This window comes from Telmatospirillum siberiense, from assembly GCF_002845745.1.
In the GTDB taxonomy this organism is placed as follows: Bacteria; Pseudomonadota; Alphaproteobacteria; order Rhodospirillales; family Magnetospirillaceae; genus Telmatospirillum; species Telmatospirillum siberiense.
Genome location: NZ_PIUM01000009.1, coordinates 1 through 115,343, shown reverse-complemented (window position 1 = coordinate 115,343; position 115,343 = coordinate 1). Strand labels below are relative to the sequence as shown.

Genomic DNA, 115,343 nt, shown 5'->3' with positions numbered 1-115,343 from the left:
GCGCTCATGCCGAACCCCACCTGCAGCATCAAGGGCATCAGGAAAGGCGCCGAGCTGATCGTCATACGGAACAGGGAACCGCCCCAGGTGGTGGCGGCGAAGGTCGGAACCCGCATCGGCCACAGATCGATGACCGGTGTCGGATGCCGCCGCAAATGCCGGACCGACGCCATCCCCAGAACCACGCCCGCCATCAGGAGAAAGGTGGGCAGGGACCAGATGCTTCCGACGTTGCCGATGCGGTCCACCCCGTACATGACGCAGGCCAAAGCGCTGCCGGTCATGAGAAAGCCGAGGGGATCGAAGGGCCGCCGCTCTTCGGCGCGGATGTTCGGCATCAGCTTGAGGGCGGCCAGGATACCCGCCAGCCCCAAGGGGACGTTAAGCAGGAAAATCCAGCGCCAGGACCAATAAGTGCAGATCAGGCCGCCAAGCGGCGGGCCCAGGATCGGCGCGGCCAACGCCGGCCAGGTCAGCAGCGCGATGGCGCTGATCAGGTCCTTCTTCTCGGTCGTGCGCAAGACGACCATCCGTCCGACGGGAACCATCATCGCCCCGCCGATGCCCTGAAGAACCCGGGCGGCGACGAATTCCCCGACGCCCTCGCTGAGGCCGCAAAGCACCGAGGCCAGGGTGAAAACCGTCATCGCCGAAGTGAAGACGGACCGCGTGCCGAAACGGTCGGCGATCCAACTGCTGACGGGAATGAACACCACCAGGGTCAGCAGATAGGCCGTCAGGCCGATGCTCAGGGCGACGGGATTGGCATGAAATGTCCTGGCCATCATCGGCAACGCCGTGGCGATCACCGTGCTGTCGATATATTCCATGAAGAAGGCCCCGGCGACGATCAGGGCGACGACGGTGGACCGCTTGAAAAACCTCTCGCTCATTCTTTCAGGCTAGCATCCGTTCCCGTCGTTTTGCCCAGCGTTTGGCGAAAGCCTGCCATCCGGCGCCATGTTTCGATATTGGGCCGGAAGCCCCCCTATCCCAAATGGAATTTGAGGATATCCTCGGGCATTTCCGTTCCGGGCGGATTCCTCGGGTCGGGTTCCGGCGGCAAGACCTGGTAGCGAATGGGAATCACCCCCGCCCAAGAAGGAAAGGAGTAATCCTCTTCGTCGTCGAGGGGAGGCCCCACCCTCATCTTGCATGACGCCTCGGCAATGGACAGGGAAGCCATCGCCGTCACCTTGACCTCGCGTTGATGGATGGGCCGCAGCCGCTCCCATTCGCCGGGGATCAGACCATTGACGAAATTGCGCAGTTTCTCGGCCTTGAGCGCTTCGTCCCGGATGAGTTCGGCACGACCGAGCAACATGAGCGAACGAAAGTTACAGTTGAAGTTATAGGCGGAACGCGCCACCACGAGGCCGTCGAGAAGGGAAACGGTGAAGCAGATGTCCTGATGCTCCAACGCTTTGAACATGCGGCCGGCCACGGATCCATGCCAGTAGACCCGATCGCCCTCCCGCCAGAAAAAAGTCGGGGTGACGAAAGGAACGCCGTCCATCACGCACCCCACATGAGCCAGCGGCGTGGCGTCGAGGATGTCCTCGACGGTCTTGCGATCGTAGCGGGCCAGCCAATTGTAGCGCCTGACGCGGGTCCGTTCGCTGGGAGCCCGTTCCCGGCCTGTTTCTTCAGTCATCGCAATCATCCTTTGCAAACCTCGGTGCGAAGGAGTTCCGCAAATTCGATGCCATGTCCGAAAATTGGGCAACTCGGGCACGGCTGCGGCTGGATTCCGGAAGAAAATGTAAAAACTCTCAACTTTTTGACGGTTTCGGTAAATTTTTGCAGATGTTTCTCCCCCGCTTGCCGCGAAAAGCCGAGGGGCACCAGGATGAATCGGCAACCATTCGGAACCGATGTCGTCGCCGGTGGGCGCCGAACATGCCCGTTTGGTTGAAAGATAAAGGCACGGCGCCGTTTTGGCCCTAAACTTGCTAGTATCTTTCTTTGAAGCTTCGAATCCATGGATCAGGGCCTCGCGCGCAAGATGGGTATGGATCACATCTCCACTCTCGAATTCGATATCGGCGATTTCGTAAACGAGTTCAGTCACTGCTTCACCGGCGAGTGCCGCGTGAACATGTTGCCGATCCTTTACAGGATCAGCCAGACCATTACGGACAGCATCGACCTCGCCGCCTCCCTATCCATCATCCTCAGCGTCATGCAGGAACAGTTGAAAATGCAGAGCGGCATGGTGACGCTCTATGACCGCGAGTCGGAAACCATTTTCATCCACGACAGTTTTGGCCTGACGGACGAGGAAAAGGGCAGAGGCATCTATGTGCCCGGCGAAGGCATCACCGGCAAGGTCGTGGAAACGGGAAAAGCCATCGTCGCCCAACGCCTGAGCGACAATCCCGACTTTCTCGACCGCACGGGCTCACACGCAAGGAAAGGGCGCAGCAAGGCCGTGTTCTTCTGCGTTCCGATCATCCACACCCGCAAGGTGCTGGGAACCATCGGCGCCGAGCGGGTTTACATGAATCAGCGCCTGCTCAAGCAGGACCTCGAAATTCTGGCGATGGTCGCCGCGATGATCGCTCCGGCGGCGGAACTCTATCTGATGGAGAATGTCGACAAGGTGCGGCTGGAAAGCGAAAACCGCCGTCTGAAAAACACATTGAAGGAACGGCTCAAGCCCTCCAACATCATCGGAAACTCCAAGCCGATGCAGGATGTGTACGATCTGGTCTACAAAGTCGCGGTGGCGAAAACCACCGTCCTGATCCTGGGCGAAAGCGGCGTCGGCAAGGAATTGGTCGCCAACGCCATTCACTACAACAGCGCCACCGCCGAGGGGCCGTTCGTCAGTTTCAATTGCGCGGCCTTACCGGAAAACATCGCCGAAAGCGAATTGTTCGGCCATGAGAAGGGCGCGTTCACCGGAGCGGTGATGATGCGCAAGGGCCGCTTCGAAATGGCCGACGGCGGCACCATTTTTCTCGATGAGATCGGCGAGCTCAGTCCCTCGATGCAGGCCAAGCTGCTGCGCGTCCTGCAGGAAAGAGTATTCGAACGGGTGGGCGGCGGCAGGCCCATCAAGGTCGATGTCCGCATCATCGCCGCCACCAACCGCAACCTTGCCGAAATGGTGGACCGGGGCACGTTCCGGGAAGATCTCTATTATCGGCTGAACGTCTTTCCGATCGTCGTTCCGCCGTTGCGCGACCGAGGCAGCGACATCGTCATCCTGGCCGACCATTTCGTCACGACGTTCGCCAAGGAAAACGACAAGAGCATCAAACGAATTTCGACTCCGGCCATCAATATGCTGATGAGCTACCATTGGCCGGGCAATGTGCGCGAGTTGGAAAACGTCATCGAACGGTCCGTTCTCCTCTCCGACGACGACGTCATTCACAGCTACAACCTGCCCCCGTCCTTGCAGACGTCAGGGGAAAGCGGCACCGCTTTCGGCGTCAGCCTGGAATCGAAACTGCACGCCGTCGAATATGAGATGATCGTCGAAGCGCTCAAGAACAGTAATGGCCATATCGGCGATGCCGCCACGGAGCTTGGCCTGACCCGGCGCATGCTGGGGGCACGCATGGAGCGCTACGGCATTACCTATAAAACCTTCCGCACCGCCGACATGCACAAGTGGAAGCACGACGACCGGGCATAGGCCCGCCGGTCCGCGTCGCTGGCCCATTCGCCAAACGCGGCGAACGGATCATCCCAGGTCTTTGACAAGCCGCTCCCCTTCCGCATCTTGAGCCAGCTCTTGCCTGTCCGGCAAACGTTGCCCCCCTTGACGAGCCTGGCCCGGATTCATGCAAGAATTTACGCTTCGCGGATACCGGTTTTGAATAATTTACCAGAGAGGTAAATTATAGATCGAGACCAAAGAACGAGCGGGTGGAAGGACAATTTACGGTCAGGTAAATTTCTTGGAAAATATTCACTTGCGGTAAATTTCAGGCCACGCCCGCTCCGCCACGGATTCATAATAATCATTATATATCATATGGTTATGTAAAAACGTCAAACTCGTCGTTTTTCCCGGAATTCTGATCGCGATTTTCTGAATATTTGGCATGCGGGTTGCTTTTGATGAAAGCACGAAGCTGGCGCCCTTCCCGCCGCCTTCAAGCCATTCAAAGGAGTTTCGCATCATGACCCGCAAGGTTGCCATTTATGGAAAAGGCGGTATCGGCAAATCGACCACCACTCAGAACACCGCGGCCGCTCTGGCTCATTATCACAACAAGCATGTCTTCATTCATGGCTGCGATCCCAAGGCCGATTCCACGCGCCTGATCCTGGGCGGCAAGCCGCAGGAATCGGTGATGGATACCTTGCGCATCCATGGCGCCGAAAAGGTCACCCTGGATAAGGTCGTCAAGACGGGCTACCACGACATCCGCTGCGTCGAATCGGGCGGCCCCGAGCCGGGCGTCGGCTGTGCCGGCCGCGGCATCATCACCGCCATCAACCTGATGGAGGAAAACGGAGCCTATACCGAGGACCTGGACTTCATCTTCTTCGACGTTCTGGGTGACGTGGTCTGCGGCGGTTTCGCCATGCCCATCCGCGACGGCAAGGCCCAGGAGGTCTACATCGTCGCCTCCGGCGAGATGATGGCCATCTACGCCGCCAACAATATCTGCAAGGGTCTCGTCAAATATGCCAAGCAGAGCGGCGTGCGTCTGGGCGGCATCATCTGCAACAGCCGCAACGTCGACCGCGAAAAGGAATTCCTGGAAGAGTTCACCGCCGCCATCGGCACCCAGATGATCCATTTCGTGCCGCGCGACAACATCGTGCAGCGGGCCGAGTTCAACAAGAAATCCGTGACGGAATTCGACCCGGAAGCCAACCAGGCCCAGGAATACAAGGCTCTCGGCCTGAAGATCGTCGAGAACGAAAACTTCGTCATCCCCAAGCCACTCTCCATGGATGAACTGGAAAGCATGGTGGTGAAGTACGGCATGGCCAGCTAACCCGGACGCAACCGGCCGCCAGACGAGCGCGGCTCTCCCATTCGGCATTCACGGGCCCGGCGCCAAACGACGCCGGACGGAGGACGAATCATGCCTTATCATGAATTTGAATGCAGCAAAGTCATCCCTGAAAGAAAACAGCACGCCGTCATCAAAGGCGCCGGCGAAGACCTGACATCATGCCTTCCGAAGGGATATCTCAACACGATTCCCGGTACGATCTCCGAACGCGGCTGCGCCTATTGCGGCGCCAAGCATGTGATCGGCACGCCGATGAAGGATGTCATCCACATCAGCCACGGCCCCGTCGGCTGCACCTACGACACCTGGCAGACCAAGCGCTATATCAGCGACAACAACAACTTCCAGCTCAAATACACCTTCGCCACCGATGTGAAGGAAAAGCACATCGTCTTCGGCGCCGAGAAGGTGCTGAAGCAAAACATCATCGAGGCGTTCAAGGCGTTTCCCGAAATCAAGCGGATGACCATTTACCAGACCTGCGCCACGGCCCTGATCGGTGACGATATCGAGGCCGTCGCCCAGGAGGTGATGGACGAAATGCCCGAAGTCGACATCTTCGTCTGCAACTCGCCCGGCTTTGCCGGTCCCAGCCAGTCGGGCGGCCACCACAAGATCAACATCGCCTGGCTGAACCAGAAGGTCGGCACGCTGGAGCCCAAGATCACCAGCGACTACGTCATCAACTATGTCGGCGAATACAATATCCAGGGCGACCAGGAGGTCATGCTGGATTATTTCCACCGCATGGGCATCCAGGTGCTCTCCACCTTCACCGGCAACAGCTCCTACGACGATTTGCGCGGGATGCACCGCGCCCATCTCAACGTCCTCGAATGCGCCCGGTCGGCCGAATATATCTGCGACGAGCTGCGCGCCCGCTACGGAATCCCGCGCCTCGACATCGACGGTTTCGGCTTCGAGGCCCTGGGCAATTCGCTGAAGAAAGTCGGGCTGTTTTTCGGCATCGAGGATCGCGCCCAGGCGATCATCGACGAAGAGACCGCCAAATGGAAACCCCAGCTCGACTGGTACAAGGAACGCCTGCGGGACAAAAAGGTCTGCCTGTGGCCGGGCGGCTCCAAGCTGTGGCATTGGGCGCACGCCATCCAGGCGGAAATGGGCGTCAAGGTCGTCTCGGTCTACACCAAATTCGGCCATCAGGGCGACATGGAAAAGGGCATCTCCCGCTGCGGCGAGGGGGCACTGGCCATCGACGATCCCAACGAACTGGAAAACCAGGAAGCCATGCGGATGCTGAAACCCGATGTCATCTTCACCGGCAAGCGTCCGGGAGAGGTGGCCAAGAAAATGCGGGTGCCCTACCTGAATGCCCACGCCTATCACAACGGCCCCTACAAGGGCTTCGAAGGCTGGGTACGCTTCGCCCGCGACATCTACAACGCCATCTATTCACCGATTTACCAGCTCTCCGGCCTGGATATCAGCAAGGATGAGATCGCCGCCGACAAGGGCTTCGTCACCCGCCGGATGCTGTCCGACGCCGGTCTGTCCGATGAGATCAAATCCTCCCCGATCCTGACGGAATACACCGGAAAATACGACAGCGTCACGGATCTGCGCGCCAAGACCTATCCGGAGTTCGAACGCAAAACCGCCGCGAGCGCAGCCGAGTGAGGGAGCCCCAAGCCATGGATGACGCGACAAAGCTGGAACAGCTTATGGACTACATCATGAAGAACTGCCTGTGGCAGTTCAATTCCCGCGCCAAGGACCGCCGGAAACAGAACGTCGGCGTCCTTACCAAGACCACGCAGCTTCTCTGCGACGAGCCCGTCGACAATCCGACCCCCCTGGACAAGTGCTACTGGGTCGACGCCGTGTGCCTCGCCGAAGCCTACCGGGAACGCTACCCCTGGCTGGCCACGATGGACAAGACGGCCATCAAGACCCTCATGCAGAAGCTGCATGAGCGCCTGGATTGGCTGACCATCGACGGCTCGCTCAATGAAGAACTGACCGTCCAGCACTACTAAAAGGAATCGCATCATGACATGTGACGTCAAAGTCAAAGACCGTGTTGGCACGATCAATCCGATCTTCACCTGTCAGCCGGCGGGAGCCCAATTCGCCAGCATCGGCATCAAGGACTGCATCGGCATCGTCCATGGCGGCCAGGGTTGCGTGATGTTCGTCCGCCTGCTGATCTCCCAGCATCTGAAGGAGAGTTTCGAGATCGCCTCGTCGTCGGTTCATGAAGACGGCGCGGTGTTCGGGGCCTGCGGCCGCGTCGAGGAAGGAATCGACGTGCTCCTGGCCCGCTACCCGAACATCCGGGTGATCCCGATCATCACCACCTGCTCGACCGAGGTGATCGGCGACGACGTGGACGGTGTCGTCACCAAGCTGGAAGAAGGCCTGCTGAAGGAAAAATATGCGGACCGGGATATCCAGCTGTTGGCCATCCACACGCCCAGCTTCGTCGGCTCCATGGTCACCGGCTATGACGTGGCGGTGCGCGACTTCGTCAAGAAATTCGCGAAAAAGGGCGAACCGAACGACAAGATCAATTTGATCACCGGCTGGGTCAATCCCGGCGACGTCAAGGAGTTGAAGCATCTTCTGGCCGAGATGGATATCGACGCGACGGTGCTGTTCGAGATCGAAAGCTTCGATTCGCCGATGATGCCCGACGGCAGCGCCGTCTCTCACGGCAATACCACCATCGAGGATCTGGCCGACACCGCCAATGCCAAGGCGACCATCGCGCTCAATCGCTATGAAGGGGGCAAGGCCGCCCAATATTTGGAAAAGACCTTCGATATCCCCACCATCATCGGCCCGACGCCCATCGGCATCCGCAACACGGACAGCTTTCTGCACAATCTGAAGGCCCTCACCGGCAAGCCCATTCCCCCGTCGCTGGTGCGGGAACGGGGCGTCGCCCTCGACGCGCTGACCGATCTCACGCATATGTTCCTCGCCGACAAGAAGGTGGCGATCTACGGCAACCCGGATCTGGTGATCGGCTTGGCCGAGTTCTGCCTCGATCTCGAAATGAAGCCCGTCCTGCTGCTGCTGGGCGACGACAACGCCTCCTACGTCGACGATCCGCGCATCAAGGCGCTGCGGGACAATGTCGATTACGGCATGGAAATCATCACCAACGCGGATTTCTGGGACCTGGAAAACCGGATCAAGAACGAAGGATTGAAACTCGACCTCATCCTCGGCCATTCCAAAGGCCGCTTCATTTCCATCGACTACGACATCCCGATGGTCCGCGTCGGCTTTCCCACCTACGACCGGGCCGGCCTGTATCGCCATCCGGTAGTCGGGTACGGCGGCGCCATCTGGCTGGTCGAACAGATGGCCAACGCCTTGTTCACCGATATGGAGCACAAAAAGAACAAGGAGTGGCTCCTCAACGTCTGGTGACCTTTGGGGTTACCACCTTTGCAAGGTTGGACATTCCGCCTTGGCGGCCAATGTCCGGCTCCTCCCGCCCCGTTTATCTCCACGAGAGGTCGGCATGAAAATAGCAACCTACGTCGATGAGGAGGGAACGCTCTCCAGTCTTTACGAGCCGGGCCATGTCCGCGTTTACGACAATGCCGCCGGAGCATGGGAAGCGCGTAAGAAAATCCCTTTCGAGGTCGGACCGGACATGACGCTCTCCGAGGTGAAGTCGGCCCTCGGGGACGTCGTCGACCGACTGGAAGACTGCCGTGTCCTGGTGTCCGGCGAAGTGCGCGGGCTGGTTTATTCCCTTCTCCAGGAGGAGATGGGCTTTCATATCTGGAAGGCCCAAGGGCCGGACCGCGAACAGCTCGACATCGTCGCAGGACGGGAAGCCGATCTGATCGCCCGGCGGGAACAGGCCGCCGTCGAAGAGGCCTCCGCGGCGAACTGCGCGCAGGGATGCTGCGGCAAGAAAGGCGGAGGAGGCCGCTCCCCTTGCGGTCCCGCCGCCGCGCCCTCGCTGGAGCGCGTCGGCAACGGCCATTACCGCATCGACCTCGCGCAGGTTTTGGAAAGCGATCCGAACCTCAACTCCCGGCAGGTGCTGATCCCCGTCATGCAAGAGACCGAGTTCGAAACGCTGGAAATCCTCTGCGACCATGTTCCCCGCTGGTTTTCCCGGGCACTTGTCGAGATGAACATGCGGGCGGAGTTCGACGCCTCCGCCCAGGGACTCAAGGTCCTGGTTTCCCCGAACCATCAGACTTAAGGACGGATGACATGAGCACGACAAGACCCAAGTCCCCCATTTTATATTTCGCCTACGGCGCAAACATGAACGGCGGTCAGATCTCTTCACGTTGCCGGACCAAGCCCAGGGTCGTGGCCGTCGCAAAATTGCCCGGCTACGGAATCGCCTTCTTCGGACATTCGGAGCGATGGGACGGCGGGGAGGAGACCGCCCTCGCCCGAGCGGAGGAATCCCTCTGGGGGGTGGTCTACGAACTGTCGCATTCAGCCTTCGACCACCTCGACGCCTGGCAAGGGGCCAAACTGGATGGCAGCGGCCCCTATTTCCATTCTCCGGCCGAAGCCATCGGAGAGGACGGAACGACCTATGCGGTCCTCCTTTACCGAAAGGATATTTTGGGAGAGGCGCGAGCGCCCAGCACGGAATATCTCGAGCATATCGTCTCCGGCGCCGAGGAACATGGCCTGCCCGCCGCCTATGTACGAAAGCTGCGTTCCATCACGTCGGAGAAGGCCGGCTATCCCGTACCGAGGGCGGACGATGCCGACAGGATATTGGGCGCCGCCCTGTCCTGCGCCTGCTGATCATCCGGGCCCGGGATCGGTCCGCGAAGACCGCCCAGACAGGCCCGCCAGCAGTTTCGCCAACAAGCCGTCGAGATCCCGCTGTTCCACCTCGGACAGGCAGGACAGGACGGACCGCTCGTTTTCCACATGGTGGACGACAAGTTCGTCGATGAGGCGTCTGCCGTCGGCTGTCAGGGCGACCAGCGTCCCCCGGCGGTCGGTGGGATGGCGGCGACGCTCGATGAGCCCCGCCCTCTCCAGACGATCGATGCGGCTCGTCATGCCGCCCGAGGAAATCATCAGCACCCCGTAAAGCTCGGTCGGCGTCAGGGCGCAGGGCTCGCCGGAACGGCGCAAGGTGGCCAGGACATCGAACTCGCCCGGCTGCAGATGAAACCGGGCGAACAGCGGATTGAGCCGGTCGCGGCCGATCACCAGCGCCGCCTCCGCCAACCGGCCGAGCAATTCCATCGGGAAAGGGTCGATATCGGGACGTTCCTTGCGCCATTGGTCGGCGGCGACGGCGGCTCGATCCGTCATTGGCTTCTCCTTATATCTTGACATCAAGATACTTTATACAAAGATACATGGTACCGTAATATATGGATCGATCCTATCATGACGCGCAACCTCGATTTTCTCCTGACGGCAATCGCACCGGCCATCTGGGGCAGCACTTACATCGTCACCACCTTGTTCCTACCCCCCGGTCATCCTTTGACGATGGCGTTGCTGCGCGCCCTGCCGGCGGGACTGCTGCTGCTGCTCGTCGTCCGCCGCCTTCCCTTCGGCGTCTGGTGGAGCCGGACCTTCCTGCTGGGCGCCCTTAATTTCTCGATCTTCTGGGCCATGCTGTTCGTCGCGGCCTATCGGCTTCCCGGTGGCGTCGCCGCGACGGTCGGCGCCATCCAGCCGTTGATTGTCGTCTTCCTGGCCCGCGCCCTGCTCGGCCGGCCCATTCGGCGGCTGTCCCTTCTGGCGGCCGGCGCGGGGATCGCCGGGGTGGCGCTGCTCGTCCTGACGCCGGCCGCGGCGATCGATCCGCTGGGCGTGGCGGCGGGGCTTGCCGGCGCCGTCTCGATGGCGTTCGGCACCGTCCTCAGCCGCCGCTGGCAGCCGCCGGTCTCCTCCCTGACTTTCACCGCCTGGCAACTCACCGCCGGCGGGCTTCTGCTAATCCCCGCCGCCCTGACTCTGGAACCGCCCCTGTCCGCCCCGACCTTGGCCAATATCGCCGGCATCGCCTATCTCGGCCTGATCGGCGCGGCGCTGACCTATATTCTCTGGTTTCGCGGCATTTCGCGTCTTGAACCACAGGCCGTCGCGCCATTGGGTTTCTTGAGCCCGGTGACGGCCGTCCTTCTGGGTTGGGGAGTCCTCGGCCAGGGCCTGAGCGCTCCCCAACTGCTCGGCATGATCGTCGTGCTCGGCAGCGTCTGGTTCGGCCAACGCGGCGCGAAATGACGGGACGGCCGCACGTCAACCGACATAGCGCCTTGACGGATCCGGATTGCACGACAGGATACGGAGGGCGTCGGTTCGAATCGACGCCCGTTTCACTGGATGGTCTTTCATCATGAACGCTTCCGATCTCTGGCCGCTCGTCCTCAGCCTGCGCGAGCGGGCTCCGTTGGTTCAATGCATCACCAATTTCGTGGCGATGGATGTGACCGCCAACGTCCTGCTGGCCGCCGGCGCGTCCCCGGCCATGGTGCATGCCACCGAGGAGGTGGCGGACTTCGTTCAACTGGGTGGAACCTTGTCGATCAACATGGGGACGCCATCCCCGGATTGGGTCGAGGGCATGATGGCCGCCGTCAGCGCCGCCCAAACGCGCGGGACGTCGTGGGTTCTCGACCCCGTGGCGGTCGGCGCCACCCCTTACCGCAATGCCGTGGCCGCAGGCCTGCTCTCCTTCGATCCAACGGTCATTCGCGGCAATGCGGGGGAGATCATGACCCTGGCCGGCCGGACCTGCGTGACGACGAAGGGGGTCGACAGCACGCAGACGGCCGCCACCGCCCGCGACGCCGCCATCGCCCTGGCCGCCGAACGCCGTTGCGTGGTGGCGGCGACCGGCGAGGTCGATATCGTCACCGACGGCAGACGACTGATCGTCCTCGGCAACGGTCACCCGCTGATGACCAAGGTCACCGCCCTGGGCTGTTCCTTAAGCGCGTTGATCGCCGCCTTCCTGGCGGTATCCGACGATCCTTGGGCGGCGACGGCGGCCGCCACCGCCTATTTCGGCGTCTGCGGCGAATTGGCCGCCGAAGGAGCGGCCGGCCCGGCGTCGCTGCGCATCCGCCTGATCGATCTTCTGTACTCCCTCGACGCCGCCGCCTTCGACCAGCGGCTCAAGGTGATGGCATGACCATCACGCCCGAACGTCTGCGGCTTTACCTGGTCACCGACGACGGGCTGACGGTCGGCCGGCCGCTGGCCGATATCGTGCTGGCCGCCGTTGCGGGCGGCGTCACCATCGTGCAATTGCGGGAAAAGCGGGCGACGACGCGGCACTTCGTCGAACAGGCCCGCGCGCTGAAGGCGGCGCTCTCGGCCAGCGGCGTGCCGCTCATCATCAACGACCGCATCGATATCGCCCTGGCGGTGGGTGCCGACGGCGTCCATCTGGGCGACGACGACATGCCGGCATCCGAAGCGCGGCGCATTCTGGGGAAAAGGGCGATCATCGGCATCTCGCTGGGCGGTGTGCCGGAGAACGCCGCCGACGCCATCGCCCAGGCCGATTATGTGGCGGCAAGTCCGGTCTTCGCCACCGGCACCAAACCGGACGCCGGACCGGCCCTCGGCCTGGACGGTGTCCGCGCCCTGCGCCGGGCGGTTCCCCGGCCGCTGGTCGCCATCGGCGGCATCAACCAGGGCAATGCCCGGCAGATCGTCGAGGCGGGAGCCCACGGCATCGCCGTCGTCTCGGCCATCATGGCCGCCGCCGACCCGGAGGCCGCCGCGGCCCGGTTGAAAGACGCCGTCGAGGGCGCGCTGAGGCAGTAGGCTTAAGGCCCGGCGAAGCAAACTTCGGTGGCACCGGCGTCCCTGCCGGTGCCACCGATTTCCCGTCATGTCACGGCGTTGTCGACGACGACTTGTTCACCATTTCGCGATACCAGCGGGGGTGATGCTTCTTTGCCCAGGCATGGCTGACGATGCCCTCGACCATGGCGCGGATGGTTCCCTTCACCCAGATGGCCGCATAGACATGCACGATGATGCCGATGATCAGGGCGACGGCGCTGGCCGAATGGACGAGCAGGGCCAGGCGGATCAGCGGAATGGGGAAATGAATGGCGAAATAAGGCCGCCAGGCGACGAAGCCCGAACATAAAAGCAGGATCAGGCAGATGGTCATCAGCCAGAACATGCCCTTCTGGCCGGCGTTGTAGCGGCCGACGTCGGCGGTCTCGTTGCCTTTCAGCACCTCGCCGACATCCTTCATCCATTTCACGTCCTCGCGGTCGATGAGGTTGTGATGCCAATAGCGCAGGAACTGTCTGGCGAAGGCCAGAACCATCAGCACGCCGACAAACGGATGAATGATGCGGGCCAGTTGCGGCGTACCGAAAATATCGGTCAGCCAGAAAAAACCGGGAAAGAAGAAGCCCAGGCCCGAAATGGCCAGCAGCAGGAAACTGCCGGCGACGATCCAATGGTTGACCCGCTCCGCGGCGGTATAGCGCTGTATCATCTTCTGCTTCATTTCGCGGCCTCTTCCTGGCGGGCGCTCCGCCCCTTCTTCGGGGCATCGTCATGGTCGTCGTCGTCATCGGCCCGGCTCGGCCCGACGGTGACATAGTGGAAGAAGCCGGCCAGCACGGCGGCGGCCATGCCGATCCCGGCCAATGGTTTCAGGATTCCCTTCCACAGGCTGACGGCCACGCTGATGGCCGGATTGTTCGGCAGCTTCGCGTAAAGCTCGGGCTTGTCCGCATGGTGCAGCACATACATGACGTGGGTGCCGCCCACCCCTTCCGGATCGTAGAGACCGGCGTTCTCGAAGCCGCGGCTTTTCAGATCGACGATACGCTCGGCGGCGTATTCCTTCATCGCCTCCTTCGAACCGAACTGGATGGCCCCCGTCGGACAGGTCTTGACGCAGGCCGGCTCCTGCCCGACACCCACCCGGTCCGAGCACAGCGAGCATTTATAGGCCTTGTTGTCCTGGGTGCTGATGCGCGGAATGTTGAACGGGCAGCCGGAGATGCAGTAGCCGCAACCGATGCAGTTCTCCTGATGGAAATCGACGATGCCGTTCTTGTACTGGATGATCGCCCCCGGCGAGGGACAGGCTTTCAGGCAGCCGGGATCCGAGCAATGCATGCAGCCGTCCTTGCGGATCAGCCACTCCAGCTTGCCATGCTCCTCGACTTCCGTGAAGCGCATGACCGTCCAGGCCTGGGCCGAGAGGTCGATGGGGTTGTCGTAGATGCCGTGATTGGTGCCGACCTCCTCGCGCAGGTCGTTCCATTCCGAACAGGCCACCTGGCAGGCCTTGCAGCCGATGCAGGTGGTGACGTCGATCAGCTTGGCCACCTCTTCGGGGCCACGGACCTGGGGGGATGCCGTCGGGCTGGCGGACCGGCGAAGAATATCCAATGATTGCAATGGCATGATAGTCCTCCCTCCTCACGCTTTCTCGATATTGACGAGGAAGGCCTTATATTCCGGAGTCTGCGTATTGCAGTCGCCCACCGCCGGCGCCAGACTGTTGGCAAGATGGCCCTTCTGGGCCACCCCCACCCATCCCCAATGCAGGGGAATGCCTATCTGATGGACGGTCTGGTTGTTGACCGTCAATACCTTGACGCGCTTGGTCACCATGGCCTTGGCCTTGATGAAACCGCGCCGGGAGGAGACTTTCACCCATTCGCCGTTGACGATGCCCTTTTCGGCGGCCAACTGTTCCGAGATCTCGACGAACTGCTGCGGCTGGGCGATGGCCGACAGACGCACGCTCTTCGTCCAGAACTGGAAATGCTCGGTCAGCCGGTAGGTGGTGCCGACATAGGGAAATTTCTCGCGGGTCCCCAGGCGCTCCTTGTCGGCGGCGAAGATGCGAACCGCCGGCGAGGAAACCACCTTCGGATGCAGGGGATTGGTCCCCAGCGGGCTTTCCATCGGCTCGTAATGCTCGGGGAACGGCCCGTCCACCAGCTTGTCGGTACTGAACAGACGGCCAACCCCTTCCGGATTCATGATGAAGGGGTTCATGCCGGTCTGCGGCCCGGCGTCGACCTGGAAATCGGGAATATCGCCGCCCGCCCATTTCTCGCCGGTCCAGGCGATCAGCTTGCGATTGGGATCCCAGGGCTTGCCGGCCGGATCGCAGGACGCCCGGTTGTAGAGGATCCGGCGATTGGCCGGCCATGACCAGGCCCAGCCCGGGGTGGCGCCAAGACCGACATCCGTATTGTCGCGCCGGCCCATCTGATTGCCTGCCTGGGTCCAGCAACCCGAGAAGATCCAGGCGGCGCAGAGGGTGGAGCCGTCGTCGCGCAGCAGGGCGAAGCCGGGAAGCTGCTCGCCCTTGCGGGCCAGAACCTTGGTGGGGTCCTTGGGATCGACGACATCGGTCAAGGCCCGGCCGTTCATCTCCTTGGCCAGCTCCTCGGGCGTCGGCTCGCGCGGGTTGGCATAGGGCCAGGACAGATTGAGGATGGGTTCGGGCAGGGTGCCGCCCTCCTCCTGATAGAGTTTGCGCAAGGCGAAGAACAGTTCGCCCAGCACCGCCTGGTCGGATCTGGCCTCGCCCGGCGGTTCGCCCCCCTTCCAATGCCATTGCAGCCAGCGGGCGGAATTGACGATCGAGCCGTCCTCCTCGGCGAAGCAGGTGCAGGGCAGGCGGAACACCTCGGTCTGGATCGAGGCGCTATCCACGTCGTTGAATTCGCCGTGGTTCTGCCAGAAGGTCGAGGTTTCGGTGGCGATCGGGTCGATGATCACCAGATATTTGAGCTTGGCGTAAGCGGCGACATTCTTGTTGTAGTCGGGCAGCGAGGCCAGGGGGTTGAAGCCCTGGACGATGAAGCCGTTCAGCTTGCCCCGGTGCATCAGGTCCATGATGGCCAGCACGTCATACATGCGGTCCCACTTGGGCAGCCAGTCATAGCCCCAGTCGTTCTCGCGCGTGGCCTTGTCACCCCAGAACCATTTCAGCAGACTGACGAAAAACTTGGGCGTATTGCCCCAATAGTTCATCTGCCCCGGGCGTTGGGCCTTCGGCGTGTTCTTGGCGATATAGTCGGCGAAGGTGGGATGGGCGCTTTCGCTGGGCAGGGTCAGATAGCCAGGCAAGCTGGTGGACAACAGCCCCAGATCGGACAAACCCTGGATGTTGGAATGTCCGCGCAGCGCGTTCACTCCGCCCCCTGGCATGCCGATGTTGCCCAGCAGAAGCTGGATCATCGCCATGGTGCGGATGTTCTGCGAGCCCGTGGTATGCTGGGTCCAGCCCAAGGCATAGAGGATGGTCGCCACCTTGTCGGGAACCGCGGTGGCGCCCAGATGCTCGCAAACCTTGAGGAAACCGTCCTTCGGGCTGCCGGTCAGCGTCACCACCATCTCGGGCGTATAGCGGGAATAATGCTGCTTCAGCAGGTTCCACACGCAACGCGGATGTTCGAGCGTGGGGTCGACCTTCGCCTCGCCGGCCTCGTCCAGTTCATAGGACCAGGAACCGCGGTCGTATTGCCCCTTGGCCTCGTCATAGCCGGCGAACAGCCCCTCGTCGAAGGAGTAGCCTTCGCTGACGATGAAGGCTGCGTTGGTGTAGGCCTTGACATAATCCCACTGGATCTTGCCGTTGGAGATCAGCCAGTTGATGATCCCGCCCAGGAAAGCGATGTCGGAACCGGCGCGGATCGGCAGGAAGTCGTCGGCCACCGAGGCCGTGCGGTTGAAACGGGGATCGACGACGATCAGGCGCGCGCCCTTCTTCTTCGCCTCGATGGCCCATTTGAAGCCGACGGGATGGGCCTCGGCCGGATTGCCGCCCATGACCAGGATGAAATCGGCGTTCTTGATATCGACCCAGTTGTTGGTCATGGCGCCGCGGCCGAAGGTCGAAGCCAGGGCCGATACCGTGGGTCCGTGACAGACGCGGGCCTGGGCGTCGGTGGCGACGATACCCAGCGAACGGATGAATTTCTGACTGAGAATGCCGGTCTCGTTGGACGAGGCCGAGGCGGTCAGCATGGCGGTGGAAAGCCAGCGATTGACCGGGACGCCCTGGGCGTTCTTGGCCACCACATTGGCGTCGCGGTCGGTCTTCATATGCCGGGCGACGCGGGTGATGGCCTCCTCCCACGAAATCCGCTTCCATTCCTTGGAGCCCGCCTCGCGGACTTCCGGATATTTGAGGCGGCTTTCGCTGTGGACGAAGTCCAGAAGCCCGGCGCCCTTGGGACAGAGCGAGCCACGGCTGACCGGATGGTCCGGATCGCCTTCGATATGGATGATATTGGCCTTGGCGTTCTTGGCGCCGTCACCCAGGCTGTACATCAGCAGGCCGCAGCCCACCGAACAATAGGTACAGGTGTTGCGGGTCTCCTTCGCCCGTAACAGCTTGTACTGCCGCACCTCGGCCAGAGCCGGGGATGCCGAAAAACCCAGCGCCGCCATGCTGCTCGCCGACAAGCCGGCCGCTGAAATCTTGAAAAACTGTCGCCGTGAGACCTGCATCATCCGTCCCTTTTTAGGAATCGTAATTTTCTTAAAGGAATGCCTTCCTTAAAATCCGCAGCCGATTAAAACCCGGACTCATATGGCAGATGATATAATGGCATGGCATTCCGGCTTTTAAAGAGAGACTCAACATCTTTCGGAAAAAATTACGCGCTCTACTTATTTATACAACATTCAGCACCATTATGAACGTTCTAGTTTTAAAATTCCGATCAAACAACAGAGTAGCCGGCCAAGTCGTCTTGTAGTTTACGTATATAACGCTCATCTACCGATCATCCCCGACAGGAGCCTTCCGAGATCATGACCACCTCCGCCTCAGCGCCATTTCCCTGGACAAACCCCGCCATCACGCCGGGTCAATCGCCGGAACCGCTGCTGCCGCCCGACCCGGCACAGCTCTTCCGCCGCCGGGCGGATCGCCTGAGGCAACTTGCCGATGGAAACAGCCTGCGGGATTGGCTCCTCTTCGTCGCCGACGTGAGCGACGGACAGCGGGAGGTGGCGGCGCTTCCCGCCGACGCCCCGCCCGAAGGCCGGTGGCGCGCCGATCTCGAAGCCCTCTATCCGCGCCTGCGGCCCCATCTGCCGGCCGCCGCCATCGGCGCGGTGGAAGATGTTCTGGGGCAGGACCCCGGCACCCTGACCGCGCTGGCCAACCGCCTGCACAACGGCGCCCCGACGCCCGCCGACCTGCCGGCGGCGCCACTGGTCATGGCGGCCCTGCAACTGGCATGGACCCGGCACGCGGCCCACATCGCCCCGAGCATCGCCCGCCCCGAATCCACCATGACCACCTGTCCCGTTTGCGGTAGCGCCCCCGTCGCCGGCGTCATTCACATCGGCATGCAATCGGGGGGCTTGCGCTATCTGCATTGCGGTCTTTGCCACACCGCCTGGCACCATGTGCGGGCCACCTGCGTCGCTTGCGGCGATGGAAAGAAGGTCACCCAGCGTTTCATCGAAGGCGACAGCGGCGTCGCACGGGCGGAAACCTGCGATTCCTGCAAAAGCTATTTGAAGCTGCTGCACGCCGACAAGGCGCAAGGGTTGGATCCCGTGGCCGACGATCTCGCCTCGCTGGCGTTGGATCTTCTGGTCGGCGAGGAAGGATACCGCCGGATGGGAGCCAATCCTTTTCTGTTACAGGCAATCTAAGGCTTCTCCCGTTACCTTTGATTCCCTGATGGCTTGAAAGGCAACCCTGGATATTTTGAACCACCAAGACACCAAGGCACCAAGGCGGCGGAAAGTGCCACAGACATTCTCCCGTCCTGTCATCGGCTATCGTCCGGGTGATCCCAAAGGCGCCTTGGTGCCTTGGTGTCTTGGTGGTTTCTAAAAAAGCCGGATCGCCGGGTCTCAGCGGCCGGCGAGTTCGGCCTCCAGGGCCGCCACGAAAACGCGCAGTTTGGGCAGAACCAGCCGGGCGCTCGGATAGACCGCCCAGATCGACAAATCCTCGGGCACAGCCCCCTCAATCGACAAGGGGACCAGGGTTCCTTGCCGCAATTCGTCACGGACGTTCCATTCGGCGATCAGACCGATACCCCCGGCATTGAGACTGGCCTCGAGCAAGCCCTCGATGCTACTGGAGGAGAACCGGCCGCCGACCCGCACCTGGCGCTCCCGCCCGGCCGCCAGGAAAACCCAATGGGTTACCCCGCTCAGCGCCAGGCAGTCGTGCGAGGACAATTCCTCCAGGGTCGCGGGCGCCCCCCTCGCCTCCAGATAGGCGGGAGAGGCGCAAAGTACGCGGGGGCTGCCGGCCAGGCGATGGGCGATCAGGCTGCTGTCGCGCAACTTTGCTATGCGGATGGCAAGATCGACGCCCGACGAAACGATATCCACCACCTGATCGGTCATTTCGAGGTCGATGCGCAATTCGGGATTGGCGCGCAGCAACCGTGGCACCATGGGCGCGATGATCTTCCTGGCGAAGGCCACCGACGCGGTAACGCGCAACAGTCCCGACGCCCCCGACGCCGAGGATCGCAATATCGCCCGCCCAGCGGCTTCGCCTTCGACGAGAGCCTGGGCGTAAGGCAGATAGGCCTCCCCTTCCGGGGTCAGGGAAAGGGAACGCGTCGTCCTGTGCATCAGACGGACGCCAAGGTCCTGCTCCAACGCGGCCAAGCGCCGGGTGGCGACCATCGGCGTGACGCCGAGACGGCGCGCGGCGGCCGACAGACTGCCGGCCGAGGCGGCGGCGACGAGGACGGCAACGCTATCGATGTCCATTATATCGATATCCGATATTCTGCCTTAACAATTTCAGTCAATACCGCATTTTTTGATAAAATGATAGTAATGGCCTTACCGAATTTCCCTGGAAAGGCATCTCCGATGAGCCAGTCACCAACCAATCCCGCCGCCGCCCCGACGCAAGCCCTGGGCGGCGGTCTTACCTTCGCGATGGCGGCGGCCAGCGGCCTCGCCGTCGCCAACATCTATTACAATCAGCCGATGCTGGGAGCCATCGAGGGCGATTTCCCAGGCTCGTCCCTGACCGGACTGATCCCGACCGCGACGCAACTCGGCTATGCCGCCGGCCTGTTTCTGCTGGTGCCGCTGGGAGACATGGTGAATCGGCGGCGCCTGATCGTTACCCAATTCGCCGTGCTCGGCCTGGCGCTGGCCGCCGCGGCGGCCGCCCCGACAGCCGCGCTTCTTCTCCTTGCCTCGCTGCTGGTGGGAGCCGGCGCCACCGTCGCCCAGCAGATCATCCCCTTCGCGGCCAGCCTCGCCAGCCCGGAAAGACGGGGACGCACCATCGGCACGGTCATGGCGGGATTGCTCGGCGGCATCCTGTTCAGCCGGACCTTGGCAGGTTTCGTCGCCACCCACGGCGGATGGCGCGCGATGTTCTGGCTTGCCGTACCCCTGGCCCTGGCCGGCGCGGCCTCCATGGCCATCGCCCTGCCCCGGCGCCACCCCTCATCCTCGATCCGTTACGGACACGCCCTTGCCACTCTTTTCCATCTTTGGCGCGACGAGCCGGCCCTGCGTCGGGCGACGCTGGTCCAGGCGGGATTGTTCGCCTCTTTCACCGCCTTCTGGACCATTCTCGCCCTGCATCTGCAGACGTTCCATCTCGGCGCCGACGTGGCGGGTCTGTTCGGCGTCGTCGGCGCCGTCGGCGTGGCGGCGGCACCGCTGGCCGGACGGCTGGCCGACCGCAAGGGGCCGCAAGCCGTGATCGGGCTGGGCGCGGCCTTGACCGTGGCGGCCTGGGCGGCCTTCGGACTGTGGCATGGCATCGCGGGCCTCGTCGTCGGCGTGATCCTGCTCGATTTCGGGGTACAGAGCGCGCTGGTGTCCAACCAGCACATCATCTACGCGCTGCATCCCGAAGCCCGCAACCGCCTGAACACCATCTTCATGACCGGAATGTTCCTTGGCGGTTCGCTGGGTTCAATCGGCGCCAGTCTGGCCTGGAGCACGGCGGGATGGACGGCGGTCAGCGCGTTTGGCGCCATCCTCGCCCTGGTCGTCCCGCTTCTGCGGATGGGTGGAGGGCGCAAGATCGCCTCCTGCGCGCCGTGAGGAAAAGGCAGGCCCGGGGGCCGGCCGGGTTCCGCTCCCCGGCCGGCCGAACGGGTTACCGGTTGCAGGTCAGCTTGTAGGTAAAGGTTTTCGCCCGGTCCGCGATATCGGCCACCGCCTGGGTTTTCCCGACGCCCCCTTGCTCGAACCGCATACCGTTCGTCTGCAGGAAGGTCTCGACGACACTCGTCTTGATGGCGAAATTGACATTCTGGGGCAGGTCTCCGGTCACCGCCGCCACCCGCAAGGCATTCATCTTGCCCGAGACCACACCGACGACATTGCCGGAAGCGTCGAAAAGCGGCCCACCGCTGTTGCCGGCCTGCACCGGCGCCGAGATCTGCAGCATCCGGCTGTCGTCCTTCACCCCCACCAGGGCGCTGACGATTCCGGTGGCCAGATTTCCCTGCGTCGACAAAGCTCCCGCCAAGGGAAAGCCGTACACCACCACCGGATCGCCCTGCCGTGGAGGAGCCGAGGCGAATCGCGCGTAGGACGGCGTCGCTGACGATATCGTCAGCAAGGCCAGATCATTCTGCGTATCGGCGGCGACGATCTTGGCCTCGGCCTCGTCACCGCCACCCAAGGCCACCTGAATGGATTTGCAGCCGTTCACCACATGGGCGTTGGTCAGGGCATGTCCGGCCTGATCGATGAAAAAGGTGGTGCCGATGATGCTTCCGGTCGCCGGTGATGCGGGCAGCGGCTGATGGCTGACCGGCGCTCCCAGATCGGCGGCGGCGTTGAGCACACCGATATTGAGACTGTTCATCCAGACCGGCCGGGTGACGGTCGCCGCCGCCGGCGTGATGACATGGCTCCCCCCGGCGCGCGTGACCAGCGTCCATTGAATGGGCGAGGCGCCGAAGCGATCCAGCCAGATCTTGTAATCGGCATCGCCGCCGTCGGCATGCGCCGGGTCATCCGAACGCAGGATGCTCACCGAATCGAAGATATGCCCCTTCTCGATCGCCATGCCGTCGGTGAGGACATGGATGTCGTCGGCCCGGGCAATCGTCTCGGCCGCGTCGCCCTTCAACGGGGTCGCGTTCAGCAGCGTGGCCCGGATGCTGGCGATGGAGGGAAGAATGATGACGACGGATCCCCCCAGCCTCTGCGTCGTCGGAATGACCTGGGCAAGGAAACCATCGTCCTTGCGGCGAGCCTCGGCGAGGGCGGCCTCGGGACTGGCAAAGGTTCTGCCATCCATTCGGTAAGTGACGGGCCGGGCCTGATCGGGTCCGCACCCCGAAAGCAATCCCCCCATAACGATGGCGACCGCAGCCGCCCGCCCACCGAGTCTCATGATGCCCCCTTTTAGCAAGGAGCCTATCGCAAATTTCCGATTCGGCAAATGGCTCCGCCGATCAGAGCGGCGCGACCAGCACGCCTTGCGCCGGGCCAGGCCGATTCAGACCGGATTGCTCCTGCGCCACCTCGGCGGACGCAAACCGCTCCGGCCGCCGACAATAAAACAATTCAACCAAAATAAATTACACCCAATAAGTCAGATCAATTTAACGGCGCAACATGTGAACGGTTTTAATAATAACTAAAAAAAGATCGCTACCACTATAAAAATGCTAGACAAAGTGGGGGGCACCCCCGTTACTAAGAGAAATTCATTCAGTCTACTCTTTGGGGGTTTGCATGGGGCTTTCGAGGATTGGCCTTCTTTCCGGCGTATCCGTTCTGACGCTGGTCACCGTCGCATTCAGCTCCTCCGATGCGGCGGCGGCGGCGTGTGATGATTTTTCTTCCACAGCTGTCATAGGATCATCCTCCGGATGCGCCACGGTGAGCTCCGGGTTCTTGACCATCTTCCCAGGAGTCACGCTCTCGGATTCGAGCGGTATCGCCGTGGAGGTGACCGGGAACGCCACCACCATCACCAACTATGGCACCATCACCAACAGCGGCGACACCACCAGCACCACGGTCGCGGGCATCCAGGTCGATAGCGGCGTCCAGCTCTCCGCGATCATCAACACGGGCAGCATCAGCGCCCCCAACCCCATCGTCGTCAGAAGCACCGGCTCTCTCGGGACGCTCGACAACAGCGGGATAATCAACGCCACCGGCTATGCCGCGATCTGGACCGACGGCGGCACCATCGCCACGATCATCAACGAAACCACCGGCAGTTTGATCGGCCTTCACAACGGCATCGTCAACGGTGGCACCATCACGGCCCTGACCAACCACGGCGCCATCAGCGGCACCACCATGAACGGCATCCGCAACGAAAGCGGCGGGGTCATCGGCACCATTACCAACCAGGGCACCATCACCAGCGCGCTTTCCAGCAGCGGGACCGGCCAGCAGAACGGCATCTGGAACAAGGCCGGAGGAACGATCGGCGAGATCGACAACCAGTCGACCGGCACGACGATCGGCACGATCTCGGGCTACACGGCCGGCATCAAGAACTCCGCCACAATCGGCACGATCAGCAACGCCGGCGTCATCTCCGGTGTCAGCGACGGCATCCTGAATGCCGGCACCATCGACTCGATCGGGAACAGCGGGACCATTTCCAGTTCCGCCGGCATCGCCCTATCGAATTCGGGGAGCATCACGACCATCAATAACGCGGCCGGAGCAACCATCATCAGTTCCGCCGCTGCCGCGATCAGTTCTACCGGCACGATCGCCACCCTGACCAACAACGGAAGAATCGCCGGCGCCTACGGCGTCCAGAACAGCGCCCGCATCGACACCATCCAGAATACCGGTATCATCTCGGGCAGCACCTATGGCCTTTACAACACCGGCTCCGCGACGATCGGCTCGATCGACAACAGCGGGACCATCACGGGTTCCGTCGCCGCCATCAACAACCTCAGCGTCAATCTCGGCATCATCACCAACTCGGGCGTCATCGCCGGCGCCATCGTCAACAGTTCCACGGCCAATCTGACCATCAACGGCGGCGTCGGCACCACCTATGGCCTGCTGACGGGCTACAACGGGGGATCGGCCAATACCAGCACCATCGGCACGATCGGCACCATCACCAATAGCTCGTCCGATCTATGGCTGGCTTCCGGCAATATCTGGCTGAATGACAACATTCTGGCCAGCGGCCACACCGTGCACGTCACCAATGCGACAGTGAAGGTCAGCAACGCCATCACCATCACCGGCACCTATTCCCAAACCGGCGGCGGACTCGTGGTCGTCAACGGCGGCTCGATCAATATCTCGGGCAGCAGCGCGGCGACCGTCTCCAACACCGCCATCACCATTTCCGGAAGCAGTCTGAGCGCCGGCACCTATACGATCGTCAATGCCAACGCGGTCGGCACCTATAGCGGCGACACCGTCACCATTACCGGTTCCAGCGGATTGAGCGCGGCCCTTTCGACCGCGGACGGCGGCAACGATCTCGTCGTCACGCTGAGCGGCGCCGCCACCACCACGACCACAAAGGCCACCACCGATTACGCCCGCAAAGGCAATGCCGAGGGCGGCGCCGCCGCGGGGATGGGATCCGCCCTGGACGCCATAGCCGCATCGAGCGGCGGCGAGGCCACGGCTTTCCAAAGCTCCGTGCTTTCCGTCTTGTCCAGCCTTTCCACCAGTGCGCAGCAAACGGCCATAAAACAACTGGCACCGACGCAGATCACCCCTGCGGCGCAGGCGGCCACACAGGCCGCGGCCCCCACCACATCGGTGATCGAGCAGCATGAACTGGCGCTTGCCGGTAATGGCCCGGCGGGCGTCTCGGCGGGCTCCGACGCGCACGGCTACGGTCTATGGGGACAGGTGCTGGGCGGAAAATCCCTGCGCAGCGGCACCAGCGGCGCCGATGGCTACACCGCCAGCAATGTCGGCCTGGTGACGGGGCTCGACCATCAGATCGACGCCGACAGCATGGCCGGCGTCGCCGTCAGTTGGGTGCGGGGTTGGAGTTGGGGGACCGGCAATTCCTCGGGCAGCTACGCCTCGATCGACAGCTATCAGATCACCGGCTACGGCTTGCATCGTTTTGGCCCGGCCTTCATCGACGCCCAGGCGGGTGTCGGCTACAACACCTATAATCAGACCCGCAATATCGGCTTTCTTAATCAGAAAGCGAAAGCCGATTATGACGGCCAGCAATATCTGCTGAAGCTCGGCGCCGGCTATGACATTCCGCTTGCCGGCACGACCACCGTCACGCCTTTGGCGGGCTTGCGTTTCCTGCGCGCCGTCAGCGACCACTATGTGGAAAGCGGATCATCGGCCAACCTGACGGTGGACCGCCGGGGCGTGAACGCGCTCACCCATGACCTGGGCGCCAAACTGTCATGGGGATTGGAAAGCGGCTGGGGACATCTGACGCCGGAAATCCGTCTCGCCTGGACCCATGACTATGTCCAGGGCCCGATCGCCAGTTCGGGGATCCTGGGCGGCCAGGTCTTTACCAGCTCCGTGACCCGGACCAGCCCGGACGGAGGCAAGATGAATCTGGCCGTCACCCTCGACAGCAAGGACGACTTCAGCTTCCGCGCCGAATATGAAGGCGAGATGCGCCCCGACTACCAGAGCCATTCCGGCCTGCTCAAAGCCACCTGGCAGTTCTGATCCTACCATCCCGGTGATCGGCGACGATCACCGGGAACGACGCTCAAAGAGATACCCGCGCCAGCCGTCCGATCTCGGCCAGCATCGCCGCCCGCTTGCTTTCCGGGCCGGGACATTGGGTGATATAGGCGGCGGCGATGAGGGGCGGCCGGCCCTCCGGCCAGAAGACGGCGATGTCATTGCTCGTATGTTCGCCGTTCGCTCCGGTCTTGTCGGCGACCCGCCACCCTTGCGGAAGCCCCGCCCGCAAGCGGTCCAGTCCGGTCTGATTTTGCTCCATCCACGCCGTCAATTGATCGCGGGACGCCGGCGAGAGAACGCCCTTCAGCAGAACGGACTCCAGATTACCGGCCATCGCCATGGGCGAGGTGGTATCGCGCGGATCATCCGCCAGGGATTCGTTCAGCGCGGGTTCCTGTCGGTCCAGACGCGTCACCTTGTCGCCGATGGAACGCGCGAAACGGGTCACTCCCGACGGGCCGCCGATGCTTGCGAGCAGAAGATTGGCCGCCGTGTTGTCGCTTCTGGTCAAGGCGGCATGGCAGAGCGCGGCGACGGACATCGAACGACGGGCATGGGGCTCGGTCAGAGGGGAATTGAAAAGAAGCGGCTTGGGGGGAATGCCCACGGCACGCTCCAGGGCATCCCGATGCCGGTCGACGCGCCGCAAGACGGCGGCGACGAGCAGGAATTTGAAGGTGCTGCACATGGGAAAGCGCTCATCGGCCCGATAGCCCACGCGCGCACCGGTCCCGGTGTCGAGGATCGCCACGCCGAGGCGGCCGCCGTTGACCCGCTCAAGCTCGGCCAGGGATTCATCCAGGGAACCGGCGGCCTTGGCCGTTTGGGCATGAAGAAGACGGGGCAGGGCAATCGCGGTCATGGCGATGAAACTGCGGCGGCTGAGCATGACGGCGCCATATCCTAAAATCGGGGAACCGGCCCTCAACATAGCCGATGCGGGCGAGCCGAGGAAGGTCGGGAAGGGGCATCGATGCGTCGCGTCCAGGCGCAAGCCGGATAGCGGAGCCCTGCCCCTCTTTTCGCCCGCGTTGACGATGACGCCGCCGTCCGGCAGACTTTCCGCAGCGGTTCATTGTCCGTGCCTCCTGGGCGACACGGGCTGTCTTGGCCTATCCACGCCTCGCCCCCGAAAAAAGATCTGCGGCACGACAGCCACGCTCTCCCGTCGGTGCCGGCTTAGGTAAGACACACTGTGTGCATGAAACTATTGTTGATTGACGACTCCCCCACGGACCTGCGTCTTTTGGTCGATATGTTGAGGGGGCGTCATATGCGGGTCAGCGTGGCCCTTGACGGCGACAAGGGTTATCAACTGGCGGCATTGCACCGTCCCGAGCTGATTCTTCTGGATGTCCGCATGCCCGGAATGGACGGCTTCGCCACCTGCCGCCGCCTCAAGGCCAATCCCGCCACCCAACGAATTCCGGTCATTTTCCTGACGGCGGCCAACGACCTGGACGAGCGGCTGGAAGGGTTCTCCCTGGGCGCGGTCGACTATATCGGTAAACCCTTCAGCGAGGAGGAGGTGCTGGCGCGGGTCGGCGTGCATCTGAATTCCATTCCGATGGCCCTCCCTTCCGCCGCCGAAGAAGCATCGGCGACGTCACGCGATGAGGTGCTGGCCCGGGCGGCGCAAAAAATCCTCGGCGATCGAATCGCCGATCCCCCCTCCCTGCAGGAGTTGGCGGAGCTTCTCGGCACCAATCGCAGCCAGATCTCCAAGTCCTTTCTAGCCTCGTGTCATCAGCCGGTATTCGGCTGGCTGCGTGAGGAGCGTCTCCGTCAAGCCTATTCCCGGGTCTGCCGGGGTGATACGTCGATTCTCCTGATCGCCGAACATCTGGGTTATTCGTCCGCGGCGAATTTCACCAAGGCCTTCCGGGAACGCTTCGGCCTCTCGCCGCGCGATCTGCGGGAGGACATGAGAGCCCGGCGACATCTGTCCGGGACATCCCCGGAACCCCGGCAGGCTTGAAGGACATGATGCGGCGGGGATCCTGGAGCGGATCGTTTCTCCTCCTCTCGGTGATGGCGGGGCTTCTCGTCCTGGCGCCGGCGTCACTACGTGCCGCGGAACCCATCGTGGTGACGCCGGTGCCGTTCACCGATCTATCGGACAAGGCCGAGTGGTGCGAAAGCGGCACGGATCTTGATATAGCGGCCATCGTTTCCGGCGGGTGCCACTTCGCGCCGATACTTTCCGGCGCCACGACGCATGGGGCGTCAGCCAAGGCGTTTTGGCTTCGTCTGACCCTGGTCAATCCGGAAACCCGACCGATCGAACGGTGGCTGAAAATCGGTCACCCCCGTCTGAATAAAGTCGGGTTCTTCGTATCCATGGCGGACGGCGGCTGGCAAAGGACGGATTCAGGCACGGATATTCCCCCGGCGCGACGACCGATCTTTTCCTCCGACCCCATCCTGCCCGTAATCATCGCACCGGGAAAAAGCCGGACCATCCTGGTCCGCGTCGTCTCCCGGACCACCATCGACCTGACCCCCACCCTGTGGCGGAGCAATGCCTATCTGGAGGAACACAACCGAACGGAACTGCTTTATACGCTGAGCATCGGGGGACTCGCGGCGACGGCCCTGTTCACCCTGATGATCTATGTCCAGTGGAAAAACCAGGCCTATCTTTACTTCACCGCCGGTGAACTGGCGAAGATCGTCAACATCGCCAGTTACACCACCCTGTTGCCGACATATCTGTGGTCGGGGGCTTACGATGTCCGTGTCCAGACCGTGGCCGTGGGATGCATCGATATTTTTCTTGGTCTGTTCGTCCGGCATTTCATCGGGAACTTCGAGCGGTATCGTTTTTATCACAAAATGTTGATGGCCTTGGCCGCGAGTGCGGTGCTGGTGGTCGGATGGGCGTGTCTCGTCGATTATCGCGTCGGCATCCGCGCCCTCGTGTTCGTGACGCTGTTGGTCGAGCTTGGCGCCGTCATGTTTCTCTGGCGCGCCTGTCGCGACGGATTCCGCCCCGCCATTTTCCTGCTGGTTCCCTATACGATTTCCGTCATCGGCCATCTTTACGCGTTCCTCGTCTTTTTCGGCGGCGGCACTTACGGGGTGCGGACCATCTGGTATTTCTGGGGCTTCCTGATAAGCGCGCCGGCGGCGCTGTGCGGCATCATGGCCCATAAGAACGAAATGCAGCGCCACCTTCTGGCGGCGCGGGCGGAAAGCGCCGCCCGGCTGGAATTCCTTGCCCACATGAGCCACGAACTCAGAACCCCGCTCGACACCATCCTGGGGACCGCGCAATTGCTCACGCGGGTGACCACGCGGGCACGTTTGGCGGAAGGATTGGCCGACATCTCCGAAAGCGGCAGGCATTTACTGAAAATGATCGACGATATTCTCGATCATGCGCGCGGCCTGGCGCACAAACTGACGATGACCCGCGATCCGGTGGATTGGCCGGCGTTCCTGCGTTCGGTGGAACACAGCGGCCGGATACTGGCAGCCGGGAACGGCAACGACTTTTCCCTGCGAGCGAGCGAAACGCAGCCGGACGGCCTGTTGATCGATGAACACCGGCTGCGCCAGATCCTCGATAATCTGCTGGCCAACGCGGCCCGCCACACCAAGGACGGCTGGATCCGCGTGGACTGCGCAGCCCGTTGGGCCGGGGAAAGACTGCGCCTCGATTTCGCGGTGGCGGATTCCGGCGAAGGGATTCCGCTGGCCGAACAGAAACGCATTTTTCTGCCCTTCGAGCGCGGCAGCCGGGCGGCATCCCGCGACGGCGGCAAAGGCACGGGCATGGGCCTGGCGATCTCGCGGCAGTTCGTCGAAATGATGGGGGGGCGACTGACGGTGGAAAGCCGCCCCGGAAGCGGCGCCTGTTTTCGTTTCCACATCCTGGCGGAGCGCGCCGATGCCGCCGAAATAACGCCGATCCGCGCCGAACAGCCGACCCATTCCGGCTATCTTGGCCCTCGACGCACCATTCTTCTGGTCGACGATCAGGAAAAAAATCGCAGCATTCTCGCGCGCCTCCTTCGGGAAAACGGGTTTTCCGTCATCGAGGCGGACAGTGAACGGACGGCGATCGAACAGGATGCTGCGGCGGTGGATGCGGTTCTCACCGATCAGTTCATGGCCGGCGGCGGCGGTTGGATGGTCCTGCGCGAAATGACCGCCCGCCGGCCGAACCTACCGGTGGTGCTGATTTCGGCGGCGCCGCCCGAACGGCCCGACGGTATCCCGGACAGCGTGGCGTTCACCGCCCATCTGCTAAAGCCGCTTGATCACGCCCTGCTGGTGCGCCGCATCGGCGAGCTGCTCGGCCTGACCTGGATTCAAGCCGTTTCCCCGGCGCCGCAGTCCACCCCACCCGTCGCCCTCATCCATCCCGATCCAGCCGAAATGCGAACCCTGCGCGCGATGGTCGACAACGGGCAGGTGACCGAGATCATGGCCTGGGCGAACGACTTGAAAAAACGCGACCCGCGCTACGCCGCCTTCGCGGAAACGGTCCACGAGGCCGCCTGCCAGATCGATCTGCCGGCATTGACCAGCCTGACCGGGTGACCCTTCCGGTTCAGAAGCTCCAGGTGGCTTTCAGCAGACCGCTGTGGCTTTGGTAGGCGGGCCGTTCCTCGCCTTCATATTCGGCCTTCAGCGTCAGGCTGTCCGACTGGGCAAGCGTCGCCGACAGGGTGAGGCGCGCCCCATCGGCCGCCGTGCGGGCCACCGTGCTGGTGAAGGCCTCGCCGCCCATCAGGCCGGAGGTGGCGATCGGGCCTTGCGCATAGTCGTGCACCCAGGCCAGATGCGCCTCCGGCGTCAGGGCGCCGAAGAGCGTGGCCACGGCCCAGCCGACCTTGACCCCGAGGTCCTGGGTCAGGGACTGGCTGCCGCGACGGCGGATGGTCAGATCGTCGGCCGAGCCATTTTCCCGGTAGCCGTCGCTGACGGCGCGCAGGAAGCGCAAGCCCACCATCGGCGTCAGGGTGAGGCTGTTCACCGGGATGTCGTAGCCGCCGCTGATCTTCGCCAGATAATGCTGGCCGTCGTAATCGGCATGCGCCTGCTGGCCCAGGAAGCCGATGGAGCGCCGCTGGTTGAAGCTGTCATAGCCGACGCCGACCTGCCCGTCGAGGAAGGCCGGCCCGAAGCGATACAGGCCATAGGCGGTGAGTTGGTAGCTGTCGGCGGTGGTGAAACTGCCCGAGGATGCGCCCAGGCCGGCGCTCCAGCCGCGCAGCCAGCTGAGCGCCGCGCCGACGGTGGTGTCGGCGTCGGCGTGGAAATCCAGCCCGCTCATCAGGCCGAAATCGCTGGATTTCGCCCCGTCGGCTCCGGCGGTGGCGCCGCGCAAGGAGTATCCCCCCAGCATCTGCCCCCACAGGCCGTAAGGATGGACGGCCGATCCCGCCGCCATGCCGGTGGCGCCATTGCCGTCGTTCAGCGTCAGCTGATGGGTTTCGATGGCCTGGACCACCGGTTCGGTCTGCGCCGCCACCTGGGTGGCCGGCGTGATCTGGCTGGGCGCCAGCTGCTTGACCGCCGCCGCCTGTTCCGCACCGGCCAGGGTGTTCAGCGGCACCAGCACATTGTTTTGGAAGGCGAGCGCCGTGGCGCTGGTCGAGGCGGCGATGGCGTCCAGCGCCGCACCGACGCCGGACGCCGCGCCCCCCGCCGTCCGGCCCAGCGCCGCATAGGCGCCAGGCGAAGACGAGGAAGAGGAAGAGGAGGACGAACCGCTGACCAGCGTTACCTCCAGCGTATTGCCGATGGTGCTGGTGGACGCCTTCAAGCCGCTGGTGCCCGTCACCGTCACGCTGTCGTTGCTGTAGGTGCCGCTGGTCCCGGCCTTGACGATGGAGAAGATCTCGCCGGCGCTCAGGCTGACGCCTGAAATGGTGATGGACGCCCCGGTCACCGTGGCGCTGCCGGTCACGCGCAAATTGCCGTAACTGGCCGCCGAGGCCACCCCGATGACCAGCCCGCCGCCGGTCTGGTTGTAGCTGCCGGTGATGGTCCGGCTGTTGGTCAGCTTCAGCGTTGCCCCGCTGTTGATGACGCTATAGGCGCCGACGTTGATGTCGTCGTCCAGCCACAGATTGCCCGAGGCGAAGGTCAGGTTGGAGAGCGTGCTGGTGATGGTGCCCGCCGTGTCCGCGGCATAGCCGCTCAGGGTACCGAAGACGGATCCGCTGCCGCCGTCGATGGTCAGGGCGTTGGAGGTGTCGTTGATGATGTTGCCGGCGATCACCCCGCTGTTGGTGATCACACCGATGCTGCCGATGACGGTGGCGCTGTTGGCGGTGTAGGAGAAATTATTGATCGCGGCGATGCTGCCGCTGATGGTCCCGCTATTGATCAGCGTCCCGATGCTGCCGCTGTTCCAAATCCCGGTGTGCCCGCCGTGGACGAGACCGCTGTTGGTGACCGCATCGATGCTGCCGCCGTTGTTAAACCCGCGGCTCCCGCTGAGGATGCCGCTATTGGAAAGCGTTCCGATCCCGCCGCCGTTATAAACCCCGGTGCCGCCGCTGATGGTGCCGCTGTTGGTGATCGTCCCGATGCCGCCGCCGTTATTAACCCCGATGCCCGCACCGCTAATGGTGCCACTGTTGACCAGACCGCCCAACGATCCGGAGCTGGCCACATAAAGACCATAGGTGGTGCCGCTGATGGTGCCGCCGTTGGAGAGCGTCGCGATGCTGCCGCCGATGTAATCGTTGAGATAACCGACCACCAGATTGGTGCCGCTGATGGTATCGGCGCTGACGGCCAGACCAGTCAGGCCCGAGGTCACCGAGGCATCGCTATAGGACGAACCGGATGACGCGCTGATCAGGGTCTCGGTCTCGCCCACCAGATAGTTTCCACTGCTGGCCAGGCCGGCCACCACTGTGCCGCCGGTAATACTGGCGTAACCGCTGACGACCAGTTCGCCGGACCCGTCCAGCGCCAGGGTGCCGGCGGTCTGCGTGTAATTGCCGGATACGGTAACGATGGTGGACAGGGCGAGCGCAGCCCCGCTGTTGGTGACCGTGTGGCTGCCCACATTGATGTCGTCGTTCAGCAGAAGGTTGCCGGAAGCGAAGATCAGATCGGACGCGGTGTTGGTGATGACCCCCTTGCTGCCGGCGGCATAGCCGGTCAGGGTGCCGATGGCGCCGCCGCCGCCGCCATCGATGGTCAGTGGGTTGGCGTTGGTGTTGAGGATATTGCCGGCGATCACCCCGCTGTTGGTGATCGTACCGATGCTGCCGATATTATAAATCGCGTAGGTGCCGCCGGTGATGGTGCCGCTGTTGGAAAGCGTCCCGATGGTGCCCCACGAAGTAAACATGGCAGTCGAGATGATGGTGCTGGTAACGGTGATAGCGATCCCGACGTGACTGCCGCTGATGGTGCCGCTGTTGGTAAGCTGCCCGATGCTGCCGTCGATTTTAACCCCAGTGCCCTCGCCGCTGATGGTGCCGGTGCTGGTGATGGACAGATCGCCAGAATTCCAGGTGCAGCCTCCAGTGGATCCCGAGATAGGAGAGCCACTGCAATCGGCCCAGGCGACATCGATCGGCGCCATTCCGGCGAGCACCGCCAGCACCGAGGCACCGGCCAACAATCCATTCCGTTTCATCGCTTCTTTCGCCCCACATGATCACGATCGACGGCAAGCCAATACGCATCCGACGGGATTTCCCGGTCGGATGTCGCAGAGACAAATGCCATAAGAAGCGTAGGGCCTTCTGAAACAGCGTGCTGTTCCCAGCGTCCGGGAAAGTATTCCTGGCGTAAATTTTTTAAGTTTTTTGACGGTTTTTGGTTGTGGTCACCACTCATACCGGCGAACGCTTGATCTGACTCAGCCGGGCTTGCCAAACGGCAAGGATCATGAATCACTGAGGTTCCACCAAATACGGGGGGAACCATGTCGGGTCGGCTCAATATATCGGAAGCAATGACGGGGGCGGAGCTTCGGTCCTGGGCGCGCCATTGTGGCAATGGCCGAGCGGCGGCGCGGGCGTACGCCATAGCGAACGCGCTGGATGGCCTGAGCCGAGCTGAGGCTGCCCGGGCTCGCCGGGATGGAACGGCAGGCGTTGCGGGATGCGGTGACGCGCTACAACGCCGAGGGGATCGCAGGGTTGTTTGATCGCCCGAAGGGGCATCGCCCCGAGTGGCTGACGGAGGCCGAACAGGCAAGCCTGGCCACCGTCATCTTCAAAGGCCCAAAGCCTGAGGCGGACGGAGTCTGCACCTGGACGCGGGACAGCCTGGCGATCTGGATTTCGGCCAAGTTTGGCAAGACGCTGCATCCCGGAAGCCTGAGCCGGATTCTGCGACGGATGGATATGTCGCGCCAGAAAGCGCGTCCCGTCCATCCCAAGACCGACGCCAAAGCGCAGGAACGCTTTCAAAAAAGGGCTCCGCGACGCTGTAGCGGCGGCAGAGTCCGCCCACCCCGGCAAGCGAATCTCCTTGTACTTCCAGGACGAAGCCCGTGTCGGGCAGAAAGGGCGACGGTGCCACCGTTGGTGGCTCAGGGGACAGCGTCCGCCAGGGCTCTGCGACCATCGTTTCGATTGGACCTATATCTTCGGTGCCGTTCAGCCCGTCACCAGAGAGGGTTTCGCCCTCGTTCTTCCCGAAGTCTCCACCCGCACCATGACGCTATTCCTGGCAGAATTCGCCAAGACACTGCCTCCGAACGAACACGCCGTCATGGTCTTGGATGGTGCCGGTTGGCACGCCAGCAATTCCCTGGCTACTCCCGACAACATCACCCTTGTCCCCCTTCCGCCCTATTCCCCGGAAAGCAATCCGGTCGAGCGAATCTGGCTGTTCTTACGCGAGCGCTTCCTTTCATTCGGCCTCTGGGCCGATCGAGAGGACATCATTGACGCATGCTGTGACGCCTGGAACGCACTCATCGCCGACACAGACCGGATCAAAACCCTCTGCTATCAGCCGTGGCTGCAGAAGGTCATTTCATAGGTTCGCCGGTATCATACCAACTCTCGGTGATCGAAACCGATCACCGAGCCCTCAATCGCCGGGCGGGTTTCTCCGAAACCCTGGGCTTCGCGCCAACGCCCTGCGCGCTTCGCGCACATTCCCGATAATTGCCGGCAAGGCCGGCGGGGCGCGGGCCCTTTTGCGAAAATGTCACGCTAATGCGGCTTGACCCGGCGCCCGCGCGAAGGGATAGCTTTCCGCCGGCCCGCTTCCCAGGATAAGGATCTCCCGTTTGAGAGCGTTCTCCTCTTTCGATCTCGCCTCCCTGGGCGACAGCTTCGTCGTTCTGGCCGTGGCTTTCGTCCTCGGCACCGTGATCGGCCTTGAGCGCCAATACCGTCAGCGCACGGCGGGATTGCGCACGAATGTCCTGGTGGCGCTCGGCGCCGCCGCCTTCGCCGACATCGGCATGCATCTGATGGGAGGAGAGGGCGCCACCAGGATCATCTCCTACATCGTCTCGGGCATTGGCTTTCTCGGCGCCGGGGTGATCATGAAGGAGGGAACCCATGTACGCGGGTTGAACACGGCGGCGACGCTCTGGTGTTCGGCGGCGGTGGGGGCCTTCTGCGGCGCCGGATATGCCGCCGAAGCCATCCTGCTCACCGGCTTCGTCCTGGCGGGAAACACCCTGCTGCGCCCCTTGGTCAACCATATCAACCGCAAACCGATGGACGAGCGGGTGACCGAGGCCAGCTACCGCGTCCATGTCGTCTGCGACCCGTCGGCTGTGGCCGACGTCCGCGAACTTCTGTTCCGTGAATTGGAGGGCGCCAACTATCCGATCCGCGAAATCGAGATCCTGTCCGAAGGCGAGGACGAGGTCGAGCTGGCGGCGGTTCTGGTGCCGAACACCGCCGAACCGGACGAACTCGATGCCGTAGTCGCCGCCTTGGGACAACGCGAAGACGTCGCCAGCGCCGCCTGGACGGTCAGCACGACGAATTGACGCGGGCCGCGCGCGAGGCGTCGGCCGGCCGCTACACCGGTGAGCGCGCCGCCTCCTTGCCCTTGGCCGTCGCCCGCCCTCCCCGGCCGCCACGGCGATCAACGATGCCAAACCAGGTGAGATAGGCCGCCGGCAGGAACAGCAGCGTCAGCAGCGTCGCCACCACTAGGCCGCCCATGATGGCATAGGCCAAAGGCCGCCAGAACGATTCCGAGGCGATCGGAATCATCCCCAGGATGGCGGCCGAGGCCGTCAGCAGGATCGGCCGCATGCGATGGCAGGTGGCGTCGACCACCGCCTGGGCACGCTCCATCCCCCCGGTGATATTGTGTTCGATCTGGTCGATCAGGATCACCGAGTTGCGGATGATCATGCCGATCAGGGCGATGCATCCCAAAGTGGCGACGAACCCCATCGGAGTATGGGAGGGCAGCATCGCCGCCACCACTCCGATCAGTCCCAGCGGCGCCACGCTGACCACCAGCAGCAGCCGCTGGAAGCTTTGCAGTTGCACCATCAGCACGGTCAGCATCAACAGGACCATCACCGGCATCACCGCATTGACCGAAGCCTGACCCTTGGCGCTTTCCTCCACCGTTCCGCCGGTCTCGACGCGGTAGCCGGCGGGCAGGCCGGCGGCGAAGCGCTGGACGGCCGGGGCCAGACGTTCGACCAGCGTCGCCGGCTGGATGCCGCCCGCCACATCGCTGAGCACGGTCAGGGTGGGCAACCTTTGGCGCCGCCAAACGATCGGTTGCTCGATGCCATAGTCGAGCTTGGCCACTTCGCCCAAGGGAATGCTGCGGCCGCCGCCCAGCGACAACTGGAGCTGGCGCAGCGAGTCGAGATCGCCGCGTTCGCCGGAAGGGGCACGGAGCTGGACGTCGATCAGATAGGTGGCGTCGCGCAATTGCGAGATGGTCTTGCCGCTGAACAGGGTCTGCAACGCCTGCGCCAGATCCCGCGAGGTCACCCCCAGCAGCCTGGCCTTGTCCTGATCGACCTTGAGCCGCACCGTCTTGATCGGCTCGTTCCAGTCGAAATGCACCGTCCGCGCCGCCGGGTCGGCGGCGATCACGCTGCCCAGATCGAACGCCGCCTGGCGCACGCGCTCCGGGTCCGGACCGCTGACGCGGTACTTTAGCGGCCAGCCGACGGGCGGCCCCAGTTCCAGCGGCGCGACACGGACCATCGCCCCCGCCGCCGACAGCTCTTCCGACATTTCCCGCTGAAGCCTGGCCGCCAGGGCGTCGCGCTGATGGACATCGCGGGCGATCACCACGGCCTGGGCGAAGTAGTCGTGATCGAGTTGCACGTCCATCGGCAGATAGAAGCGCACGGCGCCCTGGCCGACATAGAAGCTGAAACCGGCGACATCCTTGTCCGCGGCCAGCCGCGTCTCCAACCGCTCCACGGCCTTTTCCGTGGCCCGGATCGAGGCGCTTTGCGGCAAGGTGACGTCGAGCAGCAGTTCAGGCCGTTCGGAGACCGGAAAAAACTGCTGTTCGAGCCGCGTGGCGCCGGCCAACGACAGCAGGAAAAGCGCCAGCGTGCCGCCGATCGTCCATCCCCGATGGCGCAGGCACCAGAGCAGGACCCGCCGGAAGCCGCCGGTCACCCGTGTCGCCACGCCACCCTCGGCCTGAGGCTTGGGACGCCGGGGCAGGATCACCACCCCGATCAGCGGCGAAAACAGCACCGCGACGAACCACGAGATGAGCAGCGCAATGGCGATGACGGCGAAAATGGAAAAACAATATTCGCCGGAACTGCTGTTGGCGAACCCGACCGGCACGAAGCCGATCATCGTCACCAGCGTCCCCGTCAGCATGGGGAAGGCCGTCGAGCTGTAGGCGAAGGTCGCCGCCTTGAGCAGGGAGAAGCCCTCCTCGAGCTTCTTGATCATCATCTCGACGGTGATCATGGCGTCATCGACCAGAAGACCGAGGGCGATGATCAGGGCGCCCAGCGATACCCGCTGCAAGTCGATCCCCGCCATCTTCATACCGACGAAGGTCGCCCCCAGGACCAGCGGAATGGACAGAGCCACCACCGCGCCGGCTCTCAGGCCGAGGCTCAGGAAACTGACGGCGAGAACGATGATCACCGCCTCGGTCAACGCCTTGACGAAACCATGCACCGATTGGCTCACCACCTCGGGCTGATCGGCCACCTGGGTGACCTCGATGCCGATCGGGCGGTCGCGCTCCAACTCCGCCATGCGCCGGCGGATGTTCTCGCCCAGGCGCAGATTGTTGCCGCCCTTGGCCATCGACAGGGAAAGACCGATGGCCGGCTTGCCGTTGACCCTGAACATCGGCTGGGGCGGATCTGCGAACCCGCGATGGATGTCGGCGACGTCGCCCAATCGATAAAAGCGTCCGTTGCTGCGCAGGTTGATCGCCGCCAGATCGGCCTCGTCGCGGAAACCGCCGCTGACCCGCAGCAGGATGCGCTCGCCCCCGCCCTCCAGCACGCCGGCGGGAGCCACCGCGTTCTGCGCGTTCAGGCTGTCGATCACCTGGGACTGACTGATGCCGAGATTGGCCAGCCGGCGGCTGGAAAATTCCAGGGTGACCCTTTCCTCCTGCACCCCGATCAAATCGATCTTGCCGACGTCGGGCAGGCGCAGAAGCTCGGCCCGGACCGTCTCCACATAGTCCTTGAGGTCGCGATAGCCGAAACCGTCGGCGGTGAAGCCGTAGATCACCCCGAAAGTGTCGCCGAATTCGTCGTTGAAATAGGGACCCTGCACGTCGGGCGGCAGCGAATGGGCGATATCACCCGTCTTCTTGCGGACCTGATACCAGAGATCCGCCACCTGGCCGGGGGGCGTCGAATCCTTCAAGGTGACGAAGATCACCGATTCGCCGGGGGCCGTATAGCTTTGCAGATAGTCGAGCGACGGCAGTTCCTCGAGCTTCTTTTCGATGCGGTCGGTGACCTGATTCAAGGTTTCGTCGGTGGTGGCGCCGGACCACAGGGTCTTGACCACCATGGTCTTGATGGTGAAGGGCGGATCCTCGTCACGCCCCGCGGTGGCATAGGCCCAGACGCCGGCGACCGCGCACATCACCATCAGATAAATCATCAGGGAACGGTGTCCCAGCGCCCATTCGGAAAGATTGAAGCCCTTCATGGCGCCGGCTCCGAAGCCGCCAGGCGGACCTTCTGTCCGGGACGCAGGAATTGAATTCCCGCCGTCACCACCCGGGCCCCTTCCGCCGGGCCGCCTTCGACCAGAAGACGCTCGTCATCCATCTGGTACAACGTCACCGGAACCAGCGACACCGTCAGCCGCTCGGGCTCCACCACCCAGATCGCCGGCTTGCCGTCCTGCTGGAACAGGGCGGCACCGGGCAGTTCCGCCAGACGCCGTTCGGGGGAGGCGAACCGGACCACCGCCGACATGCCCAGGCGCATGTCGGGTATCCCGTCCGGCAACGCCACCTTGACCGTATAGGTCCGCGTCACCGGGTCGGCGGCGGGCGAGATTTCCGCCACCGTTCCCCTGGTCTTGACGGCGGGAAAATCCAGCAGGGAAACATCGGCCTTACTGTTCAGCGGCACCGCGCCGATCGCCGATTCGGCCACCGAGACCACCGCGTCCTTGCGATCGAGGCGGGCAAGGCGCGCCACCAGTTGTCCGGCGGAGACGACCTGCCCCGCCTCCGCCCCCAATTGGGTGACGGCGCCGTCCTCGGGGGCGCGCAAGGTCGCATAGTCCAGCTGGTCCTTGGCCAGCCGGAGTTTGGCGGCGGCGGCGGCGGCGGCGGCTTCCGCCGTCTGCCGCGCCTGCCGCGCCGATTCCAGTTTCGCCTGGGTGGCCCAGCCGTCCTGGTGAAGCGCGATCTGGCGGCGTTCCTCGGCCGCCGCCTGGTCCAGGGTCGCCTGCGCCGAAGCCAGATCGGCCGAGGAGGCGCGAAGCTGGTTGCGCTGGTCCTGATCGTCCAGGGTGGCCAGGACCTGCCCCTTATGAACGATCGTCCCCAGTTGGACGGAACGGACGAGAACGCGCCCGGAAATCTTGAAGCCCAGATCGCTTTCGTAATGGGGGCGGATGTCGCCCACCAGGCTGGGCAGATCGGCCAGGGATTGATAATGGATCTTCTGCGTCCTGACCGGCCTGATTTCCGGTTCGGGAGCGGAGGTTGAGCCATCGCAGCCGGCCAGCCCCCAAAGGCAGCAGATCAGTCCGGCGCCGACCGCCAAGGTCCAAGGCTTGCGCTTGCTCATCGCCCTTCTCCCTCGACGATTCCCCGGCGGAGTCCGCCAAGGGCGGCATCCATCACGGTCGACACCAACAGACCGGGCGGACGGAACGGAAAATCCGGGCAGGTGTTGTTGAGAACCACCACCCCGTGGACCGACGCCCACACGGCCTGCGCCACCAGATCGGCGTCGTCGGGTCCGGCGATCAATCCCCGCCCGATCGCCTCAGCCACCCTGTCTCGCAGAACGAAATAGGGCGATTGGTTTTCCTCCCGGCTGTAGAAATCGTCGTTCATGGAATCGTCATCCCACAGGAACAGCACGCGGAACCGCAGCGGATCCTCGATGCCGAACGCCGCATAGGCCGCGCCCAAGGCGCGGATCGCCTCCAGCGGATCGGCATGGGCGAGGGAAATGTCTTGCAGGCGGCGGGTCAGATCGTCCTTGGCGTCGCTCCACAGACCGCGCACCAAATCGACCTTACTGGGAAAATAGGCGTAAAGCGCCGAGGCGGTCAGCCCCACCCGGCGGCCGATGGCGCGCATCGAGACGGCCTTGATTCCGTCCCCGTCGAACAAGGTCCGCGCCGCATCCAGGATGCGGCACCGGGTCTGGGCTTTTTCCTCGTCGCTTTGCGGCGGCCTGGGCATGGCGGAAATCCTCTGCGGCGAACATTCATGAACATGTTCAAAGAACGCGTTCTGAAAACCTTCTACCGTACTCCGCCGCCGACGTCAAAAGACAAAACTCACCGGACATTTAGCGCCGAGGATGATTTATCATGCGCAATCGCTTCCATTCCGGGTCTCTCTGCAGAGGACGCTCCCATGCACCATCACGAACTCGACGGGTTTCCCCAAGGCTTCCTGTGGGGCGCGGCCTCGGCCGCCTATCAGGCGGAGGGAGCGTGGAATGTCGACGGCAAGGGACCGTCGATCTGGGACGGTTTCTGCAAACAGCCCGGCAGAACCTTTCAGGGCAGCAATGGTGATGTGGCGGTCGACCATTATCACCGCTTCCGGGAAGACATCGCGTTGATGGCTGAAATGGGGCTGAAGGCCTATCGTTTTTCGGTCAGTTGGCCCCGGCTGTATCCCGATGGCCGAGGGCCGCTGAACGAAGCCGGCCTCGCCTTTTATGAGAAGCTCATCGACACCCTGCGGGCACATGATATCGAGCCCATTCTGACGCTTTACCACTGGGACCTGCCACAGGCGCTGCAGGATGACTATGGCGGCTGGGAAAGCCGCCGCATCGTCGCCGATTTCGAACGATATTGCGTCACGCTGTTCCGGCGCCTCGCCGGAAAGGTGCGCTTCTGGGTATCGCTGAACGAACAGAACTACAATTTGACCAATGCCTACCAGTTGGGGACTCACCCCCCCGGCGTGCGGAACCGCAAACGCTTCTTCCAGGCCAATCACCACGCCTTCCTGGCCAATGCCGGGGCGATCGCGGCCTTCCGTGACCTGGTCCCGGATGGCCTGATCGGACCCAGCTTCGCCTATTCCCCCGCCTATCCCGCCTCCCCCGACCCCCGGGACATGCTGGCTTTTGAAAACGCCGAGGAATTCACCAATCATTGGTGGCTGGACACCTATTGTCTGGGCCGATATCCCGGCGCCGCTCTCGCCTATCTGCGCAAAACGGGAGAAGCGCCGGAGATCCTCCCCGGCGATAGGGATCTGCTGGCGCAAGGCCGTCCGGACTTTATCGGGATCAACTATTATCAAACCCTGACCTATGCGGACAATCCGCCGGACGGGGAAACGATGCGGGGCATCAATACGACGGGCGAGAAAGGGACGACACCCGCCAGCGGCGTGCCCGGCCTTTACAAGACCCGCCCCAACCCTCACGTCGAGACAACCAATTGGGACTGGGCGATCGACCCCACCGGGTTGCGCCTCGGGCTGCGGCGCCTTTCTTCCCGCTACGGCTTACCGATCCTGATCACAGAAAATGGTCTGGGCGAATTCGATCGCCTGGAAAGGGGCGATCTGATCCACGACGACTATCGTATCGCCTATCTGAAAGACCATATCGCCGCATGCAGGGAAGCGATCACCGACGGGGTCGACCTCCTTGGCTATTGCGTATGGTCCTTCACCGATATTCTCAGTTGGCTGAACGGCTATCAGAAGCGCTACGGCCTCGTATATGTCGATCGCGACGAACGGGATCCGAAAGACCTGCGCCGCATTCGTAAAGACAGCTATTTCTGGTATCAGAAAATTATAAAAGATAACGGCGGAAATATATGACACCAAGCCTCGACAGCAATAAAGCATCGAGACTTGGTGCGGAATGTTATTTCCGTCAGTCTGCGGAGAGCTGACTCTCGCGGACAACGCGTTCATGTCCGTCGGCCTCGTTCTTGAGGCGGTACTGATTATCGCCCCCTTCGGCGGGCAGCAAACGAACGACGCGATAGAGGCCTTGCCACGCCACGGCCTCGAAGATGCCGGGCGAATAATGCAAAACCTGCCCGACCTTGTAGCGATGGACGAGGATCCGACGGCTTTTCTCCCGGTCTTGGGACGGCGATACTCTGGCTCGCTGGAGAGGAATGGCGCTAAGGTATAATCCGAGCGGCTCGACCTTGGTCGTCATCGTGAAAACTCCCTGAAAATTCACAGAATCACTACACCGCACATTTATTTTGCAACGAAAACACCACACAAAACAAAGCAAAATAATAGTATATTATTATTTTATTTTTACGCGCTCAATTCTGCTTTCCGAACATGACAAACTAAGACCTCTCTGCGCCGCGATGTGGGCCGAGAGAGACTTGATATGAGCCCTCATATCCGCCAATTCCCATGCCGTCTCGACGGGAAGCCGCGGCATCGTCCGCATTTCATGAATGTAGCGGTCCTCGAATTCCGACGAAGTCCCGGGGTGACGGGCTTCCGGAATGACGAACGTCGCCTCAAAGGGATTGACCCCGATTTTCAGCAGATGATCGATGGCGGCCTGCCGCCGGTTGTTATGGAAGTCGGGCGCCGAGGCGCCCGGATAAAGCGAGAAGGGCATGAGCGTTCTCCAATGGCGGAATTTCGATGACGATCAGCCCGCAGCTCCACGGAGCAGCACCCAGCTCACCAGACCGACAACAAAAACCACGGGAAGCACGATGGGCGGAACAAGATACCCTTTGACCGACGTCCACAGCGACAAAGCCGGGCACGAAACCTGTTTCATGATCATCACAAAATTATGGAAATGATATTTGTATTTGGGATCGATATGTCATTTTTCAAGAACATCCGCATAATATACACAAAACCTCCAAATATTATTTTAACAATTATTATTATTTTATCCGCAACACTCCTCATACCGAGGGTCCAACCGGGACACCAAGCTTCACATCGACATGATGGGTGACGCCGTCGTCCAGCAACGGCAGGCACAATGGCCGTGCCAAGATTTCAGCCCCATCGAACAGGGCCGAAACAACGCCCTTGGCCACTCTGTCGGGATTCTCGACCCGGATCTCGTATCTGGCGGAACGATGCCGGAAGGTTATCTCGAAGCTCGGCCACCCTTTCGGGATGCAAGGATCGAGTCGAATGCCATCGCCATGCAGACTTAGCCCGAGAATGCTCTCGATCCCCGCCCGTTGCATCCACCCCGCCGACCCCGTGTACCAGGTCCAACCGCCGCGCCCGATATGGGGTGGGGTCGCATAGACATCGGCGACGACGACAAAAGGCTCCACCTTGTAACGATGCACGTCCGCCCGCGTGCGGGCGTGGTTGATGGGATTGAGAAGCGAGAACAACGCGGAAGCCTTATCGCCCTCGCCGAGCGCCGCGAAGGCCATCACCGACCATAAGGCGGCGTGCGTGTATTGCCCCCCGTTCTCACGGATACCGGGGGGGTAGCCCTTGATGTAGCCGGGATCGAGAGGCATCTTGTCGAAGGCCGGCGTGAAGAGCAGGGCCACCTTATCCGCCGGGTGGATCAGGTGTCGCTCGCCCGCCGCCATGGCGTCGGCGGCACGAACCGGATCGGCGGCCCCCGAAATCACCGCCCAGGACTGGGCGATGGAATCGATGCGGCACTCCTGGCTGCCCGCAGACCCCAAAGGCGTCCCGTCGTCGAACCAGCCGCGCAGGTACCATTCGCCGTCCCAGGCCTCACGGTCCAGGGACTCCCGGATCGCTCCGGCATGGGCGCGCCAGAGGGCGGCGCGAACCGTCTGGTGGCGGGCCTCGGCCAGCGGAATGAAAGACGTCAGGGCGGCGTAAAGGAACCAGCCCAGCCACACGCTTTCTCCCAGGCCCCTTTCCCCGACACGATTCATCCCATCGTTCCAGTCACCGGTACCGATCAACGGCACCCCATGACGGCCGACGGCCAGACTATGGTCGAGAGCACTGGCGCAATGCTCGAACAGGCTGGCCGTCCGCTCGGAGACGGTCGGCAGGAAAAAGCTGTCGTGCTGCCCCTCCTCCAGCCTTTGGCCTTCGAGGAACGGCAGATCCTGGTCAAGAATCTCCCCATCGCCGATCGTATCGACATAATGAGCAACGGCGGTGGCGAGCCAAACCCTGTCGTCGGAGATGCGCGAGCGCACGCCTTGGCCGGAATGCGGCAGCCACCAATGCTGGACATCGCCTTCGACGAACTGCCGGGCCGCCGCCCGCAGCAGATGCTCGCGCGTCAGGTCCGGGCAAACCGAGGTGATCGCCATCCCGTCCTGGAGCTGATCGCGAAAGCCATAAGCGCCGCTTGCCTGATAAAAGGCGGACCGGGCCCATAGCCGGCAAACCACCGTCTGGTAGAGCAACCAGCCGTTCAGCATGATGTCCATCGAACGGTCGGGTGTCGTCACCTGAACCGCTCCCAGCAGATCATCCCAGTATTGGCTGACCTCGGAGCGCACGGCTTGCAGATCCTCCTCGCGGTAGCGCGAGATCAAGCTCCGCGCATCGTCGGCGGAGGACGCCTCGCCAAGGAAGCAGACAATCTCGGCGACACCGCCGGCCGGCAATTCGAGCGTGGTCCGCAAGGCGGCGCAGGGATCGAGGCCGGCCCCCACCTTATTGGACAACGGGCCAGAGCCCACCAGCGCCGCCGGACAGGCCAAAGTCCCGTTGCGCCCGATGAACTCCCGTCGATCGCCCGTCCAGTCGCTCTGCCGCCCTCTCAAGTCGACGAAGGCGACAGACGCCCCGAATGACGGCGTCCACGGATTGCGGGCGAACATCGCGCCGCTGTTCGGATCGATCTCGGTCGTCACGAACGGCGCCGACGCGGTGCGTGACGGACCCAGCACCCATTCCACATAGGCGGTCACCGAAAGACGCCGCGTCCGACCCGAACGGTTGTGCAGCGTCAGGCGCGAGATCTTGATCGGATCTCCGAGCGCCACATACTGGAGAAGGTCGGCGTCGATCCCATGCGACGAATGTTCGAATCGGCTGTATCCACGGCCATGGCGGGCGATATAACTCCCCAACTCGTCACGGATCGGCAGGGCGGTCGGGCTCCAGAGATCGCCGGTGTCGTCGTCGCGCAGATAGAATGCCTCGCCCGAACGATCGCTCACCGGATCATTCGACCAAGGCGTTATCTGATTCTCACGGCTATTGACCGACCAGGTGTAACCGCTTCCTTCGGTCGCCACCTGGAAGCCGAACCGCGGATTCGCGATAACGTTGATCCATGGGGCCGGCGTCGATTGGCCGGGGCCGAGCACCGTCACATACTCCCGGCCATTATCGGCAAATCCACCCAGTCCGTTGAAAAACTCAAGATCGAGCAAAGGCGGCGAAATCCGAGCCCCCACCCCATGCCCCCGATTGGTGACGGGATAGGGAGAGGCCTTGGCCTCCGGTGCCCTGTCGAGCTGATCGGAAAGTCGTCCGCGCTGACCGACGAGGACGATCCGCGCCACTGATGAAAGCAGGGCGCGCATCTCCCCCGAGATCAGATCGGCCCGCAGAATGAAAACCTGTCCCGACGGGACCTTGGCATGGATCCGACGCCGTGACTGGCCCGACCGGACCAGGGTATCGAAAGCGCTCTGCAGATCCTGAACGTAGGAGGGCGCATGCTCGTTGACGATGACCACATCGACGGAAAACTGCTTCATGCGCCAATATTCGTGAGCCCTCAGCAGTTGCCGCGCGATAGGGAGATCCTCGACATCATCGATACGCAGCAGGACGATCGGCCGATCTCCGGAAATCCCCTGTGGCCAGAGATCCGACTGGCCGCCGCCGCCGCGCCGGATGGCGTCGGAAGACGGACGCAAGGTCGGTGCGGCGTAAAGCAGATGTCCGGCCAAACGCTGAAACAGGCTCGCCTCGCCCGGATCGATGTCCAAGTGACGAAGCTGCACTTGCGCCTGGCTCCAGGCCAGCGTCGTCGCCCGCTCGAAGGCGGTGACCTCCCGATGCTTGTCGGCAAGATCGAGGACCGCGTCCCGCTCCGCCGCGACCATCGTCCAGAAGGCGACGCGCACCGTCGTGCCGGGTGCGATGCGCAGACGCCGGCGCATCGCGAAGACGGGATCAAGCACCGTGCCCGTCGTGTTCGACAGGGGGCGCCCATCGATCATCGCGATCGGCGTCCGAACGCCACAGCCTCGGCCGAGAAACCGGGCCCGGTCGGTTTCGACCTGCGGCTTGCCGACCGCCTCGCCGTCGACGACGGAAAGATGGGCGGCCCAGATTTGCGGCTCGTCGGGTCCGCGCCGTCGCCGCGTCGCCAGGATGACGCCAAGCTCGGAGAGATACTCGGTCTCGACGAACAGCTTTGAAAAGGCCGGATGGGCCGTATCCGACGCCTGAGGCGCCAACGCCAGTTCGGCATAGGACGTGACCTCGATCTCACGCGTCCGGTACCCGGAATTCGAGATCGAGACGCGACGGACTTCAGCCGCGTATTCCCCCGAGACGAGCACGTCCAGGGTGGTCGTCAGGGTCCCGTCACGGCGGGTGAACTCGGCCCGGTCCTCCTTGAACAGGACGTCATAGGCGTCGGGCTCGACCCCGCAGGGCTGAAAACCGGCCGACCACACGGTGCCGTCGACCACGTCCCGCAGATAGATATAGGACCCCCAGTCGTCGCAGGTGGGATCCTCGCGCCAGCGCGTCACCGAAAAATCGCCCCACCGGCTGTAGCCCGATCCGGCGGCCGTCAGCATCACCGCATATTGCCCGTTCGAGAGCAGATGGGTGGCGGGAGTGGCGCCCTGCGGGCTATCCAGTCGCCGACCGTCGAACGGCTCTGTTTCCAGAACCCTGGTCGAAGCCTTCGGTTCGGCCACCAGGGGACGGGCCACCGCGACGTCGCGCGGCGTCCTCTCCTGAAGAAGCAATTCCGTCGCCTGGACCATGGGTTCGCCATGGAATCGCGCCCGCATCAGACCATCGAGCAGCGCATCGGCGATGGCGACGATCGACATGCCCTGATGATGAGCCATATAGGCGCAGACGATGGCCGCGCCTTCGCCATCCGGCAGGCGGCCGGGCGTGTAGTCGATGGCCTCGTAAAAACCATAGCGGCCACGCGCGCCGACGCCGGCCAGCCTTTCGAAGTTTCGTACCGCCGCCGAGGGGTCGACCATCGTGGCGAGCGCGGTCGCGTAGGGGGCGACGACGGCGTTGTCGCCAAGGCCCCGCTTCAACCCCAGACCGGGAACGCCGAAGCTGGAATATTGGTAGGAGAATTCCAGGTCGCGAACGTTGTAGGCCGATTCCGAAATACCCCATGGAATGCCTTGCGAGGCCGCGTAATCGATCTGGCGCCGCACGATCAGCCGGCAGGTCTGCTCGATGAGGCTGCCGGCCGGGGCCCGCATGACGAGCGACGGCATCAGATACTCGAACATGGAACCGGACCAGGAAATCAACGCCGCGCCATGGGCGACCGGCGTGACGGTCCGGCCCAGGCGGAACCAATGGCGGGCGGGCACGTCACCCTTGGCGATCGCCATGAAACTGGCCAACCGGGCCTCGGAGGCCAGCAGATCGTAGCAACTGGGATCGAGCCGGTTTTCGGTCACCACATAGCCGATCGACAACAGCTTGCGCTCGCCGTCGAGCAAAAAGCCGAAATCCATCCCGAGCGCCATGGCCCGGGCATTTTCCTCCAGGGCCGACAGACGTTCCCGCAAGGCCATCAACGCGGCGTCGGACTGACCGAGATCTCGTTGATGGCTTTCGATCGTCCGCAGGGTCGCCTCCGCCCAGAACAGCATGTCCTGGCCACTGTCGTCACCCCGCTCGCTGGCCAGAACCCGGGCGATATCCGCCAGAATCGAGGCCTGAACGGCCAGTCCGGCGAACCGTTCGCCGATGGTTTCCCCATCCAAGGGATGCCGTGCGACATCGGCGCCCAGTTCGGCCAGCGCATGTTTGAATTGCGGCCAGGTGACCGTCTGCATGCGCCGGCCGTCATCCAACCGCGCAGCCTCCTCACCGACGAGATCGAGCGCGTCGCCGACGCCGGCCAACCGCCTGGCGTCGGCGAGGGGATGGCCCTGCCATTCCCGAAACGCGTTGGCGAGCGCGATCAGATGGCCCGCCAGGTTACCGCTGTCGACCGAAGAGATGTAAGGCGGGTCCAGAGACCGCAGGTCCCGGGTGTCGTACCAATTGTAGAAATGACCATCGAAACGCACGAGACCGGCCATGGTCTCAAGGGTTTCCGCCAGCAACCCGGTCGCTTCCGCGGTTCCCATCCACCCGAAGTCGCGGGCCGTCGCCCCCGATAAAAGATAAAGTCCGATATTGGTCGGCGACGTGCGGTGGGCCAGGACCGGCCACGGAGTTTCCTGGAAGTTGTCGGGCGGCAGCATATGATCGTCCGGCGTCACGAAGGTCTCGAAGAAACGCCAGGTCCTGCGGGCGATCAGCCGCAGGGTGCGCGCGTCGGGAACGCTCACCGACAGACCGCTGGCGATGGGGGGGGACAGACTGACCCAGCGGGCGATGGCCGGCGAGGCAATCCAAAGCGCCGCGCAGACCGCCGCGAGGGGCCATGTCCCCTGCCCGGAAAGCCCGGCTATGACCAGCGCCAGACAGCCGATCAGCAGCGCTCCGCTCATCCGGCGGTAGAAGCCGAAAAGACGAAGCCGGGGACCGATCGTCGCCTGCGCCGCGCTGACCCATTCGAGCAGATGCCGGCGGGTGATCATCAGCCGAAAAAGGGTTCGCCCGATCGCGTCGCTCATCAGATACGCCTGATAAGCGAGGAATGAGATTTCCAGAACCGACAGCCTCATGGCGAGATGGAGATCTCCCCCGAGGGCGCGCAGGTGGCTGTCGAGGGAAATGCCGCGGTGACGCGGCAGGATCGCCCCGATCACCGGAATCAACGTCGGCAGCAAAATCGACGCCAATATGAAAATGGTCCAGACCAGCGCCGCGTCGAACGGCAACGCCCATCCGCCCAGCAGGGCGAGGATGGCCGCCGGCGCCGAAAGGCTGCGCCGCAGATTGTCGATCATTTTCCAACGGCCGATTACCGGGATGGCGCTCCGAATACGCGCAGAGGACGGTCCGCGTCCGAAGATCCAGGGCAGAAGCTGCCAGTCGCCACGGACCCAGCGATGGCTCCGCAAGGCGGCGACGTCGTAGCGGGCGGGAAACTCCTCGACAACCTCGATGTCGGAAGCCAAACCGGCACGGGCGAAAACGCCCTCGAACAAATCGTGACTGAGAAGCGTCGAGTCCGGCACCCGGCCGTCGAGAGCGGCTTCGAACGCATCCACGTCGTAGATGCCCTTGCCCGCATAAGAGCCTTCGCCGAACATGTCCTGGTAGACGTCGGAGACGGCGGCGGCATAGGGATCGATGCCACTCATCGACGAAAAGGTGCGCTGGAACAACGACCCTTCCCGGCCGACGGGCAAGGACGGCGTCACCCGCGGCTGTATCACCGCATGACCTTCCACGACCCGGCCCGCCACGGCATCGAAGCGCGGGCGGTTGAGCGGGTGCGCCATCTTGCCGATCAGCCGGCGCACCGCGTCGCGCGGCAGCCTGGTGTCGGCGTCGAGGGTGACCACATAGCGAACATCCGCGGAGACGCTCGGCGGCAGGCCATCGATATCGATGAATGTGGTATCGGTGGCGCCGCGCAACAGCCGATTCAACTCGTGCAGCTTGCCGCGTTTGCGTTCCCAGCCGAGCCACCGCCCCTCGCCGTCATTCCGGACCCTCCGGCGATGCAGCAACAGAAAACGCACGCCACCCGGAGCGGGACCGTGGCGATGATTGAGGCGCGCGATGCCGGCCGCGGCCGCGGCGAGAAGTTCCGCGTCCCCATCGACCGTTTCGGTGTCCGCATCGCCCCAGTCGGAAAGCAAGGTGAACAGAAGATCGCCTTCCGGACTCGCCAGATAATGGACTTCAAGTCGTTCGATCTGCTCCTCGATCGTTTCCAGCGAGGTCAGAAGCGTCGGCACGGCGACCATCGTGCGAAGATGGGAGGGGATGCCGTCGCGCAATTCCAGGGCGGGCAGACGTGCCGCGCCGAACGTCCAGACGGCCCCACGGTTTACCAGCGCGACCGCCACGTCGATGGCGGGAATCGCCCCGAGGATGCCCAGCAGACCGACCCAGAGGCCGCCGAGCCCGGTCGCGGTCAGGACAAGCAGGGGAAAGGCGAGGAGAGCCGCACTGACAATAGCGATGGCCGCCGCATAACCACCGATGCCGAAACGGTTCAGCCGCCGGGGCCAGCGGCGCAATGGCGGTCGATAGCCGATCTTCCCCTCGAAGGAGCGCCGCCCTCCGGAGAAAAGATAGTAACCGGCCTCGCCCCTGCGGCCGTCGGCGAGGTCCGCCGGGTCCGCTTCGCGCGCAGTCAGAACGGCGCTCCGCGCGATGTCGATTTCCGTCCGTCCGGCTCCTCGCGCCAAATCCTCGATCGCATTGCGATAGAGGTTGCGCGTCGGAAAATCCATCTCCAAAAAGTCGCTACCGGCGGCAAGCACATCGTCGACCAGGCTGATGCGCTCGACCAGCTCGGTCCAATCGACGTCGGAAATCAAGCGCATGCTGGTGATGATGTTGCGGATGCTGACGGTGGCGGCGCCTTGCCTCTGATGCTCGTCATGCACCAGCGCGTCGGTTGTCATGCCCTGCGCGACCAGACGCTGGTCGAGCCAGTTCAGCGCCGGAGTGACCCGGGGATCCTGATCGCGCAGCCGGTAGACGAGCTGCACCGAAAAGGTGGAAGCCAGGGGAACCTTTTCGTGATCCTTGAGAACCACCGACACCGGCTCGGCGGCCCTCCCTCCGACGCCCAGCAGGCGGTCGGCCAGAACGTCCGCCTCCTGCCGGGCGACGAGTCTGCTCATGATCCCCCCGGCAAGGCGCCGCAAGTTCTCGACGAGGACAATCCGCAAGGTGATCGCCAGCGCCCACAACTCGCCGATGGTCAGCGGCTGAACCTCCTGATAGGCCCTGACATAGCGATACAGCATCTCGGAATCGAAGCGGCTGTCCGTGTGGCAGACAAAGGCCCAGGCCACGCCGAAGACGCGCGGATACCCGGCAAGCGGCCCGGCGGCAAGCTTAGGCAACTGCCGGTAATAGCGGGACGGAAGATTGGACTGGATGTCGTGGATCTGCCGCTCGACGAGATAATAATTGTCGATCAGCCATTCCGCGGCCGGAGTGGTCGCCCCCTCCTCCTCGGCCGCCTTGCCGATGGCGCGATGGGCCGCGAGAATGACGGCCGCGTTGTCGGCGAGCCGGCCGGCCAGGGGAAGGCCGCGAACCGGCTTATCCATGACGGTCTGGGCGGCCGCCAGGCTGCGCGCATGATCTTCAAGGCGCTCGATACCGAACAACTCTTCGCGAAGGGGCTCTTGGTTGTCCCAGGGCGACGGCGACGGCACGCGCCCGAAGGCGCGAGTGATGAGGTGTCTCAAGGGAACCTTTCCATGCCGCGCTGGGACCGCCAAGCGCAAGGGGGGACGGCCTTCGGAGGGACGGAATCCCACCAAAATTCACGGCGTCTTTTTTTAGTATAACACTTATGGGTAAGGAATTGTTATCTCATGCGGCGAGTCGCCATACCCTTTTGCCATAAGACAATTTATAATGAAAAATGTTCAGAGATTCGAATTATCCGATAGTGTGATTTTACACAGGCGATCATGATTCATAATTTTTCCAAAAATTATTTCTCAAGGCCCGCAGAATAATGATTTTTTTGCATCGTCGGGGACGCCCGCAGGCGCAAGGATCTCCTCTCGGCCGCTTTGCGGGAGAGGGGGCGAGCGCAAGCGAGTGGGGTGAGGGGGACTTACGCGCGTCGAGCGCGGAAAAAGTGTGCAGAAACAAACACGTCTTTATGTCGCGCGGACGCTAGGCCCCCCTCGCCCGGCCGCTACTGTTTTATCCAAGGCTGGCAATGCTCTGATAGGACGACGAAATTTAAAAAGCCTCAAACGCCGGCGCAGGGCGAAGATCCGCCGATCAGGTGTGGGCTTTTCCCAGATAGGCCGCCTGGACCTCGGGAGAGGCCAACAGACGGGCGGCGCTGTCCTCATGGACGATCCGCCCGACTTCCAGCACATAGCCGCGGTCCGCCAATTTCAGGGCCGAGCGCACATTCTGTTCGACGATCAGCACGGTCACGCCGGAGGCGGCGATCTCGCGCAGGCTGCGGAAGATGCTCTGCACCATGATCGGGGCGAGGCCGAGGCTGGGCTCGTCGAGCAGCAGAAGCTTCGGCCTGGCCAGCAAGGCCCGGCCGATCGCCAGCATCTGCTGCTCGCCGCCCGACAATGTGCCGGCCAACTGATCGCGACGCTCGGCAAGGCGGGGAAACATGCCGAAAACGGTTTCAAGGCCCTGCCGGATTTCGTGAGCCGATCTGGTAAACCCGCCCAAGGCCAGGTTTTCCTCCACCTTCAACGTGCCGAACACCCGCCGTCCTTCGGGCGACTGGGCGATACCGAGACAGACGATGCGATCCGCCGGCGCCCGGGTGATATCGGTCCCATCGAAGCGGACCGCCCCCCGGCGCTTCGGCAGCAAACCGGAAATGGCCCGCATCAGGGTGGTCTTGCCGGCGCCGTTAGCGCCCAGAATGGCCACCACCTCGCCGCTTTCCACGGTCAGGGAAACACCGCGAAGCGCTTCGATCTGGCCATAGGCGACGCTCAAGTCCTCGATGACAAGCAGACTCATGCGACCGGTTCCTCGTCGTCGTCACGCCCGAGATAGGCTTCGATCACCGCCGGATCGTCGCGCACCGCGGCCGCGTTGCCTTCGGCGATCTTGCGGCCGAAATTGATCACCACGATGTGGTCGGTCACGTTCATGACGACATTCATGTCATGTTCGACAAGCAGCACCGTCACGCCCGAATCGCGGATGGCAAAAATGGTTTGGCTGAGTTCGGCCGATTCGGCGTCGTTCAATCCGGCCGCCGGCTCATCGAGAATGACGAGCTTGGGCTGGACGACCAGGGCGCGCGCCATCTCGACCCGTCGCTGCAGGCCGTAGGGCAGCGATACCGCCATCTCGTCGGCTGCTCCGTCGAGGTCGAGGCGGCGCAATACTTCGTGGGTGCGCTCGGCCAGCGCGGCTTCCTCGCGCCGCTGGGCCGGCAGCCCCAGCAATCCCTGCCACCAGCGTTGACGCGCCCGCAGATGACAGCCGGCGCGGACATTGTCGAAAACCGACATGCCGGGAAACAGCCGGATCGTCTGGAAGGTCCGCCGGATGCCCAGGGCGGCGATCTGGTGCGGCGCCGCCCCGGCGATATTGCGCCCCTGCCAAAGGATCTCGCCATTGGTCGGCCGGCAGACGCCGGTGATCATGTTGAAGACGGTCGTCTTGCCGGCGCCGTTGGGACCGATGAGGGCGGCGATATGCCCTTCCTCGATGGCCAGGCTGAGGTCGTCGACGGCGCGCATTCCGCCGAAGCTGATGCCGACGCCGCGCAGTTCGAGAAGCGCGCTCATGCCCGGCGCCTCCGCTGGGGCCACAGGCCCTGGGGCCGCAGCACCATGACGGCGATCATGGCGATACCGAAGACGAAATAGCGGTATTGGGCGAAGTCCCTGAAAATCTGCGGAACGACGAACATCAATGCGGTACCCAGCAACACGCCGGGGACAGACCCCGGTCCCCCAACGATCACCACGGCGAACAGCGTCACCGATTCGGTAAAGACGAACGAGGCGGGGCTGACCGTCGAAAGCTGGACGGCGAACAGGGTTCCGGCCAGCCCGGCCAGACCGGCGCCCAGGGCGAAGGCCTGGGTCTTGACCTTGCGGGCGTCGACGCCCAGCGTGCCGGCCGCCAGTTCATCCTGCTTGAGATAGCGTTGCGCCCGACCGAATTCCGAGCGGTCGAGATTGCGCATCAGCAAAAGGACGATGCCCAGCACCACCCAGTCGAGCCAGAACATGGCGCTCTGGCTGGCCAGGGGAAACCCGAAAAGCGAGGGAACGCCGATGCCGGTGATACCGTCCGAACCGCCCGTGACGCCGCCCGGATCGTTCTGCATCGTCAGGACGAAAATGGAATTGAAGCCGATGGTGGCCACCAGCAGATAGTCGCCGCGCAGCCGCGTCAAAGGACCGGCGAGCAGGGCGCCGGCCGCCGCCGCCAGCAATACCGCCGCCGGCAGGGTGGCGAGGATCGGCCAACCGAAGCTGGTGTTGAGAATCGCCGTGGCATAGGCGCCGACGCCGAAATAAACGGCATGCCCCATGTCGAACATGCCCCCCCGCCCGAGAATCACATCCTCGGACAAGGCGCTGACCGCATAGATCGCGAACATCGCCGCGATCGATACCCAGGAACTGTCAAGAACGGCGGGCACCGTCAGTCCGGCCACCCACAACAACGGCCACAGCGCCCTGGACGCACGGGCCGGCGACTTCGGCGCCGATCGGCTTGGAGAAATACCCGGCATCAGACCTTCCCCGCGTCGGGTTCGCCCAGAAGTCCGGTCGGCCGCACCAGAAGGATGGCGATCAGAAGAGCGAAGGTGATGGCATCCTGCCAGGAACTGGAGATGTAGCCGGCGGCGAAGGCGTTGAACAGGCCCAGCAGCACGCCGCCCAGCATGGCGCCGGGAATGTTGCCGATGCCGCCCAGGATGGCGGCGATGAAAGCATAGAGACCGTAGGTCCAGCCCATGGTGAAGTAGGCTTCCCGATAATAGATGCCGACGAACAGACCGCCGATGGCGCCCAAGGCGGGGCCGATCACGAAGACGGTCAGGATGACCCGGTTGACCTTGATCCCCATCAGCCGTGCGGTGTCCTGGTCGATGGCGGTGGCGCGTATCGCCGTGCCGAAACGGGTGTGGTGAATGAAAAGGTAAAGCGCCGCCATCAGCAGCACCGAGGCCAGGATGATCATCACCTGCACGAAGGTGATGCTGGCCCCGGCCACCGTCCAGGTGGTCGCCGGCAGCAGATCGCCGGGAAAGACGTGCACGTCCGGCCCCCAGATCAACATGATGCTGTTTTCGATGAGCAATGACGCGCCCAAGGCCGAAACCACGGCGGAAAGCCGGTCGGCCTTGCGCAGCGGCCGGTAGGCCACCAGTTCCAGCACGACGCCGGCGGCGGCGATCACCACCACCGCCAGCACGAAGGCGGCCAGCAGCAGCACCGCGCCGGAATGGCCGCTGCCCGCCGCGCCGGTCAGCAGCGTCAGGCCGACGAACGCACCCAGGATACACAGATCGCCGTGGGCGAAATTGATCAGGCGCATGACGCCGTAGACCATCGTATAGCCCAGGGCGATCAGCGCGTAGATCCCACCGACGGTCAGGCCGTTGAAGACCTGCTGAATGAATGTACCCATGCCCTCGCCTTACCGGTCCCGTTTATTTTTTTTCAGCCGAAAACGTCACTTGGCCGGCTCGGGATAGAGGATCTTGTACGCCCCATCCGCCTGCACCTCGAAGGCAACGAAGGGACTTCCCGTTCGCTCCCCGCGCTCGTTCCAGGCGAACGTCCCGGTCAGCCCCTGGAAATCCACCAGGTGATGCAGATGGTTCTCCAGCGCCGCCGGCTCGGTTCCCTTGGTGGCTTCGATGGCCTCCAGAATGGCCCGCATGCCGTCGGCGTTGGTCAGGGTGAACACCGAGGGAGGCAAGGCGCCGTATTTCGCCTTGTAGTCGGCGACGAATTGCTTGGCGGCCGGATAGGGCAGATCCTGCGGCGCCGGCACATTGACGATGACGGAACCGCCGGCCGCCGCGCCGGCGATCTTGGCGAAGGAGACGTTCTGGTTGGCGTCGCCGCCGACGAAGGCGGCATCCATTCCCAGTTGTTGCATCTGCGCCCGGATCAGGCCGCCATCGGAAAAGTAGCCGGAATAATAAAGCACATCCGGGTTAAGTGACTTCAGCTTGGTCAAGACCGGCGTGAAATTCTGCGAATCGGCGTTGACGAAGGCCTTTTCGACGACATTGCCGTGGACCGCCGCGATGTTCTTGATCACCTCGTCGGCCAGCCCGGTGGCGAAGCTCGAATGATCGGTCAGAACGGCGATCCGCTTGAAAGCACGAACATTGACCAGATAGTTGGCGGTGAACTCGGCCTCGGCCGAATTGGGCGCGGCATTGCCGAACCAGGTCTTGAAACCTTGCTCGCTCAGTTTGTTGCTGGTGCCGTCGGAGGTCTGGAGCACGTCGGCGGCGGCATAGATCGGCTCGGCGGCCAGCGCCGCGCCGCTGGTGTAGGAGCCGATCACCGCGACGACCTTGGCGTTCACCAGCTGGCGGGCGCAGATCGCCGCCTGCGAAGGCTTGCCCTCATCGTCGCAAACCGTCACCTCGATCTGCCGTCCCAGCAATCCGCCCTTGGCGTTCTGCTGCTCGGCGAGCAGGCGCACGGCCTTTTCGATGCCCTGGCCTTCGTCGGCATAGGGGCCGGTGATGGGCGCCTGCACACCGAAACGGATCGGCGAGGCCGCGGATGCCGTTGCCACGCCAACCAGCATCGCACAGGTCAACACCGCAAAAGCCGAAGCGGCACCGGCCGTCTGTTTCCAAATCATGATGGCATTCCCCCTTATTTTCGATCATCGGTGGACATGAAGGCGGCCCCGCATCGCAGGATCTTTGCTGGTCGCTCTTGACATTGCCGCCGGCGGCGCAGTGTTAACACTGTTTGCCTGTTGGGCAAGACCGAAATGCGGCTTTGGAGCTTCCCGCTTTCCTGAAGTCCGGGGAGGGAGTAATACCCAGCCTCGATGAGGATGATTCATCGAGGCTGGGGCTGGCCCATTGAGGGCTCGGTGATCGGTGCCGATCAGCGAGATTTGATACAAGACGACGCGCCGCCTGAACACGGGAACAAAGCAAAGCGACGGATGACCATCCATCTGATCAAACTCGCTGTCGGTGTGGACGATGCCGCCCATCTCCGCGCCCTTCAGCTCAATCGACTGCAGTCTTTTGGCGAAATATTCCACCGCACGCGGATGCGTCCGAAGCGGCAGGACGCGCTTTTGGACGGTGGATCGATTTATTGGGTCATCCATGGCTCCATCGCGGCTCGTCAGAAGCTGCTCGCCATTCGGGAAGACGAAGACGAAGACGGCCGCGCCTGCTGCCGGTTGGTCCTCGATCGGCAATTGGTCGAAACCTGCCGTCAACCCAGACGGGCGTTCCAGGGATGGCGCTATCTCGAGACCGCCGACGCGCCCGCCGACCTCTCCGAAACGGCGGGCACCGGGGATCCGCTGCCGCCGGAGATGATCGAGGAACTGAAACGCCTCGGCTTGTGGTGACGAGCGTCAGAGTCCCAAGGTCCTGGAGCGGTTTGCGATCGTATTGGATCATCGTTTTTCCGTCCCCCCCGGACTTGATCCGGGGGTCCATGGATTGCCGGGTCAAGCCCGGCAATGACGAAAGGGTAAGTGACCCAACGTGGTCGCAGATCACTCTAATGGGCGATATCCTCCAGTGCCAGGTTTCTCGTCCGCGGCCCCAGCAGCGCAATGTCGAGAGTGATGACGCACATGGCGGCCGCGATAAAGAGAAACACCCCCAGAACGCCGAAGCGATCCAGGAAGAAGGCGATGAGGAAAGCGTTGAAAATGGCCGAGAAGCGACTCCATGAATAGGCGAAGCCGACGGCCCGCGCCCGAATTCCCGTGGGGAACAACTCCGCCTGATAGGAATGATACGAATAGGACATGATATTCGATCCCAGGGTCAGGCAAATCCCCAGAACGATGATCAGGTTCGGATCCCTCACCTGGCTGAAAACAAGTCCTGACGCCATCACCATCATGGCGGCGATCATGATGACCGTCTTGCGTTCGAAACGATCGGCGATGAAGAGCCCGATAATCGGACCGATCGGGGCGGCGATGGCGATGATGCTGGTGTAGAGCAGGCTGTTCGTCACCGTCACGCCCTGCTTGACCACCAGGGTCGGGACCCAATTGGCGAAACCGTAGAAGCCGATGCTCTGGAAGATGTTGAAGACGATCATCATGAACATCCGCTTGCCGTAGGGCGCCCCCCACATATCGCCGAACCGGCCATGACGCGTCGCGGGAATCGAAGGGCCGGGCGGAGGCAGCGGTTGGCCGAATTCGGCCTCCACTTTGGCTTCCAACCTGGCCATGACGCGCTCCGCATCCTCGATCCGGCCGTTCTGGGTAAGCCAGCGCGGGCTTTCGGGCAGCCTTCGCCGGATCCACCAGACGAAGATGGCCCCGTGCGCCCCGATGAGCACGATCCAACGCCACCCGTCGATCCCGAAGGGCTCGGAGGGCACCAGAAGATAGGACAGAAACGATACGACCGGCACCGCCGTGAAACCGACGGCCTGACAGCAGGCGAAAGCCCGGCCGCGCAGATATTTCGGAGCGAGTTCGGAAAGATAGGTGCCGATGGTCACCATCTCGACGCCCAATCCGAGGCCGGAGACAAATCGCCAGCAGTTGATCCCGAGCGCGGTCGTCTGGAAGGCCATGACGACGTTGGCGAACGTGTACCACAGCAGGGAATAGGTGAAGATGGCGCGCCGCCCGAACTTGTCGGCGAGAACGCCGCAGCCGATGGTTCCGATGAACAGGCCGGAGAACAAGGCCGCTATGAAGCCGGCAATGCCCGAGGTCCCGAACAAGCCGGGCGTCGCCGGGGTGAAAATCCCGCTGCGGTACAAACCCGGCGCGACATATCCGGTAAACAGCAAATCATAGAGTTCAAAGAAAAACCCCAGACTGAGCAGCGAGATCAACAGCCAGACCGAGCGCGTCGGCGGAAGACGATCGAGGCGGGCCGAGATCTTCCCCGCAGCGATCAAATTCGCATCTTGCGGACCGTCCGCGAGTAATGGAGCCGCGATGCCCCGATCATCGCCGGAATCCATGTGAGCCTTGTTCATTAAATCCCCCCAAAAGTCTATCCCGGGCAAGCCGCCATGCGCCCTTCTCTCACGCCGAGCGTGCGACAGAATCACACCTGACGGGGATCACTCAACTCAATTTTCGATCGACCTCACGGACCAGCCGAGATCCGCGGGTCAGAAACAGGCGCGTCGCCCAATTCTTGCGATTGCTTAAACGCCTCCCCCTTTCCGGAAACCAAATCAAAAATGCAACGGATGCATTTCATCTTGAAACCAAAGCGCTGACAGCACCGCGCAAATCTTGGAAAAGGGATCTGGCACGAGCCTTGCTGAAATCAGTGCGGGAGCCTCGAAGAGGTGATCCGGGAAAGGACCAGCCCCGGTCACTCTTTTGGGGGCAACAAACCATCAATTCGGAGAAGGAAATGTCCACTTCCTATTTCAACGCCCGCTCTCTGGCCGGTTGGGCGGGAGATGTTTTCACCGCCGCCGGCATGGATGCCGACAAAGCATCCTGCGTGGCCGGCCTTCTTGTCACCGGCGAGATGCTGGGGCAACGGACTCATGGCATCGCCCTGTGCCCGCAATATGTCGAACAGATAGAAAAGGGACTGATGACGCCCAGCGGCACCCCCGAGGTGATCCGCGATTCCGGAGCGATCATGGTCTGGGATGGCCGCTATCTGCCGGGCCCCTGGCTGGTCAGCCACGCCATCTCGATGGCGGCCGACCGGCTTGCCGACCATGGTCAGGTCACCTGCGTCATCCGGCGCAGCCACCATATCGCCTGCCTGACATCGCTGATCAAGCAGGCAACCGACAAGGGCCTGGTGGCGATCCTGTGCTCGTCCGATCCGGCCTTCGGTTTCGTCGCCCCCTTTGGCGGCAAGGAACCATTGCTCACCCCCAATCCCATTGCCATCGGCTATCCGGGCAACGGGCAACCGGTCTGGGTGGATGCCAGCACCTCGATCACCACGGTCGGAATGGCCCGCCAGAAATCCGCCGCCGACATCCCCTTCGACCACCCTTGGCTGCTGAACGGCGAGGGAAAGCCGACCTGCGACCCCCATGTGCTGGACGTCGGCGCCAGCGGTACTCTGCTGCCTGTCGGCGGTCTGGAATACGGCCATAAGGGGTTCGGACTATCCCTGCTGGTCGAGGCGCTGACCCAGGGGCTGGCCGGATTCGGCCGGCAGGATTCGGAAAAGCGCTGGGGGGCCAATATTTTCCTGCAGATGCTCGATCCCGCCGCATTTGCCGGACGGGAAGAGTTCCTCCACCAGATGGATTACCTGACCGATCGCTGCCACGCGAACGCGCCGATCGACCCGGCCCGGCCGGTCCGCATGCCCGGAGAAATGGAACAGGCGCGCATCGCGACCGCCGAGAAGGAAGGGGTTCAGGTGATGCCGGTGGTCGTCGAAGCCTTGAAGGCGACCGCCGCACGCTACAACGTCGCCCTTCCCGCGACATTGTAAGGGAGGAAGCGATGATCATCGGCGTGATGTCGGACATGTTCGGCGGCACCAACCAGGGCATCCTGGTTCTCGTGACCTTCCTGGTGATATCAGCCGCCTTGACGGCCACCCTGCCCAACACCACGATAGCCACGGACAAATCATAAAGCCCGTGGCGAGCCCTCGCCTGGCTTCCAGGCGAGGGTTCAGGGAGGGTTTCGCGTGCCCAAAATTTTGCTGGTGAGCCCGATGCGGAGTTTGGCGGATCGGGCGTTGGCCGTCGCCGCCGACTTGGGAATCGGCCTTCAGGTGGAAATGGCCCGAGATGACGGCAGCGCCCTGACGGCGCTGTCCCTTCATCCAAAAACCGAGGTCGTGGTGACCCGGGGCGGTCTGGTCGATTGCATCAGGCAAATCGACACCGTCAGCGTCGTCCCCATTTCAACCTCGATAAGCCAATTGCTGACCCTGCTGCAGGATCTGTCCGCCCGGGGAATCCGTAAGGTGGGCGTCGTCAGCCGGGAAAGCCTGGTGGATTGCGACGTCGGCGATTTCAGCATCGCCAAGATGGAAATCAGCATCCGCTCCTGCACCGACGAGGATAGCGTCAAAACGACGGTGGCCGGCCTGGCCGGGCGGGGGATCGAGGCCATCATCGGCTGCCGGATGTCCTGCGCCGCCGCCCAGACCCATGAGATGATGGCTGTTTGCCTGGAAAGCGACGACTTTTCCATCCGCGTCGCCCTGCTCGAGGCGGCGCGTATCCAGGATGCACGTGATCAGGAAAAGCTGCATGGGGCGCAACTCAAGATCATCATCGACAATATCGAGGAGGGGGTTGTCGCCCTCTCCGACGCCGGCCGCGCCATTCTGCTTAACGAGCCGGCCCGGCGACTAGGCTTCGGCATGGCGGACGAGGCGCTGATCTCCCTTTTGCGCGGGTCGTCCGGCGAGCAGACGGCCATGGTGAACAGCCGCCATATCCTGGCCCGGTGCATTCCCCTGGACCTGGATGGCCGGAAATACGGCGAGGTCATCACATTCCTGGAGGCCACCAAGATCCAGGATTCGGAAGTCAAGGTGCGGGTCTCGGCGCGACAGAAGGGCTTCTACGCGAAGAACCGCTTCGAGGACATTGTCGGCAGGTCCGAGGTGATGCGGACACTTATCGAAAAGGCCAAAAGGTACGCCGGTTACGACGCCAACATCCTGATCCAGGGCGCGACCGGTACGGGAAAGGAAATCTTCGCCCAAAGCATCCATAACCATAGCCGATACCGGAATGGTCCGTTCGTCTCGGTCAACACCGCCTCGATTCCCCCCAGCCTGCTGGAAAGCGAGTTATTCGGCTATGTCGACGGCGCCTTCACCGGCGCGCGCAAGGGAGGCAAGCAGGGCCTGTTCGAGATGGCTCACAACGGCACCATCTTCCTCGACGAAATCGGCGAGTTGACCCAGGACATCCAAAGCCGGCTCCTGAGGGTTATCCAGGAAAAGGAGATCATGCGCATTGGGGACAACAAGATCATCCCCATCGATGTGAGGATCATCTGCGCGACCAACCGGAATTTGTTCGAGGACACGCAGACCGGACGGTTCCGCCAGGATCTTTATTACCGTATCCACGTACTCGGCATGCATTTACCGCCGCTGAGTTCCCGAACGGGGGACATTCCCCTGTTGCTGAATCATTATCTGCGCCAACTCAGCCCGACCGGCGCCGACACCATCCGGTTGACCGATGAGGCCTGGGCCATGTTGGAACGCTATGATTGGCCAGGCAACATCCGCCAGATCCGCAACGTGGCCGAAGTCATCAGCTATAGCGGCCTATCCCGGATAGAGGTTGCCCATGTGGCGGAAATCCTTGACGAGCAGGGGCGCGCCGGTGATCAGAACGGCCTCCTCACCCTTGAGGAGGGAGCGACACTCAAAGAGATCGAGGCCCGGGTGATCAGCGCCATGATGAGCCGCTACAGTCCCGAGGAAGCCTGCGTCCGACTGGGGATCAGCCGGGTCACCCTGTGGCGCAAGCTCAACCGCATGGGCGCGGCACCGGGGAAAGGCCCGGCGAGCCACTGACGTGACTCGCCTCAATGGCCCGAGCCATGACGCCCCCTGCTTCAGGTGGCACGAACCTCGGCGAGAAAGCGCGTCACCTCACCCCGCAGCTTCTGCGAGTCGGACGCCAGCGCATCGGCCGAGGTCAGCACCCGGCCGGCGCCTCTCTCGGTGTTTGTCGAGTTTTTGCTGATACCGCCGATATTGTTGGAAACCTGCTGCGTCCCCACCGCCGCTTGCTCGACATTACGGGCGATTTCCTGGGTGGCCGCTCCCTGCTCCTCGACCGCCGAGGCGATTCCCGAGGAAATCTGGCGAACCTGCTCGATGACGGTGGCGATTCCCTTGATCGCCTCGACGGTCTTGCGCGTTTCCTCCTGGACGGTGGCGATCTGCAGCCCGATCTCATCGGTGGCGCGCCCGGTTTGGTTTGCCAGGTTCTTGACCTCCCCCGCCACGACGGCGAAGCCCTTGCCCGCCTCGCCGGCCCTGGCCGCCTCGATGGTGGCGTTCAAGGCCAGCAAGTTGGTCTGGCTGGCGATGTCGGTGATCAGCTTGACCACCTCGCCGATCTTTTGCGCCGCGGAGGCAAGCCCCTGCACCATGTTGTTGGTGCGCACGGCCTCTTCCGAGGCCGCCGTCGAGATACGGGCCGATTCCGCCACTTGGCGCGATATCTCCGAGACGGATGACGACAATTCCTCGGCTGCCGAGGCCACGGTCTGCACATTCGCCGTCGCCTGTTCGGCGGCGGCGGCAACGGTCACCGCCTGAGCGGCGGACTCGGCCGCTCCCGACGACATCGAACGCGCCGTCGTCTGCAATTCGGTGGACGAGGATGAAACGGAATTAACCAGATCCATGACCCCCGCCTCGAAGGTATCGGCAAATCGTTGTATATCCTCGCGGCGCTTGGCCTCAGCCAACCTCTCGGCGTTGATATCGATGAGCGATCCGCACATCCGCGTGGGCTTACCCGAACCGTCCCGGCTAACGCCGCCCATGGCCCGGAACCAGTGATACAACCCGTCCTTCATTTTGAGCCGGTAGGCCACATCGTAATAGTCTTTCGAAGCGGAATGGCCGGAGAGACAATTCTTGAACGCCGCCATGGCCGTCGTCACGTCGTCAGGGTGAAGCCGGTCGGACCAGGAATTCGCCACATCGGGAAAGTCGGCAATGCCGGAAAATCCAAGAAGCCGGCGAAACTCGTTCGACCACTGCCACACGCTCTTCGGATGCATGGGGTCGCCGCCATGCAAATGCACGTTCCAAAGACCCACGCCGGCGCGGGTCTTGAGCAAAGCGAGAATTTCAGCGTCGTCTTTTTGCTGCGCTGAAGCCCTATTCGAAATCACCGTCGAGATAAACCGCCACATCATCAGTTCCCCTTAGGGGTTATGGACCGTCCAAACCCGCAAGACCACTTGGCCTTTGGCTCAGGATGGAACTTAGGGCATTGAATTATATTAATTTTTCAACGCTCTGGGAGGGCATGTGAGACCTTCGCCTCACCATCGCCGTCATAGTTCGGCTCGACATGGCCAACCACGCGACACAATCATAGGATGTCGGCTGACCCGGCCATCCGGATACCCGCGTCGAATCCGGACATGGCGATTATTGGTAGTGGTGCGCCGAATGAAAAAATCCATGCCGAACCGGCGACGGCCAACGAAATAACAAAATTGTGTAAATAATGACAACATATTAACAATTAAAATAAGAGCACAGGAAGTTGTTTAGAAAAAGAATATGTTTGATTTTTATAAATTTCAACAAAATTTCAATTTTTCTGAAATAAAGCAAAATCTATCAAACGATTACTGGCGAATAACCAGTCATTTTTAATGTTCCCATCCCAGAATAAGGCGGCGGCGAACGAATCGCATAACGGTGGCGAGGGAACTCGATTGAGTCGAACCAACCTGCGATAAGCAAGGCTCACCACAGGTTGGCATACGGGATCGGCAGCCGAGTCGCCTCCCTTTCGTGTCGTGGCTCAGGTCAGATGAGGCACCACACGAGGGCCATAACGGGGGCTTAATCCGAATGCTTCAATGCACGCGCTTTTGTGCCCGATATCCTATCGATGAGCGCCTCGCGCTCCATTCTTGACGGTGCCAGGCGCCGCTTGACCGCCGCGACCACGTCTGGGGACGCTTTCTCGGGCGTTCCGGCCTCATAAGGCGGCTGGGGGTCGTATTCCAGGCTGAGCTGAATTGCTTCCGCCAACGACTGGTCAACCAGTTCGGCAACGACCGTAAGGGCAAAATCGATTCCTGCGGTGACCCCGCCGGCGGTAATGAGGTTTCCATCCCGCACGACGCGCCGATGAACGGGAACGGCCCCGAACTTTTCAAGAAAATCATGGGCATGCCAATGTGTCGTCGCCCGGCGCCCCTCAAGGAGTCCGGCGGCGGCGAGCACCAGGGCTCCGGTGCAGACCGAGGTCACGTATTTCGCCCCGGCGGCCTTCTCCCGCACGAAGTCGAGAACGTCTTCGTCCCCGAGCAGAGCGTTGACGCCGGCCCCTCCCGGAATACAGAGGACATCCAGCGAGGGGGTTTCCTCGAAGGTTCGCGTCGGCGTCAGCGCAAGGCCGGTGGACGAGAGAAGCGCCGCCCGCTCTTTCCAGATCAGATGAACGGAAGCGCCGGGAATCGAGGCGAAGATCTCGTAGGGACCGGTCAGATCGAGTTGCTGGACGGCGGGAAAGACAAGAATGCCGATTTGGAGAGACATGATGATGCCCTTATTTCGGGATTGACGAGCCGATCCTAACCGATCACCGTTTGGCGGTTATGCCAATGCTCCCTCGTTTCACGCCACACCATCCATTGCGAGTCGAGATACTCGCCTACCCGGACGTGCAGCTTCTCGATGTCGCCGGCCCGCTCCAGGTCTTCGCTTCGGCCAATGATCTTGCCCGAGGGGCCGGAAACGCGCCGCCCTACGCGCCGGTGGTCGTGGCGGCGGAGGGGCGTTTCGTCACCACCTCGGCCGGCTTGGGCCTGGCCGCCGAACCGCTCCCCGAGCCAGCCCTTCCGCTCGACACACTGATCGTCTCCGGCGGATTCGGCGTCAATCAAGCCTGCACGGACGTCCGATCGGTCGAATGGATCACGGCGCGGGCAATCGTCGCAAGGCGGGTGGCCTCGGTCTGCAGCGGGGCCTTTTTGCTGGCCACCGCCGGGCTTCTGGAAGGACGCCGGGCGGTAACCCACTGGCGTCGCTGCCGCGAATTCGCCGATCGATTTCCCTCCGTTCGGCTGGAACCCGACCCCATATTCCTCCGGGACGGAAAATTCTGGACCTCCGCCGGCGTCACCGCGGGAATTGACCTGACCCTGGCCCTGGTCGAAGCCGATCTGGGCCGGACCGTCGCTTTGGCGGTGGCTCGCCAACTGGTGGTATTTCTGAAGCGTCCCGGCGGCCAAAGCCAGTTCAGCTCCGCTCTTGCCTTACAGCAAGGCGGCGATGAGGCCTTTGAGCGGCTTCACGCCCACATTGCCGACAATCTGCGCGGCGATCTGTCGGTCGCCGCCCTGGCGCGGATCGCCGCGATGAGCGAGCGGAGTTTCATCCGGCACTATCGCCAGGCCACCGGCTCGACGCCGGCCCGCGGCGTCGAGCGGATCCGCGTCGAGGCGGCGCGCCAGATGCTGGAAACGAACCAGCCGGTGAAGCGGGTTGCCGCGCGCTGCGGGTTCGGTTCGGAAGAAACCATGCGCCGCAGCTTCCTGCGCCTTCTTGGGACGACGCCACAGGCCTACCGCGAGCGTTTTGCGTCGCCGGGAGAGTAATACGGATTTCGGGGTCAGCGCCGGTCCCTGGCCCCGCAGTCGGGCAGCATCCGGATCAACGCCTTGCACAGCTTGGCCCCGTCGACATCCGACAGCCCCTTGGCCCACAGCCTGAGGAACTTGCCCCTGCCCGGCAGGGTCACCGGTGTCAGCTCCGGTGTCGCCTTTTGCAGCAGGGGCGAGATCTTGGCCAGTTCCTTCCAACCGGTCAGGGCGGTGTCCTGATCGCGATAGGACGCCAGATAGACCGCCCGGGGAGAAGGCGCGTCCCCCTCTGATCGGGCCGGCGGCGGCTCGACGGCACTGCTCTCCTTGACCGATTGCTCGGGCGCGGGCGCGTCGGCCTGGCGGGCCAGCCGCAGCGTCCCGCCGCCGACATGGGCCAGCAGGCTGCCGTCCCTAACCGCCAGATATTGGCCGAATGCCGCCGGTCCGCAGGTGACCGACAGGCGGGGCCGGATCTGCCGCAGGGACTCGGCCGTGGATTTGTCCAGCCCCAGGAAGGCGGCTTCGCTCGCGCCGTCCCCCCGGAACGACGGAGCGACGCAGGTCCGGCCGTCCAGATCGGTGGCAACGGCCTCGCCCAGCTCCAGGCGCTGACCGACCGGCGGCCGAGGCCGCTGGCCGGACTGGGCCGATCCGTAGGCTTCCGTCACCACCCACCGGCCGAGCCAGGGCCGCAGGTCCTCGCCGCCCAGGGGCATGGATGGCGCCCCGGCCGGTTCGGCCAAGGACGAAGGTTTGGTGTCGGCCGGAGGCGGCCCGGCGGATTCGGAGGCGCAGGCCGCCAGCAGCAGGGGCAGAAGACACGCCGGATAAACCGATCTCTTCATGGATGCGCCCTTCCCTTACAAGAGGTCGAGCAGCAGTTTGCGCCGGTTCAGGGGCTGCACCGGGCGGGCATTGTTGGGGAACAGCTTGGCGAACGCGCCGATCTGCTCGGCCGAGGCGGTGATCGGCGTGCGATAGACCACCCAGGAGACGATTTCCGAACAGGGCGGCGTCGTCAGCGACCCGGCATAGCGGAAGCTGGTGCCGTCCTTGGGCAGCAGAGTGGCCGGCTGCAGTTGCACCTCGGCCTTGGTTGTCTCCCCGGCCTTGTCCGGCAGGTGTCGCCAGATGGTCTCCAGGGTGCCGTCGGCCTCGCCCCGGGCGATCATCACGCCCAGCACCGCCAGACTGCCGTCGGCGGAGCGATGAACGAAATGCGCCTCCATCTCGAAAGCGGTGCCGGCGATGAGATGTTCGCTGGGATGATGAAAATGATATTGGATCAGCTCGTAGGAAACGCCGTCCAACTCCAGGCTGCTGCCCTTGGCGCAATTGACCTGGATGGTGTGGCCGTTGTTGACCACCTCCAGCGGCATCGGCGACCAGCGCGGAGCGGGAGCCTGCAGGAGAGAGGCGATGGGCTGATCGAGATTGACCGGCGACTGTTCGCGCCCGGCACCGCAGGCGGCATAGTCGGACGACAATTGGCCCCATTTGTCGGGAGCTCCGGCCCCTTCATACTCCCAGTGCGGAGGATGGGCCGCGGCGGAACCGGCATGGGCGCCGCCGTGTGGTTCCTCGGCCGCGAAAGCGGCCCGGGCCGCCAGTTCGCAGCAAACGGGGCAGATCATCGCCGCATGGGCGAAATGACGGAGAAAAGCTCGACGTTCCATCCCAGACTCCTCCATTCTTATCTAAAGATACCGAAGGATACCGACCGCCTTTTTCCCGCGGACAAGGGAAGAATGCGGATGGGCGCCGTAAGAGACGCGCCCGCGCCGACTGTCCCGTCCAGATTGCCCTATAAACGTAAGTATTCGATGAATCCTCCAGGGTCCTCCCGACGCCGGTGTGAAAATCCGGGCGCCGGGTCGGAGCGGCTCAGCGCGGATCCGCCGCTTTGGCCGTCATCAGCAGATAGAGCAGGCTGCTGACCGCCGCCGAACTGAGGAAGCTGAGATCCACCCCATCCGCCAGATTGGCGAGCGGACCGGTGAAGATGTCGGTCCCGACGAACAACAGGCCGACCACCACGCCGACCACCCAGGCCAGGATCGCCCGTAGATTGTAGCCGCCCTGATACCAATAGGCGCCCCGCCGGCCTTCGAAGGCCTGCAGATCGGCCACCGCGAAACGTCCGCCGGCCCGCCAGTAGCCCAACACGTTGATGGCGATCCACGGCGTCACCAGCACGGTGACCAGCGAGCAAAGCGCCTCGGTCGAGCTGGTCATGTCGAAGACCACCAGCCCGAGCCAGCCCAGAACGATCCCCACCCCGCCGAAGAGGAAGGACACCTGGACCCGCCGCAACCGCCACAGAAGGGCATGCAGGTCGAGTGTGCCGTTGTAGGCATTGAGCCCGGCATTGGTGACGTTGCCGATCAGCCCGACCAGAATCACGGGCAGCACCAACGCCAGCGGCAGGACCGCGACCATCCGTGACAGCACCTCGCCGCCGCCGGCCAACGCCAGCGCGATGAAGGCACCGCAGGAGAGCGAGACCACCGTCCCCGTCACCATGCCGAACAGGCCCCAGCCGAACAGGGCGCGGCCGCAAGTCCGGGCGGGCATATAGCGCGTGTAGTCGCTGGCGAAGGGGGCATAGGAAATGGCATTGGAAATCGCCATCATGGTCGACAGCGCCCAGGTCGGCCAGAAGCCGCCGAGCAGATAACCGCTGTCCGCCGGGGCCCCGGTGAAGGCGGAAGCGGCGCAGACCACCAGCGCCGCCATGGAAAACACGTTGGTGACGGCGGTAAGCTTGGCCAGCAGCACCAGCGTGGCATGACCGAGGGCGTTCACCAGAAGCACCAGACCGGTGACCACCGCCAGTCCGATGGTCAGGGCCACGGCGTCGGCCGGCGTGTTCCAGAGGCGGGCGGCGGCGGCAACGAGCGGCGGCGTGCTGACCCAGAGCTGCAGGGCGAAAAAGCCCAGGGTGATCACCTGGGTGATGAGCGAACCGACATAGCGGCCACGGATGCCGAAGAAGGCGCAACTGGTGACGGTGGCGTTGGTGCCGGCCTTGGGTCCGATCATGGCGAGGACCGCGAATCCCAGCGAGCCGAGCAGCGATCCCACCAGGATGGACGAGAAAGCCCCCCACCAGGAGAGTCCCCAGGCCACCGGCAGCGAGCCGACCAGGATCGAGCCATAGCAGAGTTGGCCTCCGAAAAAGACCCAGGCGAGATCGCGCGGGCGGGACCGCCGTTCGCTTTCGGGGATGAAATCAACGCCGCGGGTTTCCACCCGGCCCACCCGGTCCAGTCCGAGCGCCGACGCCGCAACAGACGATGCTGCTTCCATGACCCTTGAAATCCTTCCGTTCCCTCGCGCGAGGACATCTGTTGAGCGCGAAAAATCAAACCGATCTGTTCTTATTTGAACAACGAAAAGCCCGCCAGTCATTTCGGATCGGCGGGCCTTTTTGTATTTGGCTGCGGGGCCAATCAACCATCTTGATCTGTTGATGGTCGCAAGGTGCTGATAGCCGGCTCAGACGTCGTTCCCATGAATAGCCGCAGACACCGATCAGCCCAACAGAGAAAGGGGCCCGGCTATCCCTGTCCAGCCCACGGGGTCCACTCCATTCGTCCAAGCCCTTCGGAAATCTTCAAGGCGGTGGCCGCGACGGTGTTTCCAATGCGCTCGATGTCGCCGCCGGCCACCTGCGACACCATCATGGTGACGCTGATGGCGGCGATCACCGTCCCGGAATGATCGAAAATGGGTGCCGCCACACAGCAGATCCCCAAGTCGCATTCCTCGTTGTCCAGAGCAAACCCCCTCACCCGAGTCCGCTTGAGCTCGTCAAAGAGCGCTTCCGCCGTACCGATCGACCGCGGTGTTCGAAGTGGCAGCCCCTCCCCGATCAGATCGTCGACAACTTGCCTGGGCGAATAGGCGAGAATCGCTTTGCCGATGGCCGTCGTCGAGGCTTCCCGTCTCTGACCGATGGACGAAACGATGCGAACCACCTGTGTCGATTCGACTTTGTCGATATAGACGATCCAATGCTTATCCATGATCCCAAGATGGGCCATGAAGCCGATGTCATCGACGAGTTCGCGCATGAACGGCTGAGCGATGCGTCGCAGGTCCAAGCCACCAAGACATTGGGCGCTCAGCACCAGCAGTTTTGGACCAAGTCTATAGCGGCCACTGGCTTCGTCCTGAGTGGCGAATCCGAAACGCCTCAATTCGCCGAGAAGGCGATGCACCGTCGGGCGAGGATGGCCCGTGTGCTCGACAAGATCCGTCAAGCGGACACCATCGTCGGATTTAAGCCCGAGTTCGCCCAGCGCCACCAGGATTTCGAGCGTCTTGTCGGCCGAGCTTTGCCGGCGCCCCTCGTCCTCGGGCTGAGCGTTGTCTGCTGGCGAAACAGGCGGATGCATAAATCAGACTCTCCCTATGTCATCCACATAACAGACTCACCAACCACTATATAGACATTGTTCCTCTGGAACGAATACCGGTGAAACCTTGATCAGAGCCCGGCTTCTTCTCCCAGGGCCAGACTTTGCGATAACCATTCCGCTCAAGGCAAGCTCAGGGACTGCTTGAGCGAAGGGAAAACCCCACCGGTCAGAGCCGGATCGAGGTGCCGGTCGGCAAAGAGGAGACAATCGCGCATGTCCTTCCGATTGCCGCCGACGGGGATGCGTCCGTGCCGGCTGAGAAGGAAGAAACGCTTGCCGGCAACGGCCTCGACCCCGTCCACGTCATCCCAGCGCAGCGACCGGCGCCGGCCGATCGGATCGACATAAAGCAGCCCCGTCTCGCTCAGATCGAGCCGTTTGACGCTTCCATAGAGCATGAGATAGGCCCCCAGCACGATGCTCAGCAGCAGGAAAAGCGCGACATTGAGTTCGGCATCGGACCGCCCTCCGAACATCAGCGGAAAGGCGAAGCCGATTCCGATCAGGACGGCCGTTTCAAGCCACAAAAAGCCCCCCATCCAGAGAGTGATGACCGGTTCCTTCAGACGTATGGCCACCTCCGGACCCGGCAGGGCGCGCCCATGCCGCCGGCAAAACGCCGCGACGACGACGACACTCGCCGCAAGCACGGCGCTCAGCAGGTACAGCATGATCCGGCTCCATTGGTTTTTTCAGGATGGAAGTGGCCGACGGCGGCCGCGTGGATGTCCAAGGCCTTTGTCCTCTCCGTCGCCCAAAACAGAACGAAGGTCAAGACGAATGGAGCGAATGGCGCCCCCGTCAACCGTCGCGCGAAGGCCATCGCGGCGATCTCACCCAACGCAAGGATTCTGCTTTTCCCTTCAAATAGACCCAGCTTCCAGGTCGTCAGCAACTTTTGCGACGTCGGAAGTTCAGGTTTCACCATCTCAAAATAGTGGAAAAGCTCATGCCCGACCAGCACCTCATAAAGGGAGACCCCACCCAGAGCCGCCCTTTGCCCGGTCCGCTCCAGGAGCGCATCGGCGGCCGCCACGGCGGCGACATCGACCCGGATCGACCGAGGTTCCGTGAAGGAGGCGAACGGGCCATCCGTCTCCTCGCCGAGGGTAAGGCCCAGGGATTGAGCCAACGCCGAGGGCCGCCGCTCCGGCGTCCCTCCGACGTGGTTTTCGGCCAGATCATGGCCGACGGAACACGCCATCCGACACAAAGGCTCTTTCCTGTCTTCAGGAATGCGCCGGATGAGCGTATCGGCCTCCAGAACAAGACGGTCCCAGACCCACTCCGGGACCGTCAGAAGCTGGCTGAACAGGACCTCGAAGCTCTCGTCAGGAGGCACTCTGCGCCCCGATGAGGATGACCTGATCGCTGGGGTCAAGCTCGGAGAACTCACTGCGCATGATAACCTTTAACTGATCCAGGCTGATCGTGTTGGCATAATCGAGGACCTTGCCCCCGGCGCACAGATAAAGGTCGGGCGTACGTTGCATTTCGGTCTTGTAGGTAATCATCGAATTCCACATCTCCTCGACCTGTTCCTCCCATTGGCCGATCCCGATCCTGACGGCGCGGGCGTTGGAGCGTTGGACACGGATGAAGCCCTTGCGGTCAAGCAGGCGGATCAGCGTCTTGCCGTCCTTGTCGGCGGAAAAGACGTAGAAGACATCGTCCTTGACGGTGCATTCCAGATCGGAGGCCGGCAGATCCATGGATTGCGCGGCGAGGGCGCGCGCCTCCTCCTCGCTGCAGGCCTTGAGCAGATCCGTCGTCTGTACTTCGTTGGATCCCAGGGCGATCGCCGTGACCTTGCTGGTCTGCGGATCGATCTCGATATGCACCTCGATCGAATCGGGAACGGCACCGTTCTTGATGGCGAGGTTCTTCGCCTCCTTCTTGATCGCCGAGATGTCCTGGCTGGTCGGATTGGGAATAACCCGCTCGACGACGTCGCGAATCATCGCCAGAGCCACGCCGATCGAAGAAATGACCTCGGCATATTGTGGAATGGAATATTTGAGCTTCATCTGCTCGGCCGTATAGGGCAGCAGGGCCGCAGCGCCGCCGCCGACCCCGACCAGCGAAACCTGATCCGGCTCCAACTTATATTTTTCGGTGAGTTCGTCGATGACCGGCTGGATCTTTTCATGAGCCTTTTGCAGGATCTGCCGCGCGCATTCCTCCACCGAAACGCCAAGATAGTCCGCCAGGGGCTGCATGCAGGCACGGGCCGAGGCGGGAATGCCATAGCTGTAATCGCCCTCCTTGGCATAACCCAGGACATTGGCGGCACAACTGTTGGTGATGGTTACACGCTTGGTCTCGGAAATCTTGATGCGCACATAGTCCGCCGGATCGCCGTCCTTCGGTGCGAAAAACTCCAGCTCCGGCTTGATGATTTCCTCAAGCGGCGTAAACACGGCGTAACCGAGGCCGCCGATGTGCGCGCTGCGCGGGCCGACATCGACCAGAGCGCCATTCGCCGCCCTCACCATGGATCCGCCCGCCACGCCGAGAACATGCACGTCAAGCGAGTTGACGTAGGTCCGATGGCCGCCGAGGACCGTATATTCGACGGCGGGCCGGCCGTTCTTGATGACGCCGATGTTCGTCGAGGTGCCGCCAACCTCGAAATAGACGCCGTTGGAGGCGCGCAGATACATCAGGGCGCCGACAACGCTTGCCGCGGGACCGGAAAGCATGGTCAGGACCGGACGCTTCTTCATCTCGGAAAGGTCCATCACCCCGCCGTCGCCACGCATGATCATCAGCGGTTTGTCGATCCCGGCGCTACGAACGGCCTGATCGGTCGACGTCGCCGTGTTCAACATCTTGGGCAGGATGGAGGCGTTGATGGCGGCGGTCCGCGTCCGTCGCGTCAAACCATAGAGCTTGGAAATGTCCGAGGCGACGGTCACGAGAAGATCCATCTCCTCGCCGACCTCGCGAACGGCCTCCTCCTCGTGGATGGAGTCCACGCCGAAGGCCTTCGAGGCCACGATCACCGATGCGCCTTTGTCGATCAGGGCCTTGATGGCCGCCTTGATGGCCGGGGGATTGGCCGCCTTCTGGTTGAGGTAATTGTGGCAGATGCGAATATGGCGACCGGTTTTCAGATCGATATCGGGGATTCGCGTCTGCCGCTTCGACAACATGCCGATGATCCCTCCGGGACCGATGCCCAGGATACCGACGTTGGCGACATCTCCCTCAAGCAGTGCATTGGTCGCCTGAGTCGTCGAATGAGCAATGAAAACCACGCTCTGCGGAGAGATATTGTTCTGAGTGAGGCAATTACGGAAACATTCTATGACACCGGCGGCGACGCCCATTTCGTGGTCGTGCGTGGTCTTCACGACGCTTTGGCCGACGATCTCGTGCGTGGCGTTGTCAATGGCGACCGCCTTGGTGTGCGTGCCGCCAACGTCGATGCCCACTCTTACTTCTTGAACCATACCTTCCTCCAGTAAAGCCCGGCCGATTGGCGATCGCCATGGCCAAGCCGCCTCATTGCGACAAGATGAGAAGGACGGATCGTCCACCGGAAAATCCGACCTTCACCTCGCATGGACTTGGAAGTGAACCGACAGCCACGAAGGCTCACTTCCGATTATGCTTATTTGTGCGGGCCCGTTCCTTCAGGCCCTCCCCTTTTTAGACCGCGAACATGAAGTAGGCGACGACCTCCAGGATGAGCGCCACCACCAGGCAGAAGGGCAGGCAGGTCAGGAAATATTCCTTCAAGCTGGTCTTGGTATAGCCGATGGCCCACAGGCACCAGGACTGCGTCGGGCAAATCGAACCGTTGACCGTGGTGCTCGGCACCATGAACAGCGGGAAAAGGACTTGTGGGGTGAAAATACCGCCAACCGCCTGGAACAGAGCCAGAGTGGCGGCACCGGCGCCCCACACCGTCAGGGGCCCCCGGAACAGCGCCAAAACGCTGAGCAGGCCGAACCCGATGAACAGCGCGAACAAGCTCCCGGGCATGACCGGTTCCAGAATCGGGGCCAAAAGCGGCGCGCAAATCTTGGCGGCACGCAGGAACATCTGGAGGAAGAACAGGAAGGCGAAGACCAGCGCCACATCCATGACGCCGTCATGGAACGTTTTCTGAAGCAGAATGGCCGTATCGTTCCACTTCTTGTAGTGGCCGGTCATGAGCAGCGCAAAGGCGACCGCGATCAGGATGGCGGTGATCGGCTTGACGCCGCAGAAGACGGACAACGCCACCGGGATCAGCGGGGTGAGCATCGCCAGCGGATTGACGTTGCCTTGTTCGCCTTGCGCTCCCACCCGTTCCGGCCAGGCGCGCGTTTTGTTTCCGGTCGCGCTGACCACAAGGATCATCAGGAAGGTCGCGGCCATCTGCAAACCGAAAGCGATAAAGCCGAAGGTCCGCCAAGTCGCCGTGGCCCGATCGAATTCGGGGATGAGGGCGCCGAACTGGCTGAGCCAGCCGCTGTTCAGGTAAAGGCCCGCACCGACGCTCATCAGATAGGCGGCCGTGGCCAGGGAACGCGAAATTCCCAGGGCGAGCAGGATTGGAAAGATGATCACGCCGATCGCCACCACGGATCCGGCCCCGTATGCCGAGGTGAAGATCAGGCCGGTGACCAGGGACAGCAGGATGCAGGTGACGGCGGGTTTGTCCCCGCCGAGTTCAACGGCGGCACGGATAATGCTGCGGGCGATGCCCGTATCGATCAAGACCCGACCGAACCAGGAACCGAAGATGATGATGACGGCCGTCACCCCCCAAAGTTCCGGTCCCTGCTCGAAAATACCGTTGTTGATGTCCAGCATGCCGCTTTTCACCTGCTCGGCCGAAGCGGACCAAGTGGTGACACCCGCGATGGTTCCCAGACACGCCCATAAAATGGCCATGAAGAAGAAACCAAGCATGAGATTACCGCCGCGCGCGGCGTACACCGCGAAAGCGATATACGAAATTAACAAAAATACTCCGACCACGAGTGCCAGCGTCATTATTTCCTCCAACTTAAGGCTTTCGCCTCATTGTACTTCATAGTTACGCATAGACTTACAGAGCATTAGATCGAATAAGCTTTGAGCGACCTAATTTACGAATCCGCATTCATCCTATTGTCGGGGCTCGGCTCTCTGCGTACGGAGGCTGGTCCCCATGAGGCGGTATCCGCATAAAATGGATTCAAAGACAAAAGTCCACATGTTGGACATTGCGTCTGCTTTGTGGACATTATTAGGGAAAGCGTAAGAACGATGCAACACCGAAGTTCGCCTTTCGCGTGATATGCGAATGCGCAAAGAGCTGGTCCGCTGCGCCGGCGAAGAACTTCTTTAGGAGAGCCCCGCTTACGGTGAAACCGCGCGAGCATGAGCCCTCAATCGCCGGGCGGGATACATCCGTATCCGTTGCTTGGCCATGCTCGGCCTTCGGCCCGCCTGCGGCGTCGTTTGCCCTTCGGGCGGCCAAGGCTTCGCGCACATTCCTGACATTGCCGGCAAGGCCGGCGGGGCGCGGGCCCTCAATGGGCCAGACCAAGTCTCTCAGAAAAGTAAGTAGTTTCCGAGCCTTCGGCAAAGAATCGCTTCCGGATATTGTAACATCGCCAGCTTCGCACAAAAGGAGCCTCCCCCCTCGATAGGAGCGAGCGATGTTGCGGAATGCATCAAGGACTACGCACCATGCCCGCTCCTATCGCGAGCTTTCCCTCTTGCTCCGCCGGCCGCCCGGACGCGAAGCCTTCCCTGGCGACATCTTCTATATCCACTCGCGCCTGCTCGAACGCCCCCCCTCCAAACCAGGAACTGGACGGCGGTTCGCTCACCGCCCTGCCCATCATCGAGTCTGAGGCACAGGACATTTCCGCTTAGAAAAGGCACCCATATGTTACAGGTTGAATCGGTAATCAAAGGCTACGCCATAGCGGCGAGCGACGGCCAGATTGGCGCCGTCAGCGATGTCCTGTTCGACGACCAGACCTGGAAGGTTCGGTGGCTGGTCATCGATACGGGGACGTGGTTACCCGGACGCAAAATTCTGCTGCACCCATCGGCGATCGGGCATGCGGACCACGAACGGCGCGAGCTTCCCGTTACGATGACGAAGGCACAAATCGAGGGAGGTCCGAGCATCTTCGTCGACCAACCAGTGTCTCGGCAGATGGAACTTCACCTGTACGATTATTATTGTTGGGATGCCGGTTGGGGCGACAGCTATTTTGCGGCGAGCCCCCATGGAATCGCCGCGCCGTTTACCGCACCGCCCGTCTCCGGCGGAGCGACGGTACATGAGGCCGTTGGCGAGGAGCCAGATGACGACGAAAGTCCGCACCTGGACAGTATCACTGCCGTCACCGGCTATCATATCGAAGCCACGGACGGCAAGATCGGCCATGTCGAGGACTTTCTTGTCGACGATGCCGAATGGGGCATCCGTTATCTCATCATCGATACGAAGAACTGGTGGCCGGGACAGCATGTCCTGATATCGCCCTACGCGGTCAGGAAAATCAGTTGGCCGAATCACCAAATCGAACTCGCCGTGACCCGCGAGCAGATCAAGGCCAGCCCGCCGTGGAAGCCGCTCGACATGATCGGTCAAGCCTATGAGGAGCGCTTGCGAACCTATGAGAAACGGCTTCACAAACACTACGGTTGGCCGGGCTATGGGTGGTTTTAGTGCATTGAGGCGAACAAAAAATTCAGCAGTTTTGTCAATGCGCTTCAGCTCGTGCGGCATTTGAGCGTTGAAAAACGAGAGCTTTTTCAACGCTCCTTCAGGACTTGGCGCATCGAATTATCTAATTGTTTCAGAGCACCTCTAACAGGCTGCGGAAAAAGTCGGAATTTCTTCGTCATTCCCGCGAAAGCGGGAATCCATGCTCTGTCAGAATCAATATTTGGTGTCCCGATAATGCGCTTACCACAATATGGATCCCCTGAGTTCACGACAGAAATGATATCACGAAGACTTTTTCCGCAGCCAGCTAACGCTCGATCACTTCCACGCCGGCGGGCCGGCCAACCATGACCTTCGATGCCAAGGCGATAAAGAGACCGGTCTCGATAACACCGACGATGGCGGAAATGTTGGCGTCGAGCATCTCGGGATCCGGTATCTCGGCGATGGTGCAATCGACGATATAGTTGCCCCCGTCGGTCAGAAAGGGGGTATCCCCGGCCAGGCGCAGCCGCGGAACACACCCGATCGCCACCAGGTGATCGAACACGGTCTGCCACCCGAATGAGACGACCTCCACAGGCAGCGGTCTATTTCCGCCGAGATGGTCCACCAGCTTCGTCTCGTCGACAGCGACAATCATCCGATCGCTGACGCTCGCCACGATTTTTTCGCGCAACAGATCCCCACCCAATCCTTTGATAAGATTCATAGTTCCCCGCTCTACCTGGTCGGCGCCGTCGATCGAGAGGTCAATGTGGTGATGCTCGGCAAAGCTCGTGAGCGGCACGCCGAGCCGCCTGGCCAAGGCCGCCGTTTTCGCTGAGGTCGGAATCCCCTGGACACGCAAGCCTTTCGCAACGCGCTCGGCCAGAACTTGCACCGCGATTTCGGCGGTCGATCCGCTGCCGAGCCCGAGCACCATGCCGTTCTCGACTTCTTCGACGGCCCGCGCGGCCGCCGCATGCTTCAATCCATCCAGTTCGGACGACGACAGAATTGTCACGTGACAGCCTCCTCTACCAGCACATTGCCAAAGAACCATAGGGCTCCGATCGGGTGTCGATGCGCAGCCGGCAGGCCGTCGTCTCCTCGATGAAGCAGGGCGACGATTTCCAGTCTGGCCCGGGTCGGGTTGATCACGAGGGCTCCCCCCCCGCAAACGGGCGGCGAGCGCCGCGAATTGCCGCGATCGCGGCGGCATAGTCATGTGATCCGAAGACTGACGATCCGGCGACGATGGCATTGGCACCCGCTTCGATCGCTTGCCCGGCGCTGTCCCCATTTTGCCCGCCGTCGACCTCGATGACCGGATCGAGGCCCCGCGCTTCGCAAAGCTGTCGTAACCGCCGGATCTTGGGCAACATCTCCGGGAGGAATTTTTGTCCCCCAAAACCGGGATTGACGGTCATGACGAGAACGACGTCACAGAGATGGAGGACATATTCGATCAACTCGATCGGACTCGCCGGATCGAGCGCCACTCCCGTCTTTTTGCCGAGATCCCGGATCTGCGAGAGGACACGGTGAAGATGGATTGTCGCCGAGGTCTCGGCCTGGACGATGAGATGATCGGCCCCGGCTTTGGCGAAGTCGGCGAGATAGCGCTCGGGCTCAACGATCATCAGATGCACATTGAGCGGCTTTTGCGTGCTGCGCCGCACCGCTTCGACAACCAGCGGACCGATCGTGATATTCGGCACAAAGCGGCCATCCATGACATCGACATGGATCCAGTCGGCGCCCGCCGCATCGACGGCGCGAACCTCATCGGCCAGATGCCCGAAATCCGCCGACAAGATCGACGCCGCGACAATGATCGAACCGCTGCTCATCCCTTTTGTTCCGGTGCGACGCCGAGTGGTCGCCAAGCCCGGCCCCCATCGTGCGCCAGCAAAGCGTCGGCTGCCTGCGGGCCGTCGCTTCCGGAGTCATAGCCAGGCACGTCGGCCTTGTCCTCGGCCCAGGCGTCGAGCACCGGCTGGACGATGCGCCAGGACTGCTCCACCATATCGGCACGCATGAAGAGCGTCGGGTCGCCGATCATGACGTCGTGGAGGAGTGTCTCGTATCCGACATTCCTTTCCTTGGGGAACCAGTCATCATAATGGAAGTCCATCTTCACCGCGGCGAGGTCGACCACCGCTCCTCGACGCTTGACCTCGAATTGCAACGAGATTCCTTCGTCGGGAGAGACGCGCAGGACGAGCCAGTTGGGCGGGAGGGTGCGGACGGGGGTGTCCTGAAACGCCCTGTAGGGAGCCTGCTTGAAGCAAATCGCAATTTCCGTATTGCGTTGCGACAGATGCTTGCCGGTACGGAAATAGAAGGGCACGCCGGCCCAGCGCCAGTTGTCGATCTCGAGCCGCATCGCGACAAAGGTCTCGATGTTCGAGTCCGTCGCGACATTGGCCTCTTGCCGATAGGCCTTCACTTTGGTTCCCAGCACGCTTCCGGCCCCATACTGGCCGCGCACCGCCCGATCGGGCGTGATCGCGGGTATGGCGGAAAGCAGATCGGCCTTTTTCGAACGAATCGAGGCGGCATCGAAGCCCACGGGCGGTTCCATGGCGACCATCGACAGAAGGGTGAAGGCGTGGTTGGGCACCATGTCGCGCAGCGCTCCGGTCGCCTCGTAGAACTTGCCACGCAACCCGACGCCGACCGTCTCGGCCACAGTGATCTGCACATGGTCGATCCTGTCGCGATTCCAGATCGGTTCGAACAGCCCGTTGGCAAAACGAAACGCCATGATGTTCTGGACCGTGTCCTTTCCCAAGAAGTGGTCGATCCGGAATATCTGATCCTCGCGCAGCGTACGCAGGATGCGGCTGTTCAACTCGCGCGCCGAGTCCAGATCATGGCCGAACGGCTTCTCGAACACCACGCGGCGCCAGAACCGGGGCGTCTTGTTCTCGTCCTCACCCTGGTCGCTCAGCTTCGCCTTGCAGAGGTGCTCCACCACGGCGCAGAAGGACTGACCGGCGACGGCGAGATAGAAAATGGCGTTACCCCGGGTGCCATGGTCCTTTTCGGCCTTGTCAAGGGCCCCCCGAAGCTTTTGGTAAAGCTCGGGCGTTGCCAGGTCGCCCTGAACATAAGACATTTTTTCGGCCAGCCGCGTCCACGCGGCGTCGTCAATCTGGTCGACATCGAACCCCGTGGCGGCATTGCCGACAAAGCTCTTCAGCGTGTCGTAAAGACCCGCGCGCCAACTTTCCGCCGTTTCCTCCGCCCGGGCGACCCCGATCAAGGCGAAATTCTCCGGCAGCACCTTGGTTCTCGATAGGTTGTAGAGTGCGGGAATCAGCAGGCGCTTGGTCAAATCGCCGCTGGCGCCGAAGATCACCATGGCGCAGGGATCGGCCAGCCGGACCTGGCGCGGCGACGGGGATTCGTGTGGAGCGGTTGCGGCCGGCCGGTTGTCACGCATGGGATTGACCCGCGCCATTTTGTGTCGTCGAACGACCTTCCGTATTTTCCGGATGTGGTTCGGGCTCGATGGGTCCGCCCGCCTCGATGTGCCCGCCGAACGCGAAACGCATCGCGGAGAGCATCTTTTCCCCAAAACTGTGTTCTTGACGCGAGCGGAAACGGGCGTAGAGAGCCGAGGAAAGCACCTCCGCCGGAACCGCCTCCTCCATCGCCGCTTCAATGGTCCACCGACCTTCCCCGGAATCCTGAACGAATCCGGAGAAACCCGACAGTTGAGGATCCGCTACCAGCGCAGCGGCGCCAAGATCGAGCAGCCAGGATGAAATGACGCTGCCACGCCGCCAGACCTCGGCGATATCGGCTAGATTTAACGCGAAGCGCTGGTCCTCGGGAAGATTTGCCGAGTCCTTGTTCCGCAGGATGTCGAAGCCCTCGGCATAGGCCTGCATCAAGCCGTACTCGATGCCGTTATGCACCATTTTGACGAAATGCCCGGCGCCGGACGGCCCGGCATGAATGTAGCCGCGCTCGGCGCGCGATTCGCCATTTTCGCGGCCGGGTGTGCGAGCAATGCCGCCCATGCCGGGAGCGAGTGCCGAGAAAATCGGATCAAGATAATCGACGGACTCCTTCAAGCCGCCAATCATCATGCAATAGCCGCGCTCGACACCCCAGACGCCGCCGGACGTGCCGCAATCGACATAGCTTATGCGCCGTTCGGCCAAAGTCTTGGCGCGGCGAATGTCGTCTTTGTAGTGGGAATTTCCGCCATCAATGACGATATCGCCCGGCCCCAACAAATCCGCGAGACATTCGACCGTTGCCTCGGTAATCCGGCCGGCGGGCAACATCACCCATATCACACGCGGATTTTCCCCGAGCGTCGTCACCATATCGGCCAGCGACAGGACCGCCGTGGCCCCCTCCTTCGCCAAGACTTCGCGCGGCTCGTCCAAGGCGTCGAACACCACGCAACCGTGCCCGGCCTTCATCAATCGGCGAGCGATATTGCCGCCCATGCGACCTAATCCGACCACCCCGACCCGCATCGCATCGCTCCTTGGGCTAAGGCGCCGCTCGGGCTAAACGGGCCTGTTTGATTTCGAAAATTTATCAGCAGGCCCTTAGGCTCTGGGCCGAAACAATCGCTCCAGAGCCTAAGGGTTTATATGATGCCTCCGGCTTCGGCCGGCTCATGCGCCGCTCGGGCTTCAGGGCTTGGAGCGATAATTTCGCCCCAAGCCCTAAGAAAGTGCCTCATCGACCGCGCGAACCAATTCAGCCAGCCCCGCATCGACAGACTTGAGATGGACGCGCAACGCCCGGCGGCCGCGCTCTTCCAGCACCTCAAGATCGCCCTGGGCCTGCGCCGACTTCACCACGCCGAAGCTATAGCCCCGGCCGGGCACGTCGATATCGACCGGATCGTCACAGGTGATTTGCAGGAATACGCCGGAGTTCGGACCTCCTTTGTAGACTTGCCCTGTCGAGTGCTGAAAGCGAGGTCCGAAGCCGACGCAGGTGGCGGCGTGCGTTTTGTCTCGGATGGCGCTCCGCATCGCGGTCAGGGCCTTGGTATGGGCCTCATCACGCTTGATATAGGCCAGCAAAGCTGCGTAATCCCCCATCTGAACGCGGTCGAAATGGCTCTTCAGATAGCCAGCCAACGTATTGTGCCGGCCCAACTCGGCGGCATTGCGGGGATCGGCATAAAGGGCCAGCCCGTTCTCGCGGAACACCGGCTCCCGGCTCGGCAGGCCACGCGATGTCGCATAGCCCTCGGTCAGCGCGGTCGTCTTGGCCTTGCTCGCTTCGACATCGGGCTGGTCGAACGGATCGATGCCGATGATGGCGCCGGCAACGGCCGTGGCGATTTCCCAACGGAAGAACTCCTGGCCGATGTGCCAGGCATCCCGAACCCGGATCCGCGCGACCGGATGGCCGGCCCGCTCCAGCGCCTCCACCGCCAGGATCTGAGCCGGATCGCCCTGCCCGTCCAGCTCCAGATAGACGAAAAACCGATCATTGCCGTAGCGCTCGGGCGTGGTCACCGGCTCGCCGGCCAGCGGAATCAATCCGCGCCCGAGCTTGCCCGTACTCTCCGCCAGAAGTTGTTCCAGCCAGAAGCCGAAGTCGGTGATTCCCGGCGAGGCGATGATTGTCACCTTGTCGCGGCCGAAATGCGTCGCCGCCACGCCCATGGCAACGCCGAGCCGAACAGCCGGATTTTCCGCCGGAGGCACATCGGGACCGCAGGTCCGTTCCATCGCCTGCGTCGTCTCGAGGAGACGCTTGATGTCGATACCCATAGCCACCGCCGGGGCCAAGCCGAACTTCGACAACACCGAGTACCGCCCGCCGATCGACGGCATACCGTGGAAGACATGCGCAAAATGCAGATGTTTGGCGCGCCGTTCGAGCGGCGATCCCGGATCGGTCACGGCGATGAAATGGTCACCGGCCCGGTCCTTGCCAAGAACCGCGCCGACGCGCTCGAGGAAATAGTCCAGAAAGATGTTGGGTTCGAGCGTGCCGCCTGATTTGGACGAAACGATGAACAACGTTCTGCCGATATCGACAGCCTGTTCGGTCGCCTTGATCTGTGCGGGATCGGTGCTGTCGAGCATGAAAAAGCCGGGCCAGCCGACCTGCCGTCCGAATGTTGCGCTCAGCACTTCCGGACCGAGGCTCGACCCTCCCATTCCCAGCAGGACAACGTCTTCGATCCCGCGGTGCTTTACGTCCCGCCCAAAGCTATCCAACCAGTCGATATCACCCAGTTCCCGGTCAACGATATCAAGCCAGCCGACCCGCTTGTCCTCGTCCCTGCCGACCCACAGCGACTTGTCGCCCGCCCATAGCCGCCTTATGCCGCCGCTTTTACGCCAGACGTCCATTTCCTTCGCGACGGCGGCCTCCATCTCCGCCGAGCCGGGGGAGATCTCCTGCCGTGTGGTCGCGCCGTCTTGCATCGACAGCCGCTGCCGCGCAATGGCGCCCAACAGCTTGTCGAAAGCGTCGGCGAACTTCTGCACGCCGTCCTTGACAAGACCCTCCGTCACCTCGTCCAGCGAGACGCCGAGGCGTTCAAGTTCGGCCAGGATCGCGCGGGCACCCGGGACGTCCTGCTCGATGGCGTCGGGCATGGCCACACCATGGTCGCGAAACGCCTCCATCGTCGCCGGCGGAAGGGTATCGACCGTGTCGCGACCGATCAGCGCCTCGACATACATCGTGTCCTTGTAGTCCGGATTCTTGGTACTGGTGGATGCCCAGAGCAGGCGCTGCGACTGCGCGCCCGATGAGGCCAGCGCCTGCCAGCGCGGCCCCGAAAACAATGCCTTGTAGCGGACGTAGGCAAGCTTGGCGTTCGCGATTCCCGCCTTGCCGCGCAACCGATCCGCCGCCGCCTTGTCCCCAAGCTGGTCCAGCCGCTTGTCGATGGCGGCATCGATGCGGCTGACGAAAATGCTGGCGACGCCAGCGATCTTGGAGACGTCGCCGCCTCCCCGAGCCAGATCCTCGAGTCCGGAAAGATAGGCTTCGACCACCTGCTCATAGACGCCGACGGAGAAGAGCAAAGTGATGTTGATATTCAGTCCCTTGCCGATCAAATGACGGATTGCCGGAAGTCCCGCCGCGGTCGCCGGGACTTTAACCATCAGATTGGGACGCGCCACCGCCGTCCACAGCCGCAACGCTTCGGCCATGGTCGCGGCGGTATCGTTGGCCAGATAGGGTGAGCATTCCAGGCTGATATAGCCGTCGCGCCCCCCCGTCTCTTCATAAACGGGAAACAGGACATCGGCGGCCGCGCGGATGTCGGCGATCACCAGATGCTCGTAGATTGTCGAAATGCCGTGATCGGCCGCGGCTTGGAACGCCGTCAGCGCATCCTTGTAGTCATCGGTCTCGGCGATCGCCTTCTCGAAAATCGAGGGATTCGAGGTGACGCCCCTGAGCCCGTCCTGTTCGATGAGCAGGCGCAACCCGCCCGTCTCGATCAGACTTCGTTTCATATAGTCCAGCCAGGGCGACTGGCCGCACACCGCAAGCTGTTTCAGCCGGTTCATGCCCCATTCTCCTTGCTCTGCGCAATTTGCCGCTTCGCCGCGGCAAGCACGGCCTCCGCCGTAAACCCGAATTTGCACAGAAGATCCCCGATCGGCGCCGATGCACCGAAGCCGCGCATCCCGATTTTGGCACCGTCACGGCCGACATACCGATCCCAGCCAATCACCGAGCCGGCCTCGACCGAGACCCGCGCCACGACATGGGGCGGCAACACGCTGTCGCGATAGGCCTGATCCTGCCGTTCGAACAGTTCCCACGACGGCATGCTGACGAGGCTCGCGGCGATGCCCTCCCGCTTGAGCATCTCATATGCCTGGGCGCAGAGCGCGACCTCGCTGCCCGTCCCAATCAGGATTACCGCCGGCTCCCCGGCTTCCGCCAAAACATAGGCGCCGCGCGCGACCCCCGCAGCGGAGGCATAGCGCGTGCGATCCAGCGTCGGCAGGGACTGGCGGCTTAACACCAGACAGACCGGCTGATGCGTCAGTTCGACGATGACGCGCCAGGCCTCGACGACCTCGTTGGCATCGGCGGGCCTGAGCGTCATCAAATCAGGGATCGCTCTCAGCGCGACCAGTTGCTCGACCGGTTGATGCGTTGGGCCATCTTGGCCGACACCGATCGAGTCATGCGTAAAGATGTAAATGACCGGCAGCGCCATCAGCGCGCTCAAGCGGACGGACGGCTTCATATAGTCGGAAAAAATGAGGAACGTCGAACCGAACGGACGAATCCCGGACAGAGCGAGACCATTCAGAATGGCGCCCATGGCGTGCTCGCGAATACCGAAGTGCAGATTGCGTCCGCCATATGTCCCTGCCTCGAAATCCCCGGCGGCCTCAAAGGTGAGACGCGTCTTGGTCGACGGCGAGAGATCGGCCGAGCCGCCGATGAGCCAGGGACAACGGGAGGCGATGGCATTCAAGACCTTGGCCGATGCATCGCGACTGGCAAGCCCTTTGGAATCGGTGGGAAAGGACGGCAGATCATGGTCCCAACCGTCGGGGGGATGGCCCGTGCGCATCTGATCAAGCTGGAGAGCAAGGTCAGGATGCCGGGCGCCATATGCGGCGAAACCGGACAGCCAATCCCTCCTCATCTGCCCGCCGCGCTGCCCGATGCCGTCGCGGAAATGCGCATATACACCGTCAGGCACCAAAAACTGGACGTCCTCCGGCCAGCCATAAGCGCGCTTCGTCAGGCGGATTTCTTCAACTCCCAGGGGCTCGCCATGCGCGGCACTGGTGTCTTGCTTATGCGGAGCGCCGTAGCCGATATGACTCTCGATGATGATCAGCGTGGGGACGTCGTGGCTGCGCAGAAACGACTCGATCGCCTGTGAGATCCGCTCCACATCGTTAGCGTCGCCGACCCGTTCGACATTCCATCCGTAGGCCCGGAAGCGCGCCGCGATGTCATCGCTGAGAGCGAGATCGGTGTGGCCCTCGATGGTCACCCGGTTGCTGTCGTAAATCCAGCAGAGGTTCCCCAGCATCAGATGTCCGGCCAAGGAGGCGGCCTCGCTGGTGATGCCCTCCATCATATCGCCGTCACCGCACAGCGTATAAACGTTGTAGTCGAACCTGGTAAAATCGGGCTGGTTGAAATGCTGCGCCAACCAGCGTTCGGCAATCGCCATGCCGACGCTTGTCGCACATCCCTGGCCGAGCGGCCCGGTTGTCGTCTCGACGCCCGGCGTCAGACCATATTCCGGATGTCCCGGGCATTTGCTGTCGATCTCCCGGAAACGCTTGATCTCGTCGAGCGTGACCACGCGCACGCCGGTCAGATGCAAGATCGCGTAAAGCAGCATCGAGGCATGTCCGTTGGACAGCACGAACCGGTCGCGGTTCGGCCAGGCCGGATCCTCCGGATCAAAACGCAAAAAATGCTGCCACAACGTGTAGATCACCGGCGCCAAAGCCATCGGCGCGCCGGGATGTCCGGAATCGGCCTGCTGCACGGCGTCCATGGACAAGGTGCGGATGGTATCGATGCAAAGCTCTTCGATCGAGCACTCACGCGACGACGCCGTATCTCGATCCATGGTGCTTTCTCCGCAGGGCCGACAACGCCGGATCATAGGCGGCAGCGGGTTCGTAGCCGTAGACTCGGAAATTACTCAAATTCAGACGCTTGGGGCCAAGTGTCTGAATCCGCCTCTATCTCAACAAAGTCATCGCTCTCCGGCCTGCGTAGTTTCCGAGGCTCCCGTCCGCGGCGTTTCAGACGTTATCGTCAAAATTCGCAACCGGGCGAATGGCCGCACCACACGTCCTCGTAAACGTCGACCAATCCGCACAATTTCTCCACCAACCAAGCCGCCGGGGGCAGTGGATGAACTGGCAACCCTTTGAAAACCGGATTCCTGCCCGGGGTACATCTTTGGACGACGACGGAAACCTGCTCTCGCGGACTTCTATCCCAGCCAAGCTGAGGACGAGAGTGCACAGGCTCACCTGCCGCTTCTTCAGGCCTGCTTCGGCGGAAGGCGCGGTCAGGGAGTTGGAACAGCCGATTCGGGCTGAGCTCTTCAGTATCGAGCGGCTTGAGCAACAGGCCGCGTCTCTTGCGGCATCTCAGCACATCACATCGAAACCGACGAGCGGGCACCGGTTGGAGCCGCGCCTGCGCGATAACCAACGCGCATTGCGCACCGCCTATTATGCCACCGCGATGGCGGTCCGCGAGGAACGCGCCGTCACTCCCGCGGCGGATTGGCTCGTTAATAATTTCCACGTCGTGGAAGAACAGGTTCAAGAGATCCTCAACGATCTCCCTCGCGGCTTCTATCGCCAATTGCCCAAACTGACGGATGGGCCACACGCGGGTTACCCGCGCGTTTTCGGACTGGCCTGGGCATTCGTCGCGCATACCGATAGCCGTTTCGACTCCCAAATGCTGTGCCGGTTCGTACGCGCCTATCAGCGTGTACGGCCGTTGACGATCGGTGAGCTGTGGGCGGTCGCGATCATGTTGCGTATCGTGCTTGTGGAGAATTTGCGACGCCTGGCCGACGACATCGCCAATTACCAGGCGGCCCGTCAACGGGCCAATCTTTTGGCCGACCGCTTGCTGGGAGTGGACGATCGGAAGATCGAACCGGCGGAGGCACTTTTAAAGGCCTTCGATGGACCATTGTCGGCGGCCTTCGCGGTGCAACTGGTCCAACGACTGCGCGAACGAGATCCGAGGGCGTTGCCGGTCCTCCATTGTCTGGACGACCGGCTGGCCGCCCAGGGAACCACGGCGGCGGACATCGTCGATGAGGAACAACGGCACCATGGCGCCGTCAATGTGACGATCCGCAACGTCATCACAAGCATGCGACTGATATCGGCCATCGATTGGCGGGAGCTGTTCGAGAGTATCAGTGTCGTCGATGAAATACTTCGAGCCGGCAGCGATTTCGCCGCCATGGATTTCACGACGCGGGATCTTTATCGGCGGGCGATCGAAGAACTGGCGCGAGGCTCGAGCCACTCCGAAACCGACATCGCCCGACTTGCACTGGAAGCAGCGAAGCATGGAGGAGACGAGACGGTCACGGCTGGCCAGCGGGATCCAGGCTATTTTCTCATCGCGAAGGGACGGGCGGTGTTCGAGAAGGAGCTCGGATTTCGCCTCACGATAAAGGGCTGGATCATCCGCTCCAACGCGGCCATCGGAATTTCCGGCTATCTCGGGATCGTCGCGATCGTCACCGTCCTCATTGCCGTTTTGATACTGCCCTGGAATTTGGAACGGGACGGGAACCGGGTCTTCTATGCGCTGGCGCTCCTCGCGTTGCTCCCCGCGTCGGATATGGCCATAGCGCTGGTGAATTGCGCCGTCACCCTTCGCTTCAATGCAATCCCCCTCCCCGGCATCGAGCTTTCCGAAGGCGTCCCATCAAGCCTACGCACGATGATCGTCATGCCCATGCTATTGACATCACGCCTTGCGATCACGAGGCAGGTCGAGCGGATGGAGGTTCATCATCTGGCAAATTCGGACGGCGACCTCCGTTTCGCCCTGCTCACCGACTGGACGGACTCCGATACCGAGAGCGCGCCGGCCGACAATGATCTGCTCAAAGCCGCTTCCGACGGGATCGCCGCGTTAAATCGGCGCTACGGACCATCACCCGACGGTGAGCGATTTCTCCTGCTCCATCGTCGCCGGCTATGGAACGAAGGGCAGAGACAATGGATCGGGTGGGAACGCAAGCGCGGAAAACTGCACGAGCTCAATCGATTTCTGCGCGGCGCCAGTGACACGACTTTTGTCTCGGTCGATGGCCGTCCTCCAATCGTGCCGGCCAATGTCCGCTACGTCATCGTCCTCGATGCCGATACGCGATTGCCGCGGGGAACAGCCAAACGCCTGATCGGGAAGATGGCTCACCCGTTGAACCGACCGACACTCGATCCCCACTCCCACCACGTCATCGACGGTTACGCGGTCCTTCAGCCGCGTATCACGCCTTCATTGCCGAACGGTCGAGACGGTTCGCTGTTCCAACGCCTGTTTTCGAGCACAAGCGGCATGGATCCTTACGCCAGCGCGGCCTCCGACATATACCAGAACCTTTTTGGCGAAGGCTCCTATTGTGGAAAGGGGATCTATGATGTGGATTTCTTCGAAAAATCGCTCGTCGGACGAATTTCCGAGAACACGATCCTAAGCCACGACCTTCTCGAAGGCATCTTCGCGCGGACGGGTCTGGTGTCCGACATCGAGGTCGTCGACGAGTTTCCGGAACGCTACAACGTCGCGGTGGCACGTCGGCATCGATGGGCACGCGGCGATTGGCAATTACTGCCCTGGATCCTCGGTTCGGGATCGACCACGAAAGGCGACCGGCGCTCTCGCGCCATCCCTCCGGTCGGTCGATGGAAGATGATCGATAATCTGCGACGGTCATTATCGGCACCAGCCAGCGTCCTCGCTTTGCTGGGCGGTTGGACATTGCCGTTCGCCTCCGCGGAACTGTGGAGCGCGTTCATTCTGACCACTACCGCGACCCCCTACCTACTGCCATTCCTCAGCGAGATCGTGCCGCGGCGGTCCGGACTTTCGAGGCCGGTGCATCTGTGGGCGGTCGGAAAAGACCTCACCTTGGCGCTCTCGCAAGTCGCGCTCCTGATCACCTTTCTGGCAGATCAGGCATGGGTGATGTCCGACGCGATCCTCCGAACGTTATTCCGTCTGATCGTGTCGCGCCGAAACCTGCTCGAATGGGTTAGCACCGCTCAAGAAAAGGTCAGTCCGCCGCTCGATCTGCTCGGATTCTACCGGCAGATGGCCGGTGGGGTGGGCCTCGCAGCAGGTGCCTCGGCCGTCGTCGCATGGGTCGCCCCCCATTCCTGGCCCGTCGCGACGCCGTTCGTGATCCTCTGGCTATTCTCGCCGGTCGTCGCGCGGTGGACCAGTCTGCCGTCGGCCCTATCGATTCACAAGCCGCTCGCCGGCTCGGACAGACATGCGCTACGCCTGATCGCGCGCCGCACATGGCGCTTCTTCGAGACCTTCGTCACGGCACAGGATCACATGCTGCCGCCAGACAATTTTCAGGAAGAGCCGACACCGGTGGTGGCCCACCGGACATCGCCTTCGAATCTCGGCCTATATCTTCTATCGGTGACGGCGGCCCATGATTTTGGCTGGATCGGAATGGTCACGGCCACGGAACGGCTCGAAAAAACCCTGGAATCGATAGACCGCCTGGAGCGATTCCGAGGTCATTTCTACAATTGGTACGGAACGCTCGATCTTCGCCCGCTGGACCCGAAGTACATTTCATCGGTCGATAGCGGAAATCTCGCAGGTCACTTGGTCGCCCTGTGGAATGCCTGTGGCGAAGTGAGCAAGCGTCCGGTGATCGATCCCTCGTGGCACGCCGGAATCGGAGATGCGCTGGACCTCTTGCGGGAATCCCTGCGCGACGTTTCCGAAAACCCATTATCGGTGACCCGTAAACATCTGACCGACGCACTCGACCTTCTTGCCGCTTCTCTCCGACATCCCCCGTCAACTCCGATAAGCGTGGTCCTGAGCCTGGGCAAGCTTGCGCTCCAAGCCCAAAAGATCGCCGGCATTGCGCGACAACTGGCGGAAGAACACCGCGATGGTAACGGCGCCGAGGTGCTGACATGGGCGGACGCGATATGCGCATCCGTTCTCAGTCATCAGCAGGATATCGAGTCCTTGCTGCCGTGGGCGGGACTTATCGCCGGCGACATGGTCAATGCCCTTTCCGGCCAAGGCGATGTCTACGGTCTTTCCGACACCCTGTTGGACGCCATGCCGACATTGGCAGCTCTGCCGGATCTTTGCGAGGCGGCCCTCTCCACCTTGGCCCACCGGCGGGCGGAACTTCTCCTCCCACCGGACTCGACGCCCGATGCCATCACAAAACTCGACGCATTGATCGTCGAGTTCCAGCGCTCCACCCAAGCGTCCGCGGCGTTGCAAGGGCGTCTTAAGGCGCTCGGAGACCTGGCAAGGAAGATGTTCGAGGAGATGGAGTTCGGGTTTCTCATCGACCCCGTACGAGGGTTGCTGTCGATCGGATATCTGGTTGCCGACGAAAGCCTCGATTCCAATTATTACGACCTTCTCGCATCCGAAGCCCGTCTCGCCAGCTTCGTGGCGATCGCCAAGGGAGACCTTCCGACCCGCCATTGGTTCAGGCTCGGGCGGACCCTGGTCGCGCTCGGATGCCGTTCCGCGCTGGTCTCCTGGTCCGGATCGATGTTCGAGTATCTGATGCCATCGCTGGTCATGCGCGCACCGGACGGCAGTCTGCTTGAGCAGACGAGCCGTGAAATCGTGCGCCAACAGATCAAATACGGAACCGCCCGCGGCGTGCCCTGGGGCGCTTCGGAATCCGCCTTCAGCGCGCGAGACCTCGAACTGACTTATCAATATTCCAGCTTTGGCATTCCGGATCTGGCTTTGAAGCGGGGAATCGGTGACAGCACCGTGATCGCTCCTTATGCCACGGCCCTCGCGGCGATGGTCGATCCCGAGGCGGCGGTGCGCAATTTTTCCCGTTTGACCGAGGTTGGCGGCCGTGGCCGGTACGGCTGGTATGAGGCGCTTGACTATACAAAGGCGCGTCTGCCCGAAAACGCGGACCATGCCGTCGTGCGAGCCTACATGGCGCATCATCAGGCAATGAGCGTCATCGCGATCGCCGATACGCTGCAGGACGGGTCGATGCGCCGTCGGTTTCATGCGGAACCAATGATCCAGGCGACCGAGCTCTTGCTTCAGGAACGCGTACCGCATGATGTCGCGATTTCCGCACCCAAGGCCGAGACCGAGGAAACCGCTCGCGGTATCGGCGGCCTCCTGTCTTCGGCGCGGCGCGCATACGATAGCCCGCACGCCCTCACCCCCCGCACCCATCTCCTCTCGAACGGCAGATATGCGGTGATGCTCACCGCGGCGGGTTCGGGATACAGCCGATGGCACGACATTGCGGTGACGCGATGGCAAGAAGACGTCACCCGCGATTGCTGGGGCTCTTACATTTTCCTTCGCGACATGCATATCCTGCTCAACCGCTGGCTTTTTTACCAAACGCTCTCCTGCCGGGTTTGGGCACGTTCGGCCTTTTATCAGGCGAGCGGCGCTTACGGCTTTCGTGACCAGCTTCAGGACGGAATGGCGCTTTGCGTGGCGAAGCCGGAGGTGACGCGCGAGCATCTGCTGCGCGCCGCTTCGCGGCAATTCATCGAGGGCGATGTGCAGCATTGGTGGCTGCCGGAATCGGGGCGCGGGATACGCTCGCGTATTTCCGATGACCGGATATGGCTTCCCTATGCTGTCTCCCACTATGTCGAATCGACGGGGGATCTCGGTGTCCTGGACGAAACGGTGCCCTTTCTCGAAGGGACACCGTTAAGCGACGAAGAACAGGAAGCCTTCTTTCAGCCGACGCCATCCAGTCAGCAGGCCACCTTATACGCACACTGCGCAAAAGCTCTCGATCAGAGTCTTGCCCTCGGCGGTCATAGCTTGCCTTTGATCGGCACCGGAGACTGGAACGACGGCATGAACCGCATCGGCGTCCAGGGAAGAGGCGAAAGCATCTGGCTCGGCTGGTTTCTTCATGCCACTTTGACGAAGTTCATTCGCCTGGCCGAGGGTCGCGATGAGCAGGTGCGCGCCGCGACCTGGCGGCAACACACGCTCGATTTGGCAAAAGCCCTCGAAAAGGAAGGATGGGACGGCGATTGGTATCGTCGCGCCTATTTCGATGATGGAACCCCGCTCGGTTCGGCCGAAAGCCTCGAATGCCGCATCGACTCGATCGCGCAGTCATGGAGCGTCATCTCGCAGGCGGGCGATCCCGGCCACGCCGCGCGCGCCATGGCGGCGGTCGAGAAATACCTCGTCCGCCGCGAAGACGGCTTGACCCTCCTTTTCACCCCCCCATTTGATCATTCGCCGCTCGATCCCGGCTATATCAAAGGCTATCCGCCCGGCATCCGGGAAAACGGGGGTCAATACACGCACGGCGCAATTTGGTCGGTGATCGCATTCGCCATATTGGGCGACGGCGACAAGGCCGGCGCGTTGTTCTCGATGCTGAACCCGATCAATCACGCAAGCACGCCCGACGCAATGCACCGCTACAAGGTCGAACCCTACGTCGCCTGCGCCGACATTTATTCCACGCCCCCCCATATCGGCCGCGGCGGATGGACTTGGTACACCGGTTCGGCCGGATGGATGTACCGAGCCGGCATCGAGTGGATTCTCGGATTCCACCTGCAAGGAACGTCTCTGCTCCTAGACCCCTGCATACCGACGGCATGGCCAAGTTTCGGCCTCGATTTCCGATACCATTCTTGCCGCTACGACATACAAGTCGAGAATCCACGAGGTGTCAGCCGCGGTATCGTCCGTGCGGAGCTTGATGGCGAGGCGATCGATCTCGTCCCGAACAAGGTCGAACAGACACCCGATCCGCAGATGACGCTTGCGCCTCCAGCGCCGGCCGGTTCAAACGCCGCTCGATCTCCCGCCGGAAATTCCGTCCGGATCCCTCTGTCCGACGACGGCGCGACCCACCGCGTGCGGATCGTCCTCGGATGAACGTGGAAGGAAGAAAATGGCGGACAACCATATAAACCCGAGCGCGGGAAAACCCGTTGAGCCGTCAATGCTGGTCAATGTCCCGCGACTGGTGACGACCTATTTCACCGAAACAGCGGACCCGACTGTCCCGTCGCGGCGGGTCGCGTTCGGCACCTCCGGGCATCGTGGGTCCGCCTTTCAAAACTCTTTCAATCACTGGCATGTCCTGGCCATCAGCCAGGCGATTGGCGATTACCGCAAGTGGCGGGACATCGATGGTCCTCTGTTCCTGGGCATAGACACGCACGCGCTGGCGGCGCCCCAGGGTAAGCGGGTTCACCCGATTGTTCTGGGCGGCGCCCAAGCAGTAACCGGAGACGGCATCCAGGATAAACTCCGGCATGTTCTGGCTGATCCCGCGTTTCGCAAAAACATCGAAGATCCTGAGCGAAAGAGGCGGGATGCCGCAACGGTCCCGTTCGTGGAAATCACTTAAAGCGGCGATGAGTAATTTCCGAACCTACTTCGCGGGATCGTCACCGAATATTGTCGCATGGAACAAATGGCGTGCCGGAAAAGGGAAAACCGTCGCTCAAGGCGGCCTTTACCGGCAACGGCCCCGCACACCAGCGGACGTGACGCGCGAGAGACGGCGCAAGGACGGCGTTGGGCTCCCACTGAAAGACGCTCGAATCCCATGGCAGCGATGATCCAATCGGCGAATCACAAAAACGATGGCGAAAACACCGCGATCACCTGCCTCTTTCTGGATATCGGCGGCGTTCTGCTCACCGACGGATGGGATCGTCATGCTCGCGAACGGGCGGCGATAAACTTCAAACTGGAATTAGCTGAGATCGAGGAGCGCCATCACCTGGCTTGGGATACCTACCAGGAAGGCAAGCTCACCTTGGAGGACTATCTGGATTGGGTCGTCTTCCACCAAAAACGACCGTTCTCCAGGGCTCAGTTTCGACACTTCATGTTCGAGCAATCAAAGCCCCACCCAGAGATGATCGAACTGGTCACGCAACTCAAGCTCCGGCACAGCCTGAAGATTGCCGTGGTCAGTAACGAGGGACGCGAATTGAATGCCTATCGGATCGCCCAGTTCAAGCTCGATGAGCTCGTCGATTTGTTCATTTCCTCCTGCTTCGTCCATCTCCTCAAGCCGGACGCGGACATCTTTCGGCTTGCCCTGGATATCGCCCAAGTGCCGGCCCGGCAGATCGCCTACATCGAAAACACTCCGATGTTCGTCCAGGTCGCGGAAAGTCTGGGGATAAGAAGCGTTCTTCACACGGATTACGCATCCACGTCCGCGACGCTGGCTTCGTTTGGATTGCAGCGGGAAAGCTAGATCATGAAAACCGACACTCTGACATCGGAGCTTCTCCACAAGATCAATGCCTATTGGCGGGCGGCGAACTATCTGTCCGTCGGACAGATTTATCTCTACGACAACCCCCTTTTGCACGAGCCGCTGACACTGGCCCATGTCAAACCACTGGTGGTCGGACATTGGGGCACGACGCCGGGACAGAACTTCATCTATGTGCATTTGAACCGGGTCATCAAAAAATATGACCTGAATATGTTCTACATCGCCGGCCCCGGTCACGGCGGTCCGGCATTGGTCGGCAATACCTATCTTGAGGGCAGTTACAGCGAGATTTATCCGAACATCAGCCAGGATGAAGCCGGTCTGAAAAAGCTGTTCACCCAGTTTTCGTTTCCCGGAGGGATCTCCAGCCATGTCGCCCCGGCCACACCGGGATCGATTCACGAAGGTGGCGAACTGGGATACTCGCTCAGCCATGCTTTCGGCGCCGCGTTCGACAACCCGGATCTCGTCGTCGCCTGCATCGTCGGCGACGGCGAAGCGGAAACCGGCCCTTTGGCGACGGCATGGCACTCCAACAAGTTCCTCGACCCGATGACCGATGGAGCCGTGCTGCCGATCCTTCACCTCAACGGCTATAAGATCAACAATCCGACTGTTCTCGCCCGCATCGAGCACGAGGAATTGGAGAAGTTCATTCAAGGATGTGGCTGGACGCCTTTCTTCGTCGAAGGCGATGATCCGGAAAAGATGCATCAACTGATGGCCGGCACCTTGGAAAAGGTCATCGAGAGCATTCGGTCCATTCAAAGCAATGCACGCCTGAAGAAAGATACCTCGCGGCCGCGCTGGCCGATGATCGTGTTGAGATCCCCCAAAGGCTGGACGGGACCGAAAGTAGTCGATGGCCTGCAAATCGAGGGCACCTCCCGATCGCACCAGGTGCCGCTGCTGGTGGATTCAGCCCATCCCGATCATGTCAAGCTGCTTGAAGACTGGATGAAAAGCTATCACGCGGAAGAACTGTTCGATGAGGGCGGGCGGCTGATTCCCGAATTGGCCGAACTGGCGCCCGAGGGCAACCGGCGCATGGGCGCCAACCCCCACACCAACGGCGGAATTTTGCTGCGCGACCTGCGCATGCCCGACTTCCACCTCCATGCGGTCAACGTCCCCTCTCCCGGCGCGGTTGACGGCCAGGATACGCTCGTACTGGGAAAGTTTCTGCGTGACGTCGCCTTGATGAACCAGGATCAGCGCAATTTCCGCGTCTTCGGCCCCGATGAGACACTCTCCAATCTCCTGGGCGCCGTATTTGAAGTCACCAATCGCCAGTGGGACGCCAAAACGGCGGAGAACGATGAATTCCTGGCGCCCGCGGGGCGCGTCGTCGACTCGATGCTAAGCGAACACCAGTGCGAGGGGTGGCTGGAAGGATATCTGCTGACCGGGCGGCACGGACTGTTCAACAGCTACGAGGCCTTCATCCGCATCGTCGATTCGATGTTCAGCCAACATGCCAAGTGGCTGAAGGTCACCTCGGAATTGCCCTGGCGCCGGAAGATCGCGTCGCTGAACTATCTGCTCGCCTCCCACGTCTGGCAACAGGACCACAACGGTTTTACCCACCAGGACCCAGGGTTCCTCGACCACGTCATCAACAAAAAGGCGGATATCGTCCGCGTTTACCTTCCGCCCGACGCCAATTGCCTGCTGTCCGTCTTCGATCACTGCCTGCGTAGCCGGCATTATGTGAATGTGGTGGTGGCCGGCAAACACGCGCTGCCGCAATGGCTGACCATGGACGCCGCGGTTGTGCATTGCACCGAAGGTATCGGCATCTGGCAATGGGCAAGCAACGATCAGGGCGACGAACCGGACGTCGTCATGGCCTGTTGCGGAGACACGCCAACGCTGGAGATCTTGGCCGCCGTTTCCATCCTTCGCCAACATCTGCCCGATCTGAAAATCCGCGTGATCAATGTCGTCGATCTGATGCGGCTTCAGCCCAGCACGGAACATCCGCATGGCCTGAGCGACGACGATTACGATTCGCTCTTCACCAGGGACAAGCCAATCATCTTCGGCTTTCATGGCTACCCATGGCTCGTCCACCGGCTGACCTATCGCCGGGCCAACCGCAATCTGCATGTCCGGGGCTACAAGGAAGAAGGCACCATCACGACGGCCTTCGACATGCGAGTTCAGAACGACCTGGACCGGTTCCATCTGGTCGAGGACGTGGTGGATCGGCTCCCGAAGTTAGGCACGCGGGGCGCTTATCTGAAACAGATGATGCGGGATAAGCTCATCGAACATAAGCATTACATCGACAAACATGGCGAGGACCTGCCGGAGATTCGCAACTGGAAATGGGGCAATCCCGAATGACCACGCAAGCGCTCATCGAAACCGCACTTGCGCTGATCGCCGGAGACAAGGGACTGCTGGCGATGGACGAGAGCAATCCCACCTGTAACAAACGTTTTGCGCAGGCGGGGATTCCCCAAACGGAGGAGGCCAGGCGCGCTTATCGGGAAATGATCGTGACCGCGCCCGGCCTCGCCGACAGCATCAATGGTGCGATTCTCTACGACGAGACGATCCGACAATGCAAAAAAGACGGTACTCCCTTCGTCAAAGTCCTTACCGATGCAGGCATCATTCCGGGCATCAAAGTCGATGGCGGCGCCAAGGACCTGGCCGGGCACTCGGGAGAGAAGATAACCGAAGGTCTGGACGGCCTGCGTGACCGCCTTCGGGATTATCGGAAAATGGGTGCGCGTTTTGCCAAGTGGCGCGCGGTCATTGCCATCGGCGACGGCATGCCCAGCCGAGGCTGCGTCGAGGCGAACGCACAGGCATTGGCCCGCTATGCGGCGCTGTGCCAGGAAACCGGATTGGTTCCCATCGTCGAGCCGGAAGTGCTGATGGATGGCGCGCATACCATGGAACGCTGCCGCGCGGTAACCGAGGACGTCCTGCGAAGCGTGTTCAACGAACTTTTTGTGCAAAGCGTGGTGCTGGAAGGAATGATCCTGAAGCCCAACATGGTGCTTCCGGGATTGGCCTGCGCCAGGCAAGAGACTATCGACGAGATCGCCGACGCGACCGTTCGCTCCCTCCTGCGAGTCGTCCCCGCCGCTGTTCCGGGGATTGCATTTTTGTCTGGCGGACAATCCGCCGCACTGGCCTCCGCCCGGTTGAATGCGATGAATGTCAGAGGGAAATCCTCAACGGCATCGCCGCCTTGGGCTTTGGCTTTTTCGTTTGCCCGCGCCATACAGCAACCGGCCTTGGAGATCTGGCGCGGCGAGGAGGCCCATGTGTCGGCGGCGCAAGAATCACTCTGTCATCGCGCCATGTGCAACCGGGAGGCGCGCCGTGGCGAATACAGTGGCGCCACTGAACGAGGATGAGCCGGCCAATGCCCCCAGAAGGGGTGACTTTGGTAAAGCGGAGCGGAGAGAAGAGCATTGTTTCAGACACTTTTGACTTGCCTGGTTCCCGTCTGCTTCTGCGTCGCTCTCGGCGCTGTCGCCGGTTGGCTGAAAATTTTCGATACCGAACGGATCCGGCCGATCTCCACCTATGTCGTCGTCTTTGCCCTTCCGGCCCTGCTCTTCGTGGGCATCTTCAAATTCACGGTTCAGCAGCTGTCACAATGGCAAAATCTCGTGACCCTGCTGGTCGCGATGATGGCCACCTGGGCAATAGCCTACGTTTTCGGGCGCTTCGTCTGGCGATTTTCGTCGGGAGAAGCGGCGATCATGGCATTGACGTCAAGCTTCCCCAACATGGCCTATATCGGGGTGGCGGTGCTTACCGCACTGTTCTCGACGACCGGCTTGCTACCGGTCATCCTGGGAAATTTTGTTTCAAGCTTCGTGTTGATACCCGCGACGGTTCTGGTCCTGCATCTGACGGGCCCCGGTAAAAGTGACGCCCGTTCCGGCTCGGCAAAACCGGTTCCCAAAGCAAGCCTGGCGAGGGACATCCTGCACACCGCCGTTCAACCGCTTGTCTGGGCACCGCTTCTCGGCATCGCTCTGGTCCTGACGCATTTCTCACTGCCGGATCTCGCGAGCACGTCAATCGGCACGATTGGAGACACCGCCGGCGGCGTTGCCCTCTTCGCCGTCGGCGTCATGCTTTTCGGATTCTCTTTCCGCATCGACCGCGAGGTCGCCACGGTTTTCGTTCTCAAGAACTTCATACAACCCGCCATCGCCACCGCCGTGCTGTTCGCTTTCGGTCTTCACGGCGTCATGGCCGAGGGAATCGTCATTGTACTGGCCTGCCCGGCCGCCACAGCCTGCCCAATGCTCGCTTCGAGCTATCGGGTTGGCGAAAAATCCGCGGCCGCTTCGGTCGCGGTGAGCACCGTCTCGAGTCTCCTCACGCTATCGGGCTGGATCCTTTGCAGCAAAGCGGCCTTTGCGGGTTGAAGCCGGATTGACTTATACCAGATCTCGGTAATCGGAACCGATCACCGAGCCCTCAATCGCCGGGCGGGTTTCTCCGAAACCCTTGGCTCCGCGCCAACGATGGCGCGGGCCCTCATGGGCCAAACTCTTCGGTGGCGGCGGACGCCTCCGCGTCCGCCGTGGCTCAGGCGCCGCTCGGGCTCAAGCGTTTGTCCCGAAATGACGCAGTTATTTCTGAGCAAACGCTTAGCGGATGTCGGATCGCAGCAAGCCCGAGCATCCCGAGAATTGCCCGCCACCAGCAAAGCGATTGGAAAGCCCGTTATGGCCACGTTCCGTGAAGAATCCGACAGCATGGGATCAATCAAGGTCGAATCCGACAAGCTATGGGGCGCCGAAACTCAACGCTCTCTTGAATATTTCAGTATTGGGAAGGATTTGATTCCACGCGAATTGATACCCGCCTTTGCCATTCTGAAGAAAGCTGCCGCCAACGCCAATTACGCGGGCAAAAGAATGGATCAAAAGGTCCACGATTTAATCGTGGCGGTCGCCGATGAAATCCTGCAGGGGCGGCATGCCGGCATGTTTCCGCTCCACGTTTGGATGACGGGAAGCGGCACCCAATTCAACATGAACGTCAACGAGGTGATTTCGAACCGCGCCTGCCAGCTTGCCCACACGACGTTGGGAAGCAAGACCCCGGTTCATCCGAACGACGACGCCAATATGTCGCAATCGTCGAACGACACCTTTCCCACCGCAATGTGCATCGCCGCGGCAATGGGCGTGAAGCAGCGGCTGGCGCCCGCGGTGCTTTCCTTGCAGAAGGCCATCGCGGCAAAAGCGGAGGAATGGAATGACATCGTAAAGATCGGCCGGACTCACATGCAAGATGCGGTGCCGATCACGCTGGGACAGGAGTGGTCCGGCTATGCCGGAATGCTGGCGGACGATCTGGAGCGCCTCGACGATGCGCTGAAAGGCGTCTATCGGCTTGCCCTGGGTGGAACGGCCGTTGGCACCGGCCTGAACGCGGCGCCTGGCTTCGCGGAAGCCGCAACGGCCGAAATTTCCCGTCTCACGGGTTTGCCGTTCGTCAGTGCGCCGAACAAATTTGCGGTGCAGGGCGCGCATGACGCCATGGTGCAGCTATCGGGAACGTTCCGGACATTGGCGACGTCGGTCTACAAAATCGCCAATGACATTCGTCTGATGTCCTGCGGACCGCGTGCCGGTTTCGCGGAACTGCATATTCCCGAAAACGAGCCGGGGTCCTCGATCATGCCGGGGAAGATCAACCCGACCCAGGCCGAGGCCCTCGCCATGATCGCGGTTCAGGTGATGGGCAACGATGTCGCCGTCGGCTTCGGGGGCGCCAGCGGATATTTGGAAATGAATGTCTATAAGACGGTCATCATCCACAACGTATTGCATTCGCTGACAATATTGACCGACGGCTGCACGAACTTCCGGAAGTACCTGGTCGAGGGCACGAAGCCTAATCTCAAGAAGATGAAGGAATATGTGAACAACTCCTTGATGTTGGTCACCGCGCTCACGCCGGTGATCGGCTACGACAAGGCCGCAAAGATCGCGAATTACGCCGTCGAGCACGAGCTGACGCTGAAAGCGGCGGCCCTCGAACTCAAGCTCGTCGGCGAGGCGGAGTTCGATCGTGTGGTCGATCCGTCAAAGATGGTCCACCCATAGTGGCGCGATTCAATCTAAATACAACGCGCCTAATACCAAACTGCGCTGATCGGAACCGATCAGCGTCCCTCATGCGCCGGGCGGGATGCGGGCAGTCCGAGAGAGTGATTTTTTCAAGCCCTCGCTTTCCAAATGGGGGGGGCGCCATCCCATTTGGAGCTGAGTAGATTCCGATTCTCCCGCTCCCTGGCCGTTCTCGCTAGCGTTCTGATCGTGGCGGCATGCGCATTGACGAGCCAAGAAGGGCCGAAGCATCGGCCAAGGAATCGATCGGTCACAAGACACCGGTCCAGGACCGAATTGGGTCCGAACGACAAAGGGAGATTGAACAGATGAAACGCCCGACATTCGTTGGCATCGCCGCCGCTTGCCTTTGCCTTGGCCATGCCCCTCCGCTTCTTGCCGCTGAGGCGCCGGGAACCGGCGCGGCACCAGCCTCTGCGAGTGATACGGAGATATCCGGCCAGCCGTCGCCGAAGACATGTCTGAGCGATCTGCGCGCGTTCGACAGTCAACTGGAGAAGGACGGCTACTGGCCGGGAGGATCGGGCTATGGATTCGGCTATCCCAAGGGCTCGCTGCCCGGAACGGCGGACACCTCGACCGGCTATCTGAGCGCACGGCCCGGCTATGAGGTGCGAGCGCTCATTGCCTCTGCCAACATTCTCGCCCGAAATGGGCAACAGAAACTTTGCGAGGATGTGCTTGCCGCGGCCAGCGAAGATTACAAGCGCTACATTGCCGATATGCGTGGCAGGAAAGTTCCGCCGGCGGCCACATTGAACTGGCAAAACCCGTTGCTCGAAACCGCCGTGCCCGATCGCCTGTTCCGCTCCGACGAGTTGATCGATGTCGTCGTGCGCTCCCTGGGAAATGTGAATCTCGGCAGCATCGATGACATCGTGATGAATCCCAAGACGGGCAAAATCGCCTATTTGGTGGTTGCTCGCGGTGGGATTTTCGGGATCGACGAAAAATACGTCCCGGTTCCCTGGGGCGACTTCAAGGTAATGCCGAACGTGGATCTTCTGGTGCTCGATACCACCAAGGACGTCATGGACGCGGCGCCGCAGGTGAAACACGACCAATTCGGCGCTGCCGGCCATTTCGATCAAGAGAGCCAGAAGATTGATGACTATTGGAAGGCGCATCCCGCCAGCAATGGCAACAACTGAACCAATGCAAGCGAAAGCCCAAGGGTTTCGGAGAAACCGGCCCGGCGCTTGAGAGTTGCTGTGATCGGTTCCGATCACCGCGAATGGGTATGATTCGATGGGAGCAATTCGTAATTTTAGGGCACCGTCCTTTCCGGCCGACTCCATCACCAGAAAGAAAAATATCGCAATAATTGAATATATGCTCGAACACCAAAATCATAAGGAGCGCACGATGTTGAGAAATGCATCAGTGATCAATGGCTATGCTATCCAGGCTATTGACGGTCGGATTGGGACGATCAGCGACTTTCTTTTTGACGACGCCACCTGGTTGATCCGGTGGCTGGTCGTTGACACCGGCAGCTGGCTCTCCGGCCGCAGGGTCCTGTTACCCCCTTCCGTCTTGGGGCATATCGATCTGAAGAAAGAAGAATTTTCGGTTCGCCTGACCATGCAGGAGGTCACGGACAGCCCCAATATCGACACGGAACAGCCGGTGTCGCGGCAAATGGAAAGCCAGGTTTACAATCACTACGGCTGGAGCCCCTATTGGGGCACCGATTTCTACATTGGTGGCTATGGCGACATGAGCGGTGTCCTGACGGCATCGCCTTCCCTCGACGTCGAGCGCCAAGAGGCCGATGTCGCCGATGCTCTGCGCGCCGGCGGCGATCCGCATCTTCGCAGCATCGCGGCGGTCACCGGCTACCACATCCAGGCCAGCGACGGCGAAATTGGTCACATCGAGGACTTTCTCGTGCAGGAGGCCGATTGGAGCATCCATTACCTCGTCGTCGATACCCGGAACTGGTGGCTGGGAAAGAAGGTTCTGATCTCGCCACGGTCGGCACGGGGAATCGATTGGGCGAGCGAAATTGTGACGCTCAACGTCGATCGTCAGCGGGTCAAGGACAGCCCTGCCTATGAATCGGCCATGTCGGTCGATCGGACCTTCGAGAGGAACTTCCACAACTACTATACCGACGGCCGGCATGGCGATAGGACCTGAGGAGCGGCACGGAAGATATGGTCAACGGTGGATCAATGGATTAGCGGCCGCCAGGAGAGGTCATCGGACAAAACATAAATCGAAATCGCCGTCAAAAACAGGAATACGCCGCCCCAGAATAGCGGTGAATGATGAATGTGCCGCCAGTCGCGTCGGGCAAGATACTCACGCATTTTCAGGTCTCTTCGGTCTGAAGGCTCACGGCGCCACGATGGAGTTCGGCAGTGAATCGAATGGCTGGGCTGCGCCGGAGGTCTCGGCCTCGGAGATGTGGAGCTTCTCCGGGGGTTGACCGCTTGCCATGACGAAAAATGCGCCCAGCACGAAGAGCATGGCGAGCAGATACCCGACGTCCCGGGATTTATCCGCCACGACGATACCGAACGACGTTTCGCCCGGCGTCATATTTGGACCGGTTTGGCGTGGCAAAAGGGCTATCAGGCGAGCGGCGTTCGGTCCCGGCCCATCATCTGTCGACAGCCCTTCGGGGAGTTTCTCGATCAACGAAGCCAATCTCTGAATTGCCGTTTGTGGAGGCGATCGAGCCAATTGGGCAGCTTCCTGCCAAGGGTCTAGGTCCAGGCGTGCCAGTACGGAAATGACACTGAGCGGCATCTCATTGCGGTCCTCGCCAACCGAGGCGAAGAGAAAGTCGTTGAACTCTGATCCAAGGAAGGAGGTCGAAACGGAACCCATCATTTCAATCACCGATTCTGTCGCCTCTTACGACCGCAAAGTCGAAAATGAGGCATTTGGAAGAGAGAGCCGACGCCGCTCTTCCTTTTCTGTGACGAGGCGGAGCGATCTGCTCATTAAACCTATCCACACAAAAAACCGTTCATACAGAATGGTTGCCATGTGAAAAATAGATTAAAATAAACATAGTCTTTTTCGCGATGCGCCCGATAGCTTCGGAAAATACTCAAATATGATAAAAATAAAAAATTTTAATTAACTTCAAGAAACACTGGACTTATCGTCACTTCTACCAAGAAGCACTCTCCGGTTCCTGCGTAATTTCCGTCTCTGAGCCTTTGACGCGTCGTTCTTAAATTTATATCCGTGAAAAACGTTCTAAGCCGGGAGGATCCTTTTGCCCCCCAGCCGTTTGAAGCCCCCCACGGCGCGGCGGATGGTCAGCGCCAAAATGCAAAGCCGGCCCCACCAAGGTTACCCCGGTCCGCCATCGTTTGCGGTCGCCGGACGCGCCATCCACCAATTCGGTGGGGAAACGTAGGTGATTTCCGACTCTCCCAAGGCGCCGCCTCCGATCGGTATTCTGCGTGGCAAGAGGAACTCTCCGCCGCAGGCATCCAGGAGTTCGTGAATAGGAAACTGGTGCGCGTCGCATCGATCGACGCTTCGGCATAGCCACGCCGGACGGCCATTCCCATCATAGGAGACAGCAATGACCAAGGTTCTCGTTCTCTATTATTCGACCTACGGCCACGTCGAAACCCTCGCCCAAGCGGTGGCCGAAGGGGCTCGCCAGGCAGGCGCCAGTGTCGACATCAAGCGCGTCCCGGAGACGGTGCCGGTTGAGGCCGCCAAGGCGGCGCATTTCAAGCTCGATCAGCAAGCCCCCATCGCGCAGGTCGAAGATCTGGTCGCCTATGACGCGATCATCGTTGGAACGGGAACCCGTTTCGGCCGGATGGGCTCCCAGATGGCAGGTTTCCTCGATCGGGCCGGTGGCCTGTGGGCGCGTGGCGCCCTGCATGGCAAGGTAGGCGGAGCATTCACCTCGACGGGCACCCAGCATGGCGGCCAGGAGACGACGCTATTTTCCATCATCACCAACCTATTGCATTTCGGCATGGTGATCGTCGGCCTTGATTACGGCTTTACCGGACAGATGACACTGACCGAGGTAACGGGCGGCAGTCCCTATGGCGCCACCACCATTGCCGGCGGAGACGGCGCACGCCGCCCGTCGGAAAATGAACTTGCCGGAGCCCGCTACCAGGGTAGACGAATCGCCGAGACCGCGAACAAACTCACAACTTGAGAGAAATTTCTGTAAGAGGGGGCAAAGGCCGGGCTTCATAGCCTTGCCCTGCGCACGATCGAGAGATATGCCGGTTCCCGAGGAGGACGTGTATATTTACGAGAAGTCTGTTTGATCGTCTCTCCGTTTAACGGAACCATAAGATTCCTCGGAAAATCTCCCAAACCCTATCAGAAGCGATAGGTCAGCCCCATGCCGCCGCTGACCTGTTCCTTCGAACCTTCAGTCTTGACGATCGGACTGTCGGCGGCATCACCCAGCAGGCGGGCCACATCGACCATCGCGAAGAGAGAGACCGACGGGGTGATGCTGTAATTCGCCATCAGGCCGAACTTTACATCCTTCATGCCAGCCTCGGCCGTGTAAGGCGTGTAATGATAGAGCGAGTTTCTGGACTGCACCGATGTAATACCGAAGAGATTATTCATGTAGTTATCGTCGGCCCAGGTGGTCGATAGTTTGCCGCTTAGCCTGAAGCTCTGGCTTTGATAGATCTTGTAGCTGGCGTATGGGGTAAGCGTTGTGCCGTCGCGATCGTTGCCGAGATCGCGTGCGACCTCGAGACCGAAGCTCGCTGGACCGAACTGATAGCCCGTCTCCAGCTTGCCGACCGCACCACCGGATAAATTCCCCAGACCGCGCAAAGTGTCGCCGTGATGCTTATCGACGCCTTCCTGGCGTCCCAGCCAATAACCGAGAATGCCGGCGACGAAAAATCCCTTATCCGGCAAAGGCCTCATAACAACTTTCAGGCCCTCCGTGGTGCTGAGCGAGATCGCATTGCGCCAGGACGCTTCGAGCATAGGCATGGGACGGACAGTGTCGTGCTTGGAACCCTCATAATTCGGCGCGACCATAGCTCCGCCACCGATCGTATAGTTCCAGTCCGATCCCTGGGCGCCGGTGCGATAAGTGTCTTGTGCCAGGACCGGATGAGACAGTGAACCGACCAACGCGCAACAGGCGGCCAATCCAACCGCTGCCCTCGTCGCGCGCGATAAAGAGGAACGAGATTTTTCGAGAGATCGAACGGGACTTGCCTGGCGTGATCTCCGCCTGAAATATTCCGAGATCCATGTCCCGGTCCAAGATGGACGCGTCTTCAATACGGATTGTTTCGTCAAGGTTCATTCCCTTCGTCGAAATTGCGTCAGAGCGGGAGGCGGCCATTTTTTCTGGAGAAGCGGTGCTCGGTCGGATCAACTATGCCGCCTTTACTGGGCGGGCCGACCTTACAGAAGATTCTTATCAGTTTGATGTCATTATACTCACATTTGATTTCAAGCCGGATACAATGTGTCTCGCCGCCCGTAGAGAGAAACCTCGGTTCGGGCTTCTGCTCATCAGCGTCCTGATCTTTGGGATCGGCTTCGCATTCGCCGCGGTCACACCCAATGCCTGGCTATCCCGTCTCGACGGTTGGGCCGACGGCAGAACCTCCGAGGCACGGCGCCCCTCATTCAATCATTCGATTGCAGCACTTTATTAAAATAATATTTTATAAACCATCATAGTCACCACTCTTTATTTCCTAAAATCCAATCTATTCATATACATTGTGTTCTATTTTTTGGCACATATATCAATCTTAAGTTATATAATTTTTGTCCAAGACGTCGGCCGCCATCCAAGAACGCCCTGTTTTCCTTATGCTTTAAGAAGCCCCCATAAATATTGCGTAAAATTGTCTATATGTAAGGTCATGTTTTCACTATTGCGCACATCAATACCATATCCTTATAATATAAAGATCGAGGAATATAAGAACGATAAAAGAAAATATGAACAATAACCATCCAAGAGAGGGCTCTGCGTTCTTTCGATTAACTCTGCTGGAGCAAGGCTGCCATGAACACTACATTCAATATATCCTTGCACCCCGAAGGAAGCGCCGCAGTCGCGGACTCCGTTCTGTCTGACGCGATACTTCGTATCAAGTCGATTGGCCTAACTCTCTCTGCCTTGGAATGGTGGACGATCGAGGACTTTGCCGATCATGTCGCCGATGCGGTGGGCGCGCGCCCTTACCGCTGGTTCGACTACTGCATTCCCGCCGCGCTGCAATACGCGACCATCGACCGCCTGCGCAAGCCCTACCAGGCCAAGCTCGCCTATATCGACAGCGCGCCCGGTGACGATGGCGGCACGGCGATCATTTGCCTGGGCGGCACAGTCAACAGCGCCCGGCGCTTCGATTTCCTGGCCGCAGACCTGTCCGCCGCGCACCGGGTCATCTCCGTCGACTGGCCGGGACGCGGTCGTTCCGGCTGGCTCGCCCAGCAATCGCATTACACCCCCGCGCTCCTCTCGCTCGCCGTCGAATCGCTGATCGACGGACTGGGACTGCGACGGGTCACCATCGTCGGCTCCAGCCTGGGCGGGCTGATCGGCATGGACATCGCCGCCCGCCGCCCCTCGCTGGTCAACCGGGTGGTCCTGAACGACATCGGCCCGGAAATACCGGGGGGACATCGTCAGCGCCGCGCCGAGGCGGTCAGCCGCTATCACCTCTTTCAGACGCCATCCGACCTGTTCCGCCGGGCCGGGGCGGCCCAGAAACATGACGGCCCCTTAAGCGACGCCGTCCGTCTGCACAACATCATGGGACAGACCAAACGCTGCGATGCCGGCGGCGGACGGGAATACCGCCACGACCCGAGAACGACCCAGGCCTATGCCGAACAGGTGACGAAAGACATCAATCAGTGGAACGATTTCCATGCGCTGCAATGCCCGATTCTCCTGCTGCATGGCGAGGACTCGGAAGTGACGCCGCCTGAAATGGTCCGCCGCATGCAAATGGTCAAGAGCGATAGCCTGACCGTCGTTCATGTCCCTCTTACCGGGCACACACCGGCCCTGGCCGATCGCGACGCCACCAGCGTGATCGGATCCTGGCTGGCCGGCGTCACCCTGCCGGCGGAATCGACCCTGCCGGCACCTCCGACCCCCACGCGGCTTCTGTTCGTCGACGCCTCTCCCGAGGCCGAAGCCCAACCCCGGACGACCACGACGGCCGCCATTCTGGCCTAGCAGCAAACCTCCGTCTCGCGACAGGTCTGATAACCATGCGCAAAACCGAGATCATGGACGCGGGCGTCGACGCCTTCGGCTGGCGGCGGTCATGACGGCCCCGCCTGCCGACCCGGGGGCGATCATTCCCCCCGTCCCCGGCTTCCTCTTCGTCCGGCACGGCGAAAGCACCGACAATGCCCGGAAGATCCGGTCCGGCGGCGACGCCGATCCCATGCTGACCGAAACCGGGACGCGCCAAGCCCGTGAGGTCGCCCGGCGGTTGGAGCAGGGTCTTCGGCGGCGGATCGACGGCTTGGCGTTGATCGCCTCGCCACTCCGCCGCACGCGGGAGACGGCGCGGATCATCGCCGTCGAATTGGGACTGGATCCCGAAAGGACCGAAGTCTGGGAGGATTTCCGCGAACGACGACTGGGCGAATGGAACGGCCTGCCCGTCGATGAGGCGTCGCAGCGATTGATCCGATCAGGCGCCCCCCCGCCCGGCGGCGAAGCCGTCGAGGTCTTCCGCGCCCGCGTCATGAAGGCCGCCCGCGAGGCGTCATTGCTGGCCCGTGAGGATCGGCATCCCCTGGTCGTCTCCAGTCGGGGGGTCGGCTGGATCCTGGGCTGGCCGGACATGCCCAACGCCACCGTCTTCACCTGGCCGCCCCCGCCCTGACACCTCAACTCCTCAAGCGCCCCGCATGTCGTCGAGGAAGGAACGAATCAGCCCGCGCATCTCCTCGGATTCCCTCGACAGTTCGGAGGATGCCGCCATCACATCGCGCGAGCCGTTGCCGGCGATGTGGGCCGCCTCGTTGACTCCCTTGATGTTCTGACTGACGATTCCGGTCCCGTTGGCGGCTTCTTCGACGTTACGGGCGATTTCCTGGGTGGCGGCCCCCTGCTCCTCGACGGCCGAAGCGATATTGCCCGAGATCTGGTTGATGTCCTGGATGGTGGAGGTAATGGCGGTGATCGCCTGCACCGCCTCACTGGTGGCCTGCTGGACCGCGGAGATCTGCTGGCTGATGTCCTCGGTGGCCCGCGTCGTCTGGTTGGCCAGGCTCTTCACCTCGTTGGCCACCACGGCGAAGCCCTTGCCGGCATCACCGGCCCGGGCCGCCTCGATGGTGGCGTTGAGCGCGAGAAGATTGGTCTGGCTCGCGATGTCGTTGATCAGTTTCACCACTTCCCCGATGCGCCGCGCCGCCGTCTCCAGACCGCCGACGATCTCACCGGTGCGGTCGGCCTGTTCGACCGCTTTCTGACTGACCTGGGCCGCCTGGGCGACCTGACGGGTGATCTCCTGAATCGACGCGCTAAGTTCCTCGGCCGCCGAGGAAACGGTCTGCACGTTTTCCGAGGCCTGCGAGGCGGCCGACGTGGCTGACGCGGCCTGTTGGCTGGTCTGTTCGGCCGCCGTCGACATGGAGTGCGCCGTCGACTGCATGGCTTCGGCGGCCGACGCCACCTTGTCGATCACCGAACCGGCGCGGGAATCGAAACCGTGGGCGAGTTCGGCGATCCGCAGCACCCGTCGCTCCTTCTCGGCCTGCTCGGCCTCGCGCTGACGCGCCACCTCGTTGGCTTGGATGATGCCCTCCTTGAAGACCTGGACGGCACGGGCCATCAGACCGATTTCGTCCTTCTTCTCGGCATAGGGCACCACGATCGACGTATCCCCCTTCGACAGCCCGGCCATCACGCCGCCGATCTTGTCCAGCGGCACGGCGATACTACGGGCGATATAGAAGGACACGACCAGGCTGACGACCAGAAGCACCAGACTGACACCGCCGAACTCGTAGACCTTGTACCAGAAGGCCTCGTCCACGTCGTCGGCGTAGATACCCGCCCCGAAGGCGATTCGCCAGGCGTCCACGCCTGTGCCATAGGAAACCTTCTGGCGCATTTTCGTCATCTTGCCGGCATTGTCGTAGCCGTAGGAGTAAAAGCCGCCCCCCTTCTGAGCCACCTCGATCAGACGCTTCACATAGAAGACACCGTCGGGGCTCTTGGCCTCCAGGCGGGACTGACCGATCAGATCGGTCCTTGTCGAGACCATCCTCAGGATGCCGTCATAGTCATAGGCGTAAAAATAATTGTCGCCCTCGAACCGCATGGCGCCGACGGCCGCGAAGGTCTGCTTCATGGCCTCGTCCTGGGAAAGCTCGCCACGGTCCGCCCTGGCCTTGTAATATTCGGCGATGCTCTTGGCCGAGAGGACCAACTCGCGAACCTTTGCACGCCGCTCTTCCATCAAGTTTTCCCGGAAGTCGAGAAGCGTGTATACGACCGAGCCGATAAGCATGATCAGAAGAGCGACAACAAGTGCCGCGATTTTTCTGACGGTAGACGATTGTCTGACACGCATCTCTCCACCTCCTTGGACTGGGGGCTGGAACCGTGACGGCAAGATCGGGCTATCGCGCAGAATGTCCGGATCAGAACGCTTCCGCGGCCAATCTGTGTTTAAATGCCAATGATCAACCCCTCAAGACACAACCAGCCTTAATGCATATGACGACATTATATAACAAAGACCTTATGGATACCCGTCATATGACGAAAGTAAAATACAATCAGCATGCTCTGGTACGAAATATAAAAGAAATAAAGAAATAGCACATCAAAAAAACTGCATTTTTATTTATCAATTTTCCTGATCATTGCTTTTACCAGACGCGACTCCTGCCCTCTTCGAGGACACGTTTTTGAGCCCCCGAGAAAGATCGGAAAACTTCGACTCCGAAACGATCCGCCTAAATATTACAGAGTAAAATGGTGGGGGCGGCGATGAACAGGTTCAATTGCGCAACTTTCATTTCCGCATTTTTCCCGCCCTCGTCCTGCGTGGCGACGGAGGTCCTCAAATGCCCGAGACGCGGGAAACACGGCGACGCACACGATGTCGAAATTGTTGATTATCATTGATGGTATATGGGGCATGGGCGGGGAACTCCGGGAAGGACAGAGCCGGGACACTTAAGTGAAAACCCGTTCCGGATAGACCTCATCCGGCAATCGGTCTGCCGGGTGCTTGTCCCGATGTTCGACATATTCGACGCGCATGCCGTCCGGATGACGCACCAGCATGTTCCATCCGGTCGGCACCGGCTTCGGCGCTTCAAGCACCTCGGCACCGATCGCTGGCAGGTGGACGGCGAAGGCCTGGATGTCATCGACCAGGAATGTGGCCTGGGTTGCGATGAAGGGGGCGAGGCTCGCCTCGGTTCCGCCTATGAACAGGATCGAGGCGACCTGCGCCAGCTTGAGCTGGTGTTGGGGATAATCGAACCGCAGGCGGGCCTTCTGCCCGATCAACGTCTCATGAAAGGCCACGGTTTCATCGAAGCGGTCGAGCGGAAGGTAGCGCCGCACCAGGATGTTCAGAATCCTCATCGGGTGATGCTCGTCATGTTCGGTCGCAGAGCCGTGCGCGAGGCCTTCCTGGATGGACAGGCGCTCGATCTGGGCCCGCTTGTCGCGCAGCGAGGCGAGGCAAGCGGGCTCCTCTTGTCCCTCGTCGAGGGCCGAGAGGAGCCCGCGGAGTTCCCCGGGGGAGAAGCCCGATTCCGAGCCGTTCAAACGTCGCCGGCGGTCGGGGGATGCGCATCGAGTCATAATCATCCGCCTCGGGGTTCACAGGCATTCTCCTTGACTTGGTTCGACCGATGCGCGGAGTGCTGTCGGCAGGCTATGCCGTACGGGGGACCGGCTCTGGGTGATGGCCACGCCGACGATGCAGATGACGGCGCCCGCGACGAGCGTTGGCGTCAGGGGTTCGTGCAGGAAGACAACCCCGGCGGCGACCGCGAAGACGATCTGCAACAGGGCGAAGGGCGCCACACGCGTCATCGAGCACTGGGCAATCAGCCGGAACCACAGGCCCCAGCCGGCGACCGCGCCGAACAGGACGGTGTAGGCGAAGGCCGTCCAAGCCGTCATGTTGGCCGCATGAAGCGATGCGAGTTGACCGTGCTCGACCACGAGGGAGGTCGTCATGACCTGCGGAACGGTGAAGAGCGACATCCAGGCCATCAGTTTCAGCGGCTCGAACGGACCATACCGTTTCGTGAGCACGCTCCCGACCGCCCAGGCGAAGCCGGCGGCGATGACCAGCAAGGTCGGCGCGATCTTCACCGAGGCGCCCGGTTCCGCCGCGGTCAGCGCCACGCCCCCGAATGCCAGAGCAACGCCGAGGATGACGCGCGTCGAAGGCCGCTCACCGAGAAATGGCCAGGCGAGGAGAACCGCGAAGGGTGTTGAGAGCTGGTTGGCGACGGCCGACACGCCGGCTAGTCCCTGCCCGAGCCCGACGAAAAACAGCGCGAAGTTCAGGCCCCCGAAGAAGACCGAGATGGTGATCATCGGCCCGAGTTCGCGCCGGGTTGGACGACCGACGAACGGGAGCAGAATCGCCGCGACGGCGGCGAAGCGCAAACCCACGAAGAACAGTGGGGGAAACGTCGTCAGGCCGACTTTGATGACGACGAACTGGAAACCCCAGAACAAGGGCACGAGCAGCGCGCAGACGACTTGGAGCGGGGACATGGATGGTCCTTTCACGACCAATCGATCCATATATGGACGCGCATGAACGATGCTCCGGCCATGTGATTATCTACTTTGCGAAACGGTCGATGAGGGCTTGGACCACGGCTTGCGACATGGTGCGATCCGGACCTGTCTTGCCGACGACACGCATGCCTTCGAGCAGGCTGAGCAGCACGCGGGCGGCGGTCGCGGGTTCGACGCCATCGGCCAGTTCTCCCGCTGCCTGCGCACTCGCCAGCGCCTCCGTCAGCCGGGTCTCCATCCTCAGGAAGAACCGTCGGATGCGCTGTTCCACCTCGGTGTCGTGGGCGGCCAATTCCATGGCGGTCGCCACCACCAGGCATCCGCGCTTGCCGGCGGCGCCGCTCGTGCGATCGACATAACCCGTCAAACAGGTTCGCAGACCCGCCAAGGCATTTTTCCCTGGATCGAGTTCGATCTCGAGCCGCGCCAGGGCATCGTCGATATAGCGATCGAGGGCGCGCAGAAAGAGGCCATGCTTGTCGCCAAAGGCCGCATAGAGGCTCCCGCGCGAGAGATTCGTTGCCTCAAGCAGATCAGGAAGTGATGTGCCGTGATAACCGCACGACCAGAAGACATCCATGGCGCGCTCGACAGCGGCATCCGCATCGAACTCCCGGGGCCGGCCGCGTCGCATCTGCGGTAAGGTTTGTTGTGCCATGTCCGATATATGGACCAAACGGTCGTTAAATGCAAGTGAGGTGGTCCCATCTGTCTGGACAGATCGGCGGGTTCGCCGTTGGCATATTCGGTGCGGCTGTTCGGATTCGCAGCTCTTCAGAGAATCCGAACAGCCGCTTATTCCGGGACGGTGATGACGATTTTTCCGAACGGTCCCCGTTCGAGGTGAGCGAAGGCGGCCGGCGCGTCGTCGAAACCGTAGGCCTTGTCGATGACCGGCTTGATGCCGTGTGCGTCGATCGCGCGGATCATCTCCTCAAACGCGCGGCGATGTCCGACGGTGATGCCTTGAATGATCGCCCGCTTGAGCATCATCGGGACGGCGGAAAGCTTGATTTCCGTCCCCTTGAGAAAGCCGATTTGAGCGATCCTGCCGCCACTCGCGAGCGCTGCCGCCGACTGGCTGAGATTGTCGCCGCCAATCAGCTCCAACACATGATCGACGCCGCGCCCCCCGTCAGGTCCAGCGCCGCCGCCGACCAGTCAGGCGTCGCGCTGGTGTCGATCACGTCGAATGAGCCGAGAGCCTTGACCCGCTTCAGCTTCTCGGCGCCACGAGAGGTGACGATGACGCGCGCACCGAAAGCTCGGGCGATCTGGAGTCCGAACAGGGCGACGCCACCCGTGCCCTCAACCAGCACCGTATCGCCTTCCTTCAGCTTTCCTGTCTCGACAAGGGCGAACCAGGCCGTCAGTCCCGCGATCGGCAAAGTCGATGCTTCCTGATCCGTCAGCGACACAGGCGCCGCGACCGCGATGTCCTCGTGAAGAACCACATATTCGGCCAGCACGCCGGGCAGCGGTCCGCCGAGCGACAGACCATGCCGTGTCATTTCCTGAGGCGGTTCGCCGTCAATCCACCGGGTCCAGAAGTTTCCGAGAACCCGATCGCCAGCATTGAAACGGGAAACCCTATCGCCCGTCGCCACGATCTCCCCCGCCATGTCGGAAACCGGCGTGAAGGGCATCGGCGGTCTTTCCGGCAGCAATTCGCCTTCTACCACCAGCTTGTCGCGATAGTTCAGGGAAACAGCAGAAACCCGGATCAGCAGCTCGCGGCTGCCGGGTGTGGGAACCTGCACCTCGGCCAGTTCGAGGTTCTTCAAGCCGAACGACGACAACTGCCATCGCCTCATCGTCTCGCGCATGTTCGATCCTTTCTCTCTTTGGAAATTGGATCTTATTGACAACTATACGGAATGCGTTGCGATCTTATGGGTGAGAACTTCCTCCAATGTGTCGCAAATCCGATGAGCGTGAATCTCCATTCCCAACTGCTAGTGCATTGACTCAAACAGAAGATACAACGGGCAGGCGCTGAAGTTTTGCAAGGATGACGTCGGCCGGCTTTGTCCAAACGAATGGCTTTGAATTTTTGTTGTGCTCGT

86 protein-coding genes and 2 pseudogenes (1 of these 88 running past the window's edge) are annotated in these 115,343 nt (G+C 61.8%); 39 read left to right on the top strand and 49 right to left on the bottom strand.

Features of this window, described 5'->3' with window-relative positions:
- Positions 1-893, bottom strand: the 5' portion of a protein-coding gene (locus tag CWS72_RS10260; protein WP_101250501.1) for an MFS transporter. 547 nt of this gene lie to the left of the window's left edge; only the first 893 of its 1,440 coding nucleotides appear in the window; its start codon is at positions 891-893; the stop codon falls past the left edge of the window.
- 95 nt (positions 894-988) lie between these two features.
- On the bottom strand, positions 989-1,654 hold the full coding sequence (locus tag CWS72_RS10255; protein ID WP_101250545.1) for a pyridoxamine 5'-phosphate oxidase family protein: 666 nt from the start codon (positions 1,652-1,654) through the stop codon (positions 989-991).
- 327 nt (positions 1,655-1,981) lie between these two features.
- Between CWS72_RS10255 and CWS72_RS10250 the strand changes: the two genes are divergently transcribed.
- Positions 1,982-3,646, top strand: coding sequence for a sigma-54 interaction domain-containing protein (locus CWS72_RS10250; RefSeq protein ID WP_241911666.1), 1,665 nt, complete (start codon positions 1,982-1,984; stop codon positions 3,644-3,646).
- Between the two features lie 276 nt (positions 3,647-3,922).
- Here CWS72_RS10250 and CWS72_RS27420 read toward each other — a convergent pair whose 3' ends face one another.
- Positions 3,923-4,138 (bottom strand): hypothetical protein, encoded by a 216-nt coding sequence (locus CWS72_RS27420; RefSeq protein WP_146002704.1) that lies wholly within the window; start codon positions 4,136-4,138, stop codon positions 3,923-3,925.
- Between CWS72_RS27420 and nifH the strand changes: the two genes are divergently transcribed.
- The 6 genes from nifH (at position 4,137) to CWS72_RS10220 (ending at position 9,743) form a co-directional block, all read left to right on the top strand.
- Positions 4,137-4,964 carry a nitrogenase iron protein gene (gene nifH, locus CWS72_RS10245; RefSeq protein WP_101250543.1) on the top strand — a complete coding sequence of 276 codons (828 nt, stop codon included), beginning with the start codon at positions 4,137-4,139 and terminating at the stop codon, positions 4,962-4,964. The two genes, CWS72_RS27420 and nifH, sit on opposite strands and share 2 nt — an antisense overlap.
- Before the next feature lie 90 nt (positions 4,965-5,054).
- Positions 5,055-6,623, top strand: a complete 1,569-nt coding sequence (gene anfD / locus CWS72_RS10240) for a nitrogenase iron-iron protein, alpha chain (protein ID WP_101250500.1) — start codon at positions 5,055-5,057, stop codon at positions 6,621-6,623.
- Between the two features lie 14 nt (positions 6,624-6,637).
- Complete coding sequence (gene anfG, locus CWS72_RS10235) at positions 6,638-6,982, top strand: Fe-only nitrogenase subunit delta (RefSeq protein WP_101250542.1); 345 nt, start codon at positions 6,638-6,640, stop codon at positions 6,980-6,982.
- Positions 6,983-6,995: 13 nt separating this feature from the next.
- Positions 6,996-8,384 carry a Fe-only nitrogenase subunit beta gene (anfK, locus tag CWS72_RS10230; protein ID WP_101250499.1) on the top strand — a complete coding sequence of 463 codons (1,389 nt, stop codon included), beginning with the start codon at positions 6,996-6,998 and terminating at the stop codon, positions 8,382-8,384.
- A 94-nt stretch (positions 8,385-8,478) separates the two neighbouring features.
- Positions 8,479-9,177: a Fe-only nitrogenase accessory protein AnfO gene (anfO, locus tag CWS72_RS10225; protein ID WP_101250498.1), complete on the top strand. Its 699-nt coding sequence runs from the start codon at positions 8,479-8,481 to the stop codon at positions 9,175-9,177.
- A gap of 11 nt (positions 9,178-9,188) precedes the next feature.
- On the top strand, positions 9,189-9,743 hold the full coding sequence (locus CWS72_RS10220; protein ID WP_101250497.1) for a gamma-glutamylcyclotransferase: 555 nt from the start codon (positions 9,189-9,191) through the stop codon (positions 9,741-9,743).
- Here CWS72_RS10220 and CWS72_RS10215 read toward each other — a convergent pair whose 3' ends face one another.
- Positions 9,744-10,265, bottom strand: coding sequence for a MarR family winged helix-turn-helix transcriptional regulator (locus CWS72_RS10215; protein WP_101250496.1), 522 nt, complete (start codon positions 10,263-10,265; stop codon positions 9,744-9,746).
- A gap of 78 nt (positions 10,266-10,343) precedes the next feature.
- Here CWS72_RS10215 and CWS72_RS10210 point away from each other — a divergent pair, with 78 nt between their 5' ends.
- The 3 genes from CWS72_RS10210 to thiE all read left to right on the top strand — a co-directional run bounded on the left by CWS72_RS10210 (position 10,344) and on the right by thiE (position 12,740).
- Complete coding sequence (locus CWS72_RS10210; protein WP_101250495.1) at positions 10,344-11,189, top strand: EamA family transporter; 846 nt, start codon at positions 10,344-10,346, stop codon at positions 11,187-11,189.
- A 112-nt stretch (positions 11,190-11,301) separates the two neighbouring features.
- Positions 11,302-12,099 carry a hydroxyethylthiazole kinase gene (gene thiM, locus CWS72_RS10205; protein ID WP_101250494.1) on the top strand — a complete coding sequence of 266 codons (798 nt, stop codon included), beginning with the start codon at positions 11,302-11,304 and terminating at the stop codon, positions 12,097-12,099.
- Positions 12,096-12,740, top strand: coding sequence for a thiamine phosphate synthase (thiE, locus tag CWS72_RS10200; protein ID WP_101250493.1), 645 nt, complete (start codon positions 12,096-12,098; stop codon positions 12,738-12,740). The genes thiM and thiE overlap by 4 nt, the downstream gene beginning before the upstream one ends.
- A gap of 70 nt (positions 12,741-12,810) precedes the next feature.
- Here the strand turns inward: thiE and CWS72_RS10195 are convergent, their stop codons facing one another.
- Genes CWS72_RS10195 through fdnG form a run of 3 tightly spaced genes read right to left on the bottom strand, consistent with a single transcriptional unit; the run spans position 12,811 to position 17,426 of the window.
- Positions 12,811-13,443, bottom strand: a complete 633-nt coding sequence (locus tag CWS72_RS10195; RefSeq protein ID WP_101250492.1) for a formate dehydrogenase subunit gamma — start codon at positions 13,441-13,443, stop codon at positions 12,811-12,813.
- A complete protein-coding gene (fdxH, locus tag CWS72_RS10190) occupies positions 13,440-14,354 on the bottom strand; it encodes a formate dehydrogenase subunit beta (protein ID WP_101250491.1) in 915 nt (304 codons plus the stop codon). The genes CWS72_RS10195 and fdxH overlap by 4 nt, the downstream gene beginning before the upstream one ends.
- Positions 14,355-14,369: 15 nt before the next feature.
- Complete coding sequence (gene fdnG, locus CWS72_RS10185; protein WP_476718209.1) at positions 14,370-17,426, bottom strand: formate dehydrogenase-N subunit alpha; 3,057 nt, start codon at positions 17,424-17,426, stop codon at positions 14,370-14,372.
- Positions 17,427-17,729: 303 nt separating this feature from the next.
- Here fdnG and CWS72_RS10180 point away from each other — a divergent pair, with 303 nt between their 5' ends.
- A complete protein-coding gene (locus CWS72_RS10180; RefSeq protein WP_101250490.1) occupies positions 17,730-18,584 on the top strand; it encodes a formate dehydrogenase accessory protein FdhE in 855 nt (284 codons plus the stop codon).
- Positions 18,585-18,788: 204 nt separating this feature from the next.
- On the opposite strand, the gene CWS72_RS10175 is transcribed toward CWS72_RS10180, so the two are convergent.
- The gene (locus tag CWS72_RS10175; protein WP_101250489.1) at positions 18,789-19,667 is read right to left on the bottom strand and encodes a LysR family transcriptional regulator; all 879 of its coding nucleotides are present in this window, start codon (positions 19,665-19,667) and stop codon (positions 18,789-18,791) included.
- Positions 19,668-19,772: 105 nt separating this feature from the next.
- Here CWS72_RS10175 and CWS72_RS10170 point away from each other — a divergent pair, with 105 nt between their 5' ends.
- A complete protein-coding gene (locus tag CWS72_RS10170) occupies positions 19,773-20,972 on the top strand; it encodes an MFS transporter (RefSeq protein WP_101250488.1) in 1,200 nt (399 codons plus the stop codon).
- 55 nt (positions 20,973-21,027) lie between these two features.
- Here the strand turns inward: CWS72_RS10170 and CWS72_RS10165 are convergent, their stop codons facing one another.
- On the bottom strand, positions 21,028-22,278 hold the full coding sequence (locus CWS72_RS10165; RefSeq protein ID WP_101250487.1) for a S1C family serine protease: 1,251 nt from the start codon (positions 22,276-22,278) through the stop codon (positions 21,028-21,030).
- A 325-nt stretch (positions 22,279-22,603) separates the two neighbouring features.
- Complete coding sequence (locus tag CWS72_RS27765) at positions 22,604-22,744, bottom strand: hypothetical protein (protein WP_158240582.1); 141 nt, start codon at positions 22,742-22,744, stop codon at positions 22,604-22,606.
- A gap of 25 nt (positions 22,745-22,769) precedes the next feature.
- Between CWS72_RS27765 and CWS72_RS10160 the strand changes: the two genes are divergently transcribed.
- Positions 22,770-25,541, top strand: a complete 2,772-nt coding sequence (locus CWS72_RS10160) for an autotransporter outer membrane beta-barrel domain-containing protein (protein WP_146002703.1) — start codon at positions 22,770-22,772, stop codon at positions 25,539-25,541.
- A gap of 43 nt (positions 25,542-25,584) precedes the next feature.
- Here the strand turns inward: CWS72_RS10160 and bla are convergent, their stop codons facing one another.
- A complete protein-coding gene (gene bla / locus CWS72_RS10155; protein WP_101250485.1) occupies positions 25,585-26,451 on the bottom strand; it encodes a class A beta-lactamase in 867 nt (288 codons plus the stop codon).
- A 312-nt stretch (positions 26,452-26,763) separates the two neighbouring features.
- Between bla and CWS72_RS10150 the strand changes: the two genes are divergently transcribed.
- Both CWS72_RS10150 and CWS72_RS10145 read left to right on the top strand, forming a co-directional pair.
- Positions 26,764-27,540 carry a response regulator transcription factor gene (locus CWS72_RS10150; protein ID WP_101250484.1) on the top strand — a complete coding sequence of 259 codons (777 nt, stop codon included), beginning with the start codon at positions 26,764-26,766 and terminating at the stop codon, positions 27,538-27,540.
- 5 nt (positions 27,541-27,545) lie between these two features.
- On the top strand, positions 27,546-30,110 hold the full coding sequence (locus CWS72_RS10145) for a hybrid sensor histidine kinase/response regulator (protein WP_241911671.1): 2,565 nt from the start codon (positions 27,546-27,548) through the stop codon (positions 30,108-30,110).
- Positions 30,111-30,120: 10 nt separating this feature from the next.
- Here the strand turns inward: CWS72_RS10145 and CWS72_RS10140 are convergent, their stop codons facing one another.
- Positions 30,121-33,174 (bottom strand): autotransporter outer membrane beta-barrel domain-containing protein, encoded by a 3,054-nt coding sequence (locus tag CWS72_RS10140; protein WP_101250482.1) that lies wholly within the window; start codon positions 33,172-33,174, stop codon positions 30,121-30,123.
- Positions 33,171-33,437 carry a hypothetical protein gene (locus tag CWS72_RS27415; RefSeq protein WP_146002702.1) on the bottom strand — a complete coding sequence of 89 codons (267 nt, stop codon included), beginning with the start codon at positions 33,435-33,437 and terminating at the stop codon, positions 33,171-33,173. Before CWS72_RS27415 ends, CWS72_RS10140 begins: the two co-directional genes overlap by 4 nt.
- A 185-nt stretch (positions 33,438-33,622) precedes the next feature.
- Here CWS72_RS27415 and CWS72_RS28780 point away from each other — a divergent pair.
- From CWS72_RS28780 to CWS72_RS10125, 3 genes and pseudogenes are all read left to right on the top strand, one after another.
- Positions 33,623-33,946, top strand: a pseudogene (locus CWS72_RS28780) (winged helix-turn-helix domain-containing protein); the annotation flags it as partial.
- Complete coding sequence (locus CWS72_RS28370) at positions 33,888-34,532, top strand: IS630 family transposase (protein WP_101250481.1); 645 nt, start codon at positions 33,888-33,890, stop codon at positions 34,530-34,532. The pseudogene CWS72_RS28780 and the gene CWS72_RS28370, both read left to right, overlap by 59 nt.
- Positions 34,533-34,785: 253 nt before the next feature.
- A complete protein-coding gene (locus CWS72_RS10125) occupies positions 34,786-35,502 on the top strand; it encodes an MgtC/SapB family protein (protein ID WP_101250480.1) in 717 nt (238 codons plus the stop codon).
- A gap of 31 nt (positions 35,503-35,533) precedes the next feature.
- Here the strand turns inward: CWS72_RS10125 and CWS72_RS10120 are convergent, their stop codons facing one another.
- From CWS72_RS10120 to CWS72_RS10110, 3 genes are read right to left on the bottom strand one after another with little or no spacing between them, the layout of a single operon-like run.
- Entirely contained in the window at positions 35,534-38,641 is a 3,108-nt protein-coding gene (locus CWS72_RS10120; protein WP_101250479.1) for an efflux RND transporter permease subunit, read from the bottom strand.
- Positions 38,638-39,738 carry an efflux RND transporter periplasmic adaptor subunit gene (locus CWS72_RS10115; RefSeq protein WP_101250478.1) on the bottom strand — a complete coding sequence of 367 codons (1,101 nt, stop codon included), beginning with the start codon at positions 39,736-39,738 and terminating at the stop codon, positions 38,638-38,640. The genes CWS72_RS10120 and CWS72_RS10115 overlap by 4 nt, the downstream gene beginning before the upstream one ends.
- A complete protein-coding gene (locus CWS72_RS10110; RefSeq protein WP_101250477.1) occupies positions 39,735-40,364 on the bottom strand; it encodes a TetR/AcrR family transcriptional regulator in 630 nt (209 codons plus the stop codon). The genes CWS72_RS10115 and CWS72_RS10110 overlap by 4 nt, the downstream gene beginning before the upstream one ends.
- Positions 40,365-40,541: 177 nt before the next feature.
- Between CWS72_RS10110 and CWS72_RS10105 the strand changes: the two genes are divergently transcribed.
- On the top strand, positions 40,542-41,978 hold the full coding sequence (locus CWS72_RS10105) for a glycoside hydrolase family 1 protein (RefSeq protein ID WP_101250476.1): 1,437 nt from the start codon (positions 40,542-40,544) through the stop codon (positions 41,976-41,978).
- A gap of 55 nt (positions 41,979-42,033) precedes the next feature.
- On the opposite strand, the gene CWS72_RS10100 is transcribed toward CWS72_RS10105, so the two are convergent.
- The 8 genes from CWS72_RS10100 to CWS72_RS10065 form a co-directional block, all read right to left on the bottom strand.
- Positions 42,034-42,327: a hypothetical protein gene (locus CWS72_RS10100; RefSeq protein ID WP_241911665.1), complete on the bottom strand. Its 294-nt coding sequence runs from the start codon at positions 42,325-42,327 to the stop codon at positions 42,034-42,036.
- Between the two features lie 96 nt (positions 42,328-42,423).
- Positions 42,424-42,753: a hypothetical protein gene (locus CWS72_RS10095; RefSeq protein ID WP_101250475.1), complete on the bottom strand. Its 330-nt coding sequence runs from the start codon at positions 42,751-42,753 to the stop codon at positions 42,424-42,426.
- A gap of 301 nt (positions 42,754-43,054) precedes the next feature.
- Positions 43,055-51,619 (bottom strand): glycoside hydrolase family 94 protein, encoded by an 8,565-nt coding sequence (locus CWS72_RS10090; RefSeq protein ID WP_199175628.1) that lies wholly within the window; start codon positions 51,617-51,619, stop codon positions 43,055-43,057.
- Between the two features lie 550 nt (positions 51,620-52,169).
- The gene (locus tag CWS72_RS10085; RefSeq protein ID WP_101250474.1) at positions 52,170-52,886 is read right to left on the bottom strand and encodes an ABC transporter ATP-binding protein; all 717 of its coding nucleotides are present in this window, start codon (positions 52,884-52,886) and stop codon (positions 52,170-52,172) included.
- The gene (locus CWS72_RS10080; RefSeq protein WP_101250538.1) at positions 52,883-53,665 is read right to left on the bottom strand and encodes an ABC transporter ATP-binding protein; all 783 of its coding nucleotides are present in this window, start codon (positions 53,663-53,665) and stop codon (positions 52,883-52,885) included. Before CWS72_RS10080 ends, CWS72_RS10085 begins: the two co-directional genes overlap by 4 nt.
- Positions 53,662-54,624, bottom strand: coding sequence for a branched-chain amino acid ABC transporter permease (locus tag CWS72_RS10075; RefSeq protein ID WP_101250473.1), 963 nt, complete (start codon positions 54,622-54,624; stop codon positions 53,662-53,664). Before CWS72_RS10075 ends, CWS72_RS10080 begins: the two co-directional genes overlap by 4 nt.
- On the bottom strand, positions 54,624-55,526 hold the full coding sequence (locus CWS72_RS10070; RefSeq protein WP_101250472.1) for a branched-chain amino acid ABC transporter permease: 903 nt from the start codon (positions 55,524-55,526) through the stop codon (positions 54,624-54,626). Before CWS72_RS10070 ends, CWS72_RS10075 begins: the two co-directional genes overlap by 1 nt.
- Positions 55,527-55,571: 45 nt before the next feature.
- Complete coding sequence (locus CWS72_RS10065; protein WP_101250471.1) at positions 55,572-56,726, bottom strand: branched-chain amino acid ABC transporter substrate-binding protein; 1,155 nt, start codon at positions 56,724-56,726, stop codon at positions 55,572-55,574.
- A gap of 315 nt (positions 56,727-57,041) precedes the next feature.
- Here CWS72_RS10065 and CWS72_RS10060 point away from each other — a divergent pair, with 315 nt between their 5' ends.
- A complete protein-coding gene (locus CWS72_RS10060; RefSeq protein WP_101250537.1) occupies positions 57,042-57,461 on the top strand; it encodes a DUF1489 family protein in 420 nt (139 codons plus the stop codon).
- A gap of 155 nt (positions 57,462-57,616) precedes the next feature.
- Here the strand turns inward: CWS72_RS10060 and CWS72_RS10055 are convergent, their stop codons facing one another.
- Positions 57,617-59,071 (bottom strand): MFS transporter, encoded by a 1,455-nt coding sequence (locus tag CWS72_RS10055; RefSeq protein ID WP_241911664.1) that lies wholly within the window; start codon positions 59,069-59,071, stop codon positions 57,617-57,619.
- A 389-nt stretch (positions 59,072-59,460) separates the two neighbouring features.
- Here CWS72_RS10055 and CWS72_RS10050 point away from each other — a divergent pair, with 389 nt between their 5' ends.
- The 3 genes from CWS72_RS10050 to CWS72_RS10045 are packed head-to-tail and all read left to right on the top strand — an operon-like array spanning position 59,461 to position 62,577.
- On the top strand, positions 59,461-60,516 hold the full coding sequence (locus CWS72_RS10050; RefSeq protein ID WP_101250469.1) for an Ldh family oxidoreductase: 1,056 nt from the start codon (positions 59,461-59,463) through the stop codon (positions 60,514-60,516).
- An 11-nt stretch (positions 60,517-60,527) separates the two neighbouring features.
- A complete protein-coding gene (locus tag CWS72_RS28605; RefSeq protein WP_274540594.1) occupies positions 60,528-60,662 on the top strand; it encodes a hypothetical protein in 135 nt (44 codons plus the stop codon).
- Positions 60,663-60,717: 55 nt separating this feature from the next.
- Positions 60,718-62,577, top strand: a complete 1,860-nt coding sequence (locus CWS72_RS10045; protein WP_146002700.1) for a sigma 54-interacting transcriptional regulator — start codon at positions 60,718-60,720, stop codon at positions 62,575-62,577.
- Between the two features lie 41 nt (positions 62,578-62,618).
- Here the strand turns inward: CWS72_RS10045 and CWS72_RS10040 are convergent, their stop codons facing one another.
- A complete protein-coding gene (locus CWS72_RS10040) occupies positions 62,619-63,935 on the bottom strand; it encodes a methyl-accepting chemotaxis protein (protein ID WP_101250536.1) in 1,317 nt (438 codons plus the stop codon).
- A 664-nt stretch (positions 63,936-64,599) separates the two neighbouring features.
- Positions 64,600-65,301, bottom strand: a complete 702-nt coding sequence (locus CWS72_RS10035) for a DJ-1/PfpI family protein (protein WP_101250467.1) — start codon at positions 65,299-65,301, stop codon at positions 64,600-64,602.
- Positions 65,302-65,366: 65 nt separating this feature from the next.
- Between CWS72_RS10035 and CWS72_RS10030 the strand changes: the two genes are divergently transcribed.
- Entirely contained in the window at positions 65,367-66,362 is a 996-nt protein-coding gene (locus CWS72_RS10030) for a GlxA family transcriptional regulator (RefSeq protein WP_199175627.1), read from the top strand.
- Positions 66,363-66,376: 14 nt separating this feature from the next.
- On the opposite strand, the gene CWS72_RS10025 is transcribed toward CWS72_RS10030, so the two are convergent.
- The 8 genes from CWS72_RS10025 to CWS72_RS09990 form a co-directional block, all read right to left on the bottom strand.
- Complete coding sequence (locus tag CWS72_RS10025) at positions 66,377-67,195, bottom strand: hypothetical protein (protein ID WP_101250465.1); 819 nt, start codon at positions 67,193-67,195, stop codon at positions 66,377-66,379.
- Positions 67,196-67,210: 15 nt separating this feature from the next.
- Entirely contained in the window at positions 67,211-68,026 is an 816-nt protein-coding gene (locus tag CWS72_RS10020) for a carbonic anhydrase (RefSeq protein ID WP_101250464.1), read from the bottom strand.
- Between the two features lie 208 nt (positions 68,027-68,234).
- Complete coding sequence (locus CWS72_RS10015; protein ID WP_158240581.1) at positions 68,235-69,659, bottom strand: purine-cytosine permease family protein; 1,425 nt, start codon at positions 69,657-69,659, stop codon at positions 68,235-68,237.
- A gap of 251 nt (positions 69,660-69,910) precedes the next feature.
- Positions 69,911-70,750: an IclR family transcriptional regulator gene (locus CWS72_RS10010; RefSeq protein ID WP_101250462.1), complete on the bottom strand. Its 840-nt coding sequence runs from the start codon at positions 70,748-70,750 to the stop codon at positions 69,911-69,913.
- Between the two features lie 143 nt (positions 70,751-70,893).
- Positions 70,894-71,445, bottom strand: a complete 552-nt coding sequence (locus CWS72_RS10005) for a PH domain-containing protein (protein WP_101250461.1) — start codon at positions 71,443-71,445, stop codon at positions 70,894-70,896.
- Positions 71,430-72,116, bottom strand: a complete 687-nt coding sequence (locus tag CWS72_RS10000) for a hypothetical protein (protein ID WP_101250460.1) — start codon at positions 72,114-72,116, stop codon at positions 71,430-71,432. Before CWS72_RS10000 ends, CWS72_RS10005 begins: the two co-directional genes overlap by 16 nt.
- A complete protein-coding gene (locus CWS72_RS09995) occupies positions 72,106-74,229 on the bottom strand; it encodes a hydantoinase/oxoprolinase family protein (RefSeq protein ID WP_101250459.1) in 2,124 nt (707 codons plus the stop codon). The genes CWS72_RS10000 and CWS72_RS09995 overlap by 11 nt, the downstream gene beginning before the upstream one ends.
- A gap of 199 nt (positions 74,230-74,428) precedes the next feature.
- Entirely contained in the window at positions 74,429-75,679 is a 1,251-nt protein-coding gene (locus CWS72_RS09990; protein ID WP_101250458.1) for a citrate transporter, read from the bottom strand.
- Between the two features lie 767 nt (positions 75,680-76,446).
- On the opposite strand from CWS72_RS09990, the pseudogene CWS72_RS28600 reads away from it, so the two are divergent.
- Both CWS72_RS28600 and CWS72_RS09980 read left to right on the top strand, forming a co-directional pair.
- A pseudogene (locus tag CWS72_RS28600) lies at positions 76,447-76,630 on the top strand (F0F1 ATP synthase subunit alpha); the annotation flags it as partial.
- A gap of 16 nt (positions 76,631-76,646) precedes the next feature.
- The gene (locus tag CWS72_RS09980) at positions 76,647-77,441 is read left to right on the top strand and encodes a PRC-barrel domain-containing protein (protein ID WP_146002699.1); all 795 of its coding nucleotides are present in this window, start codon (positions 76,647-76,649) and stop codon (positions 77,439-77,441) included.
- Positions 77,442-77,748: 307 nt separating this feature from the next.
- Here CWS72_RS09980 and rpiA read toward each other — a convergent pair whose 3' ends face one another.
- The 6 genes from rpiA to tkt form a co-directional block, all read right to left on the bottom strand.
- Complete coding sequence (gene rpiA / locus CWS72_RS09975; protein ID WP_338056175.1) at positions 77,749-78,447, bottom strand: ribose-5-phosphate isomerase RpiA; 699 nt, start codon at positions 78,445-78,447, stop codon at positions 77,749-77,751.
- Positions 78,448-78,580: 133 nt separating this feature from the next.
- Positions 78,581-79,276 carry a ribulose-phosphate 3-epimerase gene (rpe, locus tag CWS72_RS09970; protein ID WP_101250455.1) on the bottom strand — a complete coding sequence of 232 codons (696 nt, stop codon included), beginning with the start codon at positions 79,274-79,276 and terminating at the stop codon, positions 78,581-78,583.
- Entirely contained in the window at positions 79,273-80,874 is a 1,602-nt protein-coding gene (zwf, locus tag CWS72_RS09965; protein ID WP_101250535.1) for a glucose-6-phosphate dehydrogenase, read from the bottom strand. Before zwf ends, rpe begins: the two co-directional genes overlap by 4 nt.
- A complete protein-coding gene (gnd, locus tag CWS72_RS09960; RefSeq protein WP_101250454.1) occupies positions 80,867-81,925 on the bottom strand; it encodes a phosphogluconate dehydrogenase (NAD(+)-dependent, decarboxylating) in 1,059 nt (352 codons plus the stop codon). The genes zwf and gnd overlap by 8 nt, the downstream gene beginning before the upstream one ends.
- A gap of 195 nt (positions 81,926-82,120) precedes the next feature.
- Positions 82,121-84,949, bottom strand: coding sequence for a bifunctional transaldolase/phosoglucose isomerase (locus CWS72_RS09955; protein WP_101250453.1), 2,829 nt, complete (start codon positions 84,947-84,949; stop codon positions 82,121-82,123).
- Positions 84,946-86,997: a transketolase gene (gene tkt / locus CWS72_RS09950; RefSeq protein ID WP_101250534.1), complete on the bottom strand. Its 2,052-nt coding sequence runs from the start codon at positions 86,995-86,997 to the stop codon at positions 84,946-84,948. Before tkt ends, CWS72_RS09955 begins: the two co-directional genes overlap by 4 nt.
- 398 nt (positions 86,998-87,395) lie before the next feature.
- On the opposite strand from tkt, the gene CWS72_RS09945 reads away from it, so the two are divergent.
- The 9 genes from CWS72_RS09945 (at position 87,396) to CWS72_RS09905 (ending at position 103,670) form a co-directional block, all read left to right on the top strand.
- Positions 87,396-94,040: a GH36-type glycosyl hydrolase domain-containing protein gene (locus tag CWS72_RS09945; RefSeq protein WP_241911662.1), complete on the top strand. Its 6,645-nt coding sequence runs from the start codon at positions 87,396-87,398 to the stop codon at positions 94,038-94,040.
- A gap of 16 nt (positions 94,041-94,056) precedes the next feature.
- The gene (locus tag CWS72_RS28775; protein WP_101250452.1) at positions 94,057-94,518 is read left to right on the top strand and encodes a hypothetical protein; all 462 of its coding nucleotides are present in this window, start codon (positions 94,057-94,059) and stop codon (positions 94,516-94,518) included.
- Positions 94,519-94,575: 57 nt separating this feature from the next.
- Positions 94,576-95,382: an HAD family hydrolase gene (locus tag CWS72_RS09935; RefSeq protein WP_199175625.1), complete on the top strand. Its 807-nt coding sequence runs from the start codon at positions 94,576-94,578 to the stop codon at positions 95,380-95,382.
- Between the two features lie 3 nt (positions 95,383-95,385).
- Positions 95,386-97,755, top strand: coding sequence for a phosphoketolase family protein (locus CWS72_RS09930; protein ID WP_101250450.1), 2,370 nt, complete (start codon positions 95,386-95,388; stop codon positions 97,753-97,755).
- The gene (locus CWS72_RS09925; protein WP_101250449.1) at positions 97,752-98,783 is read left to right on the top strand and encodes a class I fructose-bisphosphate aldolase; all 1,032 of its coding nucleotides are present in this window, start codon (positions 97,752-97,754) and stop codon (positions 98,781-98,783) included. The genes CWS72_RS09930 and CWS72_RS09925 overlap by 4 nt, the downstream gene beginning before the upstream one ends.
- A gap of 57 nt (positions 98,784-98,840) precedes the next feature.
- Positions 98,841-99,812 carry an AEC family transporter gene (locus tag CWS72_RS09920; protein WP_101250448.1) on the top strand — a complete coding sequence of 324 codons (972 nt, stop codon included), beginning with the start codon at positions 98,841-98,843 and terminating at the stop codon, positions 99,810-99,812.
- Positions 99,813-100,115: 303 nt separating this feature from the next.
- Positions 100,116-101,504: a class II fumarate hydratase gene (gene fumC / locus CWS72_RS09915; RefSeq protein ID WP_101250447.1), complete on the top strand. Its 1,389-nt coding sequence runs from the start codon at positions 100,116-100,118 to the stop codon at positions 101,502-101,504.
- 221 nt (positions 101,505-101,725) lie between these two features.
- Positions 101,726-102,679: a PRC-barrel domain-containing protein gene (locus CWS72_RS09910; RefSeq protein ID WP_101250446.1), complete on the top strand. Its 954-nt coding sequence runs from the start codon at positions 101,726-101,728 to the stop codon at positions 102,677-102,679.
- A 214-nt stretch (positions 102,680-102,893) separates the two neighbouring features.
- Positions 102,894-103,670, top strand: coding sequence for a PRC-barrel domain-containing protein (locus CWS72_RS09905; protein WP_199175624.1), 777 nt, complete (start codon positions 102,894-102,896; stop codon positions 103,668-103,670).
- 198 nt (positions 103,671-103,868) lie between these two features.
- On the opposite strand, the gene CWS72_RS09900 is transcribed toward CWS72_RS09905, so the two are convergent.
- On the bottom strand, positions 103,869-104,369 hold the full coding sequence (locus CWS72_RS09900; RefSeq protein WP_101250445.1) for a hypothetical protein: 501 nt from the start codon (positions 104,367-104,369) through the stop codon (positions 103,869-103,871).
- A gap of 709 nt (positions 104,370-105,078) precedes the next feature.
- On the opposite strand from CWS72_RS09900, the gene wrbA reads away from it, so the two are divergent.
- Positions 105,079-105,678 (top strand): NAD(P)H:quinone oxidoreductase, encoded by a 600-nt coding sequence (wrbA, locus tag CWS72_RS09890; protein ID WP_101250443.1) that lies wholly within the window; start codon positions 105,079-105,081, stop codon positions 105,676-105,678.
- Between the two features lie 170 nt (positions 105,679-105,848).
- On the opposite strand, the gene CWS72_RS09885 is transcribed toward wrbA, so the two are convergent.
- Positions 105,849-106,631 carry a MipA/OmpV family protein gene (locus CWS72_RS09885; RefSeq protein WP_274540595.1) on the bottom strand — a complete coding sequence of 261 codons (783 nt, stop codon included), beginning with the start codon at positions 106,629-106,631 and terminating at the stop codon, positions 105,849-105,851.
- Positions 106,632-106,753: 122 nt separating this feature from the next.
- Here CWS72_RS09885 and CWS72_RS09880 point away from each other — a divergent pair, with 122 nt between their 5' ends.
- The 3 genes from CWS72_RS09880 to CWS72_RS09870 all read left to right on the top strand — a co-directional run bounded on the left by CWS72_RS09880 (position 106,754) and on the right by CWS72_RS09870 (position 109,372).
- Positions 106,754-107,167: a hypothetical protein gene (locus CWS72_RS09880; RefSeq protein ID WP_101250441.1), complete on the top strand. Its 414-nt coding sequence runs from the start codon at positions 106,754-106,756 to the stop codon at positions 107,165-107,167.
- 473 nt (positions 107,168-107,640) lie between these two features.
- A complete protein-coding gene (locus tag CWS72_RS09875) occupies positions 107,641-108,711 on the top strand; it encodes an alpha/beta fold hydrolase (protein WP_206747699.1) in 1,071 nt (356 codons plus the stop codon).
- A 91-nt stretch (positions 108,712-108,802) separates the two neighbouring features.
- Positions 108,803-109,372 carry a histidine phosphatase family protein gene (locus CWS72_RS09870; protein WP_101250439.1) on the top strand — a complete coding sequence of 190 codons (570 nt, stop codon included), beginning with the start codon at positions 108,803-108,805 and terminating at the stop codon, positions 109,370-109,372.
- Between the two features lie 12 nt (positions 109,373-109,384).
- On the opposite strand, the gene CWS72_RS09865 is transcribed toward CWS72_RS09870, so the two are convergent.
- The 6 genes from CWS72_RS09865 to CWS72_RS09845 form a co-directional block, all read right to left on the bottom strand.
- Complete coding sequence (locus tag CWS72_RS09865) at positions 109,385-111,070, bottom strand: methyl-accepting chemotaxis protein (protein ID WP_101250438.1); 1,686 nt, start codon at positions 111,068-111,070, stop codon at positions 109,385-109,387.
- Between the two features lie 611 nt (positions 111,071-111,681).
- The gene (locus CWS72_RS09860) at positions 111,682-112,320 is read right to left on the bottom strand and encodes a VOC family protein (RefSeq protein WP_199175623.1); all 639 of its coding nucleotides are present in this window, start codon (positions 112,318-112,320) and stop codon (positions 111,682-111,684) included.
- An 18-nt stretch (positions 112,321-112,338) separates the two neighbouring features.
- Positions 112,339-113,250 (bottom strand): DMT family transporter, encoded by a 912-nt coding sequence (locus CWS72_RS09855; protein WP_101250437.1) that lies wholly within the window; start codon positions 113,248-113,250, stop codon positions 112,339-112,341.
- A 70-nt stretch (positions 113,251-113,320) separates the two neighbouring features.
- A complete protein-coding gene (locus CWS72_RS09850) occupies positions 113,321-113,935 on the bottom strand; it encodes a TetR/AcrR family transcriptional regulator (protein WP_101250436.1) in 615 nt (204 codons plus the stop codon).
- A 137-nt stretch (positions 113,936-114,072) separates the two neighbouring features.
- Entirely contained in the window at positions 114,073-114,390 is a 318-nt protein-coding gene (locus CWS72_RS28715; protein WP_338056174.1) for a zinc-binding dehydrogenase, read from the bottom strand.
- Positions 114,378-115,103, bottom strand: coding sequence for a zinc-dependent alcohol dehydrogenase family protein (locus tag CWS72_RS09845; protein ID WP_338056173.1), 726 nt, complete (start codon positions 115,101-115,103; stop codon positions 114,378-114,380). Before CWS72_RS09845 ends, CWS72_RS28715 begins: the two co-directional genes overlap by 13 nt.
- Positions 115,104-115,343 lie beyond the last annotated feature (240 nt).

Coding starts and splice junctions, on each gene's coding strand:
- CWS72_RS10055 (WP_241911664.1), bottom strand. CDS start 59,071: ATGAACAAGGCTCACATGGATTCCGGCGATGATCGGGGCATCGCGGCT.
- CWS72_RS09955 (WP_101250453.1), bottom strand. CDS start 84,949: ATGAACCGGCTGAAACAGCTTGCGGTGTGCGGCCAGTCGCCCTGGCTG.
- CWS72_RS10065 (WP_101250471.1), bottom strand. CDS start 56,726: ATGATTTGGAAACAGACGGCCGGTGCCGCTTCGGCTTTTGCGGTGTTG.
- CWS72_RS10215 (WP_101250496.1), bottom strand. CDS start 10,265: ATGACGGATCGAGCCGCCGTCGCCGCCGACCAATGGCGCAAGGAACGT.
- CWS72_RS09865 (WP_101250438.1), bottom strand. CDS start 111,070: ATGCGTGTCAGACAATCGTCTACCGTCAGAAAAATCGCGGCACTTGTT.
- CWS72_RS09910 (WP_101250446.1), top strand. CDS start 101,726: ATGCGCATTGACGAGCCAAGAAGGGCCGAAGCATCGGCCAAGGAATCG.
- CWS72_RS10195 (WP_101250492.1), bottom strand. CDS start 13,443: ATGAAGCAGAAGATGATACAGCGCTATACCGCCGCGGAGCGGGTCAAC.
- CWS72_RS10105 (WP_101250476.1), top strand. CDS start 40,542: ATGCACCATCACGAACTCGACGGGTTTCCCCAAGGCTTCCTGTGGGGC.
- CWS72_RS10035 (WP_101250467.1), bottom strand. CDS start 65,301: ATGTCTCTCCAAATCGGCATTCTTGTCTTTCCCGCCGTCCAGCAACTC.
- fumC (WP_101250447.1), top strand. CDS start 100,116: ATGGCCACGTTCCGTGAAGAATCCGACAGCATGGGATCAATCAAGGTC.
- CWS72_RS10010 (WP_101250462.1), bottom strand. CDS start 70,750: ATGCATCCGCCTGTTTCGCCAGCAGACAACGCTCAGCCCGAGGACGAG.
- fdxH (WP_101250491.1), bottom strand. CDS start 14,354: ATGCCATTGCAATCATTGGATATTCTTCGCCGGTCCGCCAGCCCGACG.
- CWS72_RS09860 (WP_199175623.1), bottom strand. CDS start 112,320: ATGACTCGATGCGCATCCCCCGACCGCCGGCGACGTTTGAACGGCTCG.
- CWS72_RS09930 (WP_101250450.1), top strand. CDS start 95,386: ATGAAAACCGACACTCTGACATCGGAGCTTCTCCACAAGATCAATGCC.
- CWS72_RS10050 (WP_101250469.1), top strand. CDS start 59,461: ATGTCCACTTCCTATTTCAACGCCCGCTCTCTGGCCGGTTGGGCGGGA.
- CWS72_RS09935 (WP_199175625.1), top strand. CDS start 94,576: ATGGAACAAATGGCGTGCCGGAAAAGGGAAAACCGTCGCTCAAGGCGG.
- nifH (WP_101250543.1), top strand. CDS start 4,137: ATGACCCGCAAGGTTGCCATTTATGGAAAAGGCGGTATCGGCAAATCG.
- zwf (WP_101250535.1), bottom strand. CDS start 80,874: ATGCGTGACAACCGGCCGGCCGCAACCGCTCCACACGAATCCCCGTCG.
- CWS72_RS09900 (WP_101250445.1), bottom strand. CDS start 104,369: ATGATGGGTTCCGTTTCGACCTCCTTCCTTGGATCAGAGTTCAACGAC.
- CWS72_RS28605 (WP_274540594.1), top strand. CDS start 60,528: ATGATCATCGGCGTGATGTCGGACATGTTCGGCGGCACCAACCAGGGC.
- CWS72_RS10030 (WP_199175627.1), top strand. CDS start 65,367: ATGCTCCCTCGTTTCACGCCACACCATCCATTGCGAGTCGAGATACTC.
- rpe (WP_101250455.1), bottom strand. CDS start 79,276: ATGAGCAGCGGTTCGATCATTGTCGCGGCGTCGATCTTGTCGGCGGAT.
- CWS72_RS10005 (WP_101250461.1), bottom strand. CDS start 71,445: ATGCTGTACCTGCTGAGCGCCGTGCTTGCGGCGAGTGTCGTCGTCGTC.
- thiM (WP_101250494.1), top strand. CDS start 11,302: ATGAACGCTTCCGATCTCTGGCCGCTCGTCCTCAGCCTGCGCGAGCGG.
- CWS72_RS10020 (WP_101250464.1), bottom strand. CDS start 68,026: ATGGAACGTCGAGCTTTTCTCCGTCATTTCGCCCATGCGGCGATGATC.
- wrbA (WP_101250443.1), top strand. CDS start 105,079: ATGACCAAGGTTCTCGTTCTCTATTATTCGACCTACGGCCACGTCGAA.
- CWS72_RS10175 (WP_101250489.1), bottom strand. CDS start 19,667: ATGGACATCGATAGCGTTGCCGTCCTCGTCGCCGCCGCCTCGGCCGGC.
- CWS72_RS10165 (WP_101250487.1), bottom strand. CDS start 22,278: ATGAGACTCGGTGGGCGGGCGGCTGCGGTCGCCATCGTTATGGGGGGA.
- CWS72_RS09925 (WP_101250449.1), top strand. CDS start 97,752: ATGACCACGCAAGCGCTCATCGAAACCGCACTTGCGCTGATCGCCGGA.
- CWS72_RS10255 (WP_101250545.1), bottom strand. CDS start 1,654: ATGACTGAAGAAACAGGCCGGGAACGGGCTCCCAGCGAACGGACCCGC.
- anfG (WP_101250542.1), top strand. CDS start 6,638: ATGGATGACGCGACAAAGCTGGAACAGCTTATGGACTACATCATGAAG.
- anfO (WP_101250498.1), top strand. CDS start 8,479: ATGAAAATAGCAACCTACGTCGATGAGGAGGGAACGCTCTCCAGTCTT.
- CWS72_RS10115 (WP_101250478.1), bottom strand. CDS start 39,738: ATGAGCAAGCGCAAGCCTTGGACCTTGGCGGTCGGCGCCGGACTGATC.
- fdnG (WP_476718209.1), bottom strand. CDS start 17,426: ATGATGCAGGTCTCACGGCGACAGTTTTTCAAGATTTCAGCGGCCGGC.
- CWS72_RS10180 (WP_101250490.1), top strand. CDS start 17,730: ATGACCACCTCCGCCTCAGCGCCATTTCCCTGGACAAACCCCGCCATC.
- CWS72_RS10110 (WP_101250477.1), bottom strand. CDS start 40,364: ATGCCCAGGCCGCCGCAAAGCGACGAGGAAAAAGCCCAGACCCGGTGC.
- CWS72_RS10210 (WP_101250495.1), top strand. CDS start 10,344: ATGACGCGCAACCTCGATTTTCTCCTGACGGCAATCGCACCGGCCATC.
- CWS72_RS27420 (WP_146002704.1), bottom strand. CDS start 4,138: ATGATGCGAAACTCCTTTGAATGGCTTGAAGGCGGCGGGAAGGGCGCC.
- CWS72_RS10025 (WP_101250465.1), bottom strand. CDS start 67,195: ATGAAGAGATCGGTTTATCCGGCGTGTCTTCTGCCCCTGCTGCTGGCG.
- CWS72_RS09980 (WP_146002699.1), top strand. CDS start 76,647: ATGTTACAGGTTGAATCGGTAATCAAAGGCTACGCCATAGCGGCGAGC.
- CWS72_RS10145 (WP_241911671.1), top strand. CDS start 27,546: ATGATGCGGCGGGGATCCTGGAGCGGATCGTTTCTCCTCCTCTCGGTG.
- bla (WP_101250485.1), bottom strand. CDS start 26,451: ATGCTCAGCCGCCGCAGTTTCATCGCCATGACCGCGATTGCCCTGCCC.
- CWS72_RS28775 (WP_101250452.1), top strand. CDS start 94,057: ATGGCGGACAACCATATAAACCCGAGCGCGGGAAAACCCGTTGAGCCG.
- gnd (WP_101250454.1), bottom strand. CDS start 81,925: ATGCGGGTCGGGGTGGTCGGATTAGGTCGCATGGGCGGCAATATCGCT.
- tkt (WP_101250534.1), bottom strand. CDS start 86,997: ATGGATCGAGATACGGCGTCGTCGCGTGAGTGCTCGATCGAAGAGCTT.
- CWS72_RS10100 (WP_241911665.1), bottom strand. CDS start 42,327: ATGACGACCAAGGTCGAGCCGCTCGGATTATACCTTAGCGCCATTCCT.
- CWS72_RS10120 (WP_101250479.1), bottom strand. CDS start 38,641: ATGAAGGGCTTCAATCTTTCCGAATGGGCGCTGGGACACCGTTCCCTG.
- CWS72_RS10250 (WP_241911666.1), top strand. CDS start 1,982: ATGGATCAGGGCCTCGCGCGCAAGATGGGTATGGATCACATCTCCACT.
- CWS72_RS09995 (WP_101250459.1), bottom strand. CDS start 74,229: ATGGTTCAAGAAGTAAGAGTGGGCATCGACGTTGGCGGCACGCACACC.
- CWS72_RS10220 (WP_101250497.1), top strand. CDS start 9,189: ATGAGCACGACAAGACCCAAGTCCCCCATTTTATATTTCGCCTACGGC.
- CWS72_RS09880 (WP_101250441.1), top strand. CDS start 106,754: ATGTCCCGGTCCAAGATGGACGCGTCTTCAATACGGATTGTTTCGTCA.
- CWS72_RS10095 (WP_101250475.1), bottom strand. CDS start 42,753: ATGCCCTTCTCGCTTTATCCGGGCGCCTCGGCGCCCGACTTCCATAAC.
- thiE (WP_101250493.1), top strand. CDS start 12,096: ATGACCATCACGCCCGAACGTCTGCGGCTTTACCTGGTCACCGACGAC.
- CWS72_RS09990 (WP_101250458.1), bottom strand. CDS start 75,679: ATGCTTGGTTTCTTCTTCATGGCCATTTTATGGGCGTGTCTGGGAACC.
- CWS72_RS10085 (WP_101250474.1), bottom strand. CDS start 52,886: ATGAGTCTGCTTGTCATCGAGGACTTGAGCGTCGCCTATGGCCAGATC.
- CWS72_RS10040 (WP_101250536.1), bottom strand. CDS start 63,935: ATGTGGCGGTTTATCTCGACGGTGATTTCGAATAGGGCTTCAGCGCAG.
- CWS72_RS09905 (WP_199175624.1), top strand. CDS start 102,894: ATGTTGAGAAATGCATCAGTGATCAATGGCTATGCTATCCAGGCTATT.
- CWS72_RS10075 (WP_101250473.1), bottom strand. CDS start 54,624: ATGCCGGGTATTTCTCCAAGCCGATCGGCGCCGAAGTCGCCGGCCCGT.
- anfK (WP_101250499.1), top strand. CDS start 6,996: ATGACATGTGACGTCAAAGTCAAAGACCGTGTTGGCACGATCAATCCG.
- CWS72_RS10015 (WP_158240581.1), bottom strand. CDS start 69,659: ATGGAAGCAGCATCGTCTGTTGCGGCGTCGGCGCTCGGACTGGACCGG.
- CWS72_RS10140 (WP_101250482.1), bottom strand. CDS start 33,174: ATGAAACGGAATGGATTGTTGGCCGGTGCCTCGGTGCTGGCGGTGCTC.
- CWS72_RS09870 (WP_101250439.1), top strand. CDS start 108,803: ATGACGGCCCCGCCTGCCGACCCGGGGGCGATCATTCCCCCCGTCCCC.
- CWS72_RS09845 (WP_338056173.1), bottom strand. CDS start 115,103: ATGCGCGAGACGATGAGGCGATGGCAGTTGTCGTCGTTCGGCTTGAAG.
- CWS72_RS10060 (WP_101250537.1), top strand. CDS start 57,042: ATGACCATCCATCTGATCAAACTCGCTGTCGGTGTGGACGATGCCGCC.
- anfD (WP_101250500.1), top strand. CDS start 5,055: ATGCCTTATCATGAATTTGAATGCAGCAAAGTCATCCCTGAAAGAAAA.
- CWS72_RS10150 (WP_101250484.1), top strand. CDS start 26,764: ATGAAACTATTGTTGATTGACGACTCCCCCACGGACCTGCGTCTTTTG.
- CWS72_RS10080 (WP_101250538.1), bottom strand. CDS start 53,665: ATGAGCGCGCTTCTCGAACTGCGCGGCGTCGGCATCAGCTTCGGCGGA.
- CWS72_RS10170 (WP_101250488.1), top strand. CDS start 19,773: ATGAGCCAGTCACCAACCAATCCCGCCGCCGCCCCGACGCAAGCCCTG.
- CWS72_RS27765 (WP_158240582.1), bottom strand. CDS start 22,744: ATGACAGCTGTGGAAGAAAAATCATCACACGCCGCCGCCGCCGCATCG.
- CWS72_RS09855 (WP_101250437.1), bottom strand. CDS start 113,250: ATGTCCCCGCTCCAAGTCGTCTGCGCGCTGCTCGTGCCCTTGTTCTGG.
- CWS72_RS10070 (WP_101250472.1), bottom strand. CDS start 55,526: ATGGGTACATTCATTCAGCAGGTCTTCAACGGCCTGACCGTCGGTGGG.
- CWS72_RS09850 (WP_101250436.1), bottom strand. CDS start 113,935: ATGGCACAACAAACCTTACCGCAGATGCGACGCGGCCGGCCCCGGGAG.